General features: G+C 66.9%; 88 protein-coding genes, 1 tRNA gene and 1 pseudogene (2 of these 90 cut by a window edge). 51 read left to right on the top strand and 39 right to left on the bottom strand.

Annotated elements, in window-relative coordinates; translation table 11 throughout:
- From QPK27_RS00920 to QPK27_RS00865, 12 genes are all read right to left on the bottom strand, one after another.
- On the bottom strand, positions 1-455 hold the 5' end (the start) of the coding sequence (locus QPK27_RS00920) for a diguanylate cyclase domain-containing protein (protein WP_290416318.1). Its footprint begins 1,843 nt before the window's first position; the window shows 455 of its 2,298 coding nt (coding positions 1-455); its start codon is at positions 453-455; the stop codon falls past the left edge of the window.
- Positions 456-690: 235 nt separating this feature from the next.
- Positions 691-1,800 (bottom strand): glycerophosphodiester phosphodiesterase, encoded by a 1,110-nt coding sequence (locus QPK27_RS00915; RefSeq protein ID WP_290416317.1) that lies wholly within the window; start codon positions 1,798-1,800, stop codon positions 691-693.
- 63 nt (positions 1,801-1,863) lie between these two features.
- The gene (locus tag QPK27_RS00910; RefSeq protein WP_290416316.1) at positions 1,864-3,744 is read right to left on the bottom strand and encodes a glucokinase; all 1,881 of its coding nucleotides are present in this window, start codon (positions 3,742-3,744) and stop codon (positions 1,864-1,866) included.
- 89 nt (positions 3,745-3,833) lie between these two features.
- Positions 3,834-4,865 carry an alpha/beta fold hydrolase gene (locus QPK27_RS00905; RefSeq protein WP_290416315.1) on the bottom strand — a complete coding sequence of 344 codons (1,032 nt, stop codon included), beginning with the start codon at positions 4,863-4,865 and terminating at the stop codon, positions 3,834-3,836.
- A gap of 76 nt (positions 4,866-4,941) precedes the next feature.
- The gene (locus tag QPK27_RS00900; protein ID WP_290416314.1) at positions 4,942-6,810 is read right to left on the bottom strand and encodes a bifunctional diguanylate cyclase/phosphodiesterase; all 1,869 of its coding nucleotides are present in this window, start codon (positions 6,808-6,810) and stop codon (positions 4,942-4,944) included.
- Between the two features lie 212 nt (positions 6,811-7,022).
- Positions 7,023-8,717 (bottom strand): alpha-amylase family glycosyl hydrolase, encoded by a 1,695-nt coding sequence (locus QPK27_RS00895; RefSeq protein ID WP_290416313.1) that lies wholly within the window; start codon positions 8,715-8,717, stop codon positions 7,023-7,025.
- 26 nt (positions 8,718-8,743) lie between these two features.
- Positions 8,744-10,375, bottom strand: coding sequence for an alpha-D-glucose phosphate-specific phosphoglucomutase (locus tag QPK27_RS00890; RefSeq protein WP_290416312.1), 1,632 nt, complete (start codon positions 10,373-10,375; stop codon positions 8,744-8,746).
- 220 nt (positions 10,376-10,595) lie between these two features.
- Entirely contained in the window at positions 10,596-11,933 is a 1,338-nt protein-coding gene (locus QPK27_RS00885) for an MFS transporter (RefSeq protein ID WP_290416311.1), read from the bottom strand.
- 275 nt (positions 11,934-12,208) lie between these two features.
- Positions 12,209-14,053 carry a DEAD/DEAH box helicase gene (locus QPK27_RS00880; protein WP_290416310.1) on the bottom strand — a complete coding sequence of 615 codons (1,845 nt, stop codon included), beginning with the start codon at positions 14,051-14,053 and terminating at the stop codon, positions 12,209-12,211.
- Between the two features lie 188 nt (positions 14,054-14,241).
- Entirely contained in the window at positions 14,242-16,902 is a 2,661-nt protein-coding gene (locus tag QPK27_RS00875; RefSeq protein WP_290416309.1) for a TonB-dependent receptor, read from the bottom strand.
- Positions 16,903-17,347: 445 nt separating this feature from the next.
- A complete protein-coding gene (locus QPK27_RS00870; protein WP_290416308.1) occupies positions 17,348-18,859 on the bottom strand; it encodes a tryptophan halogenase family protein in 1,512 nt (503 codons plus the stop codon).
- A gap of 91 nt (positions 18,860-18,950) precedes the next feature.
- A complete protein-coding gene (locus QPK27_RS00865; protein WP_290416307.1) occupies positions 18,951-21,905 on the bottom strand; it encodes a TonB-dependent receptor in 2,955 nt (984 codons plus the stop codon).
- Between the two features lie 463 nt (positions 21,906-22,368).
- Here QPK27_RS00865 and QPK27_RS00860 point away from each other — a divergent pair, with 463 nt between their 5' ends.
- Together QPK27_RS00860 and QPK27_RS00855 are read left to right on the top strand one after the other, a co-directional pair.
- A complete protein-coding gene (locus tag QPK27_RS00860; protein WP_290416306.1) occupies positions 22,369-24,231 on the top strand; it encodes a glycoside hydrolase family 13 protein in 1,863 nt (620 codons plus the stop codon).
- Positions 24,231-27,140, top strand: coding sequence for an esterase (locus tag QPK27_RS00855; RefSeq protein WP_290416305.1), 2,910 nt, complete (start codon positions 24,231-24,233; stop codon positions 27,138-27,140). Before QPK27_RS00860 ends, QPK27_RS00855 begins: the two co-directional genes overlap by 1 nt.
- 117 nt (positions 27,141-27,257) lie before the next feature.
- Here the strand turns inward: QPK27_RS00855 and QPK27_RS00850 are convergent, their stop codons facing one another.
- From QPK27_RS00850 to QPK27_RS00835, 4 genes are all read right to left on the bottom strand, one after another.
- Positions 27,258-28,244 carry a diacylglycerol kinase family protein gene (locus tag QPK27_RS00850; RefSeq protein ID WP_290416304.1) on the bottom strand — a complete coding sequence of 329 codons (987 nt, stop codon included), beginning with the start codon at positions 28,242-28,244 and terminating at the stop codon, positions 27,258-27,260.
- Positions 28,245-28,329: 85 nt separating this feature from the next.
- Positions 28,330-28,848: a GNAT family N-acetyltransferase gene (locus QPK27_RS00845; RefSeq protein WP_290416303.1), complete on the bottom strand. Its 519-nt coding sequence runs from the start codon at positions 28,846-28,848 to the stop codon at positions 28,330-28,332.
- Positions 28,845-29,372 carry an N-acetyltransferase gene (locus QPK27_RS00840; protein ID WP_290416302.1) on the bottom strand — a complete coding sequence of 176 codons (528 nt, stop codon included), beginning with the start codon at positions 29,370-29,372 and terminating at the stop codon, positions 28,845-28,847. The genes QPK27_RS00845 and QPK27_RS00840 overlap by 4 nt, the downstream gene beginning before the upstream one ends.
- Positions 29,373-29,433: 61 nt before the next feature.
- Positions 29,434-30,726, bottom strand: coding sequence for an amidohydrolase family protein (locus QPK27_RS00835; RefSeq protein WP_290416301.1), 1,293 nt, complete (start codon positions 30,724-30,726; stop codon positions 29,434-29,436).
- Between the two features lie 194 nt (positions 30,727-30,920).
- On the opposite strand from QPK27_RS00835, the gene QPK27_RS00830 reads away from it, so the two are divergent.
- From QPK27_RS00830 to QPK27_RS00820, 3 genes are all read left to right on the top strand, one after another.
- Positions 30,921-31,679, top strand: coding sequence for a phasin family protein (locus tag QPK27_RS00830; RefSeq protein WP_290416300.1), 759 nt, complete (start codon positions 30,921-30,923; stop codon positions 31,677-31,679).
- Between the two features lie 138 nt (positions 31,680-31,817).
- Entirely contained in the window at positions 31,818-33,578 is a 1,761-nt protein-coding gene (locus QPK27_RS00825; protein WP_290416299.1) for an ABC transporter ATP-binding protein, read from the top strand.
- Between the two features lie 175 nt (positions 33,579-33,753).
- On the top strand, positions 33,754-35,376 hold the full coding sequence (locus QPK27_RS00820; protein WP_374046997.1) for an ABC transporter ATP-binding protein: 1,623 nt from the start codon (positions 33,754-33,756) through the stop codon (positions 35,374-35,376).
- Between the two features lie 92 nt (positions 35,377-35,468).
- Here the strand turns inward: QPK27_RS00820 and QPK27_RS00815 are convergent, their stop codons facing one another.
- A complete protein-coding gene (locus tag QPK27_RS00815; protein ID WP_290416297.1) occupies positions 35,469-36,233 on the bottom strand; it encodes a DUF2243 domain-containing protein in 765 nt (254 codons plus the stop codon).
- A gap of 312 nt (positions 36,234-36,545) precedes the next feature.
- Between QPK27_RS00815 and QPK27_RS00810 the strand changes: the two genes are divergently transcribed.
- From QPK27_RS00810 to arfB, 3 genes are all read left to right on the top strand, one after another.
- Positions 36,546-38,588, top strand: a complete 2,043-nt coding sequence (locus QPK27_RS00810; protein ID WP_290416296.1) for a diguanylate cyclase — start codon at positions 36,546-36,548, stop codon at positions 38,586-38,588.
- Positions 38,589-38,806: 218 nt separating this feature from the next.
- On the top strand, positions 38,807-39,070 hold the full coding sequence (locus QPK27_RS00805; protein ID WP_290416295.1) for a helix-turn-helix domain-containing protein: 264 nt from the start codon (positions 38,807-38,809) through the stop codon (positions 39,068-39,070).
- 257 nt (positions 39,071-39,327) lie between these two features.
- The gene (gene arfB / locus QPK27_RS00800) at positions 39,328-39,723 is read left to right on the top strand and encodes an alternative ribosome rescue aminoacyl-tRNA hydrolase ArfB (protein WP_290416294.1); all 396 of its coding nucleotides are present in this window, start codon (positions 39,328-39,330) and stop codon (positions 39,721-39,723) included.
- Positions 39,724-39,748: 25 nt separating this feature from the next.
- Here the strand turns inward: arfB and QPK27_RS00795 are convergent, their stop codons facing one another.
- From QPK27_RS00795 to QPK27_RS00770, 6 genes are all read right to left on the bottom strand, one after another.
- Entirely contained in the window at positions 39,749-40,039 is a 291-nt protein-coding gene (locus QPK27_RS00795) for a hypothetical protein (protein ID WP_290416293.1), read from the bottom strand.
- A gap of 72 nt (positions 40,040-40,111) precedes the next feature.
- A complete protein-coding gene (locus QPK27_RS00790) occupies positions 40,112-40,951 on the bottom strand; it encodes a hypothetical protein (RefSeq protein ID WP_290416292.1) in 840 nt (279 codons plus the stop codon).
- A gap of 8 nt (positions 40,952-40,959) precedes the next feature.
- Positions 40,960-44,628 carry a tubulin-like doman-containing protein gene (locus QPK27_RS00785; protein ID WP_290416291.1) on the bottom strand — a complete coding sequence of 1,223 codons (3,669 nt, stop codon included), beginning with the start codon at positions 44,626-44,628 and terminating at the stop codon, positions 40,960-40,962.
- A gap of 16 nt (positions 44,629-44,644) precedes the next feature.
- Positions 44,645-45,118 carry a hypothetical protein gene (locus QPK27_RS00780; RefSeq protein ID WP_290416290.1) on the bottom strand — a complete coding sequence of 158 codons (474 nt, stop codon included), beginning with the start codon at positions 45,116-45,118 and terminating at the stop codon, positions 44,645-44,647.
- A gap of 8 nt (positions 45,119-45,126) precedes the next feature.
- The gene (locus QPK27_RS00775) at positions 45,127-46,614 is read right to left on the bottom strand and encodes a hypothetical protein (protein ID WP_290416289.1); all 1,488 of its coding nucleotides are present in this window, start codon (positions 46,612-46,614) and stop codon (positions 45,127-45,129) included.
- A complete protein-coding gene (locus QPK27_RS00770; RefSeq protein ID WP_290416288.1) occupies positions 46,614-48,107 on the bottom strand; it encodes a hypothetical protein in 1,494 nt (497 codons plus the stop codon). The genes QPK27_RS00775 and QPK27_RS00770 overlap by 1 nt, the downstream gene beginning before the upstream one ends.
- A gap of 236 nt (positions 48,108-48,343) precedes the next feature.
- On the opposite strand from QPK27_RS00770, the gene QPK27_RS00765 reads away from it, so the two are divergent.
- From QPK27_RS00765 to QPK27_RS00710, 12 genes are all read left to right on the top strand, one after another.
- A complete protein-coding gene (locus tag QPK27_RS00765; protein WP_290416287.1) occupies positions 48,344-49,399 on the top strand; it encodes a hypothetical protein in 1,056 nt (351 codons plus the stop codon).
- Between the two features lie 132 nt (positions 49,400-49,531).
- Positions 49,532-50,710, top strand: a complete 1,179-nt coding sequence (locus tag QPK27_RS00760; RefSeq protein ID WP_290416286.1) for a GAF domain-containing sensor histidine kinase — start codon at positions 49,532-49,534, stop codon at positions 50,708-50,710.
- Between the two features lie 134 nt (positions 50,711-50,844).
- A complete protein-coding gene (locus QPK27_RS00755) occupies positions 50,845-53,259 on the top strand; it encodes a M1 family aminopeptidase (RefSeq protein ID WP_290416285.1) in 2,415 nt (804 codons plus the stop codon).
- Between the two features lie 107 nt (positions 53,260-53,366).
- The gene (locus QPK27_RS00750; protein WP_290416284.1) at positions 53,367-55,733 is read left to right on the top strand and encodes a M1 family metallopeptidase; all 2,367 of its coding nucleotides are present in this window, start codon (positions 53,367-53,369) and stop codon (positions 55,731-55,733) included.
- A complete protein-coding gene (locus QPK27_RS00745; RefSeq protein ID WP_290416283.1) occupies positions 55,730-56,224 on the top strand; it encodes a DUF6702 family protein in 495 nt (164 codons plus the stop codon). The genes QPK27_RS00750 and QPK27_RS00745 overlap by 4 nt, the downstream gene beginning before the upstream one ends.
- A gap of 110 nt (positions 56,225-56,334) precedes the next feature.
- Positions 56,335-57,084 carry a 2OG-Fe dioxygenase family protein gene (locus QPK27_RS00740; RefSeq protein WP_290416282.1) on the top strand — a complete coding sequence of 250 codons (750 nt, stop codon included), beginning with the start codon at positions 56,335-56,337 and terminating at the stop codon, positions 57,082-57,084.
- 638 nt (positions 57,085-57,722) lie between these two features.
- Positions 57,723-58,880, top strand: a complete 1,158-nt coding sequence (locus QPK27_RS00735) for an efflux RND transporter periplasmic adaptor subunit (RefSeq protein WP_290416281.1) — start codon at positions 57,723-57,725, stop codon at positions 58,878-58,880.
- A 21-nt stretch (positions 58,881-58,901) separates the two neighbouring features.
- Positions 58,902-62,033, top strand: coding sequence for an efflux RND transporter permease subunit (locus QPK27_RS00730; RefSeq protein WP_290416280.1), 3,132 nt, complete (start codon positions 58,902-58,904; stop codon positions 62,031-62,033).
- A gap of 50 nt (positions 62,034-62,083) precedes the next feature.
- The gene (locus tag QPK27_RS00725; protein WP_290416279.1) at positions 62,084-62,806 is read left to right on the top strand and encodes a response regulator transcription factor; all 723 of its coding nucleotides are present in this window, start codon (positions 62,084-62,086) and stop codon (positions 62,804-62,806) included.
- Positions 62,793-64,070 (top strand): HAMP domain-containing sensor histidine kinase, encoded by a 1,278-nt coding sequence (locus QPK27_RS00720; protein ID WP_290416278.1) that lies wholly within the window; start codon positions 62,793-62,795, stop codon positions 64,068-64,070. Before QPK27_RS00725 ends, QPK27_RS00720 begins: the two co-directional genes overlap by 14 nt.
- A 99-nt stretch (positions 64,071-64,169) precedes the next feature.
- Positions 64,170-65,819 carry a phosphoethanolamine--lipid A transferase gene (locus QPK27_RS00715; protein WP_290416277.1) on the top strand — a complete coding sequence of 550 codons (1,650 nt, stop codon included), beginning with the start codon at positions 64,170-64,172 and terminating at the stop codon, positions 65,817-65,819.
- Positions 65,788-66,693 (top strand): phosphatase PAP2 family protein, encoded by a 906-nt coding sequence (locus QPK27_RS00710; RefSeq protein WP_290416276.1) that lies wholly within the window; start codon positions 65,788-65,790, stop codon positions 66,691-66,693. Before QPK27_RS00715 ends, QPK27_RS00710 begins: the two co-directional genes overlap by 32 nt.
- Here QPK27_RS00710 and QPK27_RS00705 read toward each other — a convergent pair.
- From QPK27_RS00705 to QPK27_RS00695, 3 genes and pseudogenes are all read right to left on the bottom strand, one after another.
- Positions 66,596-68,623: an LTA synthase family protein gene (locus tag QPK27_RS00705; protein ID WP_290416275.1), complete on the bottom strand. Its 2,028-nt coding sequence runs from the start codon at positions 68,621-68,623 to the stop codon at positions 66,596-66,598. The two genes, QPK27_RS00710 and QPK27_RS00705, sit on opposite strands and share 98 nt — an antisense overlap.
- A gap of 221 nt (positions 68,624-68,844) precedes the next feature.
- Positions 68,845-69,483, bottom strand: a pseudogene (locus QPK27_RS00700) (NAD(P)H-dependent oxidoreductase).
- A gap of 204 nt (positions 69,484-69,687) precedes the next feature.
- A complete protein-coding gene (locus QPK27_RS00695) occupies positions 69,688-70,497 on the bottom strand; it encodes a hypothetical protein (RefSeq protein ID WP_290416274.1) in 810 nt (269 codons plus the stop codon).
- Positions 70,498-70,916: 419 nt separating this feature from the next.
- On the opposite strand from QPK27_RS00695, the gene QPK27_RS00690 reads away from it, so the two are divergent.
- Positions 70,917-71,873 (top strand): cupin-like domain-containing protein, encoded by a 957-nt coding sequence (locus tag QPK27_RS00690; protein ID WP_290416273.1) that lies wholly within the window; start codon positions 70,917-70,919, stop codon positions 71,871-71,873.
- On the opposite strand, the gene QPK27_RS00685 is transcribed toward QPK27_RS00690, so the two are convergent.
- The gene (locus tag QPK27_RS00685) at positions 71,756-73,789 is read right to left on the bottom strand and encodes an alkaline phosphatase family protein (RefSeq protein WP_290416272.1); all 2,034 of its coding nucleotides are present in this window, start codon (positions 73,787-73,789) and stop codon (positions 71,756-71,758) included. The two genes, QPK27_RS00690 and QPK27_RS00685, sit on opposite strands and share 118 nt — an antisense overlap.
- A gap of 222 nt (positions 73,790-74,011) precedes the next feature.
- On the opposite strand from QPK27_RS00685, the gene QPK27_RS00680 reads away from it, so the two are divergent.
- From QPK27_RS00680 to QPK27_RS00605, 16 genes are all read left to right on the top strand, one after another.
- Complete coding sequence (locus QPK27_RS00680) at positions 74,012-75,199, top strand: DUF2325 domain-containing protein (protein WP_290416271.1); 1,188 nt, start codon at positions 74,012-74,014, stop codon at positions 75,197-75,199.
- A 347-nt stretch (positions 75,200-75,546) separates the two neighbouring features.
- Entirely contained in the window at positions 75,547-77,376 is a 1,830-nt protein-coding gene (locus QPK27_RS00675) for an ATP-binding protein (RefSeq protein ID WP_290416270.1), read from the top strand.
- Complete coding sequence (locus QPK27_RS00670; protein WP_290416269.1) at positions 77,373-77,786, top strand: response regulator transcription factor; 414 nt, start codon at positions 77,373-77,375, stop codon at positions 77,784-77,786. Before QPK27_RS00675 ends, QPK27_RS00670 begins: the two co-directional genes overlap by 4 nt.
- Entirely contained in the window at positions 77,776-79,320 is a 1,545-nt protein-coding gene (locus QPK27_RS00665; protein WP_290416268.1) for an HD domain-containing phosphohydrolase, read from the top strand. Before QPK27_RS00670 ends, QPK27_RS00665 begins: the two co-directional genes overlap by 11 nt.
- A 7-nt stretch (positions 79,321-79,327) precedes the next feature.
- Positions 79,328-81,367: an ATPase, T2SS/T4P/T4SS family gene (locus QPK27_RS00660; protein ID WP_290416267.1), complete on the top strand. Its 2,040-nt coding sequence runs from the start codon at positions 79,328-79,330 to the stop codon at positions 81,365-81,367.
- A gap of 11 nt (positions 81,368-81,378) precedes the next feature.
- On the top strand, positions 81,379-82,506 hold the full coding sequence (locus QPK27_RS00655; protein WP_290416266.1) for a type II secretion system F family protein: 1,128 nt from the start codon (positions 81,379-81,381) through the stop codon (positions 82,504-82,506).
- A 139-nt stretch (positions 82,507-82,645) separates the two neighbouring features.
- Entirely contained in the window at positions 82,646-83,212 is a 567-nt protein-coding gene (locus QPK27_RS00650) for a type II secretion system protein (RefSeq protein WP_290416265.1), read from the top strand.
- A gap of 29 nt (positions 83,213-83,241) precedes the next feature.
- Positions 83,242-83,778 carry a prepilin-type N-terminal cleavage/methylation domain-containing protein gene (locus QPK27_RS00645; RefSeq protein WP_290416264.1) on the top strand — a complete coding sequence of 179 codons (537 nt, stop codon included), beginning with the start codon at positions 83,242-83,244 and terminating at the stop codon, positions 83,776-83,778.
- A 2-nt stretch (positions 83,779-83,780) separates the two neighbouring features.
- Positions 83,781-84,224, top strand: coding sequence for a hypothetical protein (locus QPK27_RS00640; RefSeq protein ID WP_290416263.1), 444 nt, complete (start codon positions 83,781-83,783; stop codon positions 84,222-84,224).
- Positions 84,221-84,730, top strand: a complete 510-nt coding sequence (locus tag QPK27_RS00635) for a prepilin-type N-terminal cleavage/methylation domain-containing protein (RefSeq protein WP_290416262.1) — start codon at positions 84,221-84,223, stop codon at positions 84,728-84,730. Before QPK27_RS00640 ends, QPK27_RS00635 begins: the two co-directional genes overlap by 4 nt.
- Positions 84,727-85,656 (top strand): DNRLRE domain-containing protein, encoded by a 930-nt coding sequence (locus QPK27_RS00630; RefSeq protein ID WP_290416261.1) that lies wholly within the window; start codon positions 84,727-84,729, stop codon positions 85,654-85,656. The genes QPK27_RS00635 and QPK27_RS00630 overlap by 4 nt, the downstream gene beginning before the upstream one ends.
- 25 nt (positions 85,657-85,681) lie before the next feature.
- Positions 85,682-86,806 (top strand): pilus assembly protein PilM, encoded by a 1,125-nt coding sequence (pilM, locus tag QPK27_RS00625; RefSeq protein WP_290416260.1) that lies wholly within the window; start codon positions 85,682-85,684, stop codon positions 86,804-86,806.
- Complete coding sequence (locus QPK27_RS00620; protein WP_290416259.1) at positions 86,799-87,413, top strand: PilN domain-containing protein; 615 nt, start codon at positions 86,799-86,801, stop codon at positions 87,411-87,413. Before pilM ends, QPK27_RS00620 begins: the two co-directional genes overlap by 8 nt.
- Positions 87,410-87,940, top strand: a complete 531-nt coding sequence (locus tag QPK27_RS00615) for a hypothetical protein (protein ID WP_290416258.1) — start codon at positions 87,410-87,412, stop codon at positions 87,938-87,940. Before QPK27_RS00620 ends, QPK27_RS00615 begins: the two co-directional genes overlap by 4 nt.
- Positions 87,937-88,284, top strand: a complete 348-nt coding sequence (locus QPK27_RS00610) for a hypothetical protein (protein ID WP_290416257.1) — start codon at positions 87,937-87,939, stop codon at positions 88,282-88,284. The genes QPK27_RS00615 and QPK27_RS00610 overlap by 4 nt, the downstream gene beginning before the upstream one ends.
- Positions 88,281-89,687, top strand: coding sequence for a type II secretion system protein GspD (locus tag QPK27_RS00605; protein ID WP_290416256.1), 1,407 nt, complete (start codon positions 88,281-88,283; stop codon positions 89,685-89,687). The genes QPK27_RS00610 and QPK27_RS00605 overlap by 4 nt, the downstream gene beginning before the upstream one ends.
- Before the next feature lie 28 nt (positions 89,688-89,715).
- Here the strand turns inward: QPK27_RS00605 and QPK27_RS00600 are convergent, their stop codons facing one another.
- The 3 genes from QPK27_RS00600 to QPK27_RS00590 are packed head-to-tail and all read right to left on the bottom strand — an operon-like array spanning position 89,716 to position 92,554.
- On the bottom strand, positions 89,716-90,303 hold the full coding sequence (locus QPK27_RS00600) for a DUF2306 domain-containing protein (RefSeq protein WP_290416255.1): 588 nt from the start codon (positions 90,301-90,303) through the stop codon (positions 89,716-89,718).
- Positions 90,304-90,341: 38 nt separating this feature from the next.
- Positions 90,342-91,427, bottom strand: coding sequence for an MBL fold metallo-hydrolase (locus tag QPK27_RS00595; RefSeq protein ID WP_290416254.1), 1,086 nt, complete (start codon positions 91,425-91,427; stop codon positions 90,342-90,344).
- A gap of 2 nt (positions 91,428-91,429) precedes the next feature.
- The gene (locus QPK27_RS00590; protein WP_290416253.1) at positions 91,430-92,554 is read right to left on the bottom strand and encodes a zinc-binding alcohol dehydrogenase family protein; all 1,125 of its coding nucleotides are present in this window, start codon (positions 92,552-92,554) and stop codon (positions 91,430-91,432) included.
- A gap of 198 nt (positions 92,555-92,752) precedes the next feature.
- Here QPK27_RS00590 and QPK27_RS00585 point away from each other — a divergent pair, with 198 nt between their 5' ends.
- Positions 92,753-93,655 carry an AraC family transcriptional regulator gene (locus QPK27_RS00585; RefSeq protein WP_290416252.1) on the top strand — a complete coding sequence of 301 codons (903 nt, stop codon included), beginning with the start codon at positions 92,753-92,755 and terminating at the stop codon, positions 93,653-93,655.
- Positions 93,656-93,742: 87 nt separating this feature from the next.
- Here the strand turns inward: QPK27_RS00585 and QPK27_RS00580 are convergent.
- From QPK27_RS00580 to pepN, 3 genes are all read right to left on the bottom strand, one after another.
- Positions 93,743-93,818 (bottom strand) — tRNA-Thr (locus QPK27_RS00580).
- 151 nt (positions 93,819-93,969) lie between these two features.
- Positions 93,970-94,971, bottom strand: a complete 1,002-nt coding sequence (locus QPK27_RS00575; RefSeq protein ID WP_290416251.1) for a class 1 fructose-bisphosphatase — start codon at positions 94,969-94,971, stop codon at positions 93,970-93,972.
- A gap of 198 nt (positions 94,972-95,169) precedes the next feature.
- Positions 95,170-97,824 (bottom strand): aminopeptidase N, encoded by a 2,655-nt coding sequence (pepN, locus tag QPK27_RS00570; RefSeq protein WP_290416250.1) that lies wholly within the window; start codon positions 97,822-97,824, stop codon positions 95,170-95,172.
- A 235-nt stretch (positions 97,825-98,059) separates the two neighbouring features.
- Between pepN and QPK27_RS00565 the strand changes: the two genes are divergently transcribed.
- Positions 98,060-98,716: a DUF4136 domain-containing protein gene (locus QPK27_RS00565; RefSeq protein ID WP_290416249.1), complete on the top strand. Its 657-nt coding sequence runs from the start codon at positions 98,060-98,062 to the stop codon at positions 98,714-98,716.
- A 64-nt stretch (positions 98,717-98,780) separates the two neighbouring features.
- Here QPK27_RS00565 and QPK27_RS00560 read toward each other — a convergent pair whose 3' ends face one another.
- The gene (locus QPK27_RS00560; protein ID WP_290416248.1) at positions 98,781-99,758 is read right to left on the bottom strand and encodes a quinone oxidoreductase; all 978 of its coding nucleotides are present in this window, start codon (positions 99,756-99,758) and stop codon (positions 98,781-98,783) included.
- A gap of 28 nt (positions 99,759-99,786) precedes the next feature.
- Complete coding sequence (locus tag QPK27_RS00555) at positions 99,787-100,203, bottom strand: methylglyoxal synthase (RefSeq protein ID WP_290416247.1); 417 nt, start codon at positions 100,201-100,203, stop codon at positions 99,787-99,789.
- A 411-nt stretch (positions 100,204-100,614) separates the two neighbouring features.
- Here QPK27_RS00555 and QPK27_RS00550 point away from each other — a divergent pair, with 411 nt between their 5' ends.
- The 12 genes from QPK27_RS00550 to QPK27_RS00495 all read left to right on the top strand — a co-directional run bounded on the left by QPK27_RS00550 (position 100,615) and on the right by QPK27_RS00495 (position 112,572).
- Positions 100,615-101,388, top strand: a complete 774-nt coding sequence (locus tag QPK27_RS00550) for a DUF2182 domain-containing protein (RefSeq protein WP_290416246.1) — start codon at positions 100,615-100,617, stop codon at positions 101,386-101,388.
- A gap of 79 nt (positions 101,389-101,467) precedes the next feature.
- On the top strand, positions 101,468-102,193 hold the full coding sequence (locus QPK27_RS00545; RefSeq protein WP_290416245.1) for a YebC/PmpR family DNA-binding transcriptional regulator: 726 nt from the start codon (positions 101,468-101,470) through the stop codon (positions 102,191-102,193).
- Positions 102,194-102,206: 13 nt separating this feature from the next.
- A complete protein-coding gene (purD, locus tag QPK27_RS00540; protein ID WP_290416244.1) occupies positions 102,207-103,472 on the top strand; it encodes a phosphoribosylamine--glycine ligase in 1,266 nt (421 codons plus the stop codon).
- 266 nt (positions 103,473-103,738) lie between these two features.
- Positions 103,739-104,650, top strand: a complete 912-nt coding sequence (hemF, locus tag QPK27_RS00535; RefSeq protein WP_290416243.1) for an oxygen-dependent coproporphyrinogen oxidase — start codon at positions 103,739-103,741, stop codon at positions 104,648-104,650.
- Positions 104,650-105,375, top strand: a complete 726-nt coding sequence (locus tag QPK27_RS00530; protein ID WP_290416242.1) for a nicotinate-nucleotide adenylyltransferase — start codon at positions 104,650-104,652, stop codon at positions 105,373-105,375. Before hemF ends, QPK27_RS00530 begins: the two co-directional genes overlap by 1 nt.
- Positions 105,375-106,109, top strand: coding sequence for a ribosome silencing factor (gene rsfS, locus QPK27_RS00525; protein ID WP_290416241.1), 735 nt, complete (start codon positions 105,375-105,377; stop codon positions 106,107-106,109). Before QPK27_RS00530 ends, rsfS begins: the two co-directional genes overlap by 1 nt.
- Positions 106,110-106,127: 18 nt before the next feature.
- Complete coding sequence (rlmH, locus tag QPK27_RS00520; protein ID WP_071361491.1) at positions 106,128-106,598, top strand: 23S rRNA (pseudouridine(1915)-N(3))-methyltransferase RlmH; 471 nt, start codon at positions 106,128-106,130, stop codon at positions 106,596-106,598.
- 48 nt (positions 106,599-106,646) lie between these two features.
- A complete protein-coding gene (locus tag QPK27_RS00515) occupies positions 106,647-107,264 on the top strand; it encodes a nucleoside triphosphate pyrophosphatase (protein ID WP_290416240.1) in 618 nt (205 codons plus the stop codon).
- Between the two features lie 103 nt (positions 107,265-107,367).
- Complete coding sequence (rng, locus tag QPK27_RS00510; RefSeq protein WP_290416239.1) at positions 107,368-108,831, top strand: ribonuclease G; 1,464 nt, start codon at positions 107,368-107,370, stop codon at positions 108,829-108,831.
- Positions 108,832-108,884: 53 nt separating this feature from the next.
- The gene (locus QPK27_RS00505) at positions 108,885-109,319 is read left to right on the top strand and encodes an STY0301 family protein (protein WP_290416238.1); all 435 of its coding nucleotides are present in this window, start codon (positions 108,885-108,887) and stop codon (positions 109,317-109,319) included.
- A 69-nt stretch (positions 109,320-109,388) separates the two neighbouring features.
- Positions 109,389-110,021, top strand: a complete 633-nt coding sequence (locus QPK27_RS00500) for an N-methyl-D-aspartate receptor NMDAR2C subunit (RefSeq protein WP_290416237.1) — start codon at positions 109,389-109,391, stop codon at positions 110,019-110,021.
- A gap of 136 nt (positions 110,022-110,157) precedes the next feature.
- Positions 110,158-112,572, top strand: coding sequence for a catalase (locus tag QPK27_RS00495; RefSeq protein ID WP_290416236.1), 2,415 nt, complete (start codon positions 110,158-110,160; stop codon positions 112,570-112,572).
- Positions 112,573-112,671: 99 nt separating this feature from the next.
- Here QPK27_RS00495 and QPK27_RS00490 read toward each other — a convergent pair whose 3' ends face one another.
- The 4 genes in view from QPK27_RS00490 to QPK27_RS00475 are tightly spaced (at most 39 nt apart) and all read right to left on the bottom strand, a layout consistent with a single transcriptional unit that may run on beyond the window.
- Positions 112,672-113,493 (bottom strand): substrate-binding domain-containing protein, encoded by an 822-nt coding sequence (locus QPK27_RS00490; RefSeq protein WP_290416235.1) that lies wholly within the window; start codon positions 113,491-113,493, stop codon positions 112,672-112,674.
- A 39-nt stretch (positions 113,494-113,532) separates the two neighbouring features.
- Positions 113,533-114,192 (bottom strand): energy-coupling factor ABC transporter ATP-binding protein, encoded by a 660-nt coding sequence (locus QPK27_RS00485; RefSeq protein ID WP_290416599.1) that lies wholly within the window; start codon positions 114,190-114,192, stop codon positions 113,533-113,535.
- Positions 114,193-114,197: 5 nt separating this feature from the next.
- On the bottom strand, positions 114,198-114,905 hold the full coding sequence (locus tag QPK27_RS00480) for an ABC transporter permease (RefSeq protein ID WP_290416234.1): 708 nt from the start codon (positions 114,903-114,905) through the stop codon (positions 114,198-114,200).
- Positions 114,905-115,343, bottom strand: partial view of a formate dehydrogenase accessory sulfurtransferase FdhD gene (locus tag QPK27_RS00475; protein ID WP_374046989.1) — the end only. Its footprint extends 500 nt past the window's final position; only the last 439 of its 939 coding nucleotides appear in the window; its start codon lies off the right edge, out of view; its stop codon occupies positions 114,905-114,907. Before QPK27_RS00475 ends, QPK27_RS00480 begins: the two co-directional genes overlap by 1 nt.

Raw genomic sequence — 115,343 nt, 5'->3', positions numbered from 1 at the left:
TCGACCATCTTGGCGATGTCCTTGAGCACCCGGCGCTGCTCGTCGGAGAAGGTGCGCGGCCTGGTGTCGATCACGCACAGCGTGCCCACCGCGTGGCCGGCGTTGTACACCGGCTGGCCGGCATAGAAGCGGATGTGGGGCGCGCCCGTCACCAGCAGGTTGTCGACGAAGCGCGCGTCGAGCGCGGCGTCGTTTATCACCAGCATGTCGTTGGCAGCCAGCGCATGGGCGCAGAACGACAGCGAACGCGGGGTCTCGGCCGCGGCCAGGCCGTAACGCGACTTGAACCACTGGCGGTCGGCGTCGACCAGCGACACCAGCGCGATCGGCGCGTCGAAGGTCATCGCCGCCAGCCGCGTGAAGCGGTCGAAGCGGGTCTCGGCGGGCGTGTCGAGGATGTCGAGTTCGGCCAGCGCGTGAAGGCGGGCCTGTTCCGTGGAAGCGGTGGAAACCATGAGGGTCCTGTTGATAACCGAAAGTAGGGACGGCGGAGTCGCGGCCGGACAAGCGGCAGGCGCCAGGGATAGGGGCGACCACGGCCGAATCTTAGCATGCAGTTCCTTGCGGCAACTACTGTTTCGGGTAGAAGCGTCGCGTGGCGTAGACGGTTTCAGACACGCCGTCAATACAGAACGTCAATAATTGTCACTATGCACTGTGATTTGATACAGCCACCAATAGTAAAAAGCGCTAGCGCCGATTGAACGCATCAATGGCAGCGCGGCCGGCGGCCGGGTCATCGCTGAAGACGCCGTCCACGCCTGCGTCCAGGTAGGCGCGGATCTCGGCGATCGCGTCGCCGCGCACGTTCGGCGCATCCGCAGGCGGGGCGCGTAGCGGCGTCGGCAGGAAGGGATTCTCCGGACGTATGGTCCAGACGTGCACGGCCAGCCCGGCGGCGTGCGCATCCGGCACGAAGCGGGTCGGCGCCGCCAGGCCGTTGGCGGCGTCGCGCGGGATCACGATGGTCTTGATCGGCGCCACCACCTCGGCGTAGGCGGCGATGGCGCGCAGGCCGCTTGGGGTGATCATGTCGGCGTAGGTCATTCCGCTGCCGGCGGCGACCTGGTCGTACGGCGCCTCGTTCGGCGCGCTGACCAGCTGCACCAGGCGAAAGCTGCTGATCGTGCGCAGCTGTTTCAAGTTCCCGACCTCGAACGACTGGATCAGCACCGCCGCATCGCGCCCGCGATAGCTGTTCGCGTTCAAGGCGTCGACCAGGCGTCGTTCGAGCGGCAAGCCGATCGACTGGAAATAGGTTGGGTGCTTCAGTTCCGGCACCAGCCCGATGGTGCGGTTGCGCGCGCGGCTCTCGAGATCGACCAGGTCGATGATTTCCTGCAGCGTGGGAATCGGATACTCGCCGTCGTAGGCCGTATTCGCCGGGCGGTTGAGCGGGATGCGTTCGCGCGCGCGCAGCTGTTTGAGTTCGGCCAGCGTGAAGTCTTCGGTGAACCATCCCGTGATCGCTACGCCGTCGATCGTCTTGCTGGTCTTGCGGCCGGCGAACTGCGGCAGCGCGGCGACGTTCGTGGTGCCCGAGATCTCGTTTTCATGGCGCGCCACCAGCACGCCGTCGCGCGTGGCCACCAGGTCCGGCTCGACGCTGTCGGCGCCGTCCTCGATCGCCTTGCGGTAGGCCGCCAGCGTGTGCTCGGGCCGCAGGCATGATGCGCCGCGGTGGGCGGTGACGGTGGGTAACGGCGGCCAGGACGGGCCCGGGTTCTTCAGGTCGACGCCGGGACTGGCGCAGCCGGCGACCAGCGCCGCCAGCAGGATGAACGAGGAAGGTAGCCGCATGGGGCGCTCCGAAGCGATCGTGCCGCCAGTCTGACCGCGCCTCATGACATCTGTATGACGGCGCTAGATATCCAGGTGCGAGATCAGCAAACGGCGCTGCTCGATGTCGTTCTGGCTGCCCTCCCCTTGCGGTCCGAGCGAGATCCCGACCGACATGATGTCGATCAGCAGCAGCTGCAGGATGCGCGAAATCATCGACAGGAAGGTGGTGCTGTCTTCGCTGTGGTCCACGGCCAGGCACACGCTGGCCTTCTTGGCCAGCGCCGACTTGCTGCTGGTGATGGCGATGACGTCGGCGCCGGCGGCGCGCGCGGTGTCCACCGCTTCCAATAATTCAGGCAGCTGGCCGGCGGTGGAGATCGCGATCGCCACGTCGCCCGGTCCCAGCAAGCCGGCCGCCAGGTTGAACAGGTGCGAGTCGCCATACAGCGCGGCCGGAATACGGAAACGGAAGAACTTGTGCTGGCCGTCCAGCGCCACCACGCGCGAGTTGCCCATCGCGTAGAACTCGACGCGGCGCGCGCGGCGCAGCAGCTCGATCGCGCGGTCGATCGCGTGCACGTCGAGCTGGTCGCGGAATTTCAGGATCGCCGACACCGTGTTGTCGATCACCTTGGCCGACAGATCGTGCGTGCTGTCGGTGAGGCGCACCTGGCTGTGGCGCACGGGAATCGTGCCGGTCAGGCTGCCCGCGAATTTGAGCTTGAATTCGGCCAGGCCCTGGAAACCGAGCGAGCGGCAGAAGCGGATCACGGTCGGCTGCGAGACGTCGGCCAGGCGCGCGATCTCGGCGATCGGCTCGGACAGCACCTTGCGCGGATGGTCGACCACCAGCGCCGCCACGCGCTGCTCGGCCGGCGAGAGCTCATGGCGCAGCTGCTGCACGCGGTCCATCAGGGTGTTGGCGCCGCTGCGCCCGCGCAGGTGCTCGGACAGGATCGCCGACACGCCGTACAGGGCCGGGTTCGGGGTCATGATCACGTAGGTCGGGATCTGGGCGATGTAGTCGGTGAAGCGGCCCTTGGCTTCGAAGCGGGCACGGAACGGCGAACCCGCGAACCACTCGCCCATGCGCGGCACGATGCCGCCGCCGATGAAGATGCCGCCGAACGCGCCCAGCGTCACCGCCAGGTTGGCCGCCGCGCTGCCCAGCATGCCGGAGAAGCATTCCAGCACTTCCAGGCACAGCGCGTCGTTGTCTTCCAGCGCGCCGCTGATGATGTCGGCGGCGCTCCGGGCTTGCACTTCGACGCCATTGCGTTGGGCCAGCGCGCGGTAGATCAGCTCCATGCCGGGGCCCGAGATCAGGCGCTCGTTGGAGACGTGCTTCCATTCGCGCCAGGCGAATTGCAGGATCGCGAATTCGCGTTCGTCGCTCGGCGCGAAGTTGACGTGGCCGCCTTCGCTGCCCAGCGTGACGAAGCCGTCGATGGTCGGGATCACGCCCGACACGCCCAGGCCGGTACCCGGCCCCAGCACGCCCGACACCGCATGCGTCTGCGGCGCGCCGCCGCCGACCTGCATCAGGTCTTTCGGCTGGAAGCCCGGCAGCGCCATCGCCAGCGCGGTGAAGTCGTTCACGATCAAGAGCGTCGACAGGCCCAGCGTGCGGCGCACCTCGTCGGTCGAGAACTGCCAGTCGCGGTTGGTCATGCGAATGAAGTCGCCGCTGATCGGATTGGCCAGGGCGAAGGCCGCATGGTTGATGCGCTGGCTGGACTGCTGGCTGAGATGCTGCTCGAAGTAGGCATGCAGCAGCGGCACGATGCCGTCGTAGTCGTCGCAGCGCAGCACGGCCACGCGGCCCAATACGCCGGGAGCGGTTTCCAGGCCAAAGCGCGCGTGGGTGGCGCCGATGTCGGCCAGCAGGCGCGGGCCGTCGGCAAAGGCGGCGCGCGTGGGCCTGGTCGTGGGGGTGTCGGGAGTGTCGGGATCAACGGTCATCTTGTAAGGATACCATTGAACGAATTGCAAAAGAATGGGGTGCGAGCGAGGGCGGCATCGTTCGTGCGCCCTCACCCGTCGAACCTGGATCAGCGCACCAGGCCTTTCAGCAGCGCCTTGTGGAACTGCGCCGGATCCTGCATCTGCGGCGCGTGCCCCATCTCCGGGAAAGTCACCAGCACCGAACCCGGGATCGCCTGGCGCGTCTGCTCGGCCAGCACCGTGTAGTTGCCCAGCTTCGGCCGCACGCTTTCCGGCGCCGCGTCCTTGCCGATCGCGGTCGTATCCTTCAAGCCCATCAGCAGGAAGGTCGGCACTTTGATGAGCGGGAACTCGTACACCACCGGCTGCGTGTAGATCATGTCGTAGATGAGCGCCGAGTTCCACGCCACCACCTCCTTGCCCTTGCCGCGATACATCCCGACCAGCATCTGGACCCAGGTTTCGTATTCCGGCTTCCACTGGCCGTTGTAGTAGGTGCTGTGCTCGTAATTGCGCACCTTGTCGGCCGAGGTGTTCAGCTCGCGCTGGTACCACTTGTCCACGCCCAGCGACGGCACGCCCAGGTTCTTCCAGTCTTCCAGACCGATCGGGTTGACCATCACGAGTTGATCGGTCGCTTGCGGGTACATCAGCGCATAGCGCGTGGCCAGCATGCCGCCGGTCGAGTGGCCCAGCACGATCGCCTTGCTTACGCCGATCGAGGCCAGCAGTTTATTCGTGTTGTCGGCCAGCTGCTGGAAGGTGTACTGGTAGTGCGCCGGCTTGGTCGACTTGCAGAAGCCGATCTGGTCGGGCGCGACCACGCGGTAGCCGGCATTCGTCAGCGCCTTGATGGTGCCTTCCCAGGTGGCGCCGCAGAAGTTCTTGCCGTGCATGAGGACCACGGTCTTGCCATTGGCCTTGGCCGGCTTGACGTCCATATAGGTCATCTGCAGGTCGACGTCCTGCGACTTGAAGCGGTATTGCGCGGTCGGATATGGGTAGCTGAATCCTTCGAGTTCCGGGCCGTAGCTGGGTTCCTGCGCGGCGTGCGCGGGGGCCAGGGTCAGCGCCAGGCCAAGACCAAGGCCGAAACTGACGCCTGCGAAAGCGCGTGCGATGCGTGTAAAGACGGGCATGGCATTCGATCAAAGTTGACGGAATCACCAGTCTATCCGAATTCAACCCTGGTTCGATACCGCCCGTGTCGCGCATCTAGGCCAGCAACGCCCGCATCTCCGGCACCGACAGCCTGGCCGCGCGCGCATCCTGGAAGCGGCGCAGCACGCCCTCGATCGCCGACGCCGGCTGCGCGGGGCTGAAATACCAGCCCTGTACGCAGTGCACGCCGCGCTCGGCCAGCCAGGCCAGGTCGGCTTCGTCTTCCAGTCCTTCGCACAGCAGCTCGGCGTGGAACACGGCGGCGATGCCCTGGATCAGGGTGAACACGCCGGCGGTGCGGGCGTCGCGCGCCACGCCGTGCACGAACTGGCGGTCGGCTTTCAGGCGGTCGAACGGGAAGCTGGTGAGCGCATCCAGGTTCGAGTAGCCGGTGCCGAAATCGTCGACCGCCACCCGCACTCCGAGCGCGCGCAGCGCCGAAATCCGATGCGACAGCAAGTGCTGCGAGTCGAGCAGCAGGCTTTCGGTGACCTCGAATTCGAGCAGCTCGCCCGGCACCCCGGTCTGCTCCAGCACCCGTGCCAGGCGCGTGAAGATCTCGCCGTGCATCAGCGAGGCGCGCGAGAAGTTGAGCGCCACCGGCGCCACCTCCAAACCGCGCGCGCGCCAGGCCGAGATGTCCTGGCACACCAGTTCCAGCACGTGCAGGTCGAGCTCGAAGATGCGGCCCGAACTCTCGGCCTGCGGCACGAACATCGCCGGCCCCACCAGGCCGTAGACCGGATGGCGCCAGCGCACCAGCGCTTCCAGCCCGATCAGGCGTCCCTGCGCGACGTCGACCTGCGGCTGATAGTGGACCTCGAGCCGGCCGAAGCGCTGCACGCCGCGGATGGTCTCGCGCAGTTCGTAGCGCAGGCGCGCCCGCGCCACCAGGGCGCTGTCGTATTCGTGCACCACGCTGCTGTCGCGGTGCTGGCGGATCGAAGAAGCGGCAATGTCGGCGGCATCGAGCAGGTCGCCGGCCGTGCCTTCGTATGGCGTGACTTCGCGCCGCAGGCCGATTCGCGCATGCAGCGTGTGCATGCAGCCCGGCTCCACCTCGAACGGCCGGTCGATCGCCGCGCACAGCGCCTTGATGCGCGCTTCGTGCTGGTCGGGCAGGCTGGTAAGCGCGAACGCGAACTGGTCGCCCCCCAGGTGGCCGAGCAAGGCGCCCTCGCCCCACGCTTCCAGGCGCTTGGCCATCAGGCGCAGGATGCGGTCGCCCGCCTCGCGCCGGAACAGGTCGTTCACCTGGCGGAATCCGATCAGGTCGATCATGCCGACCGTGACGGTGGTGTTGTCTTCCTGTCCCAGCAGGCGTTGCAGGTGGTGCAGGAACACCGAACGGTTGAACATGCCCGACACCGGATCGCAGTAGCGCAGCTCGAGCATGTCGACCACGATGCGCGCCAGCAGGCGCATTTGCGCGCTCTGGGCGGCGTCGAGCCGGCGCGCTTCGCGTCCCATCACGAACAGGGTGCCGAGCAGGTGTTCGCTGTCGCCCTTGAGCGAGACGGCGGCGTAGTGGCGGCAGTGCGGTGGACTGGCCACCATCGGGTGGGCGGCAAAGCGCGGATCGGCTTGCGCGTCCTCGACCTCGAACCAGCATTCGCCGGAGTCGACGGCGCTGCCGCAAAACGACCCGGAACGCGGCACGATGATGGCGTCGATGCCGATCCGCGACGGGAACCAGAGCTGGGACTGGAAGATGAGGCTGATGCCGCCGATGTCGGCCCCGCTGGCCTGCACCGCAAGCCGGGTGATGTAGTCGAGCTTGGCGTCGGTCGGCTCGGCCGCTGCCGCGGCCTCCTGGTCCTGGATGTGGAGACCATGCAGGGCGCCCGCTTCCTGCGCCACCGGGCGCATCCTGCTGCGCACCATCCTGTACAGCGGCAGAACTCTTGCGATATTACTCGTCATGTTTCGCTCTCCCCTCGTCGCATCGGGCCGGGGATCCCGGCGGCGCACTCTGGCGGTGCGCAATGCCGATACACGACGAATTTATTGCTAGCTTAACAGCATTTTCAATAAATACAGAAAAACCAGTAAATCAATTCCGCGAAGCAGTTAATTATGCGAAAAGGATGACTGGTTTTACTGTTGAGAGCAGCTAACTTGTTACTCTTGGGCGATCAATCCTGCGCGATCAGCGCCACCGGCGCGGCCAGTTCGAACTGCACCTTGCCGTCCTTGACCACGGCATTCTTGCCGGTGTACCAGTCGCGCACGGTCTGGCCGTCGTTGAACACGCCGCGCACCGAGATCGCCGCCGGTTTGCCGGCCGGCAGATCGAGCGCCACCACCACGCGGTCGCTGACGCCGTTCTTTTCCCAGGTGCGCTTGAAGGTGTAGGGGCTTGGCGCCAGCATCTGGTGCACGCCGGCGCCGACCGCCGGGTGGGCGGCGCGGAAGCGGCCCAGGCGCGCCCAGTGGTCGTGGATGTCGGCCACGCGGTACGCGCCGCGCTGGGCGTTGTTCTTCAACTCGTCCCAGTTCATGAACGAGCGCAGCGTGGCGTCGCCTTCGGCGCCGTCGACCTTCAACACGCGCGCGGTCTCGTCGCCATAGTAAATCTGGGCCGCACCCGGCGCCAGCAGCAGTTTATTCGCTGCTTCCAGCGGACGCTCGCGCAGCGGGTCGAACGGGCTGCCGTCGTCGTGCGAGCTGATGTAGTTCAGCACCGAGAAGCCCTTCATCTCGCCGTGCAGGATGTTCGAGTAATCCGAGAACACCTTTTCGTAGCCTTGCCTGGCATCGCTGCGCAGGCTGAAGTTGATCATGCTGTCGAAGCCCTGCGCCAGGTAGTCGACGGTCATGCCGCCGCCGCCCTGCTCCTCGCCTATCCTGTATTTGCGCGCGTGCTTGATCTCGTAGCCGTAGACTTCGGACGTCATGAAGAACGGCAGGTCGCCCAGGCGCTTGGATGGGTTGGCGCGCTTCCAGTCTTCGTACGCGAGGCTGGCTTCTTTTTTCAGTTCCTTCCAGATGCCCGGCTCGGTGTGCTTGACAGTGTCGGCGCGGAAGCCGTCGATGCCGAACTTGCGCACCCAGTCGCTGTGCCACTTCATCAGGTAGTAGCGCGGCGCGCGCGGGTAGCCGGTGCGCTTGAAGAAGTCGTCCAGCTCCTTCACTTCGCGCTCGTAGCGGCCTTCCTTCTTCCACTTGGCCACAAGTTGCGGCGGCAGTTCGACGTTCTGGTTGCTGCCAGTCAGGATGTCCGGCAGGTTGTCGACCAGGGTGCAATCCATCGTGGTCTTCGGATCCTTGTAGGTGCATTTCGGACCGGTGCGCACCCACGACTTCGGCCACACCGGATCCTGGGCGGTGACAGGGCCGGTGTGGTTCAGCACCACGTCGAAGACGATGCGGATGCCTTTCGCGTGGGCGGTGTCGACCAGCGTGCGCAGCTCGTCCTCGGTGCCGAAGGCGTCGTCCAGCGCCGTGAAATCCTTGGCCCAGTAGCCGTGGAAACCGTAGCTCTTGCCGGTGCCTTCATCGGTCGAGCCGTGGATGTTCTCGATCACGGGCGTCATCCAGATGGCGTTCACGCCCAGGTGGTTGAAATACCCTTCCCTGATTTTCGCCGTGACGCCGGCGATGTCGCCGCCCATGAAGCCGCGGAGTTTCGCGGCATCGTCCTTGCGGCCATATGCCTTGTCGTTGGCCGGGTTGCCGTTGTTGAAGCGGTCCGTCAGCAGGAAGTAGACGGTCGCGTTCTCCCAGACGAACGGCTTGCCGTTCGGGGCCGGGGCCGGCGCCTGCGCGTGAGCGGAGGACATGGCGCCGAAGGCGAGCAGCATGGAGGCGGCAAGGACGGGTAGTTTCATGCGGGTTCCTGTGTGGGTGGATGAAATCAGGTGACGACGGTGGGTTCGCTGCGGCCGGTGCGCCGGCGCAGCCCGGAGACGTTTTCCGCGACCTGCGCCAGGCCGGACAGCGCTTCCTGGGTGTCGAGGTCGTGGCGGGTGGAATCGGCTTCGTAGCGTTCGAGGTACAGGCGCACCGTAGCGCCTTCGGTGCCGGTGCCGGACAGGCGCAGCACGATGCGCGAGCCGTCGCTCATCACGATGCGGATGCCCTGCCTGGTGGACGTGGAGCCATCCACGGGATCGTTGTAGGCGAAATCGTCGGCCTGCGAAACGTGGTGGCCGTCCAGGGTCTGGCCGGCCAGTTCCGGCAGGCGTTCGCGCAGCGCGTCCATCATGGCATTCGCCGCCGTCGCATCCACGGCTTCGTAGTCGTGGCGCGAATAGTAGTTGCGGCCAAAGCGCGCCCAGTGTTCGCGCACGATCTGCTCCACCGACAGCTTGCGCACCGCCAGCAGGTTGAGCCAGAACAGCACGGCCCACAGGCCATCCTTTTCGCGGATGTGGAACGAGCCGGTGCCGTAGCTTTCTTCGCCGCACAGCGTGGCCAGGTTGGCGTCCATCAGGTTGCCGAAGTACTTCCAGCCGGTCGGGGTCTCGAAGCACGAGATGCCGAGCGCCTGGGCCACGCGGTCGGCGGCGGTGGAGGTCGGCATCGAGCGCGCGATGCCGGTGATGCCGCCCTTGTAGCCCGGCGCCACGGTGGCGTTGGCGGCGATGATGGCCAGGCTGTCGGATGGGGTCACGGCGATGCCGCGGCCGACGATCATGTTGCGGTCGCCGTCGCCGTCCGAGGCGGCGCCGAAGTCCGGCGCATCGGGCCCCGCCATGGCGGCGATCAGCTCGGCCGCGTTGACCGGGTTCGGGTCCGGGTGGCCGCCGCCGAAGTCTTCCTGCGGTTCGCCGTTGACCACCGTGCCGGCGGGCGCGCCCAGGATCCCCTCCAGCACTGCCTTGGCATAGGGGCCCGAGACCGCGTGCATGGCGTCGAAACGCATCCGGAAGCCGCTCGCGAACAGGGCGCGGATGGCGTCGAAGTCGAACAGGCGTTTCATCAGCTCGGCGTAATCGAGCACCGGGTCGATCACCTCGATGGTCATGTTCTCGATGCGGGTAGTGCCCAGCTGGTCCAGGTCGACCGGGGCGGCGTCGCTGATGTGGTATTCGCTCAGCGTTTTGGTGTGCTCGTAGATGGCGTCGGTGATCTTTTCCGGCGCCGGGCCGCCGTTCTCGGTGTTGTACTTGATGCCGAAGTCGCCGTCGATCCCGCCCGGATTGTGGCTGGCCGACAGCACGATGCCGCCGTAGCAGGCGTGCTTGCGGATCACGCAGCTCACCGCCGGCGTCGACATGATGCCGCCGCGCCCCACCAGCACGCGCTCGACGCCGTGGGCGGCGGCCATGCGCAGGATGGTCTGGATCGCTTCGCGGTTGAAGTAGCGGCCGTCGCCGCCGACCACCAGGTGGCGGCACTTGCCGGCGCCCAGCGTCAGGAAAATCGATTCGACGAAGTTCTCGAGGTAGCCCGGTTGCTGAAACTCGGTCACTTTCTTGCGTAGTCCCGACGTGCCGGGACGTTGTCCCGCGAACGGCGTGGTCGCGACGGTCTGGATGGTCATGCTGTGCTCCTGTCAGTGAACGTTGCCATATTCCAGGCTGCACTGCGCGGGCTGCACTGCGCGGGCTGCACTGCGCGGGCTGCACTGCGCGGGCTGCACTGCGCGGGCTGCACTGCGCGGGCTGCACTGCGCGGGCCGCGTCGGCGATCCCGGAATATGTTAATAAAACGTTACGATACGACAGCCGCGAAAATGACGTCGCGCGGCGTGAAGCCAGAATTCAGATGGCGGCCTTGACCGGCGCCGCCCTGTCGGTGACGCGCAGCGTCAGCAGCGCGGCGATCAGCATGCACACGCCGCCCAGCACCAGCGTCAGTACGGCGTGGCCGCCGAACACGCGGGCGCTGATCTGCCCCAGCAGCACGCCGCTGACGATCTGCGGGATCACGACGAAGAAGTTGAACAGGCCCATGAAGTAGCCCATGCGCTTGGCCGGCAGCGAACCGGCCAGGATCGCGTACGGCATGGTCAGGATCGAGGCCCAGGCCAGGCCGATGCCGATGAACGGCAGGATCAGGCCATGTTTGCTGTCGACCAGGTAGATGCCGGCCAGGCTGGCGCCGCCGATCGCCAGGCACACTGCGTGCACGGTCTTGCGGCTGGTGTAGCGCGCGAACACCGGCAGCAGGAAGGCGGCCAGCGCCGACACCCCGCCATACACGGCGAACAGCACGCCGACCCAGTTGCCGGCCTCCTGATAGGCCAGCGACTGCGCATCGCGGGTGCCGTAGATGGTGTCGGCGACCGCGGTGCCGGTGTAGATCCACATCGCGAACAGGCCGATCCAGGTGAAGAACTGCACGAAGGCCAGCTGCACCATGGTCTTCGGCATCTGGCCGAAGCCGCCGACGATCTCTTTCAGCGCCACGCCGAGGCCGCGCGATTGCTTGCGCTCGCGGTTGAAGGCTTCCATGTCGGCCGGCGGCAGTTCGTCGGCGGTGAACACGGTCCAGCACACGGCCAGGAAGAAGATCGCGCCGCCGGCGTAGAACGAGTAGCGCACGGTCTCGGGAATCACGCCGCCGGCAGCCGAATTCGACACGCCCATGCTCTCGAAGATGGTCGGCAGGAGCGAGGCGATCACCGCGCCGCAGCCGATGAAGAAGGTCTGCATCGCGTAGCCCGCGGTCTGCTGCGACGGATCGAGCTTGTCGCCGACGAAAGCGCGGAACGGCTCCATCGACACGTTGATCGCGGCGTCCATCATCCACAACACGGCCACCGCCATCCACAGCGCGCTGGAATTGGGCATCAGGAACAGGGCAATCGCGGCCAGCAAGGCGCCGATGAAGAAGAACGGACGGCGGCGGCCCCATTTCGGGTGCCAGGTATTGTCGCTCAGGTAGCCGATGACCGGCTGCACAAGCAGGCCCGTAACCGGGGCTGCCAGCCAGTACAGGGACAGATTATCGGGATCGGCGCCGAGGGTGGCGAAGATGCGGCTGGTGTTGGCGTTCTGGAGGGCGAAGCCGAACTGGATGCCGAAGAAACCGAAGCTCATGTTCCACAGCTGCCAGAACGACAGGCGCGGCTTGAGCACGCCCGTTTGCATATCCATGTGTGTCCCCAATCTGGCCCGGAACATGCCGGGCTTCTGTATGTGAATGCGCGGCGGGCTGGAGGCCTGCCGGGTACTGCATCAGATGCGACGCCGGCAGTCGATGACTACAGTCCGGCTAGCGTATCTGTAGCAAAATAACATGGTGATTTCTGAGTGTCAATCGTGACTTCTCCATAGTAGGAGCGATACGACAACTCAGCGCAAAGATTGCGTTTTGTAGTCAAACAACAGATAGGGTGAACAGCGACGCCATCCACCCCACTGCATGGGAATCAACCCTGCGATGGCCCCTTGCGGTGCGGCTTCTTGCCCGGCGCCGCCTTCTCGGCCACGCGGCGGTCGCCACCCTTCTTCGCATACGGCTTCTTGGCCGACGGCGCCGCCGGCTCTTCGCCGTCGCGGGTGATGTTCAGCTGCTGGCCCGCCACCCACACCGTCTTGAGGTGGTCGACCAGGTCGGCCGGCATGTCGTCCGGCAGGTCCAGCGTGCTGTAGTCGTCGTAGATCTCGATGCGGCCGATGTACTTCGACGGGATGTTGGCTTCGTTGGCGATCGCGCCGACGATGTTGCCCGGCTTGGCGCCGTGGGTGTAGCCGACCTCGATGCGGAAGGTGGCCATGCCCGGTTCCGGCTCGCGCGCCACGCGCTCCTTCTTGAAGCCGGGTTCGCGCGGCGCACGTGGCGGACGCTCTTCCCAGTCGCCGCGTGGCTCACGTGGCTCGCGCACGGCACGTTCACGCTCGCCGCCGAACTCGCGTTGCGACGGGATGCCCTCCGGACGCGCTTCGCGGTCCGGCTTTTCCAGCAGCAGCGGCTCGTCGCCGCGCGCCAGCCTGGCCAGCGCGGCGGCGATGTCCAGCGCCGGCACGTTCTCGTCGCGCTCGATCTCTTCGATCAGCGAACGGAACACGTCCAGGCCGCCCTCGGCCAGCGTGGTGCGGATCTGCTCCTTGAAGCGGGCGATGCGCACTTCATTCACCGCCTTGATGGTCGGCAGCGCCAGCGGCGACACCGGCTGGCGCGTGGCGCGCTCGATGGCTTTCAGCAGGCCGCGCTCGCGCGGGGTGATGAACAGGATCGCGTCGCCGCTGCGGCCGGCGCGGCCGGTGCGGCCGATGCGGTGGGTGTAGCTTTCCGGGTCCGACGGCACGTCGTAGTTGATCACGTGGCTGATGCGCTCCACGTCCAGGCCGCGCGCGGCGACGTCGGTGGCGACCAGGATGTCGATCTTGCCGTTCTTGAGCTGCTCGATGGTGCGCTCGCGCTGTTGCTGGGCCATGTCGCCGTTGATGGCGGTGGCCGCGAAGCCGCGCGCCTGCAGCTTGGTCGCCAGTTCTTCGGTGCCGAGCTTGGTGCGCGCGAAGATGATCATGCCGTCGAATGGCTCGGCTTCCAGGATGCGCGTCAGCGCGTCCAGCTTGTGCATGCCCGACACCAGCCAGTAGCGCTGGGTGATGTTTTCGGCGGTGCCGGTCTTGGCGGCGACGGTGACTTCGGCCGGCTCGTTCAGGTAGGTCTTGGCGATGCGCTTGATCGCCGGCGGCATAGTGGCCGAGAACAGCGTGGTCTGGCGCGTGGCCGGGGTCTGCTGCAGGATGTGCTCGACGTCGTCGATGAAGCCCATGCGCAGCATTTCGTCGGCTTCGTCCAGCACCAGCGTTTTCAGCTGGGAGAGATCGAGCGAACCTTTTTCAATGTGGTCGATGACACGGCCCGGGGTGGCGACCACCACGTGCACGCCGCGGCGCAGCGCCGACAGTTGCGGGCCGTAGCTCTGGCCGCCGTAGATCGGCAGCACGTGGAAGCCCTTGATGTGGGCGGCGTAGCTCTGGAACGCTTCGGCGACCTGGATCGCCAGCTCGCGCGTCGGCGCCAGCACCAGCGCCTGCGGCGCGGTCTGCTTGATGTCGATGTTCGACAGGATCGGCAGCGCGAAGGCGGCGGTCTTGCCGGTGCCGGTCTGGGCCTGTCCCAGCACGTCGCGACCTTCCAGCAGCAAAGGAATGGTGGCGGCCTGGATCGGCGACGGCGTCTCGTAGCCGACATCCTTCAACGCCTTGACGACAGGCGCCGAGAGGTTGAGGTCGGCAAACGATGGGATTGGGGTGTCAGACATGGAAGAGTTGCTCACTAAATTAAATACGAAAGGCGACATTTTACGCTGTCGTCCCTGATGGCGTAGCCGAATGTGGTCGGACGACCACGTTAAACCGGTTAAACCGATGCATTCCTGAAAAAGGAAAACCCTTGCCGGCATTACTGCGGGCAAGGGCTTCGGGAGTGCCGCACCTGCGGCAGCGGAAATTACAGCTTGTAGTTCAGGCCGAACAGCATCTGGCGGCCATACTTGGCGTAGCCGCGCGGACGGTCTTCGGTGCCGGCGTAGCTGCGGAAGGCGGTGTCGGTCAGGTTGTTCACCTGGAACAGCACCGACAGGCCTTCGATCCCCTTGAAGTCGTAGCCCAGCTGCAGGTCGACCACTTTATCGGCCTTCACGTAGGTCAGCTCGGTGGCGCCGCCGATGCCGCCGATCTCGCCCACGAAGTCGCTGCGGTAACGCTGGCTGATACGGGCCGAGAAACCGTCGTTTTCATAGTAGGCGGTGACGTTGAACACGCGCTTGGACAGGCCCGGCAGCGGGATCGCCAGGCTGCCGAAGCGCTGGTCGACGATCGAGATCTCGCTGTTGGTGAACGAGGCGTTGGCGGTGACGCCGAAGCCGTCCAGCATCGGGCTGACCATGTCCAGCGGCACCGAGGCGGCGAATTCCAGGCCCTTCAGGTTGCCGCCCTCGCCGTTCATCGGCTGGGTCATGGTGCCGATATTGCTGGTCGCGCCCTGCAGGTTGAACTCGGAGAAATCACGCGGCACGGTCACGCTGTAGATGTACGAGGACAGGTCCTTGTAGAAACCAGCGGCCGAGACGTAGCCCTTGTTGCCGAAGTATTTTTCCCACGACAGATCGACCTGCTTGGCGCGCCACGGATCGAGCTGGGCGTTGCCGCCGTTGCCCCATGGGGTGCCGGTGCTTTGCTGGGTCAGGCCGACTTCGAGCGCCGCGTTCAGCTGGTTCAGCTTGGCGCGCGCCAGGGTCTTGCCGGCGCCGAAGCGGATGAACTGCTGTTCAGGCAAGCTCCACGCCAGGTTCAGGCTCGGCAGGTAGTCGGTGTACTTCTTGCCGTCGGTCAGCGGCACCAGGTCGGCGAACGGCCAGGCGCGCAGGGTATTCGCGGTCGAGCTCTGGTCGGTCTTGATGACCTGCATGCCGACGTTGCCGCGCAGCGCCATGCCCATCAGTTCGGTGTCAATGTTCAGCTTGGCGTAGCCGGTCTTGACCTTCTCGTCGATCGACCAGTTCTTGGTCGCGCCCCATGGCACCAGCACGGCCGGGGTGTACGGACCGAAGTTCGAGCCCAGCACCGCGTTGATGTCCCAGGTCAGGGCGTCCTGCAGGCCGTACAGCCCTTGGGCGCCGTTGATCACGCCAGGGGCGAAGCTGCCGTCGCCCAGCTTCTGGAAGCCGGTTTCCAGGTGCGCTTTTTCCTTTTCGCGCTTGGAGACGTTGAAGCCCAGTTCCAGGCTGCTGAAGTAGGCGTTGTCGAACTTGCGCTCGATGCTGGCGCGGGCCGAGGTCATCTTGTCGGTCATGTACGGCGCGTTGACGTAGCCGTTGTCGAACTGGCCGCCGATGCGCAGCAGCGCCGGATCGGTGTAGATGCCGGACAAAGCCAGGGTCGGGATGGTGCCGCCGTTGTAGCTGAAGTCCAGGGTCTGGCGCGTCGGCAGGCCGGCGTTGATCTCGATCAGCTCTTCCTTGTGGTCGGCCTTGGAGCGGCTGATGTCGACGATGCCGACCCAGTCGCCCGAGCTGAAGCGGTTGTTCCAGCCGAAGGCGGTCAGCTTGTCTTCGCGCGTCATGCGGTTGTTGCGCACCACCGGATTGACGTTGTTGGCGGTGCCACTGACCATGGTGCCATTCACCACGGTGCCGTTGGTGAAGGTGACGCTGCCGTCATCCTTCAGCGGCATCTCGATGCCGCGGCGGATTTCTTCCTGGTCGAAGCGCGAGTGGTACACGTCGAAGGTCGAGCTGAAGTTGCGGTTCGGACGGAACTCGAGCACGCCCATCAGGCCATCGCGCACCTGGTCGCCGGTGATCGCCATCGACTTCATGCCCTTCGGCACCTTGACCGACGAACCTTCGGCCTGGTCGACCCAGTCCCAGGTTTCGAACTGCTGGCCGACGTTCGGCTTGTCCTGGCGCGCGTAACCGATCGCGACACCGATGGTGCGGTTGGCGAACTGGTCGATGTAGGACGCGCTGACGCGGCTGCCGGTGTCCGGCGAACCCGGGCTGATCTCGCCCTTGGAATTCTTTTCGCCGCGCACGTTGACGGTGACGGTGCGCTCGCGCAGCGACAGCGGCTTGATGGTTTGCAGGTCGACCGTGCCCGACAGGCCCTGGCCGATCACGCTGGCGTCGCCGGTCTTGTACACGGTGACGGCGTTGATCAGTTCGGAGGGATACTGGTCGTATTCGACGGTGCGGTCCGAGCTGGTGGTCACCTGCTCGCGGCCATTCAGCAGCGCGGTCGACAGGTCGCCCGAGGTGCCGCGGATGCTGATCGACTGCGCCTGGCCGTTCACGCGCTGGGCCGACAGGCCCGGCAGGCGGGCCAGCGACTCGGCGATCGAGACGTCCGGCAGCTTGCCGATGTCTTCCGACGAAATCGCTTCGACGATGCCGGTCGATTCGCGCTTGACCGCGATCGCATCTTCGATCGCGCGGCGGATGCCGGTCACGGTCACGGTAGTGACCGGCGCATCGGCGTTCGGGTTGGCGGCTTCGCCCGTGCTCGCGGTCTGCGCATGGGCGCTGCCGGCCAGGATGGTGGCGAAGATGGCGCAGCCGGCCGCCACTGGGCTCAGCTGGAATGCGGCACGCTTGGTAGCGAAGTGTTTCATAGGTGTCCCCTCAGAACGATGTAATTTCCCGCAAGCAGTTATTCGCTTGGCTTAGAGCTGCACCCTGCGGCTCTAGACAAATTGGCATGTCGGCCGCGATTCTGTATTAAAACTAGATGCACTGTCAACGGGAGTCGATTGCAGTAGCGATAATGGCATGTTTTTTACGATCACACCGTAAAACAAGGGTGGCGGCGTTGCATTTGGACTACAGCTCAGGTTTTACCGTTTTGTAGTCGGGCTACATATGCCTTATTAATGTGCAGTATTTGTTCAATTGCACCATCATGGTGCGTGTTGTGTAGTAAAACCTTCATAACCAAAATCAATACCTGTAAACTTACTACGCGGATAGAAAGTGGCGGTACCAGAAATCCCGGACGCAAAAAAGGCCGCTTGATGCGGCCTTCGGTATTCCACGATTGTTAGATCGTGCTGTCGGCAATTACATCCTGCGCGCCGCGCAGTGCTTGGCGATGTACTGATCATGCGTCGGCATCACGTCGATGCACTTGGCGATCACGCCGCGCACGCTTTCCAGATAATCGGCGATGTCGGCCTCGCCCTGCGTGTCGGCCAGCGGATGGTAGCCATCCTGCGCCATGTTCTGTCCTTCGAACACCTGCAGCCAGCCCACTTCCGAGAACAGCTCGTTGTTGTCGCGGATCACCCGTCCGCGCGACCGGTACTGCGCCATCTTGCGCTGCAGCGTTTCCGGAATCGCCATGTTGGCGCATTCAAGCCAGTAAGCCGAATCGGTGCGCTGGTTCAGGTGGTAGTGCAGGATGATGAAATCGCGCACGCGCTCGTATTCGAAGCGTGACTGGCGGTTGTACTCGTCGCGGTCGGCAGCGCTGAAGCGTGTGTCCGGGAACAGCTCGACAAGGCGCGCGATGCCCGACTGGATCAGGTGGATGCTAGTCGACTCCAGCGGCTCGAGGAAGCCGCTCGACAGCCCGATCGCCACGACGTTGCGGTTCCAGGCTTGCTTGCGCATCCCGGTCTGGAACTTGATCAGGCGCGGATCGGCCAGCGCCTGGCCGTCCAGGTTGGACAACAGCGTCGCCGCCGCCTCGTCGTCGCTGATGAAGCGGCTGCAGTACACGTGGCCATTGCCGGTGCGGTGCTGCAGCGGAATGCGCCATTGCCAGCCGGATTGGTGGGCGGTGGCGCGGGTGTAGGGCGTGATTGCCGGCGCCGATTCGCACGGCACGGCGAGGGCGCGGTCGGCCGGCAACCAGTGCGTCCAGTCTTCGTAGCCGGTTTCCAGGGCCTGCTCGATCAGCAAACCACGGAAGCCCGAGCAGTCGATGAACAGTTCGCCTTCGACGCGCTGGCCGTTTTCCAGCTCGACCGCGTCGATGAAGCCGTCCGGCTCTCGCCGGGTGGCGCGCGTAATTTTCCCTTCGATGCGGGTCACGCCACGCGCTTCGGACAGCTTGCGCAAATACTTCGCATACAGGCTGGCGTCGAAGTGGTAGGCATAGGCGATATCGCCCAGCGGCGAATTCTTGACCTCGTTCGACGGCGGCATGAACTTGCCGGCCTTGGCCGCCATGCGCGTGATCGAATACTCTCCCAGCGGCGCCGCCTTGCCCAGCGCGCGCATCTTTTGCCAGTAGCCCTCGAACGGCACCGTGGCCAGGTCCTGGCCGACGCGGCCGAAGCCGTGCATGTAGCGCTCGCCGATCCTGCCCCAGTTGACGAACTCGATGCCGAGCTTGAAGCTGCCCTGCGTCTCGCGCATGAATTCGTTCTCGTCGATGCCAACCACGCGGTTGAAGCGCTGGATCATCGGAATCGTCGCTTCGCCCACGCCGACGATGCCGATCTCATCGGATTCGACCAGCTTGATGTTGAAGCGGCCATTGAGCATGCTGCTCAGCGCCGCCGCCGTCATCCAGCCGGCGGTGCCGCCGCCGACGATGACGATGTCCTTGATTGGTTTATTCTGCATGTGTCCCCTGCCCTGCCAGGAAAATCCGTCAAATGAAAAACAACCCCTGCGGCTGGCGCCGTCAGGGGTTGCATTGTAGCCCTATGTGAAATTAGAACTTGTAGTTCGCGCCGAACTGGTAAGTGCGGCCGTACTCGACGCGGCGGGTGACCGAGTCGCGGCTGTCGGTGTACTCCTGGTACGGTGCGTTGTTCCAGTTGTTCGCCTGGGCGAACACCGACAGGCCCTTGGCAAAGCCGCTCTGGATCTCGTACGAAACCTGGAAGTCGACGATGGTTTCGCCCTTCACGAAGGTGTACTGCAGCGTGTCCGAGAAGTCAGGCGACTGGCCCAGGAAGTCCGAACGCTTGCGCGCCGCGGCGGCGATCTGGAAGCCGTTCTTCTCGTAGTACAGGCGCAGGTTGCTGACCTTGCGCGACAGGCCCGGCAGCGGGATCGACTGCGCCGCGGTCTGCACGTTGCCGAAGCCCAGCGCCGGGATGTCGATCGCCGACTTGGTGTCCGAGTGGTTGGCCATCACGCCGAAACCGTCCAGCCATGGATGCACCATCTCCAGCGGGATGTTGATCGCCAGCTCGTAACCCTTGATGCTGCCGCCTTCGCCGTTTTCAGGACGGTTCAGCACGCCGATGGTGGAACCGGCGAACGGACCGGTGGATGGCAGCGGCGTGGTCGAGGTCACCCACGGTGCGAAGTCGTATTCGGACGGCGTGCGCAGGATGAAGCTGTCGAGCTTCTTGTAGAAGCCGGCCACGCTGACGTAACCCTTCTTGGCGAAGTACTTTTCGTACGACAGGTCGAACTGCTTGGCTTCGAACGGTTTCAGTTGCGGATTGCCACCGCCGCCGCTGATGAACGGGTTGGCGACGCTGGTGTTCACACCAAAGCCGAGGCCGCCGCGCAAATCGTCCAGGCTCGGGCGCGACAGCACCTTGGCGATGCCCATGCGCAGCACCTGGTCGTTGTTCAGGTCGAACGACAGGTTCAGGCTCGGCAGCACGTTCCAGTAGTCGGCGCCGCCTTCCGCGCGCACCACCGGGCAGGTTGCCGCGGTTTCGCCGGTGCAGTTGCCGCTGTTGTAGCCGCCGCCCATCTGCTTGGTGTGCACGAACTGGGTGCCGACGTTGCCGCGGAATTCATACCCCATCAGCTCGCCGTTCAGGTCGCCCATCACGTAGGCGGTCTGCACGGTTTCTTTCACATCCCACAGCTTGGTCAATACGTCGGCATTGACCTTCTCGGCCAGTTCGTACACCGAACCCAGCGAACCGGTCGGGTTCCAGGAAGCGACTGGAATGCCGGTGGTGCCCGCCGTGGTCGGCGTGCTGTTCGGCATCGGGGTGGCGGCGTACAGGCCACCGCCGATTACCAGGAGGCGACCCTCTTCGCCGGTGCGGCGTTTTTCGCGGTCGGTGTAGTTATAGCCGAACTGCAAGGCCGACATCGGGCCCCACTCGACCGAACGCTTGGCGTTCAGGCGGATCGACTTCAGCTTGTCTTCGATGAACGGCTGGGCCAGGTAACCGGCTTGCGCCAACGGATCGGCTTCGGTGCCCGACCAGCCGTTGACGTCGGTCAGCTGGGAGACGTTCGGATCGGCATAGTTCAGGCCGGTGCGATAGGCAACGTCGGTGTAGTTCAGGCCGTTGAAGCCGGTCCACGAAATGGTGTCCAGCGCCGTCGCATTGCCCGGCAGGCCGGCGCTGGTTTCGTAGCGCTGGCTCAGCTTGGTCGCCTTGGACCAGGTGAGGTCGGCGCTGGTATTCCACTCGCCCAGTTTCAGCTCGTTCTTCCAGCCCACGGTCTTCAGGTCGTCTTCCGCGGTTTCGATATGGTTGCGGATCACGGCCTTGTAGTTGGTCAGGGTGCCGCTGGTGGCGATGCCGTTCGACACCACGACGTCCTGCAGCACGCCGGCCGGGTCATAGCGGCCGTTGGTGTTGTTGCCGATCGCGCCTTCCAGGCCGGTACGCTTGTAGCCGGTTTCGCCGGCCGAATAGAACAGGTCGACGGTCGAGCGGAAGTTGCGGTTCGGACGCCATTGCAGGGACGCAAACGCGCCGTCGCGGTTGTGGTAGCCGGTCTCGGTATCGGCGGTGAAGCCGGTCGGCACGCGCACCATCTGGCCGTTGTATGGCAGCTCGGCGGTATTGCCGCCCCAGGCGTCGAACTTGCGCTGTTCGCCGCCGGTTTCGTCATACGAGGTCAGGCCGACCGCGACGCCGATCGTACGATCTGCGAACTGGTCGATGTAGGACAGCGAGAAGCGGTCGCCATCGCCTTCTTCGGCGGTGCGCACGCCCAGGCGGCTCTTCTTGTAGTTGACAGCGATCACGCGCTTGCCGAAGTCGAGCGGCTGCACGGTTTTCAGGTCGATGGTCGCGGCCAGGCCCTGGCCGATCACGCTCGCGTCCGGGGTCTTGTAGATCGTCACGCCGCCCATCAGTTCGGCCGGGAACAGGTCGAATTCAGGATTGCGGGCGTTGCCGGTGGAGGCCATTTCGCGGCCGTTGAGCAGGGTGCCGTTGAAGCTCGGCGACAGGCCGCGCACCGAGATCTCGGACGCGCGTCCCGAACCGCGGCTACGCTGGGCGGTCACGCCCGGCAGGCGTGCGATCGACTCGGCGACGCTCTGGTCCGGCAGCTTGCCGATGTCTTCGGCCGAGATCGCCTCGACGATGGAATTCGAATTGCGCTTGACCGAGATCGCCGCTTCGATACCGGAACGGATACCGGTCACCTGCACCCGCGCCGGTGCGGCCGAGTTCGGCGTGGCCGAGTTGGAGGTGGAAGCGGTGGCGTTGGAACCGGCCGGGGTCGGCGACGCGGTCGACGGCGCAGTGGCCTGGTCGGCCGGGGTGGGCGTCTGGGCGGCGCTTACTGGGGTATTGGGAGCAACGGTGGTCTGCGCTTCGCTGCCGGACGCTTGCGCGTACACATTGCCGGCGAAGGCGGACAGCAGGACGGTGCAGGCTGCGGCGACTGGGCTGAGCTGGAAAGCACGGCGAACGGGTGCGCCGGCACGCTTGGTAGCGATGGGTTTCATGCGTCTCCTCGGTTTAAACATGTTATGTCCAGCGCACGCTCTGTACTAAAACTAGATTCGCAATCGCTGAGTTCTTTGTTCTGAGGATGATGGCACGCTTTTCATACATACGGCCATTGCGCACACAGATTTCGTTGTGATTAAGCTACAAATACCGCTTTCGAAACTCGTAATTTCACTACAAAGTTTCCTAAAACCCATGCTTTCGTGCATTTTTTGAGTCTGGGAACACACTGGTTTAGCCGTGAAAACCGCGCAATCTTCAGATTCTCTTTAGGTGAAAACGGTTTCACAAAACGGATGTAGTTCGAGTAAACCAATTTAGCCTTCGTAAAGCTTGGAAAAACGTTTCTATAGTAATCTTCCGGCACGACAACAACGGAGACTATCCTCAGTGCATGGAAACCACACGCCTGTGTAGTGAGACTACGTAGCGTGTCCCAGGCGCTGGGAATGCAAAATCATGAAACACATTCTCGCCTGCATCCTTCTTGGTACCGCCTCGCTCGCCGCCCATGCCCAGTCCCCCGCCATTGCCCATATGGAGCCGCCGTTCTGGTGGGCCGGCATGCAGGACCAGAAGCTGCAGCTGATGGTCCATGGCGAACGCATCGCCGACCTGGAACCGTCGCTGTCGTATCCGGGCGTACGCATCGCTTCCGTATCGCGGGTGCAGAGCCGCAACTACCTGTTCATCGACCTGGTGCTGGACAAGAAGGTGCGCCCGGGCGATGTGCAGATCACATTCAATGGTGGCGGCCGTAGTGCCAGCTACACCTATCGCCTACTGGCGCGCGAGCCCGGTTCGCGCGAGCGCCAGGGCTTCAGCAGCAAGGACGCCATCTACCAGGTCATGCCCGACCGCTTCGCCAACGGCGACCCGTCCAACGACTCGGTCGAAGGCATGCCGGACAAGCTCGACCGCAAGGGCGGCCTGGGCCGCCACGGCGGCGACATCAAGGGCATGATCGACCGCCTCGGCTACGTCAAGGACATGGGCTTCACCCAGCTGTGGCCGACGCCGCTGGTCGAAAACAACTCGCGCGCCTTCTCGTACCACGGCTACGCCGCGACCGACCTGTACAAGATCGACCCACGCTACGGCAGCAACGACGACTTCCGCCGCTTGTCGGTGGAAGCGGGCAAGCAGGGCATCGGCATCATCCAGGACGTGGTGCTGTCGCACATCGGCAGCAACCACTGGTGGATGAAGGATCTGCCGACGCCGGACTGGATCAACTACAACAACAAGTTCACCCCGACCCACCACAACCACACCGCGGTGCAGGACCCGTACGCGTCGAAAGAAGACGCCGACAACTTCACGCGCGGCTGGTTCGTGCAGAGCATGCCGGACCTGAACCAGTCGAATTCCTTCGTCGCCAATTACCTCATCCAGAACAACATCTGGTGGATCGAATACGCCGGCCTGTCGGGCCTGCGCATCGACACCTTCGGCTACTCCGACCCGGCCTTCCTGACCGAGTACACCAAACGCCTGATGGACGAATATCCGAAGCTGAACCTGGTGGGTGAAGAGTGGAACACCAAGGTGCCGGTGGTCGCCTACTGGCAGCGCGGCAAAGTCAATCACGACGGCTACCGCGCCCATACCCCGAGCCTGATGGACTTCCCGGTGGCCGAGGCGATGAGGAACGCCCTGGCCGACACCAAAGGCGGCAACGTGTTCAGCGACGTCTACGAGACGCTCTCGCTCGACTACCTGTACCCGGAGCCGGGCAACCTGGTGCTGTTCGCCGACAACCACGACATGTCGCGCATCTACAGCGTGGTGGGCGAGGACTTCGACAAGTACCGCATGAGCATGATCTTCATGATGACCGCGCCGCGCATCCCGCAGTTCTATACCGGCGACGAGATCCTGATGACCAGCGAGACCAAGGAACGCAACGACGCCACCTACCGCACCCCGTTCCCGGGCGGCTGGGCCGGCGACCGGGTCGACGCCTTCAGCGGCAAGGGCCTGAAGGCCAAGGAGCGGGCAGCGCAGGACTTCGTGCGCAAGCTGGCCAACTGGCGCAAGGGCCAGCCGGTGATCCACGACGGTAAAATGATGCACTACGCGCCGCGTGACAATACCTGGGTCTACTTCCGCTACAACGAGAACAAGAAGGTCATGGTCGTCTTCAACAACAACAGCAAGGACATGACGCTCGACACCGAGCGCTTCCGCGAGATGCTGGACGGCGTCGCCGGCGGCACCGACGCCCTCACCGGCCAGGCCTACGACCTGCGCGGCAAGCTGCGCCTGCCGGCGCGCGCGGCGCTGGTATTGGAACTGCAGCAGCCGCAAGGCCAGCCGTGATGCGGCGTCGCCTGATCGCGCTGGCCGCCCTGATCGCCTGTGGCACGGCCGCGGCGCAGGACATCGCCGAACTGTATGTGCGCGGCGCCTTCAATGGCTGGGGCACCGCCAGTCCGCTGATCGCCAAGGGCAAGGGCGTGTACCAGGCGGACATCCTGGTCAGTCCCGGTAATCACGCCTTCAAGCTCGGCACCGGCGACTGGGGCCGGGAATGGGTGATCGACCCGGATAAAAGCACCAGCGTCGCGCCGGACCAGGCGTACGGGATCGAGCAGCAGTCCGGTCCCGAGACCTTCCTGTTCGTGCGCCGCACCGGCACTTACCGCTTCACGGTCGACGCCTCGCATCCGGGCAAGCCGGTGCTGAAGGTGGCGCGCATCGCCGATGCGCAACCGGCCAACGCGCCCGATCCGCATGCGGGACACACCGTCAGCGCCACGCAAGTTTGGCCAACGTGGGACGGCAAGCAGGAAACCGTACGCTACTCGACGCCGGATGCGACGACCTCGCTGCGCCGTTACGTGCAGTCGTCGACCATGGCGCTGCGCGACCCCGGTCCGCAGCACGTGGAATACGCCGAGCAGGAAGGCTTGCCGCGGGTCCGCAGCGGCAACCTGGCGTTCGACGCCCTGTTCGCGCTGGCCGGCGCCGAGATGCGGCTGAACTCCGTCAGCCAGATCAAGGACGGCAACTACAACGGCGGCCAGCCGATCGGCTGCGACTGCTTCTCGACCGGCGAAAAATGGGCCTACGTCTGGACCCGCGACCTGTCGTACGCGGCCGACCTGGGCCTGGCCCTGCTCGACCCGCAGCGGGTGCGCAACTCGCTCGACTTCAAGCTCTCGGGCTGGCGCCCCGGGATCAAACCGGCAGCACAGATTCCCGCCACGCCGGACGGCCTGCAGATCGTGCAGGACACCGGCAGCGGCGGCAGCTGGCCGGTCAGCACCGACCGCCTGACCTGGGCCTTCGCGGCAGAGGAGACGCTGCGCACCCTGCCCGCCGCCGAGCGCGCGGCGTTCGCGGCGCGCGCCCTGAAGGCGCTGTCCAACACGATCGACATCGACCGCGTGGCGGCGTTCGATACCAAGACCGGCCTGTACACCGGCGAACAATCCTACCTCGACTGGCGCGACCAGACTTACGCGGCATGGATTCCGGGCGACCTGGCGTCGATGGCCAGTTCCAAGGCGCTGTCCACCAACGTCGTGTATTACCAGGCCTTGCGCCTGGCCGCCAAGCTGGCGCGCGAGCACAAGGACGCGCCGCGCGCGCAGCGCTACGAAGGCTGGGCTGCAGACCTGAAGCGGGCCATCAACGAGCGCCTGTGGTTGCAGGACGCCGGCATGTACAGCAGCCTTACCGCCGGCCACCTGGACGACGCGCCGCTGCACAAGTTCGACTGGCTCGGCCAAGCGCTTGCCATCGTCACCGGCGTGGCCGACGACAAGCGCGCGGCCTCGATCCTGGCGCACTACCCGCACGGCCCGATGGGCGCGCCGATGATCTGGCCGCAGCAGATCGGCGCGCCGATCTATCACAACCGCTCGATCTGGCCGTTCGTGACCGCCTACGGCCTGCGCGCGGCGGCCAGCGCCGGCAACGCGGCGGTGGCCGATACCGCCTACGACTCGCTGATGCGCGGGGCGGCGGTCAATCTGTCGAACATGGAAAACCTGGAGTGGCTGTCGGGACAGCCGCTGCTGCTGGACGAAAAGAACCCGTCCCTGATCGGGCCGGTGATCAACTCGCGCCGTCAATTGTGGTCGGTCGGCGGCTACCTCGGCATGGTGATCGAGAACGTGTTCGGCGTGACGGCGCAGGACGACGGCATCGCGCTGCGTCCCTTCGTGACCGCCAAGCTGCGCCGCGATACCTTTGGCGACACCGACCGCATCATGCTGCAAGACCTGCGCCTGCACGGCAAGCGCATCGAGGTGCTGGTGCGCCTCCCGGCCGCGAGCCAGGGCAGCGGGTATTACGCGGTCGAGCGCATCGTCTTGAACGGCAAGCCGGCGCAGCAACACGTGCGGCTGGCCGAGCTGGGCGAGAGCAATCGCATCGAGATCACGCTGGGCAAGCTGGTGACGGGTCAGGACGGGATCCGACGCGTGAAGGCCGATCCGTACGTGGAATCGAGTGTGGCGTTCGGGCCGCGCGAGCCGGTGGTGTCCAGCCTGGAGCGATTGGCGTCGGGTGGCGTCAAGGTCGGCATCGGCGCCGGCGGCAATGCGGGGGACGTGACCTACAGCGTCTACCGCGACGGCAAACCGGTGGCCAGCGGCTTGAAGGCCGGCGAATGGCTCGACCGCCAGGGCGGCGCGGCGTCGTGCTATGCGCTCGAAGCACGCCATACCGACAGCGGCAAGGGTGGTGGTAACTACAGCCACCACAGCATGCCGCGCTGCGTCGATGCCGGGATCGAGATTCCGGTAAGCGATGCGCGTGTGGCCTCGAACCTGACGCCGACCGCGCCGGATGCGCGCTTCACCCGGCCGCACCTGGCCGGCTGGGGCCAGCCTAACGACCGCTTCACGGTCGAGCGCATCGCCGTGACGCAGCCCGGCAGCTACCGGGTGCAGGTGCGCTATCACAACGGCGCCAACCAGGTGAACCTGGGCGTGAGCAACGGCGTCAAGTGGCTGGCGTTGAAGGACGCCAGCGGCAAGATCGTGGCGCAGGGCGTGATCCAGCTGCCGCACGCGCCGCTCTACAAGGCGAATACGCCGAGCGTGTATTCGACGCCGCTGGCGGCGCAGCTGACGGCGGGGAGTTATCGGGTCGAGTTGACGGATTTCTTCAACATGAGCTACCTGGAGAGCAATCGCAGCTTCAGCGGAGCGGGTGGGAAGAAGCCGTCGAACCGGTTCGATATCTATGGCGTGCGACTGCTCAGAGTGAACCCGTAGGGTTGGCGGCTCCGCCGCCGACGCGGTGATGATTGGCTTCGAGATCATCCGGCGCGATATCGGCGCCAATAACAATCGCCGCGTCGGCGGCAAAGCCGCCAACCCTACACCGTCGAGTCACGCCGTCGCGGCATCCCCCGCCTCTTTGCGCGAATCGCCATGCGCCGCCCCCGACGCCAGCAACTTGAGCCGCCCTTCCAGCACCTGAAACTCGAACGGCGTCGCCATATTGCTCACCTCCCCATCCGCCGCAACCTTCAAGCGCTTGCGCCCATACAGCGACGGCGTCCTCACCGTCATGCGCTTGAACGCGAACGCCACCACGTCGTCACCCTGCCCCAGCTTGCCGAACGCGCCCTTGATCAGCAGGCCCAGCAAGCCCAGCTTGCCCATCGGCTTCGGCGCCAGCGCCACCAGCTGCCCCTCTTCCACCGCTTCGGTCAGCTGCTCCATCCCGACCTGCTCCATCTGCAGCCGGTTGTTGCCCACGAACAGCGTCGTGGTGCGCAGCCGCCGTTCCTTGCCGTCCAGTTCGAGCGAAATGCGCAGGTGGCGGTGCGGCCGCAGCGTCATCTTGATCGCGGAGAGGAAGGCGACGAAGCGGCTGCGCCCGTACTGCTGCTTGTCGTGCTCGCGCTCCTCGAGCAGCCTGGGATACAGGCCGACGCTGGCGTTGACCAGGAAAATCTTGTTGTTGAGCAGCCCCACCTGCACCGGCCGCACCTCGGCGCGCAGCATCGCGTACACGGCTTCGGACAAGTCTTCGGGAATGCCGTGGGTGCGGCCGAAATAGTTGAAGGTACCTTGCGGCAAGACCCCGAACGGGCAGCCGGCCAGCACCGCCTGGTGCGCCACCGTGTTGATGGTGCCGTCGCCGCCGGCCGCCACCAGCACCCCGCCCTGCGCGACCGCCTTGGCGGCCTGCTCGCGCGCGATCGCCTCCAGCTGCTCGGGTTCGTCCACCACCTCCAGGTGGCAGACCCGCCCCTCGCTCTCCATCACGGTGCGGATGGTCGAGATGCGCTCTTCGGTTTCGGAATGGCCCGAACCGGCGTTGAGCACGATGAAGTAGTGGGCGTCGGGGCGCAGCGCAGTGGTCGGCATCGTCGTGTGGCGTTCGATAAGTGGTTCGGTTGATTCAGCGGTGACTTATCCTAGCACTGTCGTTACGCGCCGGATGGTGCGCTACTCAACCGTGGCGCACGGGCTCCATCAGGTACAGGTTGACCATCGGCCGCGCCGGCTCGTTGACCACCATGCCCTCGAAGCGAAAACCGAGTTTGAGCAGCAGCGCGATCGAGGCGGCGTTGGCCGGATTGCAGATCGCCGCCAGCGGCGAGATGCCGAGCGCGATCGCATGGCGCACCGTGGCCTGCGCCGCCTCGAGCGCGTAGCCGCGGCCGCGCCAGTCGGGCAGGAAGGCGTAGCCGATGTCGACGTAGTCGAGCGCCTCGCGCTTGAGCAGGCCGCAAAAGCCGATCGGCGTGCCGTCGAGCAGCTCGACCATGTACATCGCATGGCCGTACTTCGCCAGCATCGCCATCGGCCCCAGCACGATCGCCTGGCGCGCATCGTCGAGCGTGCGCTGCTGGCGGTCGCCGATGAACGCGACGAAAGTCGGATCGTTGACCAGCGCCAGGTGCACCGGCGCGTCGCTTTCGGTCAGGGTGCGCAGGCGCAGGCGGTCAGTAACGGCGATCTGCTTCATTCGTCCGCCGTCGGCCAGTGGTCCGGGTCCTGCAGCAGCTGGTACATCACGTAGGCGTCGACGTAGCCCAGGCGCTTGTGGCGAAACGCCTTGGGCAGTGTGCCGGTGATGGCGAAGCCGAGCTTCTTCCACAGCCGGATGGCGGCGGTGTTGGTGCTCACCACGTAGTTGAACTGCATCGCCAGGAAGCCGGCGCGGCGCGCCTGATCGAGGCAATGCTCGCCCAGCCGGTAGCCGATGCCCGCTCCTTGCGCCGCCGAGTTGACCATGAACGAGGCGTTGGCCACGTGGTGGCCGCGCCCGACCTGGTTCGGCACCAGCCGGTACATGCCCAGCACCCGCCCGCCGCCAGTGGTGGCCACGAAGGCGCGCACGCCCGCGCCCAGCCAGTACCCTTGCGCGGCCTCGCGCGTGGTGGCGGCGCCGAAGGTATAGGTTTCGCCGGCCGCGATGTGGGCGCTGAAGATGCTCCACATCGACTCGAAGTCGGTTTCGTGGGCAGGACGGATTTCGATATCTATCACGACAGTGGGCGTGTTCGCCAATTCAAGGAGTTAAGCATTCTGCACCAAAGCGCCGCCGCTTTCATGACGCGCACGCGCCGCGCGCCTGTAGGCGGAAGTCGACACCATCCGGACGCCCGGCCAGATGCAGGCGGCTGGCACTCGGCGGCGCCTCGGCCACCACTTGCCCGCGCCGCAGCACCAGCCGGCGCGCCGCGCGCAGGCGGATCGCTTCCACCGCCGATCCGGCGTCCAGGATCACCAGGTCGGCATGGCAGCCCGGCGCCACGCCGTAGCCGTCCAGGCCGAGGATGCGCGCCGGGGTCGCGGTCACGGCCTGGAAGCACTGCGCCATCGCCGCCAATGAGGTCATCTGCGCCACGTGCAGCCCCATGTGCGCTACTTCCAGCATGTCGCCGGAACCCATGCCGTACCAGGGATCGAGCACGCAGTCGTGGCCGAAGGCGACGTCGACGCCGGCGGCCAGCAGTTCGGGCACGCGCGTCATGCCGCGCCGCTTGGGGTACGTATCGTGGCGGCCCTGCAGGGTGATGTTGATCAGGGGGTTGGCGATCGCCGCCACCCCGCTCTCGGCGATCAGCGGCAGCAGCTTGCTGACGTAGTAGTTGTCCATCGAGTGCATCGAGGTCAGGTGCGAGCCGGCCACCCTGCCCTGCAGCCCGAGGCGCTGGGTTTCATAGGCCAGCGTCTCGATATGGCGCGACAGCGGGTCGTCGGTCTCGTCGCAGTGCATGTCGACGCGCAGGCCCTGCTCGGCGGCGTATTCGCACAACAGGCGCACCGATTCCGCGCCCTGCGCCATGGTGCGTTCGAAGTGCGGGATGCCGCCCACCACGTCCACGCCCATCTGCATCGCACGTTTCAGGTTGTCGAAGGCGCCGGGACTGCGCAGCAGGCCATCCTGGGGAAACGCCACCAGCTGCAGGTCGAGATAGGGCGCGACCTGGCGCTTCACGTCCAGCAGCGCTTCCACCGCCAGCAGGCGCTCGTCGCACACGTCGACGTGGGTGCGGATTGCCAGCAGGCCGCGCGCCACCGCCCAGTCGCAGTAGCGCAGCGCGCGCTCGACCAACGCATCCTGGGTCAGCGCGGGTTTCAGTTCGCCCCACAGCGCGATCCCTTCCAGCAGCGTGCCGCTGGCGTTCACGCGCGGCAGGCCGTAGCTGAGCACCGCGTCCATGTGGAAGTGGGCGTCGACGAACGGTGGCGTGACCAGGTCGCCGCCGGCGTCGATCTCGCGCCCGGCCTGCACATCCAGCCGTTGCCCGAGCGCGACGATGCGTCCGCCGTCGATGCCGATGTCGATGCCGGCGCGGCCGTCGGGCAGCACAGCGTTGCGAATCACGAGGTCCATGCGCGCTCCATGCGGGGGTGTAAGTACCTGGACAATTGTAGCGTCGCCGGCGCCAAACGGCGTCAACCGGACGCGCAATGATGCAGCGCAATATTTCCTGATAAAAATCTGAAAGAATAGTGCGTTGCAACACCTGCCATTCGTGGGTACACTGGTTCTATTGCAGCGCGCCATATTTGACTGACGAGGACTCCATGACATCCATTCCCGAGCAATTGTCCGCAGCACGCAAATCGCAGCTGGACGCTCAGTTCCGCCTGCTTCACTCCTTTACCGACCGCGCCTTCGACAACGCCAGCCGCGTGATGGCGCTGAACCTGGCGCTATCGCGCGAATCGGTCGAACGTTCGTCGCGCACCTTCAGCCAGCTGCTGGGCGCGACCAGCCCGCGCGACCTGGGCCTGCTGCGCAGCCACGCCGAAGAACAGATGCGCAGCGTGGCCGCCTATGGCCGCGAGCTCTTCGGCATCGCGCTCGGCATCCAGCCGTATTCCGTACCCTTGACGACGCCGGCATTCACCCCGGCCGCGCTGCCGGCGCCGACCCAGGTCGCCCAGACCATCATCGAGGCCAGCGCGCCTGCTGCCAAGGCAGCGGAAGACGCCGTGCAGGCCGGCGCCAACATCATCGAAGCGGTGGCGTCGACTGCAACCGACACCGCCGCCGTGGTCGCCCATGCCGTCGATCCGGTCGAGGAAACCCTGAGCGCGCTGGTGCAGGAACAGGCGCTGAAGGGCGAACCGGCCGTGGTGCAGAGCCTCGAGGCGGAAGTGCTGGCGACTCCGGTCGACGAACCGGCGCCGGTGGCCAAGCCGAAGCCGATCGCCAAGGCCGCCGGCAAGGGCGCGCCGAAAGCCGCTGTGGCCGCGCATCCACTGGCCGCGCCGGTCGAGAACCAGGACTCGGCCACGGTCACGCGCATCGACGCGGGGTCGCCGAAACGCCGTAAATAATCATCCTGGTACGGCGCCGGCGACACCGGCGCAATCAGGGCGCGCGCTACGCGTCCTGGGCAAAACGACTACACTAGCGGGCTCTGGCCCGCTTTTTTTTTGCGGCGCGCCTCCAAGAATTTAAGCAAGGAATTTTCAATGAGTCTGGCAAGGCTGATCGGCGGATTCGTCCGCCGGCACTGGCAATCCTATGCCTCGTCGGCCGTGATGCTGGTCGGGGTTGCGATCTGTACGGTCCTCATCCCGCGCAAGGTCGGCGCCCTGATCGACGCGCTGGCCGCCAATCAACTGGGCCAGCACGAGCTGTTGATCGGCATTGCCCAGCTACTCGGCCTGGGCGCGGCGATTTACGTCCTGCGCGTGTGCTGGCGCATCCGCCTGTATTCGGCCGCCTACAACCTCGGCGTCGAGCTGCGCACGCGCCTGTACGCGCGCCTCGCCGCGCAAGGTCCCGGGTTCTACCAGCGCCAGCGCACCGGCGACCTGATGGCGCTGGCCACCAACGACATCGACGCCATCGAGATGGCGGCCGGCGAAGCGCTGCTGGCCGCCTTCGACGGCACCCTGACCCTGGTGATGGTGCTGGGGATCATGACGCTCGGCGTCGACTGGCGCCTGGCGCTGGTGGCGCTGCTGCCGTTCCCGCTGATGGGGCTCGCGTTCTGGTACATCTCGACCCACATCCACACCGCCGAAGGCGACGCCTTGAAGCGCTTCTCGGCCCTGAACGACCACGTGCAGGAGTCGCTCACCGGCGTGCGCACGCTGCGCGCGCTCGGTCTCGAAGGGCGTAGCGCGCAGCAGTTCGGCGAGCTCGCCGGCCAGGCCGCGCAGGCCAGCCTGACGGCGCAGAAATGGGAAGCGGCCTACGAGCCGGCGGTCGGCCTGGCCCTGACCGCGGCCACCGGCCTGACGCTGGGCGTGGGCGGCTACCTGGTGTGGAACAATGAATTGACGGTCGGCGCGCTGACCAGCTTCACCATGTACCTCGGCCAGCTGATCTGGCCGATGTTCGCGGCCGGCTGGGTGCTGACCCTGATCGAACGCGGCCGCGCCGGCCTGGCGCGCCTGCAGCCGATGCTCGACATTCCGCTCACGGTGGAAGACAAGGGCACGATCGAACAGGTCGGCCAGGGCGCGCTGGTGCTCGATGGCGTCACGTTTGCCTACGGCGGCCCTGACAGCAAGGAGCGCCCTGCCCTCACCGACGTCTCGGTGACGCTGGCGCCGGGCCAGACCCTGGGCCTGGTCGGCCCGACCGGCGCCGGCAAGTCGACTCTGCTGCGCGTGCTGCTGCGCCAGGCCACGCCGCAGCGCGGGCAGGTTTCGTGGGCCGGCCATGCCCTGGCCGACTATCGCCTCAACGCCTTGCGCGCGGCCACCGCCTGGGTGCCGCAGGAATCGTTCCTGTTCTCGGCCACCATCGCCGAAAACATCGCCCTGGCCCGTCCCGGCGCCTCGCGCCAGGAGATCGAACAGGCGGCGCAAATGGCGGCGATCCACGACGACATCCTGCGTTTCCCCTACGGCTACGACACGCCGGTCGGCGAAAAGGGGATCACCCTCTCGGGCGGCCAGCGCCAGCGGGTCGCGATCGCGCGCTCGCTGTTGGCTGACAACGCCCTGCTGCTGCTGGACGACGCGCTGTCGGCAGTGGACACCGGCACCGAAACGCGCATTCTCGAGCACCTGGCCGAACTGCGCCGCGCGCGCCCGGAACGCGCCGCCATCATCGCCAGCCACCGGCTGTCGGCGGTCATCCAGGCCGACCACATCATCGTGCTGCGCGACGGCCGCGTGACCGAGGCCGGCACCCACGAACAACTGCTCGCGCTGGATGGCTGGTATGCCAGCCAGTGGCGCTACCAACAACTGGAGGCCAGTCTTGACGCAATCTGACACCAAGGCCGACGCCAACCCCGACCTGGAACGCGGCGCCCTGCGGGACCAGGCGCGACAGGCCACGCGCCTGCTGCGGCGCGCCGCCGCGCCCGACCGCACTCACCTTTACTGGGCCACGCTGTGGCTGATCCTGGCCGCCGGCCTCGAAGTGGCCGGCCCGCTGCTGGGCAAGATGCTGATCGACGACCATTTGCTGCCGCGCGACATGGACGGCAGGCGCATGGCGCTGCTGCTGGGCGGCCTGGTCCTCAGCGGCTGGATCGCGAGCTGGGTGCGTTACCGCCAGCTGCTGCGTTTATCCGGCCTGGCGATGCGCTCGGTGCAGCGCCTGCGCGAATGGGTGTACGGCCACGTGCTGCGCCTGCCGATGGCGTTCTTCGATCGCGCCATCACCGGCCAGCTGGTGAGCCGCGTGACCAACGACACCGAGGCCGTGAAAACCCTGTACATCCAGGTGCTGTTCGTCATGCTCGACAATTCGATCGTCCTGATCGGCACCATGATCGCGATGGCCTGGCTCGACTGGCGCCTGATGCTGATCGTGCTGGCGCTGGTGCCGGCGGTGGCCGGCATCGTGTGGCTGTACCAGCGCCTGTCGGCGCCGGCCGTGACGCGCGCACGCGCCCTGCGCAGCGACATCAACGGCCAGATGGCCGAGTCGATCGGCGGCATGACGGTGCTGCAGGCCAGTAACGCCGAAGTGCGCTTCGGCGAACGCTTCCTGGCCACCAACCGCGCCCACTACAAAGCGCGCCTGGCCGAGCTGCGCGCCAACGCCTTCCTGCTGCGTCCCGCGCTCGACCTGCTCAACGTGGCGCTGCTGGCGCTGGTGATCTTCGCCTTCGGCCAGCGCCAGATCGGCGCGGTCGAAGTCGGCGTGCTGTACGCGTTCGTCAGCTATATCGCGCGCGTGGTCGAGCCGCTGATCCAGATCACCATGCAGTTCAGCGGCCTGCAGCAGGCGGTGGTGGCGGCTGCGCGCGTCAACGCCCTGCTGGGCGAAGCCGGCGCGCCGGAACATGCGCTCGGGCGCGACGCGAATGACGCCGCGTTCGATCCGCAGGCGCCGGCGGTGCGCGTGCGCCACGTGCAATTCGCCTACGTGCCCGGCCAGCCGGTGCTGCACGACCTGTCGCTGGACGTGCCGCAAGGCGCCTTCTTCGGCATCGTCGGCCACACCGGCAGCGGCAAGTCGACCCTGCTGTCGCTGCTGCTGCGCTACTATACGGTGGAGCAAGGCAGCATCGAGATCGGCGGCTTGCCGCTGGCCGGCATCGGCAACGAGCGCTTCCGCAACGAGGTCGGGCTGGTGCCGCAGGACCCATTCATCCTGGCCGCGACGGCGCGCGAGAACATCGACATGGGGCGCGGGCTGCCGCTCGAACGCCTGCAGGAAGCGGCGCGCGCGGCGCATGCGCACGACTTCATCAGCGCACTGGAAGACGGCTACGACACCCAGCTCGGCGAAGGCGGCTCGCGCCTGTCGTCAGGCCAGAAGCAGCTGATCGCAATCGCGCGCGCACTGGCGGGCCAGCCGCGCATCCTGCTACTCGACGAAGCGACGTCGCGCATCGACAGCGCCACCGAGCAGATCGTGCAGCAGGCGCTGGAAGAACTGCGCGGCAAGGTGACCATCATCGCCATCGCGCACCGCTTGTCGACCATTCGGGAGGCGGACCGGATCATCGTGCTCAATCATGGGCGGATCACCGAGGCGGGGGCGCATGAAGAGCTGATGCGCATCGAGGGTGGCTTGTATCAGAGGTTGTATTTGCTGCAGCAGATTACGGTGTGAAGTAACTCGGCCGCAAGTCGTTATCCGATGAACCGTCATTCCTGCCGCGGGCAGCAATGACGGTCCCAGGAATAGTGGACTGGCGTGGAACCTTACACGCGGCTCCAGTTCACACACCCTGCTCCACCACCACTGACCAGCATCGCCCCATGCCGGTACAGATCCCATCTTCGCTCCTTCGGCAGCGCCATCACCACCACCCCCATCTTCCGATCGCTCCACACCAGCCGCCCATCGACCGCATCGAGCGCCGCGAACACGTCGCGCGGATTGGCTCCGGGCCGGAATACGACGGTGGTCAGGTCCTGCCCCGGCGCCGGCACCAGCGCCCACGCCCCGGCCGCGCCGGTGAACGCCCCCAGCAACACCAGCGCCGCATTCGAGGTGCGCATGCCGCCCGCGCCACCGGCATCGCCGCCGCGCCGCTTCATCCAGCGCCACCCCGCCAGCAGCGGCGCCAGCCCGAACAGCACCAGCCACGCCAGGTCCCACGCCAGCGGATTCGGACTATCCACCCGGATCCGGTGAATCCCCAGCAACCAGTGCGACATCAGCGCATCGACCACGTGCCACAGCCCAAAGCCGACGCACAGCGCCCCGGCCAGCGGCCAGCCCCACGCCACTGCCCCGCGCCGCTGCGCGCGCCACAGGCCGGCCAGGCCGGCCAGCGCGATCACGTACATCAACAGGTGAAAATACCCGTCCCACAGCACCTGCAGGCGCAGGTCGTCGATGCCCGGCACCAGGCTCAGAAGGTGGTGCCATTGCAGGATCTGGTGCAGCAGGATGCCGTCGAAGAAGCCGCCCAGGGCGAAGCCCAGCGTCGCTCCCCAGCGGGCCCAGGATGATGTCCACATAGCCGTCCTCGTGTCATGGCGAGCCGTCAGTATAGGATCGGCCTGCGCCGGCAGGCGCACCGCTTGCAGTTCGCATCAGCGGCCGATGACCTACCAAGAGGATTTAACAAAAACCAACTCGCAGCCATCGAGAACAACCATGTGAAACCATGCAGTCTGCCTGTAACGGCGGGCACTGTGTCATTTTGGTGACATTCATCAGGAAAGTTAATTTCCGGTTTGCAACAGCCCTATAATGTGTCAAATCATTTTCGTCGGAACCACCGGCGCAGCGAGATCCATCGCATGTTCTCCGCCCTGCACCGCGCCCTCATGCGCTCCCGTTTCCACGCCCTGGCCATGGCCCTGTGCGTGGTATCGGCGTTTGCCGGCGCCGAAGAAACCGATCCCCTGCGCACGCGCCTGGCCCAGCGGCTGGACGAGATCCGCGAGGTCAACCGCTTCGTGCCGGAACGCGCGCTGCCGATGCTGCAGGCGCTCGAAGCCGAAGGCCGCGCCGCGCCGCTGGCGCAGCGCATCGACTTCCTCAACCAGCTGGCCACCGCGCGCCATGGCCTGGGCCATCATCCGCAAACTTTTGTGCTCGCCAACGAGCTGATCGCGCTCGGACGCGAGCACGATCATACCGGCGCCCTGGCCAAGGGCATGCTGCTGCTGGCCTACTCGGCGTCGGCCCAGCACCGTCCGGGCGAAGCGCACCGCCTGGTGTGGGATGCCGAAAAGCTGGCCGCCACCACGGACGACCTCGACCTGCGCGTGCGCGCCACCATCTCGTCGGGCGAGTCGTATGCCGAGGAAGGCAACCTGCCGAAGGCGCTGGAACGGCTGCAGGCGGCGGCCGCGCTGGCGCGCGAGCACGGCGGGCCGGTGCACATCGTCATGGCCCTCAATTCGCTGGCGCGCCTGTACACCAGCATGCGCGAGCCGGAGAAAGGCTTCGACGTGCTCGACGAAGCGCTGGCCGCCGCCGCGAAAGCCGATTCCCCGGGACGCATGGCGACCATCAAGAATGCCGAATACGGCCTGGCGATCGACACCGGCCAGCACGCGCGCGCGCTGCGCGCCCTGCAGGAAGGGCTGGCGCTGGAGCGCAAGATCGGCGCCCACAAGCGCATCGTGTATTCGCTGGTGAACCTGTCCGATTTCTACCTCAAGATGCAGGAGTACCGCCGGGCTGCGTCGTACGCCGAGCAGGCACTGGAAGCGGCGCGTCCACTCAACAACCGCCGGCTGACCACGACCGCCAACCTGAACCTGGGCCAGGCCTACCTCGGGCTTGGCCGCACCGAAGAAGGCAAGCGCCATATCGAGATCGGCCTGGCCGGCTACGAGGAGCTGGGCGACAAGCCCGAGCTGCAGAATGCGCTGGTCGAATACGGCGCCGCGCTGGAACGCACCGGCGAACTGGCCAGCGCGCTGCACGCCTATCACCGCGAACGCAGGATCTCGAACGAGCTGTTCGAGAAACGGCGCCAGCAGGCCATGCTCGACCTGCAGGAAAAATACGAGACCGACAAGAAGCAGCGCCAGATCGAACTGCTGCGCAGCGAGAACCTGATCAAGTCGACCGAGCTCGATAACCGCCGCCTGCAGCAGCGCGTGTGGTGGCTGCTGGCCGTGGTGCTGGCGCTGGTGGCGGTGATCGTCGGCTCGCTGTACCGCAAGGTGCGCCAGGCCAACGCCCGGCTGCACGAGAAGAACCGCGAACTGAAGCAGCAGAGCGTGCGTGATCCGCTCACCGGCCTGTACAACCGCCGCCACTTCCTCGAGTACATGCGCGACCTGCCGGCGCCTTCCTCCAGCCTTGATGAGCAGGTCGGCGCCCTCTTCCTCCTCGACGTCGACCATTTCAAGCACATCAACGACACTTACGGCCACGCCGCCGGTGACACGGTCCTGACGACGATTTCGGCCAGCCTGCAGGAAATCCTGCGCGAGACCGACATGATCGTGCGCTGGGGCGGCGAAGAGTTCCTCGCCTTCCTGCCTGCCGCGTCGCGCAACAGCCTGGACGAACTGGCCGAACGCATCCTGACCGGGATTGCCAATACCCGCATCGTGCACGGCGGCGCGAGCCTGAGCGTGCAGGTGTCGATCGGCTACTCGCCGTTCCCGCTCGCGGTGGGCCGTCAGGTGCTGGAATGGGAACGCGCGGTCAACCTGGTCGACATGGCGCTGTACCTGGCCAAGTCGCACGGCCGCAACCGCGCCTACGGCGTGCGCGGCTTTGCCGATGCGGATGGCGTCAGCCTCGACGAGATCGAGCAGAACCTGGAGCAGGCGTGGCGCGCCGGGCAGGTCGAGCTGTCGGTGGTGATGGGTGAGCGCGAAGCGTTGCGGGTGGCGAGCGCCTGAGGACTGTGTTTTACTCGCCCGCCAAGTCGCCGAATCCACACTTCGTAAAATAGCAGCACATCTCGTGGGTGTTTCATCTGTCGAACACCATGTGAGATGAAATCGAGTTAGTGCGCGCCCGGCCGAACCTTCCAAGTTCGATTTATCTGATATTCGGATATATTAACTTTATCTGTATTTCAGATAAAAGTTAGATATCCGAATATCGCATATTCATCATGTCCTTCGCGCCCACAGCCCACACGCTATCCACGGCGGCCCACCTCGGGCAGCTCCTCAAAACCACGCGCAAAAGGCACAAGATGACGCAAGCTACCCTGGCAGGCTATGTCGGGGTCAGCCAGAATCGTCTTTCGCACCTCGAGAATCATCCCGAGGAACTCAGCGTCAAGCAGCTGCTCAGCTGGTGCTCGGCATTAGAGCTGGAGCTCAAGCTCGGTGAGAGGGACACGTCGGCGGCCAGCAACTCGGCGGAGTGGTAATCATGGGGCTCCCAGCCGCAGTAGCGGACAAGGTTCTGAATGGTGTGCTGGCCGTGGCGCGCGTCCTGGAAGCAATGCCGCCAAACTAGGAACGCCTAAGAAAGCGATGGGCATCGCGACGGCATCCCGGGCGTTTGTCGGCGCGGCGGTGGCCATGTACCTGGGCGATCGTGTGCGCCTCCTGATCTGGCGCCAGCGCTTACAATGCGGCAGCGGCGCGCGGTCGACGTGCCGGGTCATCGTTATCCAGAATCGTCATGGCAGTCATCAATCCAGCGGAAGTCGAGTTCAGCGCCATCCGGGCCCAGGGGCCGGGTGGGCAGAACGTGAACAAGGTGTCGTGCGCGGTGCATGCGCGATTCGATATCGCGGCGTCGTCGCTGCCGGGGCACGTGAAGGAGCGGCTGCTTGCGCTGCGCGACGCGCGCATCACGGGCGAAGGTGTGCTGGTGATCAAGGCGCAGCAGTCGCGCAGCCTGGAGCAGAACAAGGAAGACGCGCTGCGCCGGCTGCAGGCGCTGGTGGATCAGGCGGCGGTGGTGCCGACGGTGCGGCGGCCGACGCGGCCGACACGGGGGTCGCAGGTGCGGCGCCTGGATGCCAAAACGCGCAGTGGGCAGATCAAGGCATTGCGGGGCAAGGTCACCGACTGACACGCCGGCGACGCTCACACGGACGTCAGTCCTTCTGCTGCATCTTCTCGCCGACGCGTTCCACGTGCTTGCCCACTTCGTCGGTGGCGCGGTCCAGGCCGCGGCTGGCGTCGCGGGTGGCGTCCTTGACCTTGTCGCGGGCGGCTTCGGTGGCGCGGTCGACCTTGGCCAGTTCGTCCTGGACCGAGTTGGTGACCTTGGCGCCGGCGTTGTCGATCGCCTTGCCCACGCGCTCGGCCGGGCCGGCGCCGGCGTCGTCGCGGCCGCATCCGGCCAGCGCCGCCAAGACCAGCAGCGCTCCCATCGTTGCTTTCATGTCCTGCTCCTGTCTGTTCAAACATGTCGATGATACACCGGCCCGCGCCATGATCCGGCGCCGGGCGAGGCTTCATTCGCTGCGCGACGGGTCCGCCAGCGGATGGCGTTCGGCGTCGATGCGGCGCCGCAGCTCGCGCGTCTGCTCGTCTTCGCCCCAGCGCTTGGTGAAGGCCGACAGGCGGCTGCGCGCGCGTTCGATGCTATTGGCGTTCAGCAGGCGCTCGGCGGCGGCGCTGGTTTCCTTCCAGGCGCTGCGGCGGCGTTCGGCGCGGGTGCAGGCGGCGGCCGCTTCGTTGAGCGCGTCCTGCACCTGGCGCAGCTGCGCCGGTGTGGCGCGCGTCTTGCGCAGCGCGATCAGCGCGTCCTGCGCTTCGCGCGGCTTGCATTCCTGGGCCAGCGCGATGGCCGCTTTCATGCGCCGTTCGATGCGGGCCTCGGTCGGCTTGGTCAGCATCCAGGCCAGCCACAGGGCGCCGAGGGCGATCAGCCACCAGCGCAGGCGGATCGGCTTGCGGCCCGGCGGCGCCGGTGCGCGTGGCGCCGATCCGGAGGCCGCGCCACGCACCGGCGGCACCGGTGGGATCGGCGGCAACGGAGGCAATGACGACAGCGGCGATGCGGCTGCACGCGGTGGCGCGGCCGCAGCGGGCCTGGCCTGAGGCGGTGGCGCAGGAGGTGCCGCAGGAGTTGGCGCTGGCGCAGGTGGCGGCGTTACCGGTGCGGCGGCGGCGCGCGCGGCGGCGGCCGGCGGCGGCTCCGCCTTGGCGAGTACCGGCCCGGCCGCCGCCAGCGCAGGCGTCGCCCCCGCCTGCTGCGCCGTCCCGCACCACGGGCAGAAGTTCACCCGGCGTGGAAACGCGCGGCCGCAGTCGGCGTTGATGCAGCGGTAGATGGTGTCGTTGTGCTCCATGCCCGCCTTCATTCAGGATCGGGGACGCCGTCGTCGGGGTCGGGAATGCCGTCGTCCCTGCCCGCGTTCAGCGCCGCTGCCAGCTCGGGCAGCGCGCCGACCGTGCTCCATTTGCCGATCTTCGGATTCCAGCGCATGTCCCAGGCGCGCGTGGCGCCGTCGATCTCGCCGCGCGCGGCCATGGCGGCGATCTCGCTCACCGTGAACGGCCCGCGCTGGGCGCCGCCGGCGAACAGCTTGAAGCGCGGCGCGGCCGACGGCGATGCCGGCGCCGTTGCGGCCGCGCGTCCCGTCAAGGCCGCCCCTGCCCGCTCCTCGCTGGCCAGGTACTCGGGCAGGATCACGCGCTTGTCCACCGCGCGCTCGACTTCCCAGCCGTAGGCGTCCTGGTGCGACCCCGGCACCGCCTCGGTCCAGCCCTCGATGCCGGCCAGCGCGGTCTCGATCTGGCTGGAGGACAGCGACGGATCGGCGCTGGCCGCGCGCCGGATCCAGCTGTCATACAGGCGGCGCGCGGTGATGTTGGGCAGCGACGGCGACGGCAGCTGGGCGCCGGTCTCGTCGACTTCCAGGCGCGGCTCGTAGACGCGCAGCTGGTAGTGGCGCATCAGCGCCGCCAACAAGGCCAGGCGGTGCGGCCCCATCGACCCCAGTTTCTGCTGCACCGCCGCGATCACCCCCTCGCGATAGTACGACGGCAGGCCGTTGGCGCGGATCGCGTATTCGTTGCCGATCTGGAGCCACTCGCCCGATCCCGGCTCGACCTCGAACAGGTACTGGCCGCGCGGCTGGAACGCGGCCTCGCGGTCGCCCAGCTCGGGCTTGCGGCGGATGACGCCGAGCGCGATCGCCTGCAAGAACCACTCGTAGTCGTCGGCCAGGCGCCCCAGTTCATCCATCGACGGCGAGATCGGATGGCGAAAGCGCGTGGCGTCGAAGTGCAGGTGGGTCGGGATCTTCGGGTTCTCGATCTGGTACGAGGCGCGCCAGGTCGGCAGGCCGCGCAGCACCGTCATCGGATAGCCCGACAGTTCGATGTAGCACACCGCGCGCCCGGCGACGCCGGTGTTGACCACCGAGACCAGGTCGCCGTGGAAGTACCCGGTCGGCACCGCGGCGCGGATTTCAAGCTCCATGCGGCGCCACGCAACCGGGTCGCCGACGCCGATGAAGCACTTGAACTGGTCGGCGTTCGGCGTGAACTCGGCCGAGAAGCGCGCGTTTACCCACGGCATGGCGCTCCTGATCCATTCGGCGAAGATGCGCTGGCGTTCCTGCGGCGACAGGGCCGACAGCTGCTCCAGCAGCGGGTCGGGCGGCTCGGCCAGGTCGGCGCCCTGGCTCGACAGCTGCAGCTGCGCGCGGCGGAACAGCTTGAGCAGCAGGTCGGTGCGCAGGCGCTCGTCGCCCAGTTGCGGGAACAGGCGCGCGGAGCCGCCGAATTCGAGCAGCACTTCTTCGCTCCACTGGCTGACGTCACCCGTCAGGCGCACCGGCGCCGGCGCCACGTCGACCCCGAGCTTGATGGTGGTGGCGTGCTCCTCGCGCGCGTCGGCGCGCAGCTGGCGGATGCGGGCATCGACCGCCGCCAGCATCGCCTGGACCTGGCGCCGGCCATCCTGGAATTCGCCGGCGATGCCGCTCCACTGCGCCTGGCCCTGTTCGTCGGTCTTCTCGGGGTCGCCGAGCCAGGCCGACATCGAGCGCATCACCTCGATCGCCTGCTGCGATGCCACCGCCAGCAGGTGGAAGCGCAGGTAGTCGGCCAGGTCGCGCTTGAGGTGGCCCATCACTTCGCGCGCCTGCGGCTCCTTGCCGAACAGGCGGCCGGCGGCCTGGTCCAGGTTGGCGAGCGATTCTTCGACCTGGCGCGTGCGCAGCACGTCGCGCACCTCGCGGTAGCGGCGGCCGTTGCGTTCCGCATTGGCCAGGTCGCGCTGTTGCAACCGTCCCTTGACCTGCTCCAGCAGCGACAGCACGAATTCGAGACCGCCCTGGCGGCGGTCGTCGAGCAGCGCGTACAGGCGCTCGCGCACGCGGCCCTTCAGGCGGCCCAGCAGCTCGCCGGTGTGGCGGCGGATGCGGTCTTCGCTGGTCTCGGCAGTGGCGCCGGCTTCGCGGATGGCGTCGCGCTCGAGTTGCGGCAGCAGCTCGGCCACGCGCTCGCGCCACAACTTGATGTCGTACGAGGCCATGATGCGGTCCATCTCGAGCTGCACCCGGCTCTCGACCCGTTCCAGCAGCGAGCGGCCGTCGCGGTCCTGCAGCAGCGCGCCGGTGAGTGCGTATTCGTTGAACGGCGTGACGTCGGCCGCGCCCTTGCGCAGGTCGGGGAAGTCGTCGAAGGGGCGCTCGCCCATCTCCAGCTGGTCGCGCATGAAGGCGTCGCGTTCGGCGTCGCCGGCGCGGCGTGCGAGGCCGGCCCCGTTGCCGTCGCTGCCGGCCAGGCCGAAGAATTCCTTGACCATCAGCGCCGCCAGTTCGTAGGCGCGGATGTCCTGGTGCAGGCTTTGCTGGGTGTCGAGCACCGCCTGGCCGAAGGCGGAATAGACTTTCGAGTACGACAGCCGCATGTCGCCGAAGCGCGCCTCGGGCACACGCGGGTTGTAGGGTCCCAGCTTGTGCTGCTGCTGGTTGACCGCCACCGAGCGCTTGCGGTTGGCGAAATCGGCCGATGCGAAGTCTTCGAACAGGCTGTCGGCCACCATCTGGTAGGCGTCCTTCACATCCAGCGTGGCCTTGTTGGCCAGGTTGGCGGTGTCGACGAAATACACGTCGTCGAACGGCGCGCCCTTGCCGGCGATGCTGTCCGGGTCCATCCAGGATACGTTGGCGTTCATGTCGCGCATCGCCGTTTCCAGTTCCATCAGCGTGGCGTAGGCATTGGCTTCGGTGCGCTCCTTGTTGGCCTTGGCGAAGCCGGACGGCATCAACAGCACCAGGTCGACCTGGCTGTCGGACACTTCCTGCCGCGCGATCGCCTTGGCCAGCCAGCCCAGGTCGAGCGCGCTGCCGGCACCGGTGCCGCCGGCGGCCGACGCGATGACGACGATGCGGAATTTGGAGGTGTCGACCTGCAGGCCGAGGCGCTGGTAGTTCTCCTTGCGTTCGATGCCGGCGTTGCTGCTCAGGTAATTCAGCGCGCCCTTGATGCGCCCGCGCAGCTTCGGATATTTGTCGAACAGGTACAGGCGCGCCAGCGCGCGGATCTGGCCCGCGCCTTTCGACGGGTCGATGCCGAGCGAGCGCAGTTTCTTGGGACGCAGCGGCATCCAGCTTTCGATCAGCGGAAAGCGCGCCAGACTGTCGTCGGACTCGTGGTATTGCGGCAGGTCGAGCGGCTCGACCAGGCGTTCCTCGTCGGTGAGGCGCACCAGTTCGTACCAGGGATCGGTGCGCTGCGACTTGCCTTCGTCGATGATGGCGTTGTTGTCGAGGTCGAAGTGCAGGAAGCGCGCCACCGGGAAGTCGGCGATCGATTCCACGCGCGTGGGATGGCGCCGGTTCCACACCGCCGACAGGATGCGGCGGCGGATGCGCAGCATGACTTCCATGCCGGTGCCGCCGGCGCCGATGAACAGCGTCGGGCGCAGGTCGACCTTGAGTTCTGCCGGGCCGCGATCGGCCGGCGCGCCGCCGCGCGCGTTCAGCGACGAAGGGTTGGGAAATTCTGCCATGGTGCTGGTTCCCTCCTTAGCGACGGCCGACGAACAGCGACGCCGCCAGCGTGACCACGCCCACCAGCACCAGCGGCCCGGCGACGCCAAAGGTGAGGAAGCGACCGGCGTTGATGATGGCCAGCACCGCCGCCGCCGACAGGAAGCCGAGGCCGACGAACATCAGCCAGCCCGCGTTGCCGGCCGACGAAGGCGCCACCCGCTTCTTGACCAGGTAGTGCACATAGGCGCCGCGCACGAAGAAATACACGGTCAGCAGGATCAGGAACACGACGCCGCCGATCGCCAGGTCGCGGTTCGAGGTGTCGGCCACCGGCAAGGCGTTGGGGTTCACCGGCATCACTTCGAGCGGCCGGCCTGCCGTCTCCGGCGCGGTCTGCGGCAGCGAATCCTGCGGCGACGCCGATTCCTCGGGCAGCTTGAATCCCGGGTCGGCGGGCGATGGCGCGCTGGCGGGTGGCTGGGTTTCCTGCATGGTCGATCCTTTCATAGTGTTCTTCAGCGGCCCAGGCGCACTTGCGCGCCTTCGCGCACGTCCTGCAGATGGTGGCCGAACAGCGTGGTTTTCAGTTGCGCGACCTGGCGGCCGGCGCCGTCGTACACCGGTTGCACGGTGCCGGCGCGGCCGCGCAGCGACTGCGATTCTTCGTTCACCGTCACGTGCGCCAGGCGCGGACGCGCCCAGGCCCAGGCGCCGGCCGCCAGCAGCGTGAGCAGCGCCAGCGCGGCGCCGATTACGGCCGCCAACGGGCCCATGCCGTAATGGATGCGCACCTGCACCGGCAATACCGCGCTGGAGGCTTGCACCCTTGCCGGCGGGGTGAAGATGTCCGGTAGCGGGTCGCCCGGGAACAGCTCCGCCATGCGGCTACGGAAGGCCTGCGACAACGCCAGCTGCTGGTCGGCCAGGTGCAGCTCGATGCGGCCCGGCAGCACATAGGCCGAACCGGCGGATTGCAGCGCCGCCAGCGACCACTTGTCCGGGATCTGCGCCACCGGCAGCGCCATGTTCGACGCCAGCGGCGCGGGTTTGCCCGGCGCCAGGTCGCGCACGCGCGCGCTGTCGAGCGCGATCGGACGCGCTTCGCCGGCCAGGGTCGAGCGCGCCGTGATGGTCGCGCTGGCGATCGTGTACGGGTACATCGTGTTTTCCAGGTTCCACTCGATGCGCGCCTGCGGCGTGCGCGCATCGGGCGCGACGTCGGCGCGCAGCGTGCCGTCGGAATTGGACGCGAAGCTGACGCCGGGCGCATTCACCACGCGCCGCGGCACCAGGCGCACGGTGTCGCGGTCGAGCGGCTTGAGGCGCGCCGGCGGCTCGGTGATCACCTGTTTGACACGGCCGGACGCCAGCAGCGCGTCGAGCGCGGCGCCGCCTTCGCGCCCGATGCCGAAGGCGTACACCATCAGGCCGTTGGCTTTGTAATGGGCACCCTGTACCGGCATGCGCAGCGGGAAAGCCAGCGCGCGCTCGACCGCGCCGCCGCCGTGGATCAGCCCATAGAACTCGCGGTTGCGCGCCGCCGTGGCCTGGTCGTTGTTCGGGCTGTTGCGGTTGTTGGTCACCAGCCAGACGACGCCCGGCTTGCCGCCGAGCGCCTGCGTGATCGCCGCCTGCAGCGCTTCGCCCAGGTCGGTGTCGGCCAGCGCCTCGCTGCCGGGTTTGCGCGCGGTGTCCAGCTTGGCCAGCGCCTGCGTTACGCGCGCACGCACCGGTTCCTCGCCGGCCTTGACCGACAACAGCGCGCGTGGCGACGGCGCGCCCGGCTGCGATTGATTGAAGGCGGCCAGCACCAGCGCGTCGCCCGGCTGCACCACGCTGCCGGCCAGCGCCGCCACCAGCGGCTTGAATGGCGACTTGGGGTCGCCATAAAACGGCTCCATCCAGCCCGAATTCTGGACAAGGAAGACATGTGGCGTGGCCGCCGCGCACAGGCTCATCCCGGCCAACGCGCATGCCGTCAGGACGTTCAACAAGCGCTTCATCACGACAGCTCGTCCAGGCGCCAGCCGCGCATCTGGTTCCAGTCGGGGTGGTGCAGCCACAGGTGGCCGCCGGCCACGATCGGCACGCAATCGAGCGGCCGCGCCAGGCGCGCCACCTCGTCCAGGATCACGTTGCGCCGTCCGATCCATTCGATCGTGGTGCGGGCGATCGCGCGGTCTTCCAGCAGCTCTTCGGCGCGCGCGGTGTACTTGTGAAAGCGCAGCACCAGCCCGCTCGGCTGGCTGCGGTTGTTATTAAAACTGCGCAGCAGCGGCAGCACCAGCGTGTCGTCCTGGTTCAGGTCTTCGACGTGTTCGGCCGACCAGGGTTCGCCCAATACCGGATGGCCGCGCCGGAACAGGAAGTTGGCGAAGCCAAGACGCGCGCCGTCGATCGGCTCTTGCGACGGCTGCTCGCTTCCCAGTTCGAGATACGAATAACCCTGGCCGTCATGCCCGATCTGCCACAGGCGCCCGTCGCGGCTCTGGGTCGGTCCGCCGAACGCCAGGCGCGGCTGCCAGCCCGGCGGCCACGGCGTGAACTCCGGCGCCGCGCCGGGACGCCAGGCCAGCTGGCCCGCCTCGTGCAGCCAGAACAGGCGGCCGTCGTAGCCGAGCGGGCGGCTCCAGCCGCCGGCAGGAAGGTCAGGACAGGCAAAGCGCTCGACCTCGTTCAGGTCCAGGCGCTGGCTCCACAGGAACACTTCGCCGCTTGACCCTGCCAGGCAGGCCAGGTGACGCCGCATGACGCCGGGCGCGGCCACCGTCGGCGCATCCAGCACGGTCTCGGTGCGGTAGGTTTCGCTGACCGGGTCGATCCACAGGCGCTGCAGGCCGTCGATGCCGGGCACGATGCCGGCGTCGCCGCGCGCGCCGTCCTGGGCCGCGATCCAGGCGTGATCGGATGCGGTGAACACCAGACTGGCGCTGCCCGGCTGCGGCGCCAGCACGTGCCACAGCTGCGCCATCGGGTCCCAGTATTGCAGCACGCCGCGCGTGTGCGCCAGCGCCAGCAGGCGCTCGCCTGGAAAGCCGAAGCCGGCGGCGGCGAAGACCGAGCAGGCGTTGGGCGGCGCCGGCATCACGGCGTCGCAGCGGCCGACGTTGGGGGCGGCCGCGCGTTCTTCCAGGCTGTCGCCCAATGCGAGAGAGGTCACCGGCAAACCGTGCGGCACGTGGCGCGGCAGCGCTTCATCGGCGCCCGGTCCCCACCAGCCGCGTTGCAGGGCGCCCTTGCGGCCCGGCGTGGCGCCCAGGCGCAGCAGCGGCCGCCCGCAGCGCGGGCACCAGGCGAAACCTTCGGGGTAGATCGGCGCGCAGGCGCAGTCGAGGGGCAGCGAGGCGCCGAGCAGGTGGGCAACGTCCGGCAGGCGGCGGCGTGCGCGGCCCTGCCAGTCGACCGGCCCCAGGCCTTCGCTCGCCACCAGCGCGAACTCGCCGCTCCCCTCGTCCTCCTGCCAGATGCTGGCAGGCGTTTCCCATCGGTATGCCATTTCGCTCCGCCATGTGATTAATCGAAAGACGCTTCCGACGCATGCCGGAATGTCTTGCTGTTGCTCAAATAATAGCGCCGCCAACTGTCGTGCGGCGCGCCGTTCGCGGGGTAGCACAGGCTGACACCAAGCGCATCAAATAACGAGCTCATGGCCCGTCCGGGCCGGGAACTTTCAAGCGCCGACCGTATAATGGCCGCCTCATACATACCTTTGCTCCCCGCGAACATCCCGCCATGACCGCCGCCGTTACCGACACCCTCGACTCCAGCGCCGACCTGCCCGCGCACGCCATCGACCAGGCCACGCGCCACCTGCACGACGTGCTGGCGATCGCCCTCGAACACGGTCCCGGCCGGCGCGCGCTGGTGGTGTACGACACCCGCACCGGCCTGTCGCGCGCCCTGCTCGCAGCCTATCGGCGCAACCTGCCGGATGCGCAGTTCGTCGACTTCGACGCGGTGGAACCGGGCGCGGTGCTGGAGGCGTTTCGCGCCATGGCGGCGCACGAGCTGGTGGTGCTGCTGCAGTCGACCAACTTCCGCCTGGACGGCTTTCGCATCCGGGTCGAATTGTTCAAGCTCGGCCTGAAAGTGATCGAGCACGTGCACCTGTCGCGCATGCCGGGCATCCAGGGCGAGCACTACATCGACGCGCTGGCCTACGACCCGGCGTATTTCCGCGGCACCGGGCGCGCGCTCAAGGAACGCATCGACCGCGCGCCGCACGGCCGCGTGGTGGGCGGCGGCGAGACGCTCACCTTCGCTTCGCCCTTCGAATCGGCCAAATTGAACATCGGCGACTACAGCGAGATGCACAACGTCGGCGGCCAGTTCCCGATCGGCGAAGTATTCACCGAAGCGCAGGATCTGGAAGCGGTGCACGGCCGGGTGCAGGTGCACGTGTTCGGCGACACCAACTACCGCTCGAACCACCCGGAAGTGCCGGTGACCTTGATCATCGAACGCGGCCGCGTGGTGGCCTCCGAGAACGCCACGCCCGCATTCCAGCAGGTGCTGGACAACATCACGGCGGAAGAAGGCGAAGTCTGGGTGCGCGAGCTGGGCTTCGGCCTGAACCGCGCCTTCACGCGCGAACTGCGGGTGGACGACATCGGCACCTATGAGCGCATGTGCGGCATCCACCTGTCGCTCGGCGCCAAGCACGGCGTATATACCAAGCCGGGCTTCAAGCGCAAGGACGCGCGCTTTCACATCGACGTGTTCGCGGTGACCGACGCCGTGTTCCTGGGCGACGAGCAGGTCTACGCCGAGGGGCGCTGGCTGGCCTGAGCGCTCGGGCGTGAACCGCCATGAACCGCTATTACCCGCCCCGCAATTGACCCGAGCCAACCCTGCAGCGTGCTCCGGGCACCTGCTGATGCGTGCTAGGATACAAAAATTGCAATTAATCATGATCAGGGCATGGTGGACAATGTTTTGCAACACGTCAGCGAGATCCAGGCTATCGGCGCCGTGCCACGCGTGCTGGAGACGGTGGCGGCCCTGACCGGCGTGCGCTTTGCCTGTATCGCCCACGTCACCGCCACCAGCTGGACCGCCTGCGCGGTGCACGACACGATCGGCTTCGGTCTCAAGCCAGGCGACCAGCTCGACGTCCTGCGCACGGCATGCCAGGAAGTCCACGCCACCCACCAGCCGGTCGTCATCGACGATGTGCGCGACTGCGATCCGCACTACCGCCACTACGTCCCGATGCTGGACGGCTACCTCAGCTATTTCTCGATTCCGATCTTCCGCCGCAACGGCGTGTACTTCGGCACCCTGTGCGGCTTCGACCGCGCCCCCCGGCGCCTGTCCGAGCAGCCGATCGTGGCCACGCTGTCCCTGTTCTCCGAACTGATCTCGAACCAGCTCGACTCTGACCTGTCGCTGCGCGAGGCGCGCTCGGACCTGCTGTCCGAACGCGAGACGGCCGAACTGCGCGAGCAGTTCATCGCCGTGCTCGGGCACGACCTGCGCACGCCGCTCAACGCGATCCTGAACCGGGTCGAACTGCTGCGCCGCCGTCACGACGAGCCGAATACCGTGCACTCGCTGGACCGGATCCGCGCCAGCGCGCTGCGCATCGAAGGCCTGGTGGACAATGTGGTCGACTTCACGCGCGGGCGCATGGGCGATGGGCTGGCGCTCGAGATCCACAAGCATACCGAGGTCGATCAGATCCTGGAACACGTGGTGGACGAACTGCGCGCCGCCAACCCCGAACGCACCATCATCGCCGAGATCGCACCGCGCCTGACGCTGCGCTGCGACGCCCAGCGCCTGGCGCAGCTGCTGTCGAACCTGCTCAAGAATGCGCTGGTGCACGGCGACAAGCTGCATCCGGCGGTGGTCACGGCGCGCATCGACGCCACCGGGCGCTTCGTGCTGGAGGTGAGCAACGGCGGACCGGACCTGGCCCCGGCCGTGATCGCGCACCTGTTCAAGCCCTACTGGCGCGCCATCTCGCGCACCGGCGACGACGGCCTGGGACTGGGGCTGTACATCGTCGACCAGATCGTACGCGGGCATGGCGGCACCATCTACGTCTCGTCGCGCGACGGCACCACGACGTTCACCTTCGTCATGCAGGCCGCATGACGTATGCATGTCCGGCTGTATGGACAAGCTGGCCGAAAACGACATATTTCAGGTTTTTTACAAATCGGCCGAGCAGTTGATGAATATCAACGCTAGAATTCTTTTCTTATTTCAACAACAAATCCAGGGGAACCATGTTCCGTTTTCCAATTCGCGTGGCAACGCTATGCCTTGTCGCCACCACGTTCGCCGTCCCGGCGCTGGCTGCCGCACCGTTCGATGACAAGTTCCGCCAGCTCGACGAGCTGCTGCCGACCCCGAACACGATCCGCACCGCCTCCGGCGCCCCGGGCCACGCCTACTGGCAGCAGCGCGCCGACTACACGATCCGCGCCACGCTGGACGAATCACGCCGTGCACTGAGCGGCGCCGGCACCATCACCTACTACAACAATTCCCCGGATACGCTGAAATACCTCTGGCTGCAGCTGGACCAGAACATCTACCGCCAGGATTCGGATGCCCGCTCGACCGCGATCCTGCCGTCGCGCGACGCCTGGTCCGGCAAGACCGCGCAGACCGGACCGAAATTCGACGCCCTGCGCTCGCTGCTCGAGCAGCGCACCTTCCCCGGCGGCTTCGACATCCTGGCCGTCAAGGACAGCAGCGGCCGCGCCCTGCCGCACACCATCAACAAGACCATGATGCGGGTTGACCTGCCGCAGCCCCTGAAGCCGGGCGCGCGCGTGACCTTCAGCGTCGACTGGCGCTACAACATCAACGAGCAGAAGGTGCTGGGCGGCCGCTCGGGCTACGAGAAGTTCGACGACAAGAACGACCTGTTCGAGATCGCCCAGTGGTTCCCGCGCATGGCGGCCTACTATGACGTCTATGGCTGGCAGCACAAGCAGTTCCTGGGCTCGGGCGAATTCACGCTCGAATTCGGCGACTACGACGTGCGCATCACCACCCCGGCCGACCACATCGTGGCCTCGACCGGCGAGCTGCAGAACCCGGGCGAGGTGCTCACCGCGACTCAGCGCCAGCGCCTGGAGCAGGCACGCACCGCCAGGAAGCCGGTCATCATCGTGACCCAGGCCGAAGCCGAAGCCGCGGAAAAATCGCGCAGCACTGCCACCAAGACCTGGCACTTCAAGGCCAGGAACGTGCGCGACTTCGCGTTCGCCTCGAGCCGCAAGTTCATCTGGGATGCGCAGGGCGTCAAGAGCGGCAACCAGAACGTGATGGCGATGTCGTACTACCCGAAGGAAGGCAACCCGCTGTGGGAGAAATACTCGACCCAGGCGATCATCCACACCATCGAGCAGTACAACAAGTACTCGTTCGACTACCCGTACCCGACCTCGATCTCGGTCAACGGTCCGGTGGGCGGCATGGAATACCCGATGATCACGTTTAACGGTCCGCGTCCCGTCAAGGACAAGAAGACCGGCGAGATCACCTATTCGCAGCGCACCAAGTATGGCCTGATCGGCGTGATCATCCACGAAGTCGGCCACAACTACTTCCCGATGATCGTCAACTCGGACGAGCGTCAATGGACCTGGATGGACGAAGGCCTGAACAGCTTCCTGCAATACCTGGCGCAGCAAGCCTGGGAAGAGAACTGGCCGGACAGCCGCGGCGAGCCGCGCCGCATCACCGACTACATGAAGAGCCGTAACCAGGTGCCGATCATGACCAACTCGGAATCGGTCCTCCAGTTCGGCAACAACGCCTACGCGAAACCGGCCGCCGCCCTGAACGTGCTGCGCGAAACAGTCCTCGGGCGCGAGCTGTTCGACTTCGCCTTCAAGGAATATGCGAACCGCTGGAAATTCAAGCGTCCGACCCCGGCCGACTTCTTCCGCACCATGGAAGACGCCTCGGGCACGGACCTCGACTGGTTCTGGCGCGGCTGGTTCTACACCACCGACAACGTCGACGTCAGCGTGGACGGCATCACCGAGTACACGGTGTCGAGCCAGGATCCGGAAGTCGAAAAAGCATGGCAGCGTGCGCGCCGCCAGGCCGAGCCGGTGTCGATCATCGACCAGCGTAATAAAGGGATGGCGCGCCGCGTCGATGCGCATCCTGAGCTGAAGGACTTCTACAACGAGAACGACGAGTTCACCGTCACCAACAAGGACCGCAACGCCTACCAGGAAAAGATCGCCGGCCTGGAAGACTGGCAGAAGGACCTGCTCAAGGAAGGCAAGCACCTGTACCTGGTCGACTTCAGCAACATCGGCGGGCTGGTGACGCCGCTGGTGGTGGAGATCGAACTCAAGAGCGGCAAAAAAACCATCGAGCGCATTCCGGCCGAAGTGTGGCGCTACTCGCCGACCAGGATCACCAAGCTGTTCATCACCGATGAACCGATGGTCGGTCTGACCCAGGACCCGTACTGGGAAACCGCCGATACCGACGTCAGCAACAACAGCTGGCCGCGCAAGGCGACGCCGTCGCGTCTGGAGCTGTTCAAGACCGACACCGACCAGAATAACCTGATGCGCGACTTCAATACCAAGTTGAAGGCGCCGGAACAGGAATCGGGTCTGGCGCCGGCGGCTCCAGCCCAGGCGCCGGCCACCCCGCCGGCACAGTGATCGCTCACCATCCTTGATCCACGCGGGCGCAGCGATGCGCCCGCACACACACCGGCAGTGCGTCATCCGATGCGCTGGCCGGTGCTTTCATTTCCAGCCTGCCCCACATGATGCTCAAGCCCCTGCACGCCAGCCTCGCCGCCATTACCCTCGGCCTGGCCTTCACCGCCCACGCCGCCGGTCCGGCCTTCGACGACAAATTCCGCCAGCTCGACGAACTGCTGCCGACGCCGGGCGAGACCCGCACCGCGTCCGGCGCGCCGGGCCACGCCTACTGGCAGCAGCGCGCCGACTACAAGCTGCGCGTGACGCTGGACGAGAATGCGCGCTCGGTCAGCGGCTCGGGCACCGTCACGTATCACAACAATTCGCCGGACACGCTCTCCTACCTGTGGGTGCAGCTGGACCAGAACATGTTCCGCGGCGATTCGGACAACCGCAATATCTCGACGCTGCCTTCGCGAAGCGCGTGGCAGGCGCGCGGCAACGATGGCGTCAAGTTCGAGGCGCTGCGCTTCCAGCTTGAGTCGCGCACCTTCGCCGGTGGCATCGACATTCAAAGCGTGACCGGCAGCGATGGCCGTCCGCTGCCGCACGTGATCAACAAGACCATGATGCGGATCGACCTGCCGCAGCCATTGAAACCTGGCGCGCGCACCTCGTTCAACATCACCTGGAAATTCAACATCCCCGAGATGAACGTGCTCGGCCGCCGCATGGGCTTCGAGCGCTTCAAGGACGGCAACGACATCTACGAGATCGCGCAGTGGTTCCCGCGCATGGCGGCCTACTACGACATAGCCGGCTGGCAGAACGCGCAATACCTGGGCGACGGCGAATTCACGCTCGAATTCGGCGACTACGACGTGCAGATCACGGTGCCGTCGGACCACGTGGTGGCCGCCACCGGCGAGCTGCAGAACGCCGGCGACGTGCTCACCGCGGCCCAGCGCGACCGCCTGAAGCAGGCCCGGACCGCCGGCAAGCCGACCATGATCGTGACCCAGGCCGAGGCGATGGCCACCGAAAAAGGCCGCGCCAGCACGATGAAAACCTGGCGCTTCAACGCAAAGAACGTGCGCGACTTCGCGTTCGCCTCGAGCCGCAAGTTCATCTGGGACGCGCAAGGCATCAAGAGCGGCAAGCAGGACGTGATGGCCATGTCCTACTACCCGGCCGAAGCCAATCCGCTATGGGAAAAGTATTCGACCCCGGCCGTGGTCCACACCATCGAGCAGTACAACAAGTACTCGTTCGACTACCCGTATCCGGTGGCGATCTCGGTCAACGGCCCGGTGGGCGGCATGGAATACCCGATGATCTCGTTCAACGGCCGCCGTCCGACCAAGGACGCCAAAACCGGTGAGCTGACCTATTCGCGCGCCACCAAGTATGGTCTGATCAGCGTGATCATCCACGAGGTCGGCCACAATTACTTCCCGATGATCGTCAATTCGGACGAGCGCCAGTGGACCTGGATGGACGAAGGCCTGAACAGCTTCCTGCAGTTCCTGGCCGAAGACGCTTGGGAAGCCAACTACCCTGCGCGCCGCGGCGAAGCGCGCGACATCGTCGACTACATGCGCAGCACCAACCAGGCGCCGATCATGACCAATGCCGAATCGACCCTCCAGCGCGGCAACAACGCGTATGCCAAGCCGGCCACCGCCCTGAACATCCTGCGCGAGACCATCCTCGGGCGCGAGCTGTTCGACTTCGCGTTCAAGGAATACGGCGAGCGCTGGAAGTTCAAGCGTCCGACCCCGGCCGACTTCTTCCGCACCATGGAAGACGCGTCGGGCACGGACCTCGACTGGTTCTGGCGCGGCTGGTTCTACACCACCGACGCGGTCGACATCAGTGTCGATGGCATGACCGAATACACGGTCTCGAGCCAAGATCCGGAAGTGGAAAAAGCCTGGGCGCGCGCGCAGAAGGCCGCACAGCCGCTGTCGGTGACCGACCAGCGGAATAAAGGTATGGCGCGCCGCGTCGATGCCCATCCCGAGCTGAAGGACTTCTACAACGAGAACGACGAGTTCACGGTCACCAACAAGGACCGCAACAAGTATGCCGAAACGATGGCCGGCCTGGAGGATTGGCAGAAAGACCTGCTCAAGGAAGGCAAGCACCTGACGCTGGTCGACTTCTCGAACAAGGGTGGCCTGGTGATGCCGCTGATCGTCGAGCTGCAACTCAAGAGCGGCAAGAAGACGATTGAGCGCATCCCGGCCGAGGTGTGGCGCTATTCGCCCACGAAGATCACCAAGCTGTTCATCACCGACGAGCCGATCGTCGGCCTGACCCAGGACCCGTACTGGGAGACCGCCGACATCGACGTCAGCAACAACAGCTGGCCGAGGAAGCCGACGCCTTCGCGCCTGGAACTGTTCAAGACCAACACCGATCCAAGTAACCTGATGCGTGACGCGCGTACGCCGCTGAAGAACGCCCTTCCAAAGGCTGCCGAATGAGACTGCATGGTTTGAAAAGTGTGTTCGCGATCCTGTTGCTGTGCGTGAGCGCGGCAACGAGCGCGCACCGCTTCCACTTCGGCATGACCGACATCTCGTACAACGCGCGCACCAAGAGCACCGAGATCGTCCACAGCTACACCGCGCACGACATCGACGCCCTGCTGCTGACCCTGCACGGGCGCCAGTTCGACCTGGGCGACCCGGACGACCAGCAGGTGCTGCGCAAGTACATCGAGAGCCAGTTCTGGCTGGCCGGGAAGGATGGCGCGCGCCTGCCGGTCAAATGGGTCGGCATGACGGTCGACGCGCAGAGCGTGACCATCTACCAGGAGCTGGAAAAGTCGCCGCTGTCGCGCACCGTCACCGTGCGCCAGGGCGTGCTGATGGACCTGCTGCCCGAGCAGGTCAACACCGTCAACATCAACGACGGCGGCGTGGTGCACTCGCTGACCTTCATGCGCCGCAAGCTGGAACAGCCGGCGCGCTGAACATCGGCGCGGCGTGGCTTTGTGTTCAAGGCCGCGCCCGCTTCGTTTGACACCGGTCAAGAACCGGCCAGGGTCTGACCGGCGTCGATGAAAAATGCTACGCTAGCCGGATGACTACTTCGCAACCTCCCTCGCACCTTCCTTATACGGCGCCGTCGCAACTGACGGCCGCCCTGCGCGACAGCGGCTACGCCCTGTTGCGTCCTTCCGACGTCGCTGCTCTGGCCGGCTGCGGCATCGCCGAACTCGACACCCTGGCGCCGAGCTGGAACCGGCTCGAGCTGGACAACTACCTGAAGGACGGCGGCCGCTACCGGCGCCGGCGCCACTCCTGCTTCATCGACGACGGCGCTACCCTGAGCCAGACGCCGCACCGCGCCCACTGGCAGCCGGTCGAATACAACGCCCTGCACGGCGGCATGCACCGCCTGTTCGCGCCGGTCGAAGGCGACACCGTCGCCAATCCCTGCTGGGAGCGCCTGCTGCGCGCGTTGGGCGGCGTGTGTTCGGAAGTGCGCGGCCAGCGCAAGTGGTACGTCGAGGCGCACCAGTTCCGCATCGATACCGCCGACGGCATCGGCCGCCCGACCCCGGAAGGCGCGCACCGCGACGGCGTCGATTTCGTGGCCGTGATCCTGGTCAAGCGCGAGAGCATCAAGGGCGGCGAGACGCGCGTGTTCGACGCCGACGGTCCCAACGGCCAGCGCTTCACCATGCTCGAACCCTGGACCATGCTGCTGCTCGACGACGCCGCCGTGATCCACGAATCGACGCCGATCCAGCCGCTGGGCGAGCACGGCCACCGCGACACGCTGGTGCTGACCTGGCGCGCCGACGGCTTCCAGGGCGAGAACGCCTGATCCACGTCTGGCGGTATCGCAATGTAGGGTTGGCGGCTCTGCCGCCGACGCGGCGGCCGGCCCTCCGGTGATTGTTACGGATGCCGACCTCGCGCGGATGATTTTGCTGCTAACTATCACAGCGTCGGCGGCGGAGCCGCCAACCCTACGCAGCTGCGGTATTTCCACGATCCAGGCAAAAAAAACGCCCGCGAAACCTGGGGGTTTGCGGGCGGGAATCCAATTTTCGGAGAAAACTGGAGGAGACGGTTCCAATATAGCCCAACTTATTGTGCAGTGCAATACGGTAGAACTACGGTTGTTGTTTCAATAGAGGAAGCCCTCTAACAAGATCAGCTTTCGACACATTTTGCGGCACTGCGCCATGCTGCAATGACCCGCTTTCCACCTTTTCGGCCACGATCTTCACGATATTTCGTGTGTTTGAGTTAGATCAAAACGCTCTTTCCCACATTGTTGTGTGAGTTAGTCGCAACAGCCTCCCGCATCAATCGCGGCCGATTGCGGTCGAACCATCACGCGCCGCTCCACCGCGACTCCACCGCCAGCTGTAATTGTTTGTAATGACAGCGCGTGCACCGCCGTCCGGCAGGCGCCATTTGCTACACTTAGTTGCTTACCCAAAAGTGTTAGAGACCATGAGAACGATCCGACATCCCCGTGCCCTCGCCCTGGCGGCAGGCGCCGCTGCCCTGTGCGCGCTGGTCGCGCTGGCCACCTCGAACGGCGCCACTGCCAAGGACGAAAAGGCCGCCGCCCCGCGCCCGGCCCTGACCGTCACCACCGCGCGCGCCAGCGCGACCCGCCTGCCGATCCGCCTCGACGCCAACGGCAGCATCGCCGCCTGGCAGGAAGCGGTGATCGGCAGCGAGACCGGCGGCCTGCGCCTGACCGAGGTACGGGTCAACGTCGGCGACGTGGTCAAGAAAGGCCAGGTGCTGGCAGTGTTCTCGGACGAGACCGTGCGCGCCGAAGTCGACCAGGCGCGCGCCGCGGTGCAGGAAGCCCAGGCCAACGCCTCGGAGGCCTTCGCCAACGCCGAGCGCGCACGCAAGCTGGAAAGCTCGGGCGCGCTCAGCGCCCAGCAGGTGACCCAGTACATCACCGCCGAGCGCACCGCCAACGCGCGCGTGCAGTCGGCCAAGGCCACGCTGACCCAGCAACAGCTGCGTTTGAAATACACCCAGGTGGTGGCGCCCGACAGCGGCGTGATTTCGGCGCGCAGCGCCACCGTGGGCGCCGTGGTCGGCGTCGGCGCCGAGATGTTCCGCATGATCCGCCAGGGCCGCCTGGAATGGCGCGCCGAGATCACCGCGCCCGACCTGGCCCGCATCAAGGCCGGCAGCCGCGCCGTGGTGCGCGCCGCCAGCGGGGTCGAGGTGGCGGGCAAGGTGCGCACCGTGGCGCCGTCGGTCGATCCGCAGACCCGCATCGCGCTGGTCTACGTCGACCTGCCGCCGTCGCTGTCCAGCGACGCGCCGCTGAAGGCCGGCATGTTCGCCAGCGGCCGCTTCGAGCTGGGCGCGTCGAACGCCTTGACGCTGCCGCAGGCGGCGGTCGCCGTGCGCGACGGTTTCAGCTACGTGTTCCGCCTGGGCGCCGACAACCGCGTCAACCAGGTCAAGGTCAGCACCGGACGGCGCCTGGGTGACCGCATCGAGATCACCGGCGGCCTGAGCGCCGAGGTGCCGGTGGTGGTCAGCGGCGCCGGCTTCCTGAACGACGGCGACCTGGTGCGCAATGTGGCCGCGCCAGCGCCAGCGCCGGCGGCCGCGCGCACCACCGCGGCCAAGTAAGCTCAGTTAGGTAATCACCCGATGAATTTCTCCGCCCTTTCGATCCGCAACCCGATCCCGGCGATCATGCTGTTCGCCCTGCTCACCGTGGCCGGGCTGCTGGCGTTCAAGGCCAGCAAGGTGCAGGACTTCCCCGACATCGAACTGCCGATCGTCACCGTCACCGCCACGCTGGATGGCGCCGCACCGGCCCAGCTCGAGACCGAAGTCGCGCGCAAGCTCGAAGACTCGATCGCCACCCTGCAGGGGATCAAGAACATCTATACCCGCGTGCTCGACGGCGTGGCCACCGTTACCGTCGAATTCATCCTCGAGCGCGATCCCTCCGACGCCGTCAACGACGTGCGCGACGCGGTCTCGCGCGTGCGCGCCGACATGCCGCCCGAGATGCGCGACCCGAGCGTGACCAAGACCACCACCGCCGGCCGCGTGGTGTCCACCTTCACCGTCGCCGCGCGCGAGGGCTCGGGGCTGGACGACCAGGACCTGAGCTGGTTCGTCGACAACGACGTCGCCAAGCGCCTGCTGAGCGTGCCGGGCCTGGGCTCGGTCAAACGCGTCGGCGGCGTGGCGCGCGAAGTGCGGGTCGAACTGGACGATGCGCGCATGGCCGCGCTGCGCGTGTCGGCGCTGGACGTGTCGCGCCAGCTGCGCAACGTGCAGCGCGAAGCGCCGGGCGGACGCGGCGACGTCAGCGGCGCCGAGCAATCGGTGCGCACGCTGGCCACCGTGCGCACTGCGCAGGAACTGGCGGCAATGGACATTCCGCTGCCGGACGGGCGCCACGTGCGCCTCGACCAGGTGGCGCGCGTGCTCGATACGGTCACCGAACCGCGCGCCCTGGCCGAACAGGACGGCAAGAAGGTGGTCGCCTTCGAGATCTTCCGCACCCGCGGCGCCGGCGAGATCGACGTCGCCACCGGCGCGCGCGAAGCGGTGGCCCAGCTGCAGAAAGAAAACCCGAAGCTGGTGCTGCACGAAGTGATCGACAACTCGTTCTCGGTCGAAGAGAACTTCGACGCCTCGATGCACATGCTGTACGAAGGCGCGCTGCTGGCGGTGCTGGTGGTGTGGTGGTTCCTGCGCGACTGGCGCGCCACCCTGATCGCCGCCGCCGCGCTGCCGCTGTCGGCGATCCCCGCCTTTCTTGGCCAGTACCTGTTCGGCTACACGCTCAACATGGTCACGCTGCTTTCCCTGGCGCTGGTGGTGGGCGTGCTGGTGGACGACGCGATCGTCGAGATCGAGAATATCTCGCGCCACCTCCACATGGGCAAGACCCCGATGCAGGCGGCGCTGGAGGCGGCCGACGAGATCGGGATGGCGGTGATCGCCACCACCTTCGCGCTGGTCGCGGTGTTCTTGCCAACCGCCTTCATGGGTGGCATCCCCGGCAAGTTCTTCAAGCAGTTCGGCTGGACCGCGGTGCTGGCGATCCTGGCGTCGCTGCTAGTGGCGCGCCTGCTCACGCCGATGATGTGCGCCTACCTGATGAAGGCGCCCAAGAAGCCATTGGGCGGCGACGGCCACGCGCCGCAGGACGGCGCCCTGATGCGCTGGTACCTGCGCGTCATGCAGTGGTGCCTGCGCCATCGCGGCCTGACCATGCTGGGCGCGGCCCTGTTCTTCGCCGGCTCGCTGGCGCTGGTGCCGCTGCTGCCGACCGGCTTCGTGCCGCCCAACGACCGCTCGCAGACCCAGATCAACGTCGAGCTGGCGCCCGGCTCGACCCTGGCCGAAACGCGCGCGGTCGCCGAGCGGGTGCGCCTGGAAGCGATGAAGGTCACCGGCGTGAAGAGCGTATTCAGCTCGATCGGCGGCGGCTCCAGCGGCGACGCCTTTGCTCCCGGCGGCGCGGCCGAGGCGCGGCGCGCGGTGCTGACCCTCACCACCGTGCACCGCGACGAGCGCAAGGTCGGCCTGGACGACATCGAGCGCCGCATCCGCGAAGCGCTGGCGCCGATTCCGGGCGCGCGCTTCACGGTCGGCGCGCCCGACACCGGCACCAAGCTGCAGCTGGTGCTGCGCAGCGAAGACGCGGCGGCGCTGACCGCCACCGCGCGCGAGGCGGAGCGCCAGCTGCGCACCCTGGCCGGCGTCGGCAACGTCAGCTCCAGCGCCTCGCTGGTGCGCCCCGAGATCATCGTGCGTCCTGATTTCGCGCGTGCGGCGGATCTCGGCGTCACCGCCGCCTCGATCGGCGAGACGGTGCGCGTGGCCACCGCCGGCGACTACGATCAATCCCTGGCCAAAATGAACCTGGACGAGCGCCAGGTGCCGATCCGGGTCAAGCTGCCGGACGCGGTGCGCGCCGACCTGGACGCCATCGGGCGCCTGACGGTGCCCGGCGCGAACGGTCCGGTGCTGCTGTCGAACGTGGCCACCATCACGGTCGACAGCGGCCCGGCCCAGATCGACCGGCTCAATCGCAGCCGCAACGTCACGCTCGACGTCGAGCTGCAGGGCCGCTCGCTGGGCGAAGTCAACGCCGAGGCGCGCGCGCTGCCGGTGTTCGGGTCGCTGCCCTCCTCCGTGCAGATCGCGGAGCTGGGCGACGCCCAGGAGATGCAGGCGCTGTTCAACAGCTTCGGCGTGGCGATGACGATCGGCGTGCTGTGTATCTACGGCGTGCTGGTGCTGCTGTTCTCGGACTTCATGCAGCCGGTGACGATCCTGGCGGCGCTGCCGCTGTCGATCGGCGGGGCGTTCGTGGCGCTGCTGGTGACGGGCAATGCGCTGTCGATGCCGACCATGATCGGCCTGATCATGCTGATGGGGATCGTGACCAAGAACTCGATCCTGCTGGTGGACTACGCGATCCTGGCGCGCGAAGCGGGCATGGGCCGGTTCGAAGCGCTGGTCGACGCCTGCCACAAGCGTAGCCGCCCGATCGTGATGACCACCATCGCGATGGGCGCCGGCATGCTGCCGCTGGCGCTGGGCCTGTCGGGCGACCCGAGCTTCCGCTCGCCGATGGCGGTGGCGGTGATCGGCGGCCTGATCACCTCGACGCTATTGAGCCTGCTGGTGGTGCCGGCGGTGTACACCTACGTCGACGACTTCGAGGGCTGGATGAAGCGCCAGACGCGCCGCCTGCGGCGCAAGCAGGCGTCCGCGGCGCCGGCCAAGGTGGAACAGCACACTCCGGGCTGAGGCTGTGCGCCCGCTCCGCCGGGCGCACGAATGCCCTTACAATATCGGCCATGCGCATCCTCATCGTCGAAGACAATCCGGACATCCTGGCCAACCTGTACGGTTTCCTGGAGCCGAAAGGCTACACGCTCGACTCGGCCCGCAATGGCTATGCGGGCCTGGCCCTGCTGTCGGAAAACAGCTATGACGTCATCGTGCTCGACATCATGCTGCCCGGCCTGAACGGGCTGGAACTGTGCCAGAAACTGCGTTCGGAATTGCGCCTGGCGACGCCGGTGCTGATGCTGACCGCGCGCGACAGCCTGCCCGACAAGGTGGCCGGCTTCGACAGCGGCGCCGACGACTACCTGGTCAAGCCGTTCTCGATGATCGAACTCGACATGCGCCTGCGCGCGCTGCAGCGGCGCGCCGCCGGCAGCCACGCGCTGTCCAGCGCACTGCGTTTCGGCCCGCTGGCGTTCGACCCCGAGCTGCAGGAAGCGTCGCGCGACGGCGAGCGCATCACGCTGACCAAAACTGGCTACACCCTGCTGCGCTGCCTGCTGGGCGCGGCCCCGCGCATCGTCACCCGCGAGACGCTGGAACAGGCGGTATGGGGCGACGACCGGCCCGAAAGCGACGCCCTGCGCACCCATATCCACGCGCTGCGCCAGGCGCTCGACAAGCCGTTCGGGCAGCCGATGGTGCACACCGTGCCGGGCGTCGGCTACCGCCTGGTGCTGCCCGAGGCGTCCACGCCTGCCACCGGCGCCGGGCCCGATGCGCGCGGCTGATTCGCTCAGCCGGCGCATCATCGCCGTCTTCGTCCTGTTCGGCGTCGTGCTCTCGCTCCTGTGCGCGGGGCTGGCCGCGCTGGCGATCGAGGGCATCGAGGTGCACCTGGTCGACAACCGCCTGGCCGACGTGGCGCAGTGGGCGGTGCCGCGCCACGCCGCCGGCCTCGAAGTCGACCTGCCGGCCGGCCTGCGCTTCCACCAGGGCGACGCCATCCCGCCGGCGCTGCGCCACCTGCCGACTGGCGTGTCCAGCGTCGACGTCGACGGCACCGGGCTGCAGGTGCTGTCGGGCAGCGCTGAACGCGGACCGTATGTGGTGGTCGACTACGAAAGCGACTACGAAAAGGTCGAACTGGTGGTGTACTCGATGTTCGGCGCCCTGTTCCTCGGCTTCCTGCTGCTGGCCGCCAGCCTGGGCGGCTTCGTCGGGCGCCGCATCGTGGCGCCGATCCAGCAACTGGCCGACGCCGTGGGCCAGGGCAGCGCCAGCCTGCCGCTCACCGGGCGCAAGGACGAACTGGGCATCCTGGCGCGCGCGCTCGACGCCCATACCTCGGAACTGCGCGCTTTCCTCGACCGCGAACGCTTCTTCACGGGCGACGTCAGCCACGAGCTGCGCACCCCGCTCACGGTGATCATGGGCGCGGCCGAGGTCATGCTGCACGACCCCGCGATGGCGGCCAGCCGCGCCCCGGCCGAGCGCATCTACCGCGCCGCCCGGGAAGCGACCGAATGCGTCAACGTCCTGCTGCTGCTGGCGCGTGCGCCCGAACTGGCGCGCCTGGCCCCGGTCTCGGTGGGCGACATCGCGCGCCGCGAAACCGAACGCCTGCAGCCGATGGTGGCGGACAAGCCGGTCGTGCTGCGCTGCGCCGGCGACGCCGCGATCGAGGTCCGCGCGCCGGCCGAACTATGCATCTCGGCGATCGGCAACCTGGTACGCAACGCCTGCCAGTACACCGAGCGCGGCGCCGTCACGGTATGGCTGGAGCCGGGCAAGGTGGTGGTCGACGACACCGGCCCCGGCCTGCCGGCGGCGGTGCGCGCCACGCTCGACGCCGGCGAGCCAGGCGAGCCGGGCGAACGCGGCGCGCCGTCCAGCGGCTCGGCCGGCACCGGCCTGGGCTTGTCGCTGGTGCGCCGCATCTGCGAATACCTGGGCGCCACGCTCGAGTATGAGCAGCGCAGCGGCGGCGGCAGCCGCTTCACCATCACCTTTGCCACCCAGGACGCCGGGCCGGCGCGGCTCGGGCAATCCTAACGCGATCCTGACGCCGCCTTGACCGGCGCCTGACACGCCCCTGCCTATCCTGAGCGACAGGCGGCGGCTGGTCGCCGCCGTGTCCAATGGGGTCCCTGGGTGAACAAATTTTTCGCACGACGCATCGACGCGTCCATCGTGGTGGCGCTGGTGGCGCTGCTGCTGGCGGCAGCTGCCAACGCCCGCTTCTGGTCGGCCTTCATCGGCGCCGCCGGCGGCCTGTCGTATGCCAGCCTGCCGCTGCTGGCCGGCACCTTCCTGATCGTGGTCCTGTTCTTCAATGCCTGCCTGACCGCGGCCAGTTTCCGCTATGTGGCCAAGCCGGTCCTGATCGCCCTGCTGCTGGGCGCCGCGGTGGCCAGCCACTTCATCGCCGCGTATGGCATCGTGATCGACAAGGCGATGATCCAGAACGTGTTCGAGACCGATACCCGCGAGGCGTTCGAACTGCTCGACTGGCGGCTGGCGCTGCGCGTCGCCGTGCTCGGCGTGCTGCCGTCGCTGTGGGTGGCGCGCGCCCGCATCCGCTTCGCCCACGGCGTGCGCGGCCTGCTGCGGCAGGCCGGCATCGCCGGCGGCTCGCTGGCGCTGGCCGCGCTGCTGCTGATGTGCCTGTTCAAGAACCTGGCGCCGGCGCTGCACGAGCACCGCGAGCTGCGCTTCCTGCTGGTGCCGACCAATGTGATCCAGGCGGTGCACGGCTACCTGCATGGACGCTGGGCGCGGCCGGTGGTGGTGGCGCCGCTCGGCCGCGACGCGGTCAAGGGCGCGGCCTGGGCCGGCCAGACGCGCAAGACCCTGACCGTGATCGTGGTCGGCGAAACGGCGCGCGCCGCCAGCTTCTCGCTCAACGGCTACCCGCGCCAGACCAACCCGCGCCTTTCCCGGGTCGACGGCCTGGTGAACTTTTCGAATGTCAGCGCGTGCGGCACCGCCACCGCGGTGTCGGTGCCCTGCGTGTTTTCGAACCTGGGGCGCGACGGCTACAGCCATTCCAGGGCGGCGGGCCAGGAAGGCCTGCTCGACGTGCTGGCGCATGCCGGCCTGAAGGTGCTCTGGCGCGACAACAATTCGGGCTGCAAGGGCGTGTGCGACCGGGTGGCCTACCAGGACCTGTCGCGCCCGACGCCGAACGACAGCCGCTGCCGCGGTGACGAGTGCTACGACGAGCGCCTGCTCGACGGCCTGCCCGAACTGGTGCGCGCCGGCGCCGGGGACACGGTGCTGGTGCTGCACCAGAAAGGCAGCCATGGCCCGGCCTACGCCAGCCGTTATCCGCAAGGCTTCGGCCGCTTCGGGCCGGTGTGCGACGGCGGCCGGTTCGAGAAGTGCTCGCGCGCGTCGATCCAGGCCGCCTACGACAACACCATCCTGTACACCGACCATGTGCTCGGCAGCGCCATCGAGCGCCTGCGAACGCTCGCGCGCGAACAGGATGTCGACACGGCGCTGCTGTATTTTTCCGACCATGGCGAGTCGCTGGGCGAAAACAACGTCTACCTGCACGGTGCGCCCTACATGCTGGCGCCAAGCGAACAGACGCGGGTGCCGATGATGCTGTGGATGTCGGACGGCTTCAGCGCGCGCTTCGGCATCGATCGCACCTGCCTGAACGCACGCCGTGGCCAGGCGCTGTCGCACGACAACGTGTTCCATTCGGTGCTGGGGATGCTCGACATCCGCACGGCGGTGCTCAATCCGCGCCTGGATCTGTTCCATGCCTGCATCCGCACGCCGGCGCATGCGTGAGGTCGACCACCCCGCCCGCCCACGGCTGCTCGATGGCCGCAGCGGCGCTTTCCTCGCAACGCTGCTGGCGCTGACGGCAGCGGCGATTGCCTGGATCGGCCAGTACAGCGACATCGACCTGCGCCTGGCCGACTGGCTGTACGACGCCGGCGCGCGCACCTTTCCATGGCGCGACGCCCCGCTGGCCGCCACCTTCAACCATGTCGTCCTCAAGGCGCTGGCGACGCTGGCGGCGCTGGCCTTCATCGGCGCCGCCGTACTCGACCTGGCCCGGCCGCGCGCCCGGCGCGATGCGCTGGCGCGCCTGCGGCTGCGCGTGGTCGCCACATGCGCGCTGCTGGTGCCGCTGACGGTCAGCCTGCTCAAGCGCGCCAGCGTGTCGCATTGTCCGTGGGATCTGGCGCGCTACGGCGGCAAGGAGCCTTATCTGCGCCTGTTCGACGCGCTGCCGGCCGGTATCGAAGCCGGCCACTGCCTGCCGGCCGGCCACGCATCGGCTTCGCTGTGGCTGGTGGCGCTGGCGGTGTACTGGCTGCCGGCGCGTCCGCCGCGCCGGCGTGGCGCGCTCCTGGTCGCACTGACGGCGCTGGCGTTCGGCGGCGCCAGCGGCTGGCTGCAGCAGATGCGCGGCGCCCACTTCCTGACCCACACGCTGTGGTCGATGTGGATCGCCTGTACGATCGTGCTGGGGGTGATCTTCGTGCTGCAATGGCAGGCGGCGCGGCGCCGCAGTGACGCCGGATGCCTGGCGCCGGCCGCCTGGCACGTGACACTGCTTATGGCACCCGGTAGCGCTGCTCGCGGTACAGCAGCGACGGCAGCATCACATGCGCCATCGCCTGGTCGACCCGGGCCTGCCCGGCGGGAGCGGTGAATGCGGAAAATTCGCCGCGCACGGCGTCGTAGCTGCCCGCCAGCGGTGCGTGGCCCGGCTGCAGCACGGTCGCGCCCGCTTCGTCCAGATAGGCGAACACGTCGTTGTACTGGATCAGGGCGCGCCCCGGCGACGTGCCATCCTTGACGAAGTCGCGCCCGATCATCGGATGCGTACTGGATACGCCCAGCAGCGACAGCAGCGTCGGCGCCAGGTCGATCTGGCTGGCGATTTGCTGGATGCGGCGCGGCGCGATGTCGGCGCCCAGGATCAGCGCGGGAATATGGAATTTCTTGATCGGCACCAGGCTGTTGCCGTAGACCCGGTTGTCATGGTCGGCCACGATCAGGAACACGGTGTCCTTCCAGTAGGCCTGTTTCCTGGCGGCGCGCATGAAATCGCCCAGCGTGTGGTCGGCATACTTGACCGCGTTGTTGACGGTCTGCTTCTCTTTGTCGTGCAGCGTGATCTTCCCGTCCGGGAACTCGAACGGCGCGTGGTTCGACGAGGTGAAGATGAGGCTGAAGAACGGCTTGCCGCTCTCCACCCGCTGCGCCTGCAGCTGGCCCAGGCGTTCGAGCGACTTGGCGAACAGGTCTTCATCCGACGCGCCCCAGCTGCCGACGAAGGATGGCTTCATGTCGCCGATATCGACGATCTTCTGGAAGCCGTTGCCCGTGAAAAAACTGCGCATATTGTCGAAGTGGGCCTCGCCGCCATACACGAATTCGGTGTGGTAACCCTGGCGTCCCAGGCCGTCGGCCAGCGTGTAGAAATTGCGCTGCGCCAGCGACAATTTGACCGTGCTGCGCGCCGGCGTCGGCGCATAGCCGGCCACCACCGCCTCGATGCCGCGCACCGAGCGGGTGCCGGTGGCATACAGCTGCTCGAACCACCAGCCCTGGTCCTTGAGGCGCTCCAGCTCCGGCGTCACCGCCAGGCCGCCAAGCGACTTCACGAAAGTCGCGCCCAGGCTTTCCTGCAGCACGATCACCAGGTTCAGCGGCTTGTCGCGCTGGATCGCAGCTGGCTGATGATGCAGCGTCGGCAGCCCGGGATCGGAAAATGCGGCATCGCGCAGCCAGGGCGCGGCCTTGACTTCCTCGAAGACGCGCGCGCGCGGAAATTCGCCATAGATCTCGGACGACCTGGCTTCGTGCTCCATTGCGCGCAGCGCCTCGAGCACCGACCACGGCGAATTGATGATGAGCGAATTGACCATCGCGTCGCCGCTGAGCGCGAACAGCGCCGGATTGGCGGGGCGGTGGCCGGTGGTCGAGCGGATCTGCATCACCACCAGCAGGCACAGGCACGGCCAGACCAGCAACAGCCGGCGCGCCGGCCATGGCTGCATGGCGGCGGCAGTGCGCCGCATCAGCCGCACCAGGGCAACGCCAAGGATCGCGGTCAGCGCGCAACCGAGCAGCAACGCGGTGCGAAAGCCGTTCCATAAGGTCGAGAATACTTCTTGCGGATAGTTCAGGTATTCGATGAACAGGCGGTTCGGACGCACGTCGTACTGCATCAGGAACTGCGGCGTGGACAGCTCCATGAACACGATGAAGACCAGCGCGGCGCCGGCCCAGACGGCGGTCCCGCTGCGCCACAGCGCGAAACTGCGGCGCTGCGCCAGAAGCGGGGCCAGCAGCAGTGGCGGCGCCAGCAGGTAGCCCAGCAGGATCAGGTCGGCGCGCACGCCCTGGACCAGGATCCCGGACAGGATGCCGGCGGCCTGCACCCGCTGCCATTGCCAGGCGACCAGTGCCAGGCGCGACAGCGACAGGATGAGGAGACCGGCCAGCAGCAGCGCCAGCAGGCTGGCGAAGGGGCCGGCCAGTACGGCCAGGCGCCATGGACGGGGGGCGGCTGCCAGGGACTGGCGCGTGCTGACGGCCACGCCTTGCGAAAGAGGAAGCTTCTCGGTATTCATGGATTCGTGATCTTGCGCAGCCACGGCACATTGGCCCGGCGTTGGAAAGGGTGCGCATGGATCGACGATCCAGGCGCGGCTCATGCAGCAGGCATGCTAGGACGCCTGTCGTCACTGCCGCGTTAGGGGGACGTTAAGGAAACGTTAAATCGGGGGAGATGGCGCCGATGGCGCCGCGAAAAAAACCGGCGCACGAAGGCGCCGGCTGTTGGCGTTAGCGCTTACTTGATCTCGGTAACGAATTTGCTGCGTTCGCGCCGCACTTTCTTCAGGTTCACCAGCCAGTCGCCCTCGTCCGCACGGTAGCCGAGCGGCAGCAGGATCACGCTGCGCAGGTTCTTCGACTTGAGGTCGAGGATGGCGTCCACCGCTTCCGGGTCGAATCCTTCCATCGGGGTGGCGTCGACTTCCTCGAACGCCGCCGCGACCAGGGCGATGCCGAGGCCGATATATGCCTGGCGCGCCGCCGCCTGGTAATTGGCTTCGGTGCCGCGCGCGCCGACGATGCCCAGCAGCTGCTGGCGGTAGGCTTCCCAGCCTTCGTTCCTGAAGCCGCGCACTTCGTTGGTCAGGTCGAACATCATGTTCACGCGCTCGGGCGTGATGTCGTCCCAGGCCGCGAACACCAGCAGGTGCGAGCAATCGGTCACCTGGCCCTGGTTCCACGACACTTAGCGGATTTTGGCGCGGATCTCGTCATTGGTCACCACGAACAGCTCGAACGGCTGCAGGCCGCTCGAGGTCGGCGCCAGGCGGATCGCCTCGATGATGCGTTCGATCTTTTCGGCCGGCACGCTGCGGGTCGGGTCGAATTTCTTGGTGGCGTAGCGCCATTCCAGCTTTTGATTCAGTACTGACATGTCATTCCTTTCAGGGCGCCCGCGGGGGCGAATCGGTTGCGGTCTCATGGCCGCATCGCGCTCATGATAAGCGGATCGACGCGGCTCTGCTGGCGACGCCCCCGTTTTCGGCAAGCGCCCAAATAACAAAAGCCCGGTCGGCAATTGCCGACCGGGCTTTGCATGGAAGGCGCCACGAAGGCGCGCTTCACGGCGACTGTGAAATCAGTCGCGGTAGTTGCGGTACGAACGGTATTCGTCGCGGTCGCTCGAACCACCCAGCAGCTTGGCCAGGATGAAGCCGACGCCGACGGCGGCCAGCAGGGCGCTGCCCGGGTTGTTGCGCACGTAGTCCTTGCCTTGGGCCGACAGGTCCGAGCATTTCTCGGACAGCTGGCCGGTGCGGTCGCCAAACGATTGCTGGGCGTTGCTCAGCATGCCGGTGACGCGGTCGACGCCGGCGTGTGCCGAGCTGACCAGGCGGTCGACCATCGGCTGGGCGGCCTGCGCTGCCTTGTCGATGCTGTCATGCACTTTTTCCGGGGTGATCGACGACACGGCGGCCTTGACGTCGTTCAGCTTGTTGGTGGCTTGTTCCTTGACGTCGGCCAGCTTGCTGGCGGCCTGATCCTTGGCTTCGCCCAGCTTGCTGGCTGCCTGGTCGGCGGACGATGCCGACGACGACTGGCCGCCGGTCGAGCCGGTACCCGAGGTCGACGAGGTCGAGCCGGTCGACGACGAACCCGAGGTCGAGCCGATCGACGACGAACCCGAGGTCGAACCGGTCGAGCCGGCGCTGGCGCTGCTGCCGCTGGTGCCCAGGCCGCTGTTGCCCGAGGTGCTCGAACCCAGCGAGCCGCTGCTGCCGGCCGCGCTGCTTGGCGACGACGAGCCCAGGTTGCCGCTCGACGAAGCGGATTGCTGGGTGCCCGACGATGCGGTGGAGCCCTTGTTCAGGCTCGAATCCTTGCCGATGCTCGAACCTGCGTTGTTCATGTCGCTGCCTTTACCTTCGGTAGACTTCTGATTGTCCATGATGTATCCCTCATAAAAATTTTGACCAACGCGGAGTAGACCGAAAATCGACTATCCACACATTCTTGCTTCATTCAGTCCGATACAAACGCGGTAACGAAAGCGACCTGCGGTGCGTCAATGGCATTGGCGTTATGCTTCAGGTCAGTTTCTTGTAATCCTGACCTCGCGTTAGCGCAAAAGTTCCAGAGATCGTCCAGGCCGGCATTCCGTCCTCGGTCGGCCACCCGTGGGGGCCGTCACGAGCGCAGTATCGGACCACCTGCGTCGTGATACAAAAAGTACAATGCGCAGGCGCATGCCCACAGTGCGCTGACTAACAGAGCCGTTCCATCGGTGTCGAAATCGGCCAAAACCACGGCGCCGACGCCGCGCGGCGGTTACCATATGCAAGAGTAGAGACCACCGGAAACACAAGTATGTCGGCAGAGAAAGACCCCACGCCACCTTCCCCACCAGCACCTTCCACTACCGCAACGCGCCTGCCGCCAATCCGCCCCTGGCGCCAGCAAACGCCGGACGGCGGCTCCGTCAAGCAGACGCGGGAGGAAAAAGATGCGCAGGTGCGCGGCGTGGCCTCGATCGCGGCGATGCGCGACGCCATCCGCGCCGCCGCGCGCACCCTGCCCGCGTTCACCGAGGCGCCGCGCATCGCGCGCCCCGGCGGCGCGGCCTTCCGCGCTCGCGCCGCGGCCGGCCTGCCGTTCATCGTCACCGGCCTGGTCGGGCGCTGGCCTTTGTCCGCGCTCACCCCGCAGGTGCTGGGCGAACGCTTCGGCGACGCCGTGGTCCGCGCGCGCGTGGGCGACTACGTCGGCACCGCCTTCGCCCCCGACCGCGCGATGCAGGACATGGCGATGCGCGACTACCTGGCGCTGCAGACCGGCGACGACAGCCTGCCGCCCTACGTCGGCAACCTGGAGCTGCGCGAACTCAACGGGCTGTGCCACTGGCCGTCGTGGTTCGACAAGATGGGCCCGCCACGCTTCTGGATCGGCCCGGCGCGCACGGTGACGCCGCTGCACTGCGACTACGACGACAACATCTTCGCCCAGGTCTGGGGCGAGAAGCGCATCTTCCTGGCACCGCCGCACCACGATGAATTCTTGTACGTGCGCGAAGCCAACCCGATGCTGTTCGGCTCGCCGTTCGATCCGGAAGCGCCCGACTATGACCGCTTTCCGCTGGCGCGCCAGGCGGCGCCGGTCGAGGTCATCATGGCGCCGGGCGAGCTGCTGTACGTGCCGGCCGGCTGGTATCACCAGGTGCGTGCGCTGAGCTTTTCGCTGTCGGTCAACCGCTGGGCGCGCGCGCTCCCGCTGGCGCTGGCCGCGCCGGCGGCAGGCGGCGCATCCTTGTCGTCCGCCTGCCCCTGAGGCAGGAAGCGGGTCGATGGCCGTCGATCGGCATTGTGCTGCACGATACGGTCAGGCCGGCCATGCGCATCGAGCCACACCTGGCCCAGGCCGGAACCGTTCCACAGGCGCTCGCCGCTGCGACGCTGGTCCGGCAGGCGCGGCTTGAGCGCCAGCGCGCGCCGCTTGGTGAACCAGTTCAGCGGCGAGCGCGGCGAATACAGCCAGCGGTTCAGGCGGTCGAGCCAGTCCAGCAGCCGCGCCGGGAATTCGTTCTTGATGCCGCTGCTGGTGATCTGCCAGATGTGCGGCACGCGGTCGCTGTAGCGCACCTCGACGTCGTAGACGAAGGAATAATGCACGTCGCCCGACAGCACCACGTAGTTGCCGGGCGTGCGCGAGTGGCGGAAGATGTTCAGCATGGCGCTGGCCGCGCCGCGGTGCGCCATCCAGTTCTCGGCGTCCACTGTCAGCGCCAGCCCGACATAGGTGGCGATGCGCTGCACCACCTCGATCAGCTTGACCCCGAACATCGGCGCCGCCGACACGATCACCGCCGCCTTCTTGCCCATCAAATTCACCTGCAGTTCGCTCAGCGACTCCCAGTCCATCAGTCCGGACGGATGCCCGGGCACGCGCCGGTTGCGCCAGCGCCGCGTGCGGGTATCGAGCACGATCACCGCCGGCTCGGTCTCCAGCGTGTAGTCCCAGCAGTTAAAGGCCAGCAGGCGGTCGATCAGCGCGTCTTGCCGCACCGGGTCGAGCCGGTCCTTGTGGTCCGGCTTCGCGAACAGCGCGTCCATCTCATCGAGCACCTCGGCGAAGGCTTCGGGCCGGTTGCCCCAGCCCTGGCACAGCAGGTAGGCAGTCAAGGCATTGCCGACAATGCGGCGCGAGAACGGGTGGCCGTAGGCGGTGGCTTCCCACTTGGCCGACAGGTTCCAGTCGTCGGTGACGTCGTGGTCGTCGAAGATCATCAGGGTCTGCACGTGCGCCAGCAGGCGCGCCGCCTGCGGCAGTTCGGCGCGGAAGTCCGCGATGATCGCGCTTTCGCGCTGCCAGCGCTCGGCAGAATCTTCGTCCCTTGCGCAGGCCGGCGCCGGCATGCCGGCCACCGCCCGCCATGCCAGCGGCGAATGGGTCAGCAGGTACATCCCCATGATCTCGGCCAGCGTCACCAGGTGGTTGTCGGCGTTGGCGGTGGTGAAGACCGGCTTTTCGGTGCCGCCGAAGAAGCGGTCGCGCAGGTTGTCGTTCGATTTGAAGCCCGGCAGCAGGTCCGCGCGCCGGTAATAGCATTTCGCATGGGCGTACAGCGCTTCGCTGTCTTCCACCGTCGCGCCCTCCAGGCACTCGCCGTACAGGCCGAGGCGCCGGATCAGCGCGTGGATCGCCGCCAGCATCGGACCGGCCACGTCGTCGCAGTAGATCTGGTCGCCGCACAGCATCAGCAGCGCAGGGCGGGCGTCGGCCTGCCCGATACGTTCGGCCAGCAGGGCGTCGCCGCGCGCCAGGCCGTCGCGCGACGGATGGTGCGGCTTGCGGCAGGAGCCGTACAGGATGTCGTCCATACGGCTGCGCAGCACCAGGTTCGGACGCATCTGGCCGTGGTGCAGCAGGTGCGGCGCCCAGTGCGCGATGCCGCGCTCTTCGTCGATCAGCAGGTCGTAGTCGATCAGCGTGTCCTGCGGCAGCGTGTCAAGCAGCGTGACGTCGATCAGGTGGATCCAGGCTGCACGGCCGACGCGCACCAGACGGCAGCTTTTCTGATCGAGCACGATGCGCTGTTCGGCGCCATCGCGCGGCGCCAGCACCAGGGTCAGGTCGAGCGGCACGCTGCCGGCCAGCCATAGCACCAGCCGCCCGGGTTCGATACGGCGCAGGATGGGACCGGCCAGGACGGGCGGCAGGTCGGCGAAGGGAGGCGTCTTGCTCAAGCGATGGTCGATACGAAAGGTAGTCGGACCAGTGTAGCAGAGGACGCTGCCTCGGCTGCGCGCAAGCGCTCCACCGCGCCGCGCCGGCGCGGGAACCGACGGCACCTGCAGATTTCGCTTGCGTCATGACACGAGTTCGATAGAATAGTAATGAGAATCATTATCATCTAATGGGAGGGCGTGCCTCCCGGCTTGCAGACGCATTGCATCGAGAGGAACGACATGTGCGACAAACACGCTTCGACCCAGCCCTGCCCCGCTGACACCCGGCAAAGCTCGCGCCGCAGGCGCGTGTGGGAGCTTTCTCATGCCTGCCATTGCCCGCTGATCGGGGTCGGCCTGCCACTCAATGGCTTGCGCAAGCTGGTCGAGAAGGTGACCGGCGGGCGGGTGCTGCACGACGATTACGATATCCACGTCGGCACCGTCAGCGAATGCGCCTTGCGCACGCCGGTGGCCGAGGCGGTCCAGAAGGAGCTGGAGCGGCGCTATGTGCAGCACATCCAGCGCTTCCGCGCGGCCAGGACGGCCGAGCAGGTCGAGGCGCTGTGGACGGCGGCGGTGACGGCGGGCGATGTTGCCGGCGCATTCTGGGCCGGCCTGACCCATCCGCGCTGCACCGTTTCGCTCGAAGAAAAAATGTGCCGCGACATCCACATGGTGCAGCACCAGGCCGGCGCCTGCGCGCGCGCCGACATCAACAAGTTCAATGCGGTGGTGCGCGATAACGCGCGGCTGGAACGCGAAACCACGCGCCTGCAGGAGCGCTGCAACGCGCTGACGCAGGAAAAGCAGCTCGAGTCCGAGCGCCAGGATGCCCTCTTGATGAGTGCGCGCACCGCCTTGATTGCCAAGGATGCCGAGGTCGCCCAGCTGCGCGCGGAACTCGCGCGCCTGCAGGCCGCGGTGCCGGAACTGGACACCCGCGAGCGCCTGGCCGAGCGGGTGGCGCAGATGGAATTGCGCGAACAGTCGCTGCGCGCACAGCTGGCCGAACTGAAGACGGCGCGCCCGGCCCCGGCGCCGGCACCGGCCGCCGCAGCGGTCATCGAGATCGTCCCGGAGCCTGTGTCCCCGGCCCCGGTGCGCCTGGAAAACCGCGCCGTCCTCTGTGTCGGCGGACGCAGCAGCAGCATCCCGGTGTACCGCACCATGATCGAGCGCGTCGGCGCCCAGTTCGCCCACCACGACGGCGGCCTGGAAGACAGCAGCAGCCAGCTCGACGCAAGCCTGGCGGCGGCCGACCTGGTCATCTGCCAGACCGGCTGCATCAGCCACAGCGCCTACTGGCGCGTGAAAGACCATTGCAAGCGCCACGGCAAGCGCTGCGTGTTCGTCGACAACCCGAGCATGTCGAGCCTGGTGCGCGGCCTGCAGGAAGCGGCGACCGAGGATCACCTCTCGGAATAATCCTCTGCGCCTCGCACAGCGGCGGCGCGATCCCCCTCACCGGCAGCCGCGTCTCCATTCCACTGCCGGCTCCCGGCACCTGTTCACGGCAGTCCGACCTCCCATCCGCATCGCCTGCCGCTCTGACTCCGGCCTGCCCCTGGGCGCCGCGCCAAGCGTCCGCGCGTCAATATCCAAGCATTAATGTTGCCAAAAAATCGTGAACAAAATGGCATTCATTCGGCGTGGCAAATACAACATTCACAAAAAATCACCGCGCACGATTGGAATTTTATTTGCCATGATGCAACTTGATACCTATAGTTGTCGGTTTTCTCCATGTAACATTCACGGCAGCGGTACTACTCATGAAACTCAATCGCATTGGCATGATCCTGATTGCATGCGCATTGGCCGCGATCACGCTGGTCGTCACGCTGCTGGTGGTACGCCAGCATGACCGCCAGGCCGCGCAGATCCGCATCAAGGGCGTCGGCCTGGTCAAGTCACTCAGCACCGTCCCGATGCCGGTGGTGACCGCCAACGGCGGCAACGGCGGCATCCTGGGCGCCCTGCTGGCCTACCACGACAACGGCGACTTCGCCTACGCGGCGATCGGGAGCGCCGATGGCCGCATCCTGGCCGAAGTGGCCGGCCGCGGCAGCATGACGCCTGCCGTCGCCCTGCCCGCCAGCGCCGCCGCCGGTTTCGGCGAGCGCGACCTGGCGCAGGGCGGCGCCCCGGCGCTGCGCGAATTCTATGGCCCGCTGGCCGACCGCAGCAGCGGTCAGCTGTTCGTGCGGGTCGGCTTCTACCAGCCGCGCTATGCGCTGCCGGCGCAGGACGTGTCGTTCCTGGCGCTGCTGGCGCTGGCGATGTTCCTGGTGGTGCCGGTGGTGTACCTGATGCTCAAGCGCGAGATGATGCCGCTGGCGGCGCTGTCGGACCAGCTGCGCAGCCTGGCGCGCCCGGACAAGGCCGACGGCGCCAATGACGCCGACATGCGCGACCTGATCGCCGGCATGCGCGGCTACCTCGACCAGGCCGGGGCGCGCATCGCCCAGCTCGAACAGGGCGCGCTCAACGCCACCGCCGACAACCGCCTGCTGCAATACGGCAGCAAGAAACTGCATGCCGCGCTGCAGTCGCTGCCCGACGGCCTCCTGATGCTCGACCCGGGCGGCGAAGTCAGCTTCGCCTCGGGCAAGATCGAGCCGCTGCTCGGCATCCCGCGCGAACGCCTGCTCGGCCAGCCGCTGGAGAGCTGGTGCTGCGACCCGGCCCTGCGCACCCTGCTGGGACGCTACAGCGGCGGCCTGCGCGACCATGCGCGCGCCGGCGGCGCCGCCTCGGGCAGCGTCGATTTCGCACCTGTCAACGTCGAAGGCCGGCAATTGAGCGCTACCGCCCAGCCGCTCAGCGGCGGCCATGGCACGATGTCGTTCGGCACCCTGGTGGTGCTGCGCGACGTCACCCGCGAATGCCTGGCGCGCCAGGCCGGCAACGACTTCGTGGCGCACGTCTCGCACGAACTCAAGTCGCCCTTGAACGTGATCGGCATGTACGCCGAGATGCTGGCCGACAGCGACGACGAGAGCCTGCGCGTGGAGTCGCTCAACGTGATCCAGGACGAGATCGAGCGCATGAACGCGCTGGTGGGCAACCTGCTCAACGTCAGCAAGCTCGAAACCGGCAGCATGAGCCCCGAGCGCAACCGCGTGCGGCTGGACGACATGCTGCGCGACGCCTACGACCAGGCGCTGCCGCGCGCCGAAGGCAAGGGCCTGCGCGTGCTGCTCGACCTGCCGCGCGAGCTCGATGCGGTGGCCATCGACAAGGACCTGTTCCGCATCGCGCTCAACAACCTGCTCACCAACGCCATCAAATACAACCGCCAGGGCGGCAGCGTGACGCTGGCCGCCCGCAACGAGGACAATGACATCGTGATCAGCGTACGCGACACCGGCATCGGCATCGCCGCGGCCGACCAGGGCCGCATCTTCGACAAGTTCTACCGCGTCAGCGAAGGCGACGCGCCGGTCAAGCGCGGCGGCCATGGCCTCGGCCTGTACCTGGCGGCGCAGATCGTCGAGCTGCACCACGGCCGCATCGTGCTGGAAAGCGAACCGGGCGTCGGCAGCACCTTCTCGATCCACCTCAAGACCGTGCCCGCACCCGCCGGCGCCGCCGTGCTATGAGCGCGCGCCGCATCCTGCTGGTGGACGACGAGCCGCACGTGCTGCGCGTGCTGCGCCTGGCGCTCGAGCGCGAAGGCTACGCGGTCGACAGCGCGTCCGACGGCCATGCGGCGCTGGCCTGCATGGCGCGGCAGCTGCCCGACGTCCTGATCAGCGACATCCAGATGGACGGCATGGACGGCCGCACCCTGTGCCCGCTGGCGCGCAGCACCTACCCCGACCATCCGTTTTTGATCCTGGTGATGACGTCGATGACGGCGCTCGACGAACGCGCCTGGGCGCGCGCGCTGCCGAACACCGAATTCCTCGAAAAACCCCTCAGCCCGCGCCAGCTGGTGGCGCGCCTGTCCCGCCATTTCGCCGCCCTGCCTGCGCCGGGCACCCCGCCGGAGTCTTCTCATGCCGCATAAGCTGTTGCCCACCCTCGACTACACCCGCCACGCGCGCTGGCTGCTGCGCAGCACCGGCAGCGAGCATGCGCTGGCGGTGTGCGACGCCGCCGGCGCGCCGCTCTGGAGCGCGGCCGGCCACGCCGACCTGGCGCCGTGGCTGGCGCGCCTGAGCGCCGCCGGCTTCGCCTGGCCGTGCAACGGCGACGGCATGCAGCGCCACGATCTCGCCGCCAGCGAGACCGAGGCCGGCGCCAGCCTGCTGTACCTGCCGATCAAGGCCAAGGGCCAGCTGATCGGCTACCTGGCGGTGCGCAGCCAGGCGGGAAGCGACGATGCGCTGTTCGCCTGGGACGCGCTGGCCGAGGCGCTGGAAGACGTCGCCGCCGCCATCGGCGAGGAGTGCGGCGTGCAGGGCGAACTCGATGCCATGGCGGGCGAACTGTCGGACCGCTACGAAGAGCTGCACCTGGTGTACGCGATCGACCGCCAGGTGCAGGACATGACGACCGGCGAAGACATCTTCGGCAGCCTGCTCGAGAGCTGGGCCGAACACATGGACGCCGACGTCGCCGCCTTCATCAAGCCGGGCGACAACCTGTGCGTCTCGGCCACCAACCTGTCGGCCCCGATCCACAACCTCGACCTGGTGCTGGTCGAGATGCGCGGCGACCTGTATCGCTTCGCGCATTCGTCGCGCCAGCCGATCGTGATGAACGCGCCGGACGACCCGCGCCGCGCCTACATCTTCACCGACATGCCGTTCAAGATCCTGTGCTGCCCGGTGTTCCAGGACAAGTCGGTGGTGGCGATCCTGGTGCTGCTCAACCACGCGGAGAAGGATGACTTCAGCAACAGCGACCGCAAGCTGGGCGAAGTGCTGGCCAACCATCTGTCGAGCCTGTCGCGCATGCACGGCATGCTGGCCGAGACCAGCAAGTTCAACCAGCAGATGGCGGCGGCCCTGATCGAAGCGGTGGAAGCCAAGGACCCGTACACGCGCGGCCACAGCGAGCGGGTGCACCACATCGCGATGGAGATCGGGCGCGCGCTGCGCCTGCCGGCGCGTGAACTGGACAACCTGTTCTGGGGTTCGCTCCTGCACGACGTCGGCAAGATCGGCATTCCCGACGCGGTGCTGTGCAAACCGGGCCGCCTGACGCGCGACGAGTTCACCTTCATCATGGTGCATCCGGAGCGCAGCTACGAGATCCTGCGCCACATCGACCGCCTGAAGGGCGCGGTGCCGGGCGCGCGCCACCACCAGGAAAAGTACGACGGCACCGGCTATCCGCACGGCCTGGCCGGCAACGACATTCCCTACAACGCGCGCATCATCGCGGTGGCCGACACCTACGATTCGATCACCAGCTCGCGCGCCTACCGCGCCGGACGCAGCCACGAAGTGGCGATGGCCGAGATCGTGCGCTGCGCCGGCACCCAGCTCGATCCGGGCGTGGTGGCGGTATTCGAGACCGTGTGCCAGGCCGAACCGGGCTGGATCGCCGATTTCGGCATCGCGCGCGACCCGGTCGCCAACCCGCTCGCCGCATGATAGTGAAATGAGCCTCGACTCCGCCCTGTCCGAGCGCATCACCCGCAGCCGCATCGGCGCCATGACCTACCTGGCGCCGCTGACGGCGCTGGTGGCCGACGACGCGCTGCAGATGCTGCAGGCGGCGCTGGACGAGTGCGTGGCCCAGCACCAGGTGTCGATCGTGATCGACCTGGGCAAGGTGACGCTGCTGTCGGGGCGCGCGCTGGGCCTGATGGCCGACATGGGCGAACGCCTGGCGGGCCTGGGCGGCTGGCTCAAGCTGGCCTATCCGAACCCGCTGGTGCGCGAGATCCTGGCCGTCACCGGCCTGCTCGAGCAGCTGCCGGAATTCGACGCCCGCGCGCCGGCGCCGCAGCCGGTGCGCGAGGCCGGCAGCAAGCTGGGCGACATCCTGGTCGAACGCGGCGCCGCCAGCGCCGAACAGGTGGCCGAAGCGGCGCGCCTGCAGGACCAGACCGGCAAGCGCATGGGCCTGATCATGGTCGAGCGCAAGTGGATCACCGAGGCGGCCCTGTACGGCGCCCTGGCCGACCAGCTCGGCCTGCCCTACGTGCAGCTGCGCACCGGCCTGTACGACCCGGGCGCGCTCGGGCTGCTCGAGCGCGACGTGGCGCGGCGCCTGAACGTGCTGCCGCTGTTCGAGGTGCGCGGCACGCTCACGGTGGCCAGCGCCGAGCCGCAGGCGATCCACAGCATCGACGAGCTGCGCGCCCGCACCGGCCTGCGCATCCGGGTGGCGGTGGCGCCGCCGGCCGACATCCGGCGCCTGGCCGACGAAGCCTACGGCGGCGCCCTGCCCGACTTCATCCATACCGAAGCGAGCGACCTCGAGCTGATCGAGTCGACCATTCCCGACGACTACACCCAGATCGACGAGATGGCCGGCGCCAGCCCGGTGATCAACATGGTCAACGCCGTGATCCAGCGCGCCATCCGCGACGGCGCCAGCGACATCCACATCGAGATCTCGCGCAGCCGCGCGCGCATCCGGCTGCGCATCGACGGCGTGCTGTACGAAGTCATGTCGCCCAAGGTCGACCAGCATCCGGCGATCGTCTCGCGCCTGAAGGTAATGGCCAACCTCGACATCGCCGAACGGCGCCTGCCGCAGGACGGCCGGATCCAGGTCGCCACGCAAGGCCGTACGGTCGACCTGCGCTTTTCCTCGCTGCCCGGCATCTATGGCGAAAAGGTGGTGCTGCGGGTGCTCGACAAGAACCAGTCGATCCTCGACGTCGATAAACTCGGCATGAACGCGCACGCGGTCGGCGCCTTCAAGCGCCTGCTGGGACGCAGCCACGGCCTGATCCTGGTCACCGGCCCCACCGGCAGCGGCAAGACCACCAGCCTGTACGCGGCGATCAGCCACCTGAAGAGCATCGAGAAGAACATCGTCACCATCGAAGACCCGGTGGAGTACCAGCTCGACATCATCAACCAGAACCAGGTCAACGACGCCATCGGCCTGACCTTCCCCAAGATCCTCAAGCACGTGCTGCGCCAGGACCCGGACATCATCATGATCGGCGAGGTGCGCGACCGCCAGACCGCCGAGATCGCGGTGCAGGCGGCGCTGACCGGCCACCTTGTGCTGACCACGCTGCACACCAACGACACGCTGGGCGCGGTCTCGCGCCTGGTCGAGATGGGCGTCGAGCCTTATCTCCTTTCCTCGGCGCTGATCGGCGTGATGGCGCAGCGCCTGGTGCGGCGCGTGTGCCAGGGCTGCCGCACCAGCTACCTGGCCACGCCCGAAGCGACCGCCGCCTACCGCTGGCGCGGCCAGGGCGACCTGCGCCTGGTGCGCGGACGCGGCTGCCCGGCCTGCTACGACTCGGGCTACAAGGGGCGCCTCGGCATCTACGAGCTGCTCGAAGTCGGCCCGGATCTGCAGCGCATGATCGTGGCCAACGCCAGCAAGGACCAATTGGCGGCCCACGTCGCGGCCAGCGGCCACCACGACCTGTACGCCGACGGCATGGCGCGCGCCTTCGACGGCCACACCACGCCCGAGGAAATCGCGCGCGTGGTGCATTCGCTGTAAGGAACGACGCGATGCCGATCGAACTCGATGCCTTTGCCGTGGCGGCCGACGCCGCGCCGCACTCCGCCGCCCCCCGCATCCCCGCGTCGCGCGCCTTCGGCCAGCGCGCTCCCGGCATGCGCGAGCGCGCCATGTTCACCGAGCGCCTGGCGCTGCTGCTCGAAACCGGGGTGCCGCTGCACGCGGCACTGCAGTCGCTGCACGAGCAGACCGACCACCCGCAGCTGCGCGCGATGATCGCGGCGCTGTGCGACGACATCCTGGGCGGCGAACGTTTTTCGGCGGCGCTGGCGCGCCACCCGCTGTTCCCCGTTACCTACATCAACCTGATCGCCGCCAGCGAGGCCGGCGGCTTCATGCCCGAAGTGCTGGCGCAGCTGGTCGAGATGGACGAAAAGGAAGAACGCCTGCGCAGCACGCTGGTGGCGGCGCTGTCGTATCCGCTGATCCTGCTGGCGTTCTCGTTCGCGGTGGTGCTGTTCATCCTGGTGTCGGTGTTCCCGAAGTTCGCCGTGATGTTCGCCGCCATCCACGACCAGCTGCCGTGGACCACGCGCGCGCTGATGGTGGTGAGCCAGTTCCTGACCGGGCATGGCGCGATCGCGGCGGCGCTGGCTGCTGCGCTGGTCGGCGCCGGCTGGCTGCTGGCGCGCCAGCCCGGGGTGCGCACTGCGCTCGACCGCGCCAAGCTGCGCCTGCCGCTGGTGCGCGAGGTGTTCATCCGCATCTACATGACGCGCCTGTTGCGCGTGATGGGCATCTCGCTCGAGCGCGGCGTGACCATCCTGGCCACGCTCGAAGCCTGCCGCGCGGTGGTGCCGAACGCCGACATCCAGGGTTTCATCCGCGACCTGGAAACCGACGTCACCGAGGGCAAGGGCATCGCCGCCGGCTTCCAGAACAGCGGCTTCGTGCCGGTCGCGGTGCGCCAGATGATCGCCACCGGCGAGGCCACCGGCACCCTGGGCCGCGTGATGAGCCGGGTGGCGGACGCCTATGACCGTGAACTGACGCGCTCGCTGGCGCGGCTATCCAAGATGGCCGAGCCGGTCATGCTGCTGGTGATGGGGCTGCTGGTGGGAACAATCGTCAGCTCGCTGATCCTGCCGATATTCAAATTGTCACGAAGTGTTCATTGAAGCGTTAACGAAAAACCACACATTCCCACACATTTGGTAACTTCGTGTCGTGCGGCAAGTCGTGCGTGTTACTCTCTGGAATTAATAATTTCAAATAACAAAGTCATTTGCGTGACTTTGCACAAAGGCGGAAAACTTCATGTCGACTTCTTTCAAGCGCACGGCAGCAGCCGGTTTCACCCTGATCGAACTGCTGATCGTGGTGATCATCCTGGCGATCATCTCGGCGATCGCGATTCCTCAATTTACAGCGACCACCACGGACGCAAAGAATGCGGCTGCCACTACTAATCTGGCCACCGTGCGCAACGCGATCGAGCTGTACCGTGCACAGCATGGCGGCGACGTCAACCCGGGCGCCAAAGACTCCAAGGGAGCTACCTGCACCACCGGCGTGGCAGGGAAAGGCGCAGCGAACAGCAAAGAGGCGCTGATCGAGCAGCTCACTTACGCATCGAACGCCGCCGGCCAGACCTGCAGCGTCGCGCACGGGGATTTCCGCTACGGTCCTTATCTGCGTCAGGGCATTCCGGCCGATCCGTTCGGTCAGAGCAACGACATCGATTTCAAAACTACCGGCGACAAGATCACGCCGACCCATGCCACTGGCAGTGGCTGGCTCTACGACGTGAAATCCGGCGAATTCGCTCTGAACAAGGTAGCCGAAGACAGTGATAACACTGGCTCTGGAGAGGCCAACCCTTAACATAGCGGTCGCGCCCAGCCGACGGCGCCATGCCCTGCCGCGTCCGCACCGGCTACACGCTGATCGAACTGATGCTGGTGCTGGCGATCCTCGCCATCGCCGCCGCGGTCGCCCTGCCCTCGGCCCAGCCGGTGGCCGGGTTCGGCGCCGATGCGGCGGCCGGCGAAGTGGCGCTGGCCCTGCGCTTCGCGCGCGACGATGCGCGCCGCAGCGGCCAGTCCCGCCTGTTCGCCTGCAATCCCGCCGCCGCCACGGCGACGGTCCGTTCCATCGATACCGATAAAGACAACAGTGTCGTGTCGAACGCCGCACCATGGTACTCGGCGGCGCTTGCCCCTATTCCTGCCGCCAACCAGATCGCCATCGTGAGCTGCACCTTTACCTTCACCGAGAACCCCAGCAGCGCCGCCACCTTCGCCTTCGACGCGTCCGGCAATCCGGTGCGCGGCATCGGCAAGGGTCCGGCGCGTACTCAGCGGCTGCGCTCGGGCGCTGTCGTGATCGGCGACGGCGCGACCCGGCGCACCATCACGCTCGACGCCAGCGGCCGCATCACGCTCTCCTGACCATGTCCTTCGCGCCGTCCTCCATCGCCCGCATCGAACGGGCCGCCGGCATGACCCTGCTCGAAGCGCTGCTGGCGCTGCTGCTGCTGTCGGTGTGCCTGGTGCCGGCCGCCGAGGCGCTGCGCGGCGCCATCGGTGCGCCGGGCGTCAGCGCGCAGGCGGCGCGCGAACTCGATTGCGTCAGCGCGCGCATGGAGGCGGTGCTGGCCGAACCGTTTACCCGCCTGCTGGGCGCGGCCGGCAGCGCCGACGCCGCATCCAGGTTCTCGACCGCCGCCGGCGGCGCCTGCCCGGCGATCAAGGTGGCCATCGCGCGCTACGGCGTCGATGGCACCCGCACGCTGGTTGCCAACGGCAGCAGCAACTACCTGCTGCAGGTGAGCGCCGAACTGGCCGACCCGAACGCCGGCAACCGCTTCACCCTGACCACCCTGGTGACCCAGTGAACGCGCACCACCTTCGCTATCGGCCCGCGGCCGGCTTCACGCTGGCCGAACTCCTGATCGCGCTGGTCATCGCCAGCATCATCCTGCTGCCGCTGGCCGACATGCTGCACGTCGGCACCGACACCGCGCGCGCGGTGCGCAGCAGCCTGGACGCCGGCGCCGACGCCCGCTTCGCGCTCGACCGCATTGCCACCCACGCCAGTCTCGCCACCGGCGCCACCCCGCCGCTGCCGCCATCCGCCAGCCCCGCCGACGTCGCCCAGGCCTGGCTGGCGCCGTGGCAGTACACCCTCCAGGGCAGCGACCTGATCGAAACCAACAGCGACGCCAAGGCGGTGCGCAGCATCATCGCCAGCAACGTGGCCAGCTTCAAGCTGGAAGCGCCACTGCCCGAACCAGGCTGGCGTCCGGTGCTGTACGTAACCCTGACGCTGGACCCGGCCGCCAGCGCGTGCGGCGCGCACTGCGCCCATGCGCGCACGGTGCGACTGGGGCCGTCGCCATGATGCTGCGGCGCCAGCGCGGCGCACTCCTGCTGCTGGTCGCGCTGCTGCTGGCCACCCTGGCGGCGCTGGCGTTCGGCCTGAACCGTGCGGCCAGCGGCGAACTGCGGTCGGTGCGCGACGACTATGACGGCCGCGCCGCCGGCTACCTGGCCGAAGCCGGGTTTGCCGCCGCCAAGTGGCGCACCCAGGTCAAGGGCTGCCCCAAGAACAAGGTCAAGGACACCATCGCCGCCACCCGGCTGGGAAACGGCAGCTTCGAGGCCAGCGCAACCGGCGAAGGCGCGAAACTCACCATCGCCGCCAGCGGCACCGTGGCGCGCGACGCCGAACGCGCCGATGCGCAGCGCGCCACCGATCCTGGCCGCCCCGCGTTCCGGGTCCATGACTTCACCGACCTCGAAGTCGACAACGACGCCATGGACGACGCGCTCGACACCACGATCGATCCGCTGCGTCCCGCCTCCAGCAACGCCACCACCCTGGCGCTGGTGTCGAACGCGTCGCACGCCTTGCTGTACTGGTCGGTCAGCGACATCGGCAAGGAGGACAAGGTGCTGTCGGCAACACTGACGCTGACCTTGACCGCAGGCAGTCCCGGCGCGCGCCGGGTCGCCCTGCACCGCGTGACCACGCGCTGGGACAGCTACGCCACCTGGAACTGGGCGCGCGGACTGACGCCCTGGAGCGCTGGCGGCGGCGATTACAGCAAGGCCGAGCTGGTGACCACGATCGCCGCCGGCAGCACGGGCGCCAGCTGGGACGTCACGCCGCTGGTCGAATCCTGGCTGAGCGGCGGCCCGGCATCGAACATGGGTGTGCTGCTGCGCCTGGTGGACAATGGCCAGGCATTGAATTTTTACAGCCGCAAGGCCAACTCGTCGAGCGTGCGCCCGGTGCTGCGCGTGGTGGTGGCCGCCAAATGCTGAACCTCATGTCGACCGGAGCCACACCATGACGCTGCGCCAGTTCGCCAGCCGCCTGGGCCGCAGCATGCGTCCGGCGCCGGCGCGCCCGATCGGCGTCGACTTCGCCGCCACCCGCCTGAACCTGGTGCAGGCCGAGCTGCAGGGCGAGCGCTGGCACCTGCGCGCGGCCGCCTCGCTGGCCTACCCGATGCCGCGCGAAGCGCTGCTGGCGGCGCCGCGCGAACTGCTGCGCTTCGTCGACGCCGCGCTCAAGCTGGCGCCGTTCCAGGGCCGGCGCGTGGTGGCGGCGCTGGCGCCGGCCGACGTGCGCATCCTGCCGCTGACCGTGCACGTGGGCCAGGGCCAGAGCGAGGCGCAGGCGGTGGCGCGCGCCGCCGCCGAGCAGCTGGGCGAGCGAGCCGCACAGCACGTGATCGACTACTACCAGGTGCGCGGCGCCGACATGGACGGCGGCGAGCGCCAGGTACTGCTGGCGGCGGCGCCGCGCGAACGCGTGCTGGACACGCTGGCGATGCTGGAAAGCGCGCGCCTGACGCCGATGGCGCTCGACATCGGCCCGGCCGCCATCGGCCGCCTGCTGGCGACGCTGCACGGCAGCGACGTCGGCCAGTCGGTGGCGCTGCTCAACTTCGGCGCCGCGCGCAGCTACCTGACCGTGATCTGGGGCCGGCGCCTGATGCTCGACCGCGAGATCGCGTTCGGCGAAGAGATGCTGGCCGGCGCGGTGGCGGCGGCGCTCGACCTGCCGCCCGCGACCGCGTCGAACCTGCTGCGCGAACACGGCATCGGCGCGCGCGCCGGCGTGGCGGAACCCGCCGACGGCGACCTGCCGCGCGGCGAGCTGCGGCGCGCGATCCGCACCATCCTGCACCCGGCCTGCCGGGCCCTGGCCGACGAGCTGGCGCACACCCAGGTGTACGTGGCCTCGCGCACGCGCGGCAGTTCGATCAGCCGCCTGTACCTGAACGGCAGCCTGGCACACTATCCCGACATCGCCGAACGCATCGCGGAACTGATCGACGTCCCGGTGCACCTGCTGGCGCCGCTGGGCGCCTTCCCTCTGTCGCGTCCGGACGCGGTGGCCACCGAGGCCGCCACCTCGGTCGCGCTGGCGACCGGGCTGGCCCTGCGCGGAGGCGCCGATGGCTGACATCGACATGATCCCGCGCAGCTACCGCGACGGCGTGCGCCTGCGCCACGCGCTGCGCCGCACCGGCGCCGCGCTGGCCATGGTGCTGCTGTGCGCCGCCGCCGGCCACGCCGCGCTGCGCTGGAGCACGGCCGGCATCGAACGCAAGAGCGCCGCGCTGCGCGCCGCCGCCAGCGCCGCGCAATCAAGCATTGCGCGCGCAGCGGGCGCCTACGAAGCGCAGCTGCGCCGGCAACGGCAGGCCACGCTGCTGCGCGCGCTGCGCCGCGAGCACGAGCTGGCCGTGCTGGCGCAGGCGCTCGAGGGCGCCCTGCCGGCCAGGGCCTGGCTGACCACTGTCACGCTGCGCCGCACCGTGGCGGCGGCGGCTGCCACGGCCGATGCGGGCGCCGCCCCGCAGCTGCCCGACACCGCCGTCGAACTGGCCGGCCAGGCCGCCGGCTACGAGGAAGTCACCGACTTCCTGGCGCGCCTGGCGCGCATGCCGGGCGTGCAGCGGGTCGCCCTGCAATCGAGCGGCGCCAACGCCACGGACGGCGCGATCGATTTCCAGGCCGCGCTGACGCTGGCGGCCACTGCGTCGTCCTCCTCGGTGCCGCAGCCATGAGCCCGCGCCTGCGCCAGATGCTGGCCGCGCTGCCGGCGCGCCAGCTGAACCTGATCCTGACCGGCGTGGTGCTGATCGCCGCAATGCTGGCCTGGAGCGCCGGCCTGCGCGCGCCGCTGGCGGCCTACCGCCAGCAGGGCGCGGCGCTGGCGACCCTGCAAGCGGCCGCGCGCAACGCGCCGCCCGCCGCCGCCTTGCCGGACGCAGCGCAGCGCCCGGCCGCGGCGCCCGCGCCGGCGCCGCAGCCGCTGGAACTGATCGCCGCGGTCAGCCGCAGCGCCGGCCGGCACGGCGTGACGGTATCGTCGGCGGCGCAAGGCCCGCAACTGAACCTGGCCGGGCTGCGCGCGCAGACCCTCGACATCGCCGCCGGCGGCAGCTACGGCGCCCTGATGGCCTGGCTGGCCGAGATCCAGGCCGGCCAGCCGGCGGTCGGCATCGTCGGCTTCGAGCTGCAGCCCGGCGCCGCCGGCGCGCGCGCGATCCGGCTGCAGCTGGCCATCTACGACGCCGGGACGGTGCCATGATGCGCGCCCGGCTATCGGCACTGGTGCTGGGCATGGCCGCCGCCGCGCCTTCGGCGGCCGCGCCGGCGGACAGCACGCCATGGGCGGCCTTGCGCGACCCGTTCCAGCGGCCCGCCGCGCCGCCGCCGACCGCGCCGGTGGACAGCACGCCGGCGGCGCCGCCGCGCCTGCGCGCGCTGGTGCTCAACGCGCAGCAGTCGCTGGCGAATATCGACGGCCACATCGTCGCCGTCGGCGAGCAGTTTTCCGGCTACACCGTGCGCCGCATCGATGCGCGCGGCGTGCTGATCGTCCGTAACGGCCACGCACAGCTGTTGACCATGCAAGACAAGGAATCTCCATGACCCCGCGCCACCCGATATCCGCGCTGCTGGCGCTGTGCGCCGCGATCGCGCTGCCCGCCTTCGCGCTCGGCCAGAGCGCACCCGCGCCGGCCGGTGCCGCATCCACCACCGCATCGACAACTACCACGACGACGATCACTGCGGCCGCTGCCACAGCCACAGCGGCGGCCGTGATCGCTGCGCCGGCCACCATGTCGTACACCTTCCGCGACACCCCGATCGACGAGCTGTTCAACATGATCGCGCGCAGCGCCCGCGTCAACATCATGCTCGGCCGTGGCGTCGGCGGCAGGGTCTCGATCAACCTGTACGACATGACCGTGCGCGAGGCCGTGAGCGCCATCGCCGAGGCCGGCGGCTACGTGGTCAGCGAGCGCGCCGGCGGCTTCCTGGTGGAGGACCGCAAGAGCGCGGCGCTGGACGGCGCCGGCGCCGGGGCGCTGCAGGTCAAGGCGCTGAAGGTGCGCTATGCCGACGTGGCCAAGGTCGGCGCGATCCTGGCACGCCAGCTCGGCCCGCTGGGCGCGGTGACGGTGCTGGAACAGACCCGGACCGTGGTGCTCGAAGCCAACCCCGCCGGCCTGGCGCGCGCCGCCGCGGCGCTGCGCGAAATCGACAAGGCGCCGCAGCAGATCCTGATCGAGGCCAAGATCCTGGAGATCACGCTCGACCAGAACGAAAACTTCGGGGTCGACTGGACGCGCGTGTTCAACGCCGATGGTCCGGACGTGGCCGCCGCGACCGGCTTTGCCACCCGCGTCGGCCCGCGCTTCTACCTGAACCTGGTGAACAAGAACATCGACGCCTACCTCAGCGCGCTGAGCAACAAGGGCCGGGTGCACACGCTGGCGACGCCGCGCCTGCTGGCGCTGGAAGACCAGGAAGCCAGCACCAATGTCGGCGACCAGCTCGGCTACCGCCTGACCACCACCATCAACAACGTCACCTCCGAATCGATCCAGTTCCTGGACACCGGCGTGATCCTGCGCGTGACGCCGTCGATCGACGCCGACGGCCGCATCATGCTGAAGGTGCGGCCCGAGGTCAGCTCGGGCACGGTGTCGGCCGGCATTCCGTCGAAGAAGACCACCGAGGTGAATACCCAGCTGGTGGCCAACGATGGCCAGCCGGTGCTGATCGGCGGCCTGATCAAGCGCAGCAAGACCTATCGGCGCCAGGGCATACCGCTGCTGTCGGACATTCCCGTGATCGGCGCCGCGTTCTCCAGCACCGACGACGGCGGCTCGGCGACCGAGACCATCGTCGTGATCACGCCGCGCATCGTGCCGGCCGGCGGCGCCGCGATCGACGGCGTCACCGAACGCACGCTGGAACAGGCAGAGCAGGCGATGCAGGTGCGCAGCGAGGCGCTCGACCGCAAGCTGGAGCGGATCGCGGACTGAGTCCCCTGACACGACGGACATAAAAACGTTAGCGGGCGCCATGCCGGATACACACTTCGGCAATCACCACATTCGGCACCCAGGCCAGCCATGCGATGCAGCGGTAGGCGAGGTCGAAATCGATACCGATCAGCTGGGACGCCGGAAGGTAGACGCGCAGCGTGACCGCCGCGAACGTCAATGCGTAAGAGCGGATCATCCAGGCCCGGTGGCGCGAAAAATCGCGTGCGCGCGCGCTGCCAAGGCCCTGCATCGTGGCATGCAGCCACAGCACACCAAGCGCGCCGAAACCTGCAGCCGCCACCGGGCCCGATGACAGGCCCGCCGACAAGACGAGCGCCGAGGCAGCGCCGACGATGCAACCCAGGACATACAGCCACCCGCTCGCGCGATGCAGTCCCGGCCAGCGCCGCCGCATGACGCTGGACAGTTGCATGGCGCCCAGCATCAGGGCGATGGATGCCGCGACGGCATGCACGGCAATCCAGGGATCGAAGTACCGGTTGGCAAGCACGTTCGCCGGCACCGGTCCGACCCCTGCAATATAGCGAAGGGACAGCAATCCGACACCTACGCCGAGCAGCGCGCCGCCGTAGCGGATCGCTTTCGATAGCATCCTTCCCGGCTCCATGTCGACTGCGCGCGCTGTCCCGCTCATCGAATCGCCTCCCGCCAACGCCGATTGACCCTGGCGCGCCCGATGGTCACCGGCTCACCCAGCTGCGGCGTCGCCAGCGCAATGCCTTGCGTTTCGGCCAGGCGGGCAATGGCCTCCAGCGGCGCACTCCACGCATGGAAGGCGAGGTCGAAGGTGGCGTTGTGCACAGGAACCAGCAGTTTTCCGCGCAGGTCGAGGAACGCCTGCAAGGTTTGCTCCGGCCGCATGTGAATGTCCGGCCATGCCGGGTCGTAAGCGCCATTTTCGATACAGACGGCGTCGAAGGGGCCAAAGCGCTGGCCGATCTGGCGAAACCCGCCGAAATAACCCGAGTCGCCACTGAAGAAGATGCGCTGACCGGCCGATTCGAACACCCAGGAAGCCCACAAGGTGCGATTGGTATCCCATGGCCCACGGCCGGAGAAGTGTTGCGCCGGGGTTGCCGTGACGACCAGCCCGTCGAGCGTGACCGACTCCCACCAGTCCAGCTCGGTGATGCGCTGTCCGGGTACGCCCATGCCCACCAGGCGCGCCTTGAGGCCCAGCGGCACAAGGTAGCGCCGGGCACGGGTGGCAAGAACCGCCATCGTGGGCGCATCCAGATGATCGTAATGGTCGTGCGAGATGACGACACCTTCGATATCGGGCAACGCTTCCGGTGGCAGGGGCGGTTCGCTATACCGGCGCGGACCGGCGAAGCGCACGGGCGACGCGCGCCGGCTCAGGACGGGATCGACGAGCCAGTACTTCCCTTGCAGCTTGAGCAGCAGCGACGAATGGCCGAGCCGGACCAGGTGGTTGGCGTTGCCTTCCAAGCCATCCAGCACCTGCGCGGAGAGCCGCTGCACCGGGATGGCTGTCTTCGGCACGGTGTCGACCTTGGCACGCAACAGCGCCCGCAGACCGGCGCGCCAGTTGCCGGCGCCCGCCGGGCCCGCTGAACCGTCCTGGTTATGGAACACGCCGCCGGCATACTGGGCGGATGCCGCGTAAGGCGAACCGGGGACATCGGCGCCGCTGAACGCACAGCCCGTCAGTAACGGCAGGCCCAGCAGGCCGCGCCAGAAATTTTTCTTGCGCATGTTCACAGCGTCACGACCAGTTTGGCGGCAGACACGCCTGCCGCATGCATTGCCATCGTTCCCGGTATCGCCTCCAGGCCGTGGCCTGCGACCTGACAGGGCGGAGCAGGCTTGAATGCACCGCGCGCCAGCGCCTCTGGCAGGTAATCCTGGAAAATCAGCGGGCCCACCCGGTTGTGAATCAGGGAGGTGCCCCATACAAACGGCGTAGCGACACCGCGCCGCCTGGCACGCCACGTCAGTTTCAGCAGGCCGGTTGCGTTATCGAGCAGAATGGGCAGCAGCTTGCGCAGGCGTCCGCGACCGGCGGGGATGCCGTCGAAGGTGGCGGGTGGCGTGACCACCGCCACGGTACGCGCGCCGCCTGCTGCGGCCACCAGGTCCAGGCAGGCGGACGCGGCGCCCGGGCCGATCGCCACCGCGCCGGCACAGCGCGACTGTCGGAGCGCGCCCACCAGATCGGCCACGACGCTGGCGCTGCGGTAATCGAATGCCTGGCGCGCTCCCAATGCCCGGACAAATTCAAAATTCGCGGGGGAACAGGTGGTCAGCACATCGTAGCCGGCGGCGGCGGCCAACTGGATCGCATTCGCACCGACGCTGGTCGAACCGCCCCAGACGATGACGGTCTCGCCGCGAAGCTGCCGCTGCAGCCGGGGCGGCGCGAGGGCCAGGAAATCGTCCTGGAACAAGGCGCAGGCCGCCGTCGACAGGCCCAGCGGCAGCACACTGGCCTGGGTGTAACTCAGCTCGGCAGGCAACGGCGTCATCATGTGTTCGAGCAGCACGACGTAATGCTGAAACGCGCCTTCCGCCGCGCGATTGCGCCCCTTGTCGACACCGGCGGCCAGGCCCAGCACGCGATCTCCAGGCCGGAAGCGGGTGACGGCCTCGCCCACTTCGACCACGTCGCCAGCCAGATCATGGCCGACGACCATGGGATAGGTCAGCCACGGACAAGCGAGCGAGCCGATGGTCTGGAGATGGCGATCGAAGGCGTTGATTGCGACGGCGCGCGTGCGCACGACCACTTCGCGGCCGCGCGGCGCGGTATACGGCGCCGGCGCCACGCTGTACGCGGCCTGCTTGGCAGCGAGCCACAAGGCATTGTTGACGGTATCTTGCATGGGTGCGCTCCGAGATGACGAGCACACATGCTAAGCAGAGAGGAATGGATCGACAATGCGCAAAACCCGCTGAAATCGTCGCATTCGTCCAGCAATGGCCTATCCAAAATAATTAGCCGAACAGGCTGGTGGCAGCGCGGCGGTCGCTATCGCGAACGGATATGATGCGTGGTTTGAATGCTCACGCTGGCCTGATTGATGGATCCATTGTCCGATGTGTTATCGATGTTGCGTCCCACCGACTACGCCTTTCGCGGGTTGGAAGCGGGCGGAAGCTGGTCTCTCCATTATCCCGCCGACGGCTCGTTGAAGTGCTTCGCGATCACGCTGGGCAGCTGCTGGCTGTATGGCGATGCGCCGATCGGCCAGCGCCGCTTGCGGCAGGGCGATGTGGTGATGGTGTCGGGCGGCACCGCCTTCCGCTTGTGCAGCGACCTGGAAAGTCGGGCAGTCGACGTCGCCGAGGCATTGACGGTAGTCGGACCCGGGAATGTGGCGCACATCGGGACCGGCATCGACTGCGCCGGGCTGGGTGGCTACTTTGGCTTTGGCAGTACTCATGCCGGCATCTTGCTCGCCATGTTGCCGGAGGTATTGCACGTCGTGTCGGCCACAGGTGAAGCCTTGCGGCGATCGATTGCACGGCTGATGGAAGAATTGCGCTGCCCACGGCCGGGCGGGCAGTTGATGGCCAGCCATTTTGCTCAGGCGCTGCTCATCGAAGCCCTGCGCCAATACCTCGACAGCGTGCCGCCGGGGCGGGGCAACTGGTTGTACGCGCTGCAGGACAGCAAGCTGAGCATGGCGTTCAGCGCCGTCCATGCCGAACCGGGACGCCCCTGGACCGTTGCGCTGCTTGCCGCCGCCGCCGGCATGTCGCGTTCGGCGTTTGCCGCGCACTTTGCCGGGACAGTGGGCGAGGCGCCGATGGCTTACGTTACACGCTGGCGCATGCTGCTGGCCTGCGAGCGTCTGGCCATGAAAGGGGCCACCATCAGCAGCGTCGCAACATCGCTCGGCTACGAGTCGGACAGCGCCTTCGGTGCAGCGTTCAAACGCGTTCTCGGCGCATCGCCGCGGAAAATAAGTGAAGCGTCATGAGACATCGCGATGCACCATGCGCGTACCATGAAAAGAAAAAAGGGTTACACGCTTTCGCTTGTAACCCTTTGATCCAACTACTTGTTTTGGTGCCGCTGACCGGAATCGAACTGGTGACCTTCGCATTACGAATGCGCTGCTCTACCGACTGAGCTACAGCGGCGAAACCTGGGTTTCGCCTGTACTGCTTCAATGCATGCGCAAAGACGCGTACTGATGAAAGAACCATATTCTAGCAAACAATCCCGTAAACTTGCTAGTCTGTATTTCTACAGTGCCTGGCAAGTTCCCGGATCATTTGCCGAGTCAGGTGTTCAGCCGGCGTGATAGCCCGTCACGACCTCGACTTCTTCCTTCGAGCCCAGGAACACCGGCACGCGCTGGTGCAGCTTGGTCGGCGGGATGTCCAGGATGCGCCCCTTGCCGTCGGTGGCGGCGCCGCCGGCCTGCTCGACGATCATGGCCATCGGATTGGCTTCGTACATCAGGCGCAGCTTGCCCGGCTGCGACGGATCGCGCCGGTCGGCCGGGTACATGAACACGCCGCCGCGGGTCAGGATGCGGTGCACGTCGGCCACCATCGAGGCGATCCAGCGCATATTGAAATCCTTGCCGCGCGGGCCGGTAGAGCCCGCCAGCAGCTCGTCGACGTAGCGCTGCACCGGCGAATGCCAGTGGCGCTGGTTCGACATATTGATCGCGAACTCTTTGGTCGCCGGCGGGATCTGCATATCGCTCTGGGTCAGCACCCACGAACCCTGCTCGCGGTCGAGCGTGAAGCAGTGCACGCCATTGCCGGTGGTCAGCACCAGCATGGTCTGCGGGCCGTACACGGCGTAGCCGGCCGCGACCTGGCTGGTGCCCGGCTGCAGGAAGTCCTGCTCGGTCGGCGAATCCATGCCTTCCGGGGCCTTCAGCACCGAGAAGATGGTGCCGATCGAGACGTTGACGTCGATGTTCGACGAGCCGTCGAGCGGATCGAACAGCAGCAGGAATTCGCCCTTCGGATAACGGCTCGGGATCTGGCGGATGGTTTCCATTTCCTCGGACGCCATCGCGGCCAGGTGGCCGCCCCACTCATTGGCTTCCAGCAGGATTTCGTTGGAGATCACGTCCAGCTTCTTCTGGACTTCGCCCTGGATGTTCTCGGTGTCGGCGCTGCCCAGCACTTCGCCCAGGGCGCCCTTGCTGACCGAATAGCTGATGCGCTTGCAGGCGCGTGCGACGACCTCGATCAGGAGGCGCAACTCGGCGTTGATGGTCTGGTGCTGGCGCTGCTCTTCCACCAGGTATTGCGTAAGACTGACGCGTTTCATGACTTCCTCAGGTTTGGTTTCAATTCTTTTGTACGGTGCGGCCAACTATCGACGACGTAGGGTTGGCGGCTTTGCCGCCGACGCGGTGATCGTTCGCAGCAAGATCATCCGGCACGATATCGGAGCCGATAACAATCACCGCGTCGGCGGCGGAGTGCGGGGCCGCCTAGGCCAACCCTACGATGGCCACCGTTTTAATCAATTCGACAGTGCCTTGGTCACCACTTCCCGCACGTCGTTCGACAGCGTGGCCTGGCCCGCAACGCGCTGCAGCGCCGACTGCATCTGCACCTGCAGTTCCGGTGCATAACGGCGCCAGCGGTCCATGGCGCGCGCCAGGCGGCTGGCAACCTGCGGGTTGAGCGCGTCGAGCGCGATCACCTGTTCGGCCCAGAAATCGTAGCCGCTGCCGTCCGGGGCGTGGAAGCCGACCGGGTTGTTGGCGCAGAAGGTAGACACCAGGCTGCGCGCACGGTTCGGGTTGCGCAGCGTGAAGGCCGGATGGCGCATCAAGGCCCGCACCGCCGCCACGTCGGTGGTCGGGGCCGACGCCTGCATGGAGAACCACTTGTCCACCACCAGCGCTTCGCCCTTGAACAGTTCGTAGAACTCGTCCAGCGCGTCGGCCGCTTCCGGCACCCGCGAGCCGATCAGGGCTTGCAGGGCGGCGGCGCGGTCGGTCATGTTGCCGGCGTCGTTGAACTGGCGCTGGGCCAGCAGCACGCTTTCTTCGTCCGGCGCTGCGTTCAGGTAAGCCAGCGCCAGGTTCTTCAGCGCGCGCTTGCCGGCGGACGCGGCGTCCGGGCTGTAATCGCCCGGGGTCAGGTTGGCCTGGTAGGCGGCCAGCAATTCGGTGCGCAGGCGGCTGCCGATGTTGGCGCGCACGAACTGGCGCGCCATGTGCACCGCCAGCGGATCGACGTTGTCGAGCTGCTCGGCGATCATGCTTTCGGACGGCAGCATCAAACACTGCTCGCGGAAGGCCGGGTCGAGGCTGTCGTCGACCAGGATTTTCCGCATCGCTTCGATGAAGGTGTCGTCCAGGTTGAGGCTGGCGCCGACTTTTGCTTCACCGGTGAGTTTGAGCAGGCGGCCCATCGCCAGGCGCTGGCCGGCTTCCCAGCGGTTGACCGGGTCGCTGTCGTGGTTGAACAGGTGCAGCAGGTCGACATCCAGGTAGCTGCCCTGCAGGATCACCGGCGCCGAGAAGTTGCGCAGCACCGACGGCACCGGCGAACTGGCGACATTGCTGAACACAAAAGTCTGCTCTTCGCTGAACAGTTCCAGTACCGCCGTGGTACCGCGCTCCTGGCCGTCGACCGTCAACGGCATGTCCTTGCCGTCGGCATCCAGCAGGCCAACCGCCACCGGGATGTGGAACGGCAGTTTTTCCGGCTGGCCCGGGGTTGGGGGGCAGGATTGCGACAACGTCAGCGAGTACGTTTGCGCCGCTTCGTCGTAGCGCCCTTCGAAGCGCAGCACCGGCGTGCCGGCCTGGCTGTACCAGCGCTCGAACTGGGTCAGGTTCACGCCATTGGCGTCGGCCATGGCGCGGCGGAAATCGTCGCACTCGACCGCCTGCTCGTCATGGCGCTCGAAGTACAGGTCCATGCCTTTGCGGAAACCGTCGACGCCGAACAGGGTCTGATACATGCGCACCACCTCGGCGCCTTTTTCGTACACCGTCACCGTATAAAAATTGTTGATCTCGACAAACGAGTCGGGCCGCACCGGGTGCGCCATCGGGCCGGCGTCTTCCGGAAACTGGGCCTGGCGCAGCGTGCGCACCTGGTCGATGCGGGTCACGGCGCGGCCGGTCTCGGTGCCGATCATGTCGGCCGTGAATTCCTGGTCGCGGAACACGGTCAGGCCTTCTTTCAGCGACAGCTGGAACCAGTCGCGGCAGGTCACGCGGTTGCCGGTCCAGTTGTGGAAGTATTCGTGCGCCACCACCGCCTCGATACCCTGGAAGTCGATGTCGGTCGCCACCCGCGGGTTGGCCAGCACGAACTTGGTGTTGAAGATGTTCAGGCCCTTGTTTTCCATCGCGCCCATGTTGAAGTCGCTGGTGGCGACGATCATGAAGCGGTCCAGGTCGAGCTCGAGGCCGTATTTTTCCTCGTCCCAGCGGATGCTGTGCTTGAGCGACTGCATCGCGTAGTCGGTCTTGTCGAGGTTGCCCTCTTCGACCCATACCTGCAGCAGCGCGTCGCGGCCGTCGGCCAGGCGGAAGGTTTCTTCCTGACACACCAGCTGCGCCGCCACCAGCGCGAACAGGTAAGAGGGCTTCTTGAACGGGTCTTCCCACAGCGCGTAGTGGCGGCCGTCGTCCAGCTCGCCCTCTTCGATCAGGTTGCCGTTGGACAGCAGCACCGGATAGCGGGCTTTATCCGCGCGCAGCATCACGGTGTACTTGGCCATCACATCGGGACGGTCCGGGAAATAGGTGATGCGGCGGAAGCCTTCCGCTTCGCATTGCGTGAAGAAGTTTCCGTTCGACACGTACAGGCCGCTGAGCGTGGTGTTCTGCTCGGGCACGCAGACGGTCTCGATTTCCAGCACCAGCTCGTCCGGCGTGTCCGGTGTATCGGGAATGACCAGCAAATTATTGGCCAGGCGGTATTCGCCGACGCTCAAAGCCTTGCCGTTCAGGCGCAGCGCCACCAGTTCAATGTCTTCACCGTGCAGTTCGATGGCGCGGTCGACGCCCAGCGGATTGCGGCGCAGCGTCAAGCGGTTGGCGACGACGGTGCGGGCCGGGTCCAGGTCGAAGCCGAGCTCGACAGTATCCACGAGGTAGCTTGGCGGGGTATAGTCTTTCCGGTAGATGGTCTGGGGCGTATCGGTGCGCATGGGTTATTCCGCTGACACAGTGGGAGAAGACCTTATTGTACCCATAAGCCCCGGTTCTGAGCGTTTCGACAAGCTTGCCGGACGCGCCACGGGCGCGCGGCGGGAAGTGAATGTGTCGTCATGTATCGGGCGGGTACGGCGCGTAACCGGGTGTAAATTCTGGTCTATGGATTCTGGACAAGCGCTAAGCTGGAGCATCGGGGAAATACCGAACGTATAAAACAGGGAGAAATGCATGAAACGCCTCATCATGGTCGCTGCCGGTACGGCGCTCGCGCTGCTGCTGGGCGGTTGCGCGACCACCATCCGCAGCGATGTCACCACCTTCCACCAGTGGCCGGCGCAGATCGCCGACAAGAGCTACGTGTTCGAAGTGCCGCCACCGCCCGACGATACGCTGGAATGGCAGAGCTACAAGGAACTGGTGCGCGGCCAGCTGGCGCGCCAGGGCTTCACCGACGCCAACGGCGCCACGCCGGCGTTGACGGTGTCGATGCGCTTCACCACCACCGACATCCCGGTGCGGGTGCTGGAACCGCTGATGACGCCGTACTACTACCCGTCGGCCCGTTTCGGCTTCCGCGGCTATGGCTACCGCGGCTTCAACCGCCGCTACTGGGGCGGCTGGTACAGCCCGTTCTACGATCCGTTCTGGAGCCCGTACCCGGCCTACCAGAGCTCGATCGAGCACCACTTCCGGCGCGAGCTGCAGGTGTCGATCAAGCAGGCGCGCGACGGCAAACGCTTGTTCGATGTCACGGTGCACAATACCAGCCGCAATATGTCGACGCCGGAAATCATGCCGGCGCTGGTGCAGAGCGCGTTCGAAGGGTTCCCGGGACCGTCGGGCGTGGCGCGCCGGGTCGAACTGAAGCAGGAACCGAAGTCGTAAGCGACGCAGTCCGCCGCACCATCCTGAAAACGTCGTTCCCGCCGCTGGCAGGAACGACGTTTTTTTATGGCAGCAACACCGTCGACCCGGTCGTGCGCCGCCCTTCCAGCGCGCGGTGCGCCTCGGCCGCTTGCGCCAGCGGAAAGCGCTGGCGCACCTCGACCTTCACCTTGCCGCTGGTGACCACCTCGAACAGGTCGGCCGCCATCGCCTCCAGCTCGTCGCGGGTGGCCATGTAGTCGCCCAGCGTCGGCCGCGTCAGGTACAGCGAGCCGTGTTTCGACAGTTCGCCCGGCGCCACCGGCGGTACCGGGCCGGACGAATTGCCGAAGCTGACCATCAGTCCACGCCGGCGCAGGCAGGCCAGCGAGGCGGCGAAGGTATCCTTGCCGACCGAGTCGTACACCACCGGCACCCCGGCGCCGTTCGTGATCTCGCGCACGCGCGCGGCGATGTCTTCCTCGTTGTAATTGATCACGTGGGCGGCGCCGTGCGCCAGCGCCAGCTCGGCCTTTTCTTTCGAGCCCACGGTGCCGATCAGCTCGACGCCCAGGGCGCGCGCCCACTGGCAGGCGATCAGGCCGACGCCGCCGGCCGCGGCGTGGAGCAGGATGGTTTCGCCGGCTTTCACCGGATAGGTGCTGCGCAGCAGGTACTGCACCGTCAGGCCCTGCAGCATCATGGCGGCGGCGGTGTCGAAGCCGACCGCATCCGGCAGGCGCACCAGCACGTCGGCCGGCATCGTGCGCAGCTCGGCATAGGCGCCGTTCGGTCCGCCCGCGTAGGCGACCCGGTCCCCCGGCTGCAGGTGCGTTACGCCCTCCCCCACCGCTTCGACCACGCCCGCGCCTTCGCGGCCCAGGCCGGACGGCAGCGGCTGCGGGTACAGGCCGGTGCGGTAATACACGTCGATGAAGTTCAGGCCGATCGCATGCTGGCGCACCAGCGCCTCGCCGGGGCCGGGCGCGCCCACCTCGACGTCGACGTATTCCAGGACTTCGGGGCCGCCGGTGGCGGCGAAGCGGATCGCTTTGGCGTGCATGGACCTCTCCTCGATAAAGTAACGGGACTTAGCGGCGCGCACCCTGCAACTGCGACAGCACCAGGCGCGCGGTCGAGACGTTGGTGGCGCACGGCACGTTGTGCACATCGCAGGCGCGCACCAGGGCGTTGATGTCGGGTTCGTGCGGCTGCGGCGTCATCGGGTCGCGCAGGAAGATCACGCAATCGACCAGGCCGTCGACCAGCTGGGCGCCGATCTGCAGGTCGCCGCCGACCGGACCGGAATGCTTGCGCTCGACACTCAGGCCCAGCTCGTTGATCAGGCGCCCGCCGGTGGTGCCGGTGGCCGACAGCGTGCAGCCTTTCAAAAAGTCGAGGTATTCGGCGGCGAGCGAGATCATGTCGTCCTTCTTCTTGTCGTGGGCGATCAGGGCGATGCGTGGAACCTGTGGGGGCTGGGCGGCGGAAGCGGTGGTCGTGGTCATGTCGGCGCGCGTAGTGTTGGTAGAGACTGTCGGTAAAGACGGGGAGCACCAAGGATACCGCATCCATTCCCAGGTCAAGAATAAACACCGGCGGCGTCCACGGATGCTGAACAGGATCAATCACGGCGCACGGCTGTGGCGGCAACGCTGAAAAGCGGCCGCCAGCATGCTTCCAGCGCCACGAACGCACGGACCAGTACGCCCGGCGCTGTTGCGCGGGAGACGCAGTGCCGCCGCCACAACGCATGAGCAGACAACAACCGTGCCGGATCCCGGTGCCGGTCCGGCAATCCCGGGGCCGCGCTCGCCGAACGGAGGCGCCGGCGGTGCGGTCGAACAGCCTAGTGCACCCCGACAGGAGAAGCCCATGACCCGCAACACCTGCGCCGCACAGGTCCACGGAGCGCCGCGATGACCTTTGGCGAGCCCGATCTGCGCGCCGGCAGCGACCGCCCGGTCGCACTGGCCCTGCTGCTGCTGTCGCTGCTGGCCAGCGTGTGCTGGGCCGCCCTGGCCCTGGTCGCGCCGCCCACCTTCGATGCCATGATGGAGAGCGCCGCCGCCCCTTCCCTGCCCTGGCGCGCCGCCCAGATGGCGCTGCTGTTCCTGATGTGGGCCGGCCTGTGCACGGCCCTGATGCTGCCGCTGGCCAGCCGCGCGGCGGTGCTGTTCGCGCGCCTGGCGGGACGGCGCGCGCAGTCGGCGCGGCGCCGCGCGCGCCTGTGCACCTTCCTGTTCGTGCTGGCCTACCTGCTCGCCTGGACCGGCTTCGCGCTGCTGGCGATGATTGCCCAATGGACCCTCGATGCGGCGGCCGCCGCCGGCACGGCGCGCCACCCCACCGTGCTCGGCCTGGCGCTGGCGGCGGCCGGCATCTACCAGTGGACGCCAGCCAAGCACGCCTGCCTGGAGCACTGCCGCGCGCCGCTACCCGGCATCCTGGCCGGCTGGCGCGACGGCCTGGCCGGCGCCTTCGGCCGCGGCGCGGCGCACGCCTACCAGAGCCTGGGTTGCTGCTGGCTGCTGATGCTGGTGCTGCTGGCGGCGGGGCCCGATAACCCGGCCGCGATCGCCGCCATCGGCCTGCTGGTACTGGCCGAAATCCGGTTCGACGCCGGCCACTGGATCGCCTGCGCGGGCGGGCTGGCGCTGCTGGCATTGGGCACCCGACTGTTGTTTCCATGACGAGTCCGCGGCGATTTTGGCAAGGGGGGCTATGCTAGAATATCGGCCACTCTTGCATACCGTCTAAGGATTCTCGAACATGGCTGGACACAGCAAATGGGCCAATATCAAGCACAAGAAAGCCGCTACTGACGCCAAGCGCGGCAAGATCTGGACGCGCCTGATCAAGGAGATCACCGTGGCGGCGCGCATGGGCGGCAGCGACATCGCGTCCAACCCGCGCCTGCGTCTCGCGGTCGACAAGGCGGCCGACGCCAACATGCCGAAGGATAACGTCACCCGTGCGATCCAGCGCGGCTCGGGCGAACTCGAAGGCGTGAACTACGAAGAAGTGCGCTACGAAGGCTATGGCATCGGCGGCGCGGCGATCATCGTCGACTGCCTGACCGACAACCGCGTGCGCACCGTGGCCGAAGTGCGCCACGCCTTCAACAAGTACGGCGGCAATATGGGCACCGAAGGTTCGGTCGCGTTCATGTTCACGCACACCGGCCAGTTCCTGTTCGCGCCCGGCGTCGACGAAGACAAGCTGATGGAAGCGGCGCTGGAAGCCGGCGCCGACGACGTGGTGGCCGACGAAGAAGGTGGCTTCGAGGTGCTGTGCGATCCGCACGCCTTCGCCGGCGTGAAGGAAGCTTTGGCGTCGGCCGGTTTCAAGGCCGAGGTGGCCGAAGTGATCATGAAGCCCGCGACCGAGACCGTGTTCACCGGCGAAGACGCGATCAAGATGCAGAAGATCCTCGACGCGCTGGAAAACCTGGACGACGTGCAAGAGGTGTACACCAACGCCGTGATCGAAGAATAAGAGTAGGTAGCATATGAAAATCCTCGTAGTCGGCTCGGGCGGCCGCGAACACGCGCTGGCGTGGAAACTGGCCCAATCGGAACGTGTGCAGACGGTCTTCGTCGCGCCCGGCAACGGCGGCACCGAGCGCGACGCGCGTCTGGTCACCGTGCAGCTGAGCGAACCGGAAGCGCTGGCCGACTTCGTGGTCTCCGAAGGGGTGGCCCTGACCCTGGTCGGTCCGGAAGCGCCGCTGGCCGCCGGCATCGTCAACCTGTTCCGTTCGCGCGGCCTGAAGATCTTCGGCCCGACCCGCGAAGCGGCCCAGCTGGAAAGCTCGAAGGACTTCGCCAAGGCCTTCATGCAGCGCCACGGCATCCCGACCGCCAAGTACCAGACCTTCTCCGATGCGGCGGAGGCGCACGCCTACATCGACGCCAACGGCGCCCCGATCGTGATCAAGGCCGACGGCCTGGCCGCCGGCAAGGGCGTGGTGGTGGCGATGTCGCGGGACGAAGCGCACGGCGCCGTCGATCACATGCTGTCCGACAACGCCTTCGGCGACGCCGGCGCGCGCATCGTGATCGAGGAATTCCTGGCCGGCGAAGAAGCCAGCTTCATCGTCATGTGCGACGGCAGGAACGTGCTGGCGCTGGCCACCAGCCAGGACCACAAGCGCCTGCAGGACAACGACCAGGGCCCGAACACGGGCGGCATGGGCGCCTATTCGCCGGCGCCGATCGTGACGCCGTCGATGCATGCGCGCGTGATGCGCGAGATCATCAACCCGACCATCCAGGGCATGGCGCGCGACGGCATCCCGTTCACCGGCTTCCTGTACGCCGGCCTGATGATCGACGGCGAAGGCAACCCGCGCACGCTCGAATTCAACTGCCGCATGGGCGACCCGGAAACCCAGCCGATCATGACGCGCCTGAAGAGCGACTTCGCCACGGTGCTCGAGCACGCCTGCAACGGCAGCCTCGACACGGTCGAGCTGGAGTGGGACCGCCGCACCGCGGTGGGCGTGGTGATGGCCGCCGCCGGCTATCCGGACAGCCCGCGCAAGGGCGACGTGATCGACGGCATCCCGGCCGAGACCCCGGAATGCGTCACCTTCCACGCCGGCACCCGCACCGTGGGCGGCACGCTGCAGACCAGCGGCGGCCGCGTGCTGTGCGTGGTGGGCCTGGGCGACAGCGTCAAGATGGCGCAAAAGCAGGCTTACGAGACGGTCGAGCGCATCCACTTCAATGGCGCGCAGTACCGGCGCGATATCGGCTGGCGCGGCGTGAAATAATTCGCTGGCGCGGCTGCGCAATGCTGGTTGAACTTGGGTTCCCGCCTTCGCGGGAACGACGGTTTTCAGGTTTGTGGTGAAAGAACCGGATACGGTGATTCTCAGACAGTTCTTATGAACGTCATTCCCGCGCAGGCGGGAATCCAAGTCCGCAGATCAGCCACACGGCCACCTTGCACCACATACCTCGGCAACACCCCAATTAGAATCAACCCCACGCGCAGGTGTACAATCTGCGCACTTTTTCACTTCCGCACCCGAACCGCATGTCCTCCCCCGATCCCGCCATCGTCAAAGCCTGGCTGCTCGACCTGCAAGCGCGCATCGTCGCCGCCCTCGAGCAGGTCGACGGCAAGCCCTTCCTGCGCGACAGCTGGGAACGCCCTGAAGGCGGCGGCGGCATCTCGCGCCTGATCGAAGAAGGCAATGTGTTCGAGCGCGGCGGCGTGAATTTCTCGCACGTCACCGGCGCCGCCCTGCCGCCATCGGCCAGCGCCGTGCGCCCGGAACTGGCCGGCCGCGCGTGGGAAGCGATGGGCGTGTCGCTGGTGCTGCACCCGCGCAACCCGTACGCCCCGACGGTGCACATGAACGTGCGCTTCTTCGAAGCCACCGCCCCGGGCAAGGACCCGGTCTGGTGGTTCGGCGGCGGCATGGACCTGACCCCGTACTACGGCAACGAACAGGATGTGCGCCACTTCCACCAGGTCTGCCACGACGCCCTGGCGCCGTTCGGCGACACGCTGCACGATCGCTTCAAGACCTGGTGCGACGAGTACTTCTACCTGAAGCACCGCAAGGAGCCGCGCGGCGTCGGCGGCATCTTCTTCGACGACTTCAACGAGCTCGGCTTCGATCAGTCGTTCGCAATGATGCAAAGCGTCGGCGACGGCTTCCTCGACGCCTACCTGCCGATCGTGAATGCGCGCAAGGACCAGCCGTACGGCGAACGCGAACGCGACTTCCAGGCCTACCGCCGCGGCCGCTACGTCGAGTTCAACCTGGTGTGGGACCGCGGCACGCTGTTCGGCCTGCAGTCGGGCGGACGCACCGAAGCGATCCTGATGTCGATGCCGCCGATCGTCAAATGGCGCTACGACTGGCATCCGGAACCGGGCAGCGCGGAAGAGCGTCTGTATTCCGACTTCCTGGTGCACCGGGACTGGCTGGCGTCGTGATGGCGACCTCCGGCCCGCCGGAGCGCCCGACCTGCGTCGCCGTTCTTGGCGGCAGCTTCGACCCGGTACACCATGGCCACGTCGCGCTGGCCCGGCTGTTCGCGCAATTGCTGCAGCCGGACGCGCTGCGCATCCTGCCGGCCGGCCGCCCATGGCAGAAGCGCTCCCTGCAGGCCGGCGACGACGACCGCGTCGCCATGCTCGAACTGGCCTTCGCGGAAGTAACACCGAAGGCCACGATCGACCGCCAGGAAATCGTTCGCAGCCAGAACGGCGCGCCGACCTACTCGGTCGACACGCTGCGATCCTTGCGCGCCGAGCTGGGCGACAAGGCATCGATCGTGTTCCTGATGGGCGCCGACCAGCTGCAGCGGCTGGATACCTGGCGCGACTGGCGCGAGCTGTTCGGGCTGGCCAACCTGGGCGTGGCGACGCGCCCCGGCTACGACCTGGCCCAGGAAGCATTGCCACCTCAGGTGGCACAAGAATTGTCGGCGCGGCTTGCAACGCCCGACGCGGTGCGCGCCAGCGCGCACGGCAAAGTCTGTCTCGCGCAGACGCTGGCGGTCGACGTGTCGGCCACCCGCATCCGCGCGGCCTTGCAGGCCGGCACGGACGCCACCAGGGACGCGAACCTGCGCACCGCGCTGGGCGCGGACATGAACGCGCCCGCGATGGCGCAAGTGCTAGACTACATTCAACAACATAACCTGTATAAGAACTAATGGATATCAAGAAACTGCAAACGCTCGTGGTCGACGCCCTGGAAGACGTCAAGGGCCAGGACATCGTCCTGTTCGACACGACCCACCTGACCAGCCTGTTCGACCGCATCGCCGTGGTCTCGGGCACGTCGAACCGCCAGACCAAGGCGCTGGCCGCCTCGGTGCGCGACAAGGTCAAGGCCGCAGGCGGCGACGTCGTCGGCCTGGAAGGCGAAGACACCGGCGAATGGGTGCTGGTCGACCTGGGCGACATGATCGTGCACATCATGCAGCCGGCGATCCGCCAGTACTACCGCCTGGAAGAGATCTGGGGCGAGAAGCCGGTCAAGCTGGGCGCCGCCAAGCGCAAGTCGACCGCCGAAGGCATCGAAGCCGATGCGCCGAAAACCAAGTCGAAGCACCTGGCCGCCAACCAGGAACAGGAAGCCGCGAAACCGGTGAATGAGCGAACTGCGGAGCGCAAGCCGGCCGCCAAGCGCGCCACCGCCGCCTCGAAGACCGCAGGTACTGCTGCCAGCGCCGGCACCACCGCTGCGAAAAAGCCGGCCGCCAAGAAGGCAGCCGTCCCGACCGGCAAGACCGTGAAGGTCGCGCCGAGCAAGAGCGAAACCGCCGCCGTCGAAGCGCTGAAGGCGAAACCGCCGAAGCGTACGCCGAAGGCCGCCGCCCCGGCCGCCGAGGCAGCGGCGCCTGCGAAAAAGGTGATCCGCCGCATCAAGAAGACAGACGAGTAATCGTTCGGACGCTTTTTCATGCAGCTGATCATTGCCGCGGTCGGTCATAAGATGCCGGCCTGGATCGAGTCCGGCTTTACCGAGTACACCAAGCGCATGCCGCCCGAGCTGCGCATCGTGCTCAAGGAAATCAAGCCGGTCGAACGCTCGGGCAGCAAGACCGCGGCCACCGCGATGGCGCTCGAACGCGAGCGCATCGAGGCGGCGCTGCCGAAGGGCGTACGCATCATCGCGCTCGACGAGCGCGGCAAGGACCTGACCAGCGTCGGCCTGTCGCAGCAGCTGGAAACCTGGCAACGCGACGGCCGCGACACTGCTTTCCTGATCGGCGGCGCCGACGGGCTCGACCCCGAGCTCAAGGCGCGCGCCGAAGGATTGATTAGAATTTCGAGTATGACATTGCCACACGGCATCGTCCGTGTCATGCTTGCGGAACAATTGTACCGAGCTTGGTCGATCACGCAGAATCATCCGTATCACCGCGTCTGACTCACCGCGTCTGAATCGCCGTCTCTGAATCACCGTGTCCGAACCTCGATGAAACACAAGCACAATCGAATCTATCTCGCTTCCAAGAGCCCGCGCCGGCGCGAACTGCTGCGTCAGATCAATGTTGATTTCGAGCTGATGCTGCTACGCAGCGATCCGGGCCGTGTGGTCGACGTCAGCGAGGACGTGCTGCCGGGCGAGGACGTGCACGACTACGTGGCACGCGTGGCCAAGGAGAAAGGCGCGTTCGCCTTTAACCTGCTGCTGCAGCGCCGCCAGCCGCTGCGTCCGGTGCTGACGGCGGACACCACCGTCACCATCGACGGCGAGATTTTGGGCAAGCCGATTGATAACCGAGAAGCGGTCGCCATGCTTGAACGCCTGTCGGGCCGCACCCACCAGGTCTTGACCTCGGTCGCGGTGCACGCCGAGCGCTGTGCGGAACAGATCACGCAGGTGTCCAACGTGCGCTTCGCCGAACTGACCCCGGCCCAGATCCGCGCCTACTGCGCCACCAGCGAGCCCTACGACAAGGCCGGCGGCTACGGCATCCAGGGACCGGCGGCGCTGTTCATCGAGCATATCGAGGGCAGCCATTCCGGGATCATGGGCTTGCCGCTGTTCGAGACCGCCAATCTGCTGCGCAAGGCCGGCCTCTCGATCTGAATCCGGAGCTGAATCCGGCGCTGAATCCGGGACCACGGCGCCCCCGCAGGCCGCACCCCAGCGTGTATCATTGTCACCCTGAACAATACGCGCGGCCGGGTCCATGAACGAAGACATCCTCATCAACATCACTCCGCAGGAAACGCGCGTGGCGCTGGTCCTGCAGGGCGCGGTGCAAGAGCTGCACATCGAGCGCACGCTCACGCGCGGGTTGGCGGGGAACGTTTATCTGGGCAAGGTGGTGCGGGTGCTGCCGGGCATGCAGTCGGCCTTCATCGACATCGGCCTGGAACGCGCCGCCTTCCTCCACGTGGCCGACATCTGGGAAGCCCGTCCCCACGACGGCAGCAACGCCCCACCGACCCCTATCGAAAAGCTGCTGTTCGACGGCCAGGTGCTCACCGTGCAGGTGATCAAGGACCCGATCGGCACCAAGGGCGCGCGCCTGTCGACCCAGATCTCGATCGCCGGGCGCATGCTGGTGTACCTGCCGCAAGACCACCACATCGGCATCTCGCAAAAGATCGAGAAGGAAGCCGACCGCGAGCAACTGCGCACCAAGCTGCAGAGCCTGCTCCCGGCCGACGAAAAAGGCGGCTACATCGTGCGCACCCAGGCCGAGGAAGCCTCGCTCGAGGACCTGTCCGCCGACGTCGACTATCTGCGCAAGACCTGGGGCGCGATCGTGCAGGGCGCGCGCACCCTGCCCCCGACCACGCTGCTGTACCAGGACCTGAGCCTGGCCCAGCGCGTGCTGCGCGACTTCGTGCACGAAGAAACGGCCAGCATCCAGGTCGATTCGCGCGAGAACTTCCTGAAACTGGTCGAATTCGCCCAGGTGTATACCCCGAGCGTGCTGTCGCGCATGGCGCACTACACCGGCGAGCGTCCGCTGTTCGACCTGTACGGCGTGGAAGAAGAAATCCTGCGCGCGCTGGGGCGGCGCGTCGACCTCAAGTCCGGCGGCTACCTGATCGTCGACCAGACCGAGGCGATGACGACCATCGACGTCAACACCGGCGGCTACGTCGGCGGACGCAATTTCGCCGACACCATCTTTAAAACCAACCTGGAAGCGGCGCACGCCATCGCGCGCCAGCTGCGCCTGCGCAACCTGGGCGGCATCATCATCCTCGACTTCATCGACATGGAGAACAACGAGCACCGCAACCAGGTGCTCGCCGAGCTCAAGAAGACCCTGGCGCGCGACCGTACCAAGGTCTCGGTGAGCGGCTTCTCGGCCCTCGGCCTGGTCGAGATGACCAGGAAGCGCACGCGCGAATCGCTGGCCCACATCCTGTGCGAGCCGTGCCCGGCCTGCGCCGGCAAGGGGCAGGTCAAGACCAGCCGCACCATCTGCTACGAAATCCTGCGCGAACTGCTGCGCGAAGCCAAGCAGTTCAACCCACGCGAATTCCGCATCGTCGCTTCGCAGGAGGTGATCGACCTGTTCCTGGAAGAAGAGTCGCAGCACTTGGCGATGCTGGGGGACTTCATCGGCAAGCGGATTTCGCTGCAGGTGGAAAAGGGGTATCCGCAGGAACAGTACGACGTAATATTGATGTAGTAGCAAGCGCCTTTAGCGGCGATGTTGGTGTTTTTTTCGTGATCGGATGAGTCATGAAAATAGTATCCGTGCTTGCCGCCCTGCCCTTCGCCTTGGTGCTGGGAAAGAATGCATCTGCCGCTGAGGCTCTGTTTGCGTGTCCCCATTCCGTTCCGGAGACATCGGTAAAGCTGACTGCGCCTGGTCCGGAATGGAAGCCCTTCGTATCGTCGCCACTGTATCTTAGCAGTGCTGCGCTGGCGGACGGCCCTCCTGAGCGCCTTGGGGTTCTGCGCGAAGACAGGTACACGCAAACGAAAACGGGCTGGACAAGAAAGTATTCGTTGAAGGGCGAGTATCCTGAAGGCAAGTGGTTGAGGTGTGATTACGGCGTATTCGGCGAGGCGTCGCTCGCGAAGCGGCTCCCTGATGAAATCCAGGAATGCTCGGTGACTGGAAAGAAGGGAGGCCATGCAGGCGAGACGCAGGTCGAAGTCCTGTGCCACTGAATCCACGCCATGCTGACTTGAGGCCTGACGATGAACACAACACCGATATCGCCACCGGCAGCAGATGGGATGACGCAACGCTGGCACGCGCTCTGGAGCGCGCTGATGCTGACGCCGCCTGCGGGTCTGTTGGCGCAGTTAATGGGCGCCTGGCGCGAACCGCAGCGCCACTATCACACCCTGCAGCATCTGACAGAATGCCTGGCGCTGTTCGACGATCTGCGCGACCAGGCGCAACGCCCCGCCGAAATCGAACTGGCGCTCTGGTTCCACGACGCCGTCTACGACGTACGCGCCCACGACAACGAAGCGCGCTCGGCGCGCTGGGCCGGCGAGGCCCTGTGCGGCGCCGGCCTCGGACCGGACAGCGTGCAGCGCATCCACGACCTGATCATGGCCACCTGCCATGGCGCCGCGCCGGCTTCCACCAACCCGGACGCGGCCCTGCTCACCGACATCGACCTCGCCATCCTCGGCGCGCCCGAACCGCGCTTCGCCGAATACGAGCGCCAGATCCGCGCCGAGTACGCCTGGGTCGCCCCCGAGATCTACGCAGTCAAGCGGCGCGCGGTCCTGCGCGGCTTTCTCGAACGCGACGCAATCTATGCCACGCCCGTCCTGCAGAGCCGACTTGAATGGCAAGCGCGCCACAATCTGGCGCGCGCCACCGGCAATGCAACAAACATGTCACCGCGTCATTAATAGCACACCGCTATCGTTGCAATAGAAATAATTTAGTGCATTAATTGCACTATGTGTGTGATCCCACAGTACCACCTCATATTGATGGGCTATGTTGTTCGGGCTACTTCTTTAACCCAACAATACGAGGACAAGGATGAACACTCCGAAGAACCCCAGCGCCGTCGAAGGCGCAGGCTCGATTCTGAGCACCGTGGCCGGCCCGTCCGACGCCAACCCGCCGAGCAGCCTGGGGATCAGCAATCCGGTCGCCGACCGCCTGCTGGACAAGATTCCGTCCGAACAGGAACTCTCCGCCGAGCGTCCCTACAACGCGACCAAGGCCAGCGAATACGGCGAGGCCTCGCGTATTCCGCCCGAGGGCGAACACTTCAAGCCCTCGACCCACGCCGCCACCGGCAGCACCGCCAGCGAGATCATCGCTAACGACAAGGTCGGTGACGGCAATCCGCCCAAGGGCGAAAACCCGACGGTCGACCCGCTCGACCGCGTGCGCGTCGACCCGGCCAAGCGCCACCTGACCACCAACCAGGGCGTGCCGGTGGCCGACAATCAGCATTCGCTGAAGGCCGGCCTGCGCGGCCCGACCTTGCTGGAAGACTTCATCCTGCGCGAAAAGATCATGCACTTCGACCACGAGCGCATTCCCGAGCGCGTGGTGCATGCGCGCGGCTCGGCCGCGCACGGCTACTTCGAAGCCTATGACGACTTCAGCAAGCTGACGCGCGCCATCCCGTTCTCGAAGAAGGGCAAGCGCACCCCGGTGTTCGTGCGCTTCTCGACCGTGGCCGGCGAGCGCGGCTCGACCGACACCGCGCGCGACGTGCGCGGCTTCGCCGTCAAGTTCTATACCGAGGAAGGCAACTGGGACCTGGTGGGCAACAACATCCCGGTGTTCTTCATCCAGGACCCGATGAAGTTCCCGGACGTGGTGCACTCGGTGAAACCGGAACCGCACCACGCCATGCCGCAGGCCTCGAGCGCGCACGACACCTTCTGGGACTTCGCCTCGCTCTCGCCCGAGATCGCGCACATGCTGATGTGGGTGATGTCGGACCGCGCCATTCCGCGCAGCTACCGCACCATGCAGGGCTTCGGCGTGCACACCTTCCGCCTGGTCAATGCGCAGGGCGAATCGCGCTTCGTCAAGTTCCACTGGACGCCGAAGCAAGGCACCCACTCGCTGGTGTGGGACGAAGCGGTGCGCATCTCGGGCGCCGACCCCGACTTCCACCGGCGCGACCTGTGGGAGTCGATCGAGGCCGGTAATTTCCCCGAATGGGAACTGGGCCTGCAGATCTTTACGGAAGAACAGGCCGCTGGCTTCGCCTTCGACATCCTGGATCCGACCAAGCTGGTGCCGGAAGAACTGGTGCCGCTGACCCCGGTCGGCAAGCTGGTGCTGGACCGTAACCCGGACAACTTCTTCGCCGAGACCGAGCAGGTCGCGTTCTGCACCTCGCACGTGGTGCCGGGCATCGACTTCACCAACGACCCGCTGCTGCAGGGTCGTAACTTCTCCTACCAGGACACCCAATTGACGCGCCTGGGCGGCCCGAACTTCCACGAGATCCCGATCAATTCGCCGATCGTGCAGATCCAGAACAACCAGCGCGACGGCTTCCACCGCCAGGCGATCAACCGCGGGCGCGTGAACTACGAACCGAATTCGCTGGGCGGCGGCTGCCCGTTCCAGGCCGGCAAGATGGGCTTCATGAGCTTCCCCGAGCGCCAGCCGAGCGAAGACAAGGTGCGCGGCAAGCCCGAGCTGTTCGCCGAGCACTACGGCCAGGCGCGCCTGTTCTGGCACAGCCAGACGCCGGCCGAGCAGAACCACATCGTGAATGCCTTCCGCTTCGAGCTGACCCGGGTGCAGACCCCGGCCGTGCGCGAACGCATGCTGGCCATGCTGGCCAACGTCGACGCGGTCCTGGTCAATCGCGTGGCCGAGGGCCTGGGCATGGAAGTGCCGGCGCCGCTGCCGCTGGCGAGCGACGCCCCGATCCCGGCCTATGAAGCGTCGCCGCCGCTGTCGCTGCTGAGCCGTCCGGGCCAGACCGGCGTCAAGGGCCGTCGCGTGGCGGTGCTGGTGGCGTCGGGCGTGGACGGCGCCTCCGCCGGCAAGCTGTACGCCAGCCTGCTCGAGGACGGCGCGGTGCCGCGCCTGGTCGGCAATATGCTGGGCAAGGTCGCCAGCGTCGATGGCGACAAGCTCGACGTCGAGATCTCGGTCGAAGCCGGTCCGTCGGTGATGTACGACGGCGTGATCGTGCCGGACGGCGCGGCCGCCGCCGAAGCGCTGGGCCGCAACGCGCTGGTGATCGAGTTCCTGCGCGAGCAGTATCGCCACGGCAAGCCGATCCTGGTCTACGGCGCCGCCTCGGCCCTGTTGTCGAAGGCGATGATCCCGCAAGCGCTGCCGGACGGCTCGGCCGATCCGGGCCTGGTGCTGGGCGACCCGGCCAACCTGGAAGCGGCGCTGGACGGCTTCAAGACCGCGCTGGCCGCGCACCGGGTGTTTGCACGCGAGACCGATCCGCCGGCGGTGTAAGCCGGGCGCCAGTGCCGCCAAGGCGGCGCGGGCTGGACATCAGTTACTGTTCAGCTCGTGTCCACTTGTCGGCACTGACACCGCGGGGCCAGGCAGTGTTTAACGCGCCGACGGGAAGAACAGCTGCTCGCCGGCCGGTTTGAACGACGCGATCTTCGCCTGGCCCTCGGCCGAGGTGATCCACTCGATCAGCTGCTTCGCGCCCTTGTAGTTCACGCCCGGGTGCCTGGCCGGATTGACCGCGATGATGCCGTACGGGTTGTACATGCGCTTGTCCCCTTCGACCACGATCGCCAGCCCGGTCTTGGCTTTGTAGGCGCCGTAGGTGGCGCGGTCGGTCAGCGTGTAGGCGCGCATTTCGGAGGCCATGTTCAGCACTTCTCCCATGCCGAGGCCCGCCGACACGTAGTTCGCGCCCTGCGGTTTGGTCCCGGCCTGGGTCCAGTAACCCTTCTCCATCACGTCGGTGCCCGAATTGTCGCCGCGCGAGATGAAGCGCACGTTGGCGCCGGCGATGCGCTTGAAGGCCTCGATCACGTCCTTCGAGCCCTTGATTTTCGCGGGGTCGCTGCCTGGTCCGACCACGATGAAGTCGTTGTACATCACGTCGCGGCGGTCAATGCCCCAACCCTCGGCGACGAACTTGTCCTCCAGCTCGCGCGCGTGCACCAGGGTCACGTCGACGTCGCCGTTCTTGCCCAGTTCGAGCGCCTTGCCGGTGCCGACCGAGATCACGCTCACCTTGCTGTTGGTCCTGGCCTCGAACGCCGGCAGCAGGACCTTGAGCAGGCCCGAGTTCTCGGTGCTGGTGGTGGTCGACAGGCGAATGGTCTGCGCTGCGGACTGGGCGCAGGCCAGCGGCGCAATCAATACGCTGGACATGGCGGACAGCAGGATGGCTAGCAGTGGACGGCGTTGCATGGTTGTTCTCCTTGTGATGAAACGTGGTTGTCGTAACGCTTACCGTGTCTCGAGCCGGCCGTCGCGCAGCTTGAAGCGGCGCACGCCCGGCAGGCCGATCAGGTCGCGGTCGTGGCAGGCCATCACCACGCTGCGGCCCTGTTCCAGCAGCGTCGGAATCAGCTTGATGACCTGTTCGCGCGCGGCGCCATCGAGGTTGGCCGTCGGTTCGTCCAGCAGCAACAGGCGCGGTTGCAGCACGCGCGCGCGCGCCAGCGCCACGCGCTGCTTCTCGCCGCCCGACAGGCGCGCCGGGTCGCTGTGGCGCAGGTGGGCCACGCCGGCCCAGTCCATCGCTTCTTCCACCAGCGGCCGCGCGTCATGGCCGCTGACGCCGCGCGCCAGCAGGCCATAGGCGATGTTGTGGCCGACGCTGGTGGAAAACATGATCGGATGCTGGTGCACGTAGACCACCGCGCGCCGCAATGCAGCCGGATACGGGTACAGCGGCATGGCGCGCCCTTCGAGTTCGACCCGGCAGCCGTCGCAGCGTTCCAGCCCGCCCAGCATGCGCAGCAGCGTGCTTTTGCCGGTGCCGTTGGCGCCGGTGAGCACGTAGGCGCCGCCGGCCTCGATGTCGAGGCGCTCGATGTCGAACAAGTGGCGCTCGCCGTACGCCTTGCGCAGCGCGCGCACCGACAGCAAGGTGGACGACATCATGGCATTCACAGGCGCGCTCCGGGGCTGTGCGCCTCGCCCTGCAGCAGCACCAGCGCGCCGTTCATCAGCAGCGCGATCGACACCAGCACGATGCCCAGCGCGATCCCCTGCGCGAACTCGCCCTTGCTGGTCTCGAGCGCGATGGCGGTGGTGATGGTGCGGGTCTGGCCTTCGATGTTCCCGCCCACCATCAGGGCGCAGCCGACTTCCGAGATCACGCGCCCGAAGCCGCTGATCACGGCCGCCATCACGCCGTAGCGCGCTTCGTGCAGCACGGTGGTCATCACGCGCCAGCGCGAGGCGCCGTGCGCCAGCGCGGTCTCGGCGTAGCGCGGATCGAGCGCCTGCACCGCCGCCAGCGTGAACGCCAGCAGCACCGGCAGGCCGATCACCATCTGCCCCAGCACGATGCCCGGCTGCGAGAACAGCCATTCGAGTCCCCCCATCGGCCCGCGCCGCGACAGCAGCAGATACAAGAGCAGACCGATCAACACGGTCGGCAGCGACAATGCGGCCTGGGCCAGCCAGACCGCGACCCGGCGCCCCGGAAAGCGGTGCATCGCGATCAGGTAGCCGAGCAGCACCGCCGGCGGGGTGGCGAACAGCAGGCCCAGGATGCTGGTCTTGAGCGAGACCCAGACGATGTGCCACAGGGCCGCGTCGCCGCTGAACAGCAGCGCAAAGGCGTGCGCGGTAGCGTCCAGCAGGCCCATCAGGCCGGACGGACGGCGGGTGGTACGGGTAAAGGCGTGGCCGGCGTGGGACGCAGCGGCGCCAGGTCCTGCAGCTGCGGCAGGTGCGGCTCGAACACCATGCGCTCGTGCCCGGCCAGCAGCAAGAAGTGGCGCCCGCTGCAGCGCGCCAGCAGCGACATGCCGACCTGCGTCGCCACCTGCTGCCCCATCTGGGTGGTGCCCGAGCGCGACAGCAGGAAGGGAATGCCCATCTGCGCGCCCTTGATCACCATCTCCGAGGTCAGGCGCCCGGTGGTATAGAACACCTTGTCGGCGCCATCCAGGCCGTCGAGCCACATCAGGCCCGCGATGGCGTCGACCGCGTTGTGGCGCCCGACGTCTTCGACGAAATACAGCAGCCGGCCGTCGTGTCCGAACAGCGCGCAGCCGTGCACCGAGCCGGCCTGCTTGTACACC

Origin of the sequence: Massilia sp. YIM B02443, assembly GCF_030411955.1 — a bacterium.
In the GTDB taxonomy this organism is placed as follows: domain Bacteria; phylum Pseudomonadota; class Gammaproteobacteria; order Burkholderiales; family Burkholderiaceae_D; genus Telluria.
This window is presented reverse-complemented; position numbering and strand designations above follow the sequence as displayed.

Excerpts from the sequence above, each read along its gene's own strand:
- QPK27_RS00915 (WP_290416317.1), bottom strand. The coding sequence starts at position 1,800 with ATGCGGCTACCTTCCTCGTTCATCCTGCTGGCGGCGCTGGTCGCCGGC.
- QPK27_RS00910 (WP_290416316.1), bottom strand. The coding sequence starts at position 3,744 with ATGACCGTTGATCCCGACACTCCCGACACCCCCACGACCAGGCCCACG.
- QPK27_RS00905 (WP_290416315.1), bottom strand. The coding sequence starts at position 4,865 with ATGCCCGTCTTTACACGCATCGCACGCGCTTTCGCAGGCGTCAGTTTC.
- QPK27_RS00900 (WP_290416314.1), bottom strand. The coding sequence starts at position 6,810 with ATGACGAGTAATATCGCAAGAGTTCTGCCGCTGTACAGGATGGTGCGC.
- QPK27_RS00895 (WP_290416313.1), bottom strand. The coding sequence starts at position 8,717 with ATGAAACTACCCGTCCTTGCCGCCTCCATGCTGCTCGCCTTCGGCGCC.
- QPK27_RS00890 (WP_290416312.1), bottom strand. The coding sequence starts at position 10,375 with ATGACCATCCAGACCGTCGCGACCACGCCGTTCGCGGGACAACGTCCC.
- QPK27_RS00885 (WP_290416311.1), bottom strand. The coding sequence starts at position 11,933 with ATGGATATGCAAACGGGCGTGCTCAAGCCGCGCCTGTCGTTCTGGCAG.
- QPK27_RS00880 (WP_290416310.1), bottom strand. The coding sequence starts at position 14,053 with ATGTCTGACACCCCAATCCCATCGTTTGCCGACCTCAACCTCTCGGCG.
- QPK27_RS00875 (WP_290416309.1), bottom strand. The coding sequence starts at position 16,902 with ATGAAACACTTCGCTACCAAGCGTGCCGCATTCCAGCTGAGCCCAGTG.
- QPK27_RS00870 (WP_290416308.1), bottom strand. The coding sequence starts at position 18,859 with ATGCAGAATAAACCAATCAAGGACATCGTCATCGTCGGCGGCGGCACC.
- QPK27_RS00865 (WP_290416307.1), bottom strand. The coding sequence starts at position 21,905 with ATGAAACCCATCGCTACCAAGCGTGCCGGCGCACCCGTTCGCCGTGCT.
- QPK27_RS00860 (WP_290416306.1), top strand. The coding sequence starts at position 22,369 with ATGAAACACATTCTCGCCTGCATCCTTCTTGGTACCGCCTCGCTCGCC.
- QPK27_RS00855 (WP_290416305.1), top strand. The coding sequence starts at position 24,231 with ATGCGGCGTCGCCTGATCGCGCTGGCCGCCCTGATCGCCTGTGGCACG.
- QPK27_RS00850 (WP_290416304.1), bottom strand. The coding sequence starts at position 28,244 with ATGCCGACCACTGCGCTGCGCCCCGACGCCCACTACTTCATCGTGCTC.
- QPK27_RS00845 (WP_290416303.1), bottom strand. The coding sequence starts at position 28,848 with ATGAAGCAGATCGCCGTTACTGACCGCCTGCGCCTGCGCACCCTGACC.
- QPK27_RS00835 (WP_290416301.1), bottom strand. The coding sequence starts at position 30,726 with ATGGACCTCGTGATTCGCAACGCTGTGCTGCCCGACGGCCGCGCCGGC.
- QPK27_RS00830 (WP_290416300.1), top strand. The coding sequence starts at position 30,921 with ATGACATCCATTCCCGAGCAATTGTCCGCAGCACGCAAATCGCAGCTG.
- QPK27_RS00825 (WP_290416299.1), top strand. The coding sequence starts at position 31,818 with ATGAGTCTGGCAAGGCTGATCGGCGGATTCGTCCGCCGGCACTGGCAA.
- QPK27_RS00820 (WP_374046997.1), top strand. The coding sequence starts at position 33,754 with ATGCTGATCGACGACCATTTGCTGCCGCGCGACATGGACGGCAGGCGC.
- QPK27_RS00815 (WP_290416297.1), bottom strand. The coding sequence starts at position 36,233 with ATGTGGACATCATCCTGGGCCCGCTGGGGAGCGACGCTGGGCTTCGCC.
- QPK27_RS00810 (WP_290416296.1), top strand. The coding sequence starts at position 36,546 with ATGCGCTCCCGTTTCCACGCCCTGGCCATGGCCCTGTGCGTGGTATCG.
- QPK27_RS00805 (WP_290416295.1), top strand. The coding sequence starts at position 38,807 with ATGTCCTTCGCGCCCACAGCCCACACGCTATCCACGGCGGCCCACCTC.
- arfB (WP_290416294.1), top strand. The coding sequence starts at position 39,328 with ATGGCAGTCATCAATCCAGCGGAAGTCGAGTTCAGCGCCATCCGGGCC.
- QPK27_RS00795 (WP_290416293.1), bottom strand. The coding sequence starts at position 40,039 with ATGAAAGCAACGATGGGAGCGCTGCTGGTCTTGGCGGCGCTGGCCGGA.
- QPK27_RS00790 (WP_290416292.1), bottom strand. The coding sequence starts at position 40,951 with ATGGAGCACAACGACACCATCTACCGCTGCATCAACGCCGACTGCGGC.
- QPK27_RS00785 (WP_290416291.1), bottom strand. The coding sequence starts at position 44,628 with ATGGCAGAATTTCCCAACCCTTCGTCGCTGAACGCGCGCGGCGGCGCG.
- QPK27_RS00780 (WP_290416290.1), bottom strand. The coding sequence starts at position 45,118 with ATGAAAGGATCGACCATGCAGGAAACCCAGCCACCCGCCAGCGCGCCA.
- QPK27_RS00775 (WP_290416289.1), bottom strand. The coding sequence starts at position 46,614 with ATGAAGCGCTTGTTGAACGTCCTGACGGCATGCGCGTTGGCCGGGATG.
- QPK27_RS00770 (WP_290416288.1), bottom strand. The coding sequence starts at position 48,107 with ATGGCATACCGATGGGAAACGCCTGCCAGCATCTGGCAGGAGGACGAG.
- QPK27_RS00765 (WP_290416287.1), top strand. The coding sequence starts at position 48,344 with ATGACCGCCGCCGTTACCGACACCCTCGACTCCAGCGCCGACCTGCCC.
- QPK27_RS00760 (WP_290416286.1), top strand. The coding sequence starts at position 49,532 with ATGGTGGACAATGTTTTGCAACACGTCAGCGAGATCCAGGCTATCGGC.
- QPK27_RS00755 (WP_290416285.1), top strand. The coding sequence starts at position 50,845 with ATGTTCCGTTTTCCAATTCGCGTGGCAACGCTATGCCTTGTCGCCACC.
- QPK27_RS00750 (WP_290416284.1), top strand. The coding sequence starts at position 53,367 with ATGATGCTCAAGCCCCTGCACGCCAGCCTCGCCGCCATTACCCTCGGC.
- QPK27_RS00745 (WP_290416283.1), top strand. The coding sequence starts at position 55,730 with ATGAGACTGCATGGTTTGAAAAGTGTGTTCGCGATCCTGTTGCTGTGC.
- QPK27_RS00740 (WP_290416282.1), top strand. The coding sequence starts at position 56,335 with ATGACTACTTCGCAACCTCCCTCGCACCTTCCTTATACGGCGCCGTCG.
- QPK27_RS00735 (WP_290416281.1), top strand. The coding sequence starts at position 57,723 with ATGAGAACGATCCGACATCCCCGTGCCCTCGCCCTGGCGGCAGGCGCC.
- QPK27_RS00730 (WP_290416280.1), top strand. The coding sequence starts at position 58,902 with ATGAATTTCTCCGCCCTTTCGATCCGCAACCCGATCCCGGCGATCATG.
- QPK27_RS00725 (WP_290416279.1), top strand. The coding sequence starts at position 62,084 with ATGCGCATCCTCATCGTCGAAGACAATCCGGACATCCTGGCCAACCTG.
- QPK27_RS00720 (WP_290416278.1), top strand. The coding sequence starts at position 62,793 with ATGCGCGCGGCTGATTCGCTCAGCCGGCGCATCATCGCCGTCTTCGTC.
- QPK27_RS00710 (WP_290416276.1), top strand. The coding sequence starts at position 65,788 with ATGCCTGCATCCGCACGCCGGCGCATGCGTGAGGTCGACCACCCCGCC.
- QPK27_RS00705 (WP_290416275.1), bottom strand. The coding sequence starts at position 68,623 with ATGAATACCGAGAAGCTTCCTCTTTCGCAAGGCGTGGCCGTCAGCACG.
- QPK27_RS00695 (WP_290416274.1), bottom strand. The coding sequence starts at position 70,497 with ATGGACAATCAGAAGTCTACCGAAGGTAAAGGCAGCGACATGAACAAC.
- QPK27_RS00690 (WP_290416273.1), top strand. The coding sequence starts at position 70,917 with ATGTCGGCAGAGAAAGACCCCACGCCACCTTCCCCACCAGCACCTTCC.
- QPK27_RS00680 (WP_290416271.1), top strand. The coding sequence starts at position 74,012 with ATGTGCGACAAACACGCTTCGACCCAGCCCTGCCCCGCTGACACCCGG.
- QPK27_RS00675 (WP_290416270.1), top strand. The coding sequence starts at position 75,547 with ATGAAACTCAATCGCATTGGCATGATCCTGATTGCATGCGCATTGGCC.
- QPK27_RS00670 (WP_290416269.1), top strand. The coding sequence starts at position 77,373 with ATGAGCGCGCGCCGCATCCTGCTGGTGGACGACGAGCCGCACGTGCTG.
- QPK27_RS00665 (WP_290416268.1), top strand. The coding sequence starts at position 77,776 with ATGCCGCATAAGCTGTTGCCCACCCTCGACTACACCCGCCACGCGCGC.
- QPK27_RS00660 (WP_290416267.1), top strand. The coding sequence starts at position 79,328 with ATGAGCCTCGACTCCGCCCTGTCCGAGCGCATCACCCGCAGCCGCATC.
- QPK27_RS00655 (WP_290416266.1), top strand. The coding sequence starts at position 81,379 with ATGCCGATCGAACTCGATGCCTTTGCCGTGGCGGCCGACGCCGCGCCG.
- QPK27_RS00650 (WP_290416265.1), top strand. The coding sequence starts at position 82,646 with ATGTCGACTTCTTTCAAGCGCACGGCAGCAGCCGGTTTCACCCTGATC.
- QPK27_RS00645 (WP_290416264.1), top strand. The coding sequence starts at position 83,242 with ATGCCCTGCCGCGTCCGCACCGGCTACACGCTGATCGAACTGATGCTG.
- QPK27_RS00640 (WP_290416263.1), top strand. The coding sequence starts at position 83,781 with ATGTCCTTCGCGCCGTCCTCCATCGCCCGCATCGAACGGGCCGCCGGC.
- QPK27_RS00630 (WP_290416261.1), top strand. The coding sequence starts at position 84,727 with ATGATGCTGCGGCGCCAGCGCGGCGCACTCCTGCTGCTGGTCGCGCTG.
- pilM (WP_290416260.1), top strand. The coding sequence starts at position 85,682 with ATGACGCTGCGCCAGTTCGCCAGCCGCCTGGGCCGCAGCATGCGTCCG.
- QPK27_RS00620 (WP_290416259.1), top strand. The coding sequence starts at position 86,799 with ATGGCTGACATCGACATGATCCCGCGCAGCTACCGCGACGGCGTGCGC.
- QPK27_RS00615 (WP_290416258.1), top strand. The coding sequence starts at position 87,410 with ATGAGCCCGCGCCTGCGCCAGATGCTGGCCGCGCTGCCGGCGCGCCAG.
- QPK27_RS00610 (WP_290416257.1), top strand. The coding sequence starts at position 87,937 with ATGATGCGCGCCCGGCTATCGGCACTGGTGCTGGGCATGGCCGCCGCC.
- QPK27_RS00605 (WP_290416256.1), top strand. The coding sequence starts at position 88,281 with ATGACCCCGCGCCACCCGATATCCGCGCTGCTGGCGCTGTGCGCCGCG.
- QPK27_RS00600 (WP_290416255.1), bottom strand. The coding sequence starts at position 90,303 with ATGCTATCGAAAGCGATCCGCTACGGCGGCGCGCTGCTCGGCGTAGGT.
- QPK27_RS00595 (WP_290416254.1), bottom strand. The coding sequence starts at position 91,427 with ATGCGCAAGAAAAATTTCTGGCGCGGCCTGCTGGGCCTGCCGTTACTG.
- QPK27_RS00590 (WP_290416253.1), bottom strand. The coding sequence starts at position 92,554 with ATGCAAGATACCGTCAACAATGCCTTGTGGCTCGCTGCCAAGCAGGCC.
- QPK27_RS00585 (WP_290416252.1), top strand. The coding sequence starts at position 92,753 with ATGGATCCATTGTCCGATGTGTTATCGATGTTGCGTCCCACCGACTAC.
- QPK27_RS00575 (WP_290416251.1), bottom strand. The coding sequence starts at position 94,971 with ATGAAACGCGTCAGTCTTACGCAATACCTGGTGGAAGAGCAGCGCCAG.
- pepN (WP_290416250.1), bottom strand. The coding sequence starts at position 97,824 with ATGCGCACCGATACGCCCCAGACCATCTACCGGAAAGACTATACCCCG.
- QPK27_RS00565 (WP_290416249.1), top strand. The coding sequence starts at position 98,060 with ATGAAACGCCTCATCATGGTCGCTGCCGGTACGGCGCTCGCGCTGCTG.
- QPK27_RS00560 (WP_290416248.1), bottom strand. The coding sequence starts at position 99,758 with ATGCACGCCAAAGCGATCCGCTTCGCCGCCACCGGCGGCCCCGAAGTC.
- QPK27_RS00555 (WP_290416247.1), bottom strand. The coding sequence starts at position 100,203 with ATGACCACGACCACCGCTTCCGCCGCCCAGCCCCCACAGGTTCCACGC.
- QPK27_RS00550 (WP_290416246.1), top strand. The coding sequence starts at position 100,615 with ATGACCTTTGGCGAGCCCGATCTGCGCGCCGGCAGCGACCGCCCGGTC.
- QPK27_RS00545 (WP_290416245.1), top strand. The coding sequence starts at position 101,468 with ATGGCTGGACACAGCAAATGGGCCAATATCAAGCACAAGAAAGCCGCT.
- purD (WP_290416244.1), top strand. The coding sequence starts at position 102,207 with ATGAAAATCCTCGTAGTCGGCTCGGGCGGCCGCGAACACGCGCTGGCG.
- hemF (WP_290416243.1), top strand. The coding sequence starts at position 103,739 with ATGTCCTCCCCCGATCCCGCCATCGTCAAAGCCTGGCTGCTCGACCTG.
- QPK27_RS00530 (WP_290416242.1), top strand. The coding sequence starts at position 104,650 with ATGGCGACCTCCGGCCCGCCGGAGCGCCCGACCTGCGTCGCCGTTCTT.
- rsfS (WP_290416241.1), top strand. The coding sequence starts at position 105,375 with ATGGATATCAAGAAACTGCAAACGCTCGTGGTCGACGCCCTGGAAGAC.
- rlmH (WP_071361491.1), top strand. The coding sequence starts at position 106,128 with ATGCAGCTGATCATTGCCGCGGTCGGTCATAAGATGCCGGCCTGGATC.
- QPK27_RS00515 (WP_290416240.1), top strand. The coding sequence starts at position 106,647 with ATGAAACACAAGCACAATCGAATCTATCTCGCTTCCAAGAGCCCGCGC.
- rng (WP_290416239.1), top strand. The coding sequence starts at position 107,368 with ATGAACGAAGACATCCTCATCAACATCACTCCGCAGGAAACGCGCGTG.
- QPK27_RS00505 (WP_290416238.1), top strand. The coding sequence starts at position 108,885 with ATGAAAATAGTATCCGTGCTTGCCGCCCTGCCCTTCGCCTTGGTGCTG.
- QPK27_RS00500 (WP_290416237.1), top strand. The coding sequence starts at position 109,389 with ATGACGCAACGCTGGCACGCGCTCTGGAGCGCGCTGATGCTGACGCCG.
- QPK27_RS00495 (WP_290416236.1), top strand. The coding sequence starts at position 110,158 with ATGAACACTCCGAAGAACCCCAGCGCCGTCGAAGGCGCAGGCTCGATT.
- QPK27_RS00490 (WP_290416235.1), bottom strand. The coding sequence starts at position 113,493 with ATGCAACGCCGTCCACTGCTAGCCATCCTGCTGTCCGCCATGTCCAGC.
- QPK27_RS00485 (WP_290416599.1), bottom strand. The coding sequence starts at position 114,192 with ATGATGTCGTCCACCTTGCTGTCGGTGCGCGCGCTGCGCAAGGCGTAC.
- QPK27_RS00480 (WP_290416234.1), bottom strand. The coding sequence starts at position 114,905 with ATGGGCCTGCTGGACGCTACCGCGCACGCCTTTGCGCTGCTGTTCAGC.